Origin of the sequence: Pseudomonas sp. ADPe (assembly GCF_014843515.1) — a bacterium.
Taxonomy (GTDB): Bacteria; Pseudomonadota; Gammaproteobacteria; order Pseudomonadales; family Pseudomonadaceae; genus Pseudomonas; species Pseudomonas citronellolis.
On the sequence record NZ_CP062122.1, the window covers coordinates 226207 to 339857 of the forward strand.

Genomic DNA, 113651 nt, shown 5'->3' on the forward strand with positions numbered 1-113651 from the left:
AAATTCTATCTGGTCGCGATGCTCTTCGTGATCTTCGACGTCGAAGCCCTCTTCCTCTTCGCCTGGTCCGTGTCCGTCCGTGAAAGCGGTTGGGCCGGTCTGGTCGAGGCCACCATTTTCATTGCAATTCTGTTGGCAGGTCTTGTCTACCTCTGGCGGGTCGGCGCGCTCGATTGGGCGCCGGCGGCACGTCGCGAGCGGCAGGCGAAGCTAAAACAATGAGGCTTTGGCGATGCAATACAAACTTACCCGGATCGACCCCGATGCGGCCAACGATCAGTACCCGATCGGCCAGCGCGAAACGGTAGACGACCCTCTGGTAGAGGGGCAGGTCAGCAAGAACATCTTCATGGGCAAGCTCGAGGATGTTCTCAACGGCGCCGTCAACTGGGGTCGCAAGAACTCGCTGTGGCCCTATAACTTCGGCCTGTCCTGCTGCTACGTGGAGATGACCACGGCGTTCACCGCGCCGCACGACATCGCCCGCTTCGGCGCCGAAGTGATTCGTGCCTCGCCGCGCCAGGCGGACTTCATGGTCATCGCCGGCACCTGCTTCATCAAGATGGCCCCGGTCATCCAGCGCCTGTACGAGCAGATGCTGGAACCCAAGTGGGTGATCTCCATGGGCTCGTGCGCCAATTCCGGCGGCATGTACGACATCTACTCGGTGGTCCAGGGGGTCGACAAGTTCCTCCCCGTGGACGTCTACATCCCCGGCTGCCCGCCCCGCCCCGAGGCGTTCCTGCAAGGCCTGATGCTGCTGCAGGAATCCATCGGCCAGGAGCGTCGCCCGTTGTCCTGGGTGGTTGGCGATCAAGGCATCTACCGTGCCGAAATGCCTGCCCAGAAGGACCTCAAGCGCGAACAGCGCATTGCGGTCACCAACCTGCGCAGCCCCGACGAAGTGTGAAGCCGACCTCCACGAGAGGCCCTTACTTCACTCCACCGTTGACCGATAGCGACCGAGACCATGACCGCAGACTCCGCTCTGTACATCCCGCCCTATAAGGCGGACGACCAAGACATAGTCGTCGAACTGAATTCCCGCTTTGGCGCCGAGACCTTCACCGTCCAGGCCACCCGCACCGGCATGCCGGTCCTCTGGGTGAGCCGCGAGAAGCTGATCGACGTCCTCACCTTCCTGCGCAACGTACCCAAGCCCTACGTGATGCTCTACGACCTCCACGGGGTCGACGAGCGCCTGCGCACCCACCGTCGCGGCCTGCCGGGCGCCGACTTCAGCGTGTTCTACCACCTGATGTCGCTCGAGCGTAACAGCGACGTGATGATCAAGGTGGCCCTCTCAGAGAACGACCTCAACCTGCCCACCGCCACCCGTATCTGGCCCAACGCCAACTGGTACGAGCGTGAGGTCTGGGACATGTACGGCATCCACTTCAACGGCCACCCACACCTGGCCCGCATGCTGATGCCGCCGACCTGGCAGGGCCACCCGCTGCGCAAGGACTACCCGGCGCGCGCCACCGAGTTCGATCCCTACTCGCTCTCCGTGGCCAAGCAGGAGCTGGAACAGGAAGCCCTGCGCTTCAAGCCCGAAGACTGGGGCATGAAACGCCACGGCGAGAACGAGGACTTCATGTTCCTCAACCTCGGCCCGAACCACCCCTCCGCCCACGGTGCCTTCCGCATCATCCTGCAGCTCGACGGCGAAGAGATCCTCGACTGCGTGCCGGAGATCGGCTACCACCACCGCGGCGCCGAGAAGATGGCCGAGCGCCAGTCCTGGCACAGCTTCATCCCCTACACCGACCGCATCGACTACCTCGGCGGGGTGATGAACAACCTGCCGTACGTGCTCTCGGTGGAGAAGCTCGCCGGCATCAAGGTGCCGCAGCGCGTCGACGTCATCCGCATCATGATGTCGGAGTTCTTCCGCATCCTGAATCACCTGCTGTACCTGGGCACCTACATCCAGGACGTGGGCGCCATGACCCCGGTGTTCTTCACCTTCACCGACCGCCAGCGCGCCTACAAGGTGGTCGAGGCCATCACCGGCTTCCGCCTGCACCCGGCCTGGTACCGCATCGGCGGCGTCGCCCACGACCTGCCGCGCGGCTGGGACAAGCTGGTCCGCGAATTCCTCGACTGGATGCCCAAGCGCCTGGACGAGTATGAAAAGGCGGCGCTGCAGAACAGCATCCTGCGCGGCCGGACCATCGGCGTGGCGCAGTACAACACCAAGCAGGCCCTGGAGTGGGGTACCACCGGCGCCGGCCTGCGCGCCACCGGCTGCGACTTCGACCTGCGCAAGGCCCGCCCCTACTCCGGCTACGAGAACTTCGAGTTCGAAGTGCCGCTGGCCCACAACGGCGACGCCTACGACCGCTGCATGGTGAAGATGGGCGAGATGCGCCAGAGCCTGCGCATCATCGAGCAGTGCCTGAAGAACATGCCCGAAGGCCCGTACAAGGCCGACCATCCGCTGACCACGCCGCCGCCCAAAGAGCGCACGCTGCAGCACATCGAGACGCTGATCACCCACTTCCTGCAGGTTTCCTGGGGCCCGGTCATGCCGGCCAACGAAGCCTTCCAGATGGTCGAGGCGACCAAGGGTATCAACAGCTACTACCTGACGAGCGATGGCAGCACCATGAGCTACCGGACGCGCATCCGCACGCCCAGCTTCGCGCACCTGCAACAGATTCCGTCGGTCATCAACGGCAGCATGATCGCCGACCTGATCGCCTATCTGGGCAGCATCGACTTCGTTATGGCTGACGTGGACCGCTGATCATGAGCACCATCATCCAGACTGACCGTTTCGCCCTGAGCGAAACCGAGCGCTCGGCCATCGAGCACGAACTGCACCACTACGAGGACTCCCGCGCGGCGTCCATCGAAGCCCTGAAGATCGTCCAGAAGGAGCGCGGCTGGGTGCCGGACGGCGCCATCGGCGCAATTGCCGAGATCCTCGGCATCCCCGACAGCGACGTCGAGGGCGTGGCCACCTTCTATAGCCAGATCTTCCGCCAGCCGGTAGGCCGCCACATCATCCGCGTGTGCGACAGCATGGTCTGCTACATCGGCGGCCACGAGTCGGTGGTCGGCGAGATCCAGAAGCAGCTCGGCATCGGCCTCGGCCAGACCACCGCCGACGGCCGCTTCACCCTGCTGCCGGTGTGCTGCCTGGGCAACTGCGACAAGGCCCCGGCGCTGATGATCGACGACGATACCCACGGCAATCTCGAGCCGTCGGCGGTCGCCAAACTGCTGGAGGCCTACGCATGACGCTCCTCACCTCCTACGGCACCCCCAACCGCACCGCGCGCGCCGCGGAAACCCACCCGCTGACCTGGCGCCTGCGCGACGACGGCGCCCCGGTATGGCTGGAGGAATACCAGGCGAAGAACGGCTACGCCGCCGCGCGCAAGGCGCTGGCCGAAATGGCTGCCGACGACATCGTCCAGACCGTCAAGGACTCCGGCCTCAAGGGCCGCGGCGGCGCGGGCTTCCCCACCGGCGTGAAATGGGGCCTGATGCCCAAGGACGAATCCCTCGACATCCGTTACCTGCTGTGCAACGCGGACGAGATGGAGCCCAACACCTGGAAGGACCGCATGCTCATGGAGCAGCTGCCGCACCTGCTGGTGGAAGGCATGCTGATCTCCGCGCGGGCACTGAAGGCCTACCGCGGCTACATCTTCCTGCGCGGCGAATACGTCGACGCGGCGCGCAACCTCAACCGCGCCATCGACGAAGCCAAGGCCGCCGGACTGCTGGGCAAGAACATCCTCGGCAGCGGCTTCGACTTCGAGCTGTTCGTCCACACCGGCGCCGGCCGCTACATCTGCGGTGAAGAAACCGCGCTGATCAACTCGCTGGAAGGCCGCCGCGCCAACCCGCGCTCCAAGCCGCCCTTCCCCGCCGCCGTCGGCGTCTGGGGCAAGCCGACCTGCGTCAACAACGTCGAGACCCTGTGCAACGTGCCGGCGATCGTCGAGAACGGCGTCGACTGGTACAAGGGCCTGGCGCGCCCGGGCAGCGAAGACATGGGCACCAAGCTCATGGGCTTCTCCGGCAAGGTGCAGAACCCCGGCATCTGGGAACTGCCCTTCGGCATCCCGGTGCGCGAGGTCTTCGAGGACTACGCCGGCGGCATGCGCGAGGGCTACAAGCTCAAGGCCTGGCAGCCCGGCGGCGCCGGCACCGGTTTCCTGCTCCCCGAGCACATGGACGCCCTGTTCTACGCCGGCGGCATCGCCAAGGTCGGTACCCGCATGGGCACCGGCCTGGCCATGGCGGTGGACGACAGCATCAACATGGTCTCGCTGCTGCGCAACATGGAAGAGTTCTTCGCCCGCGAGTCTTGCGGCTGGTGCACTCCGTGCCGCGACGGCCTGCCGTGGAGCGTGAAGCTCCTGCGCGCGCTGGAGCGCGGCGAAGGCCAGCCCGGCGACCTCGAGACCCTCGAGCAGCTGGTCAACTTCCTCGGCCCAGGCAAGACCTTCTGCGCCCACGCACCGGGCGCCGTCGAACCGCTGGGCAGTGCCTTGAAATATTTCCGTCCCGAGTTCGAAGCGGGCGTCTCCCGCCAGGCTCAGGCCGCGCCGCAACCGCAACGCGTCGGCGCGTAAAGCTTTGGATGCCGGGCCCGCGGGCCCGGCGATGTTCCGTCGTAGCGCCGCGGCATGCCGCCGGCCCGACGGAGCCGTGATTTCCCTTAGCCAAGCCCGCTGACAACGGGCCAACGAAGAACTTGAACCATGGCCACTATCCACGTAGACGGCAAGACGTTAGAAGTCGATGGGGCGGACAACCTGTTGCAGGCCTGCCTGTCCCTCGGACTCGACATCCCCTACTTCTGCTGGCACCCGGCGCTCGGTAGCGTCGGCGCCTGCCGCCAGTGCGCGGTCAAGCAGTACACCGACGAGAACGACAAGCGTGGTCGCCTCGTCATGTCCTGCATGACCCCCGCCACCGACAACACCTGGATCTCCATCGAGGACGAAGAGGCCAAGGCCTTCCGCGAAAGCGTCGTCGAATGGCTGATGACCAACCACCCGCACGACTGCCCGGTGTGCGAGGAAGGCGGTCACTGCCACCTGCAGGACATGACGGTGATGACCGGCCACAACAAGCGCCGGTACCGCTTCACCAAGCGCACCCACCAGAACCAGGAGCTCGGCCCGTTCATTGCCCACGAGATGAACCGCTGCATCGCCTGCTACCGCTGCGTGCGCTACTACAAGGACTACGCCGGCGGCACCGACCTGGGCGTCTACGGCGCGCACGACAACGTGTACTTCGGCCGCATCGAGGACGGCGTGCTGGAGAGCGAGTTCTCCGGCAACCTGACCGAGGTCTGCCCGACCGGCGTGTTCACCGACAAGACCCACTCCGAGCGCTACAACCGCAAGTGGGACATGCAGTTCGCCCCGAGCATCTGCCATGGCTGCTCCAGCGGCTGCAACATCAGCCCCGGCGAGCGCTACGGCGAGATCCGCCGCATCGAGAACCGCTACAACGGCTCGGTGAACCACTACTTCCTCTGCGACCGCGGCCGCTTCGGCTACGGCTACGTCAACCGCGAGGACCGTCCGCGCCAGCCGATGCTGATGCTCAGCAAGCAGAAGCTGAGCCTGGATGGCGCCCTCGACCAGGCCGCCGCCCTGCTCAAGGGCCGCAAGGTGATCGGCATCGGTTCGCCGCGCGCCAGCCTGGAAAGCAACTACGCGCTGTCCGAGCTGGTCGGCGCCGGCAACTTCTACAGCGGCATCGCCGCCGACGAGCTGCAGCGCCTGCGCCTGGTGCTCAAGGTGATGCAGGAAGGCCCGCTGCCCTCCCCCACCCTCCGCGACATGGAAGACCATGACGCGGTCTTCGTGCTCGGCGAAGACCTGACCCAGACCGCCGCCCGCATCGCCCTGGCCCTGCGCCAGTCGGTGAAGGGCAAGGGCGAGGACATGGCCGCCGCGATGAAGATCCAGCCGTGGCTCGACGCCGCGGTGAAGACCATCGCCCAGCACGAGAAGAACCCACTGTTCATCGCCAGCCTGGCCGAGACGCGCCTGGACGACGTCGCCGCCGAGTGCGTGCACGCCGCCCCCGAGGACCTGGCCCGCCTGGGCTTCGCCGTGGCCCACGCGATCGACCCGAGCGCCCCGGCCGTGGCCGGTCTGGAACCGGAAGCGCAAGCCCTGGCCCAGCGCATCGCCGACGCCCTGGTGGCCGCCAAGCGCCCGCTGGTGGTTTCCGGCGTTTCGCTGCGCAGCAACGCCCTGATCGAAGCCGCGGCGAACATCGCCAGCGCGCTGAAGCAGCGCGAGAAGAACGGCTCGCTGAGCCTGGTGGTTCCCGAGGCCAACAGCCTGGGCCTCACCCTGTTCGGCGGCGAGTCCGTCGAAGCCGCGCTGGAGCAACTGACATCCGGCGCCGCCGACGCCGTGGTGGTGCTGGAGAACGACCTGTACCGCCGCGCCGAAGCCGCCCAGGTCGACGCCGCCCTGGCCGCCGCCAAGCTGGTGATCGTCGCCGACCACCAGAGCACCGCGACCAGCGCCAAGGCGCACATCGTCCTGCCGGCCGCCAGCTTCGCCGAAGGCGACGGCACCCTGGTCAGCCAGGAAGGCCGCGCCCAGCGCTTCTTCCAGGTCTTCGACCCGACCTACTACAACGCCGACAACCTGGTCCGCGAAGGCTGGCGCTGGCTGCACGCCCTGCACAGCACCCTCGAGGGCAAGCGCGTCGACTGGACGCAGCTGGACCACGTGATCGACGCCGTGGTCGCCGCCAAGCCGCAACTGGCCGGCATCCGCGACGCCGCGCCGAACGCCGCGTTCCGCATCAAGGGCCTGAAGCTGGCGCGCGAACCGCACCGCTACTCCGGCCGCACCGCCATGCGCGCCAACATCAACGTCAGCGAGCCCCGCGCCCCGCAGGACATCGACAGCGCCTTCGCCTTCTCCATGGAAGGCTATTCCGGCAGCGCCGAGCCGCGTCAGCAGATTCCCTTCGCCTGGTCCCCGGGCTGGAACTCGCCGCAGGCCTGGAACAAGTTCCAGGACGAGGTCGGCGGCCACCTGCGCGCCGGCGACCCGGGCGTGCGCCTGATCGAGGCCAAGGGCGAGGCCCTGTGGTTCAGCGACGTGCCGGCACCGTTCCACACCCCGGCCAGCCAGTTCAAGGTGGTGCCCTTCTACCACCTGTTCGGCAGCGAGGAGAACAGCGCCCGCGCCAAGCCGGTGCAGGAGCGCATCCCGGAAACCTACGTGGCCCTGGGCCGCGAGGAAGCCGAGCGCCTGGGCCTGGCCGAAGGCAAGCTGCTGCACCTGAGCGTCAAGGGCCACGAGCTGCGCCTGCCGCTGCGCATCAGCGAAGAGCTGGGCGCGGGCCTGGTCGCCCTGCCGGCCGGCCTGGCCGGCATCCCCGCCGGTGTCTTCGGCGGTGTCGCTGAAGGTCTGCAGGAGGCTGCCCAATGAGTTTGATGAGCATGAGCTGGCTGACACCCGCCATCGTCGACATCATCGTCGAGGTCATCAAGGCCATCGTCATCCTGCTCGCCGTGGTCGTCTGCGGCGCGCTGCTGAGCTGGGTCGAGCGTCGCCTGCTGGGCCTCTGGCAGGACCGCTACGGTCCCAACCGGGTCGGCCCGTTCGGCGCCTTCCAGCTCGGCGCGGACATGATCAAGATGTTCTTCAAGGAAGACTGGACGCCGCCGTTCGCCGACAAGATGATCTTCACCCTCGCCCCGGTCATCGCCATGGGCGCGCTGCTGATCGCCTTCGTCATCATCCCGATCAGCCCCAGCTGGGGCGTGGCGGACCTGAACATCGGCATCCTGTTCTTCTTCGCCATGGCCGGCCTGACCGTGTACGCGGTGCTCTTCGCCGGCTGGTCGAGCAACAACAAGTTCGCCCTGCTCGGCAGCCTGCGCGCCTCGGCCCAGACCATCTCCTACGAGGTGTTCCTGGCCCTGTCGCTGATGGGCATCGTGGCCCAGGTCGGCTCGTTCAACATGCGCGACATCGTCGACTACCAGGCCCAGCACCTGTGGTTCATCATTCCGCAGTTCTTCGGCTTCTGCACCTTCATCATCGCCGGCGTCGCCGTGACCCACCGTCACCCGTTCGACCAGCCGGAAGCGGAGCAGGAACTGGCCGACGGCTACCACATCGAGTACGCCGGGATGAAATGGGGCATGTTCTTCGTCGGCGAATACATCGGCATCGTGCTGATCTCGGCGCTGCTGGTGACGCTGTTCTTCGGTGGCTGGCACGGCCCGTTTGGCCTGCTGCCGCAGATCCCGTTCATCTGGTTCGCCCTGAAGACCAGCTTCTTCATCATGCTGTTCATCCTGATCCGCGCCTCGCTGCCGCGTCCGCGCTATGACCAGGTGATGGCCTTCAGCTGGAAGTTCTGCCTTCCGCTGACCCTGATCAACCTGCTGGTGACCGGCGCCTGCGTGCTGGCCGCGGCCCAGTAAGGAGAACCACCATGATCAAAGAAATCCTGCACATCGTGCATGGCACCTACACCCAGCTGCGCAGCCTGGTGATGATCTTCGGCCATGCCTTCCGCAAGCGCGACACCCTGCAGTACCCGGAAGAGCAGGTCTACCTGCCGCCGCGTTACCGCGGCCGCATCGTCCTCACCCGCGACCCCGACGGCGAGGAACGCTGCGTGGCCTGCAACCTGTGCGCCGTGGCCTGCCCGGTCGGCTGCATCTCGCTGCAGAAGGCCGAGACCGACGACGGCCGCTGGTACCCCGAGTTCTTCCGCATCAACTTCTCCCGCTGCATCTTCTGCGGCCTGTGCGAGGAAGCCTGCCCGACCACCGCGATCCAGCTGACCCCGGATTTCGAGATGGGCGAGTTCAAGCGCCAGGACCTGGTGTACGAGAAGGAAGACCTGCTGATCTCCGGCCCCGGCAAGAACCCGGACTACAACTTCTACCGCGTCGCCGGCATGGCCATCGCCGGCAAGCCCAAGGGCAGCGCGCAGAACGAGGCCGAACCGATCAACGTCAAAAGCCTGCTGCCGTAAGGAGACGTCGCGTGGAATTCGCTTTCTACTTCGCCGCCGGCGTCGCCGTGCTGGCAACCCTGCGGGTCATCACCAACAGCAACCCGGTGCATGCCCTGCTCTACCTCATCGTTTCGCTGCTCGCCGTGTCGATGACCTTCTTCAGCCTCGGCGCCCCGTTCGCCGGCGCCCTGGAGATCATCGTCTACGCCGGCGCGATCATGGTGCTGTTCGTCTTCGTGGTGATGATGCTCAACCTGGGCCCGGCGATCGCCGAGCAGGAGCGCAAGTGGCTCAAGCCCGGGGTCTGGATCGGCCCGGGCGTGCTTTCCGCCGTCCTGCTCGTCGAACTGCTGCTGGTGCTGTCGCGCAACCCCAGCGGCGCCGGCATCGGCCACACCACCGTGGACGCCAAGGCCGTGGGCATCGCCCTGTTCGGCCCCTACCTGCTGGTCGTCGAACTGGCCTCGATGCTGCTGCTGGCGGCACTGGTCGCCGCCTACCACCTCGGCCGCCACGACGCGAAGGAATAACACCATGAATGCAATCCCCCTGGAACACGGGCTGGCACTCTCCGGCGTGCTGTTCTGTCTCGGGCTGGCCGGCCTGATGGTCCGGCGCAACATCCTGTTCGTACTCATGAGCCTGGAAGTGATGATGAACGCCGCCGCGCTGGCCTTCGTGGTCGCCGGCAGCCGCTGGGCGCAGCCCGACGGCCAGGTGATGTTCATCCTGGTGCTCAGCCTGGCCGCGGCCGAGGCGAGCATCGGTCTGGCGATCCTGCTGCAACTGTATCGCCGCTTCCATACCCTCGATGTCGACGCTGCCAGCGAGATGCGCGGATGAACCTGCTGCCCCTCACCTTCCTGTTCCCCCTGGTCGGCTTCCTGCTGCTGTCTTTCTCCCGCGGCAAGTGGTCGGAAAATCTCTCCGCGCTGGTCGGCGTCGGCTCGGTCGGCCTGGCCGCGCTGTCCGCCTTCTGGGCGATCTGGAGCTTCCACAGCGCCCCGCCGGAAGGCGGCGCCTACACCCTGGTCCTGTGGCAGTGGATGAACGTCGACGGCTTCGCGCCGAACTTCGCCCTGTACCTGGACGGCCTGTCGGTCACCATGCTCGGCGTGGTCACCGGCGTCGGCTTCCTGATCCACCTGTTCGCCAGCTGGTACATGCGCGGTGAAGCCGGCTACTCGCGCTTCTTCGCCTACACCAACCTGTTCATCGCCAGCATGCTGTTCCTGGTGCTGGGCGACAACCTGCTGTTCCTGTACTTCGGCTGGGAAGGCGTGGGCCTGTGCTCCTACCTGCTGATCGGCTTCTACTACAGCCACGTACCGAACGGCAACGCGGCGCTCAAGGCCTTCATCGTCACCCGCGTGGGCGACGTGTTCATGGCCTTCGGCCTGTTCATCCTGTTCCAGCAGCTGGGCACCCTGAACATCCAGGAACTGCTGGTGCTGGCCCCGCAGCACTTCGCCCAAGGCGACCTGTGGGTGAGCCTGGCGGCCCTGGCGCTGCTCGGCGGCGCGGTCGGCAAGTCGGCCCAGCTGCCGCTGCAGACCTGGCTGGCGGATGCGATGGCCGGCCCGACCCCGGTTTCGGCGCTGATCCACGCGGCGACCATGGTCACCGCGGGCGTCTACCTGATCGCCCGCTGCCACGGCATCTTCACCCTGGCGCCCAACGTGCTGGAACTGGTCGGCGTGGTCGGCGCGGTCACCCTGGTCCTGGCCGGCTTCGCCGCCCTGGTGCAGACCGACATCAAGCGCATCCTCGCCTACTCGACCATGAGCCAGATCGGCTACATGTTCCTGGCCCTGGGCGTCGGCGCCTGGGACGCGGCGATCTTCCACCTGATGACCCACGCGTTCTTCAAGGCCCTGCTGTTCCTCGCCTCCGGTGCTGTGATCGTCGCCTGCCACCACGAGCAGAACATCTTCAAGATGGGCGGCCTGTGGAAGAAGCTGCCGCTGGCCTACGCCAGCTTCATCGTCGGTGGTTCGGCCCTGGCCGCCCTGCCGCTGGTCACCGCCGGCTTCTACTCCAAGGACGAGATCCTCTGGGAAGCCTTCGCCAGCGGTCACCAGAACCTGCTGATCGCTGGCCTGGTGGGTGCCTTCCTGACCTCGATCTACACCTTCCGCCTGATCTTCATCGCCTTCCACGGCGAGCAGAAGACCGAGGCCCACGCCGGCCATGGCATCAGCCACTGGCTGCCGCTGTCGGTGCTGATCGTGCTGTCGACCTTCATCGGCGCGCTGATCACCCCGCCGCTGCACGGCGTGCTGCCGGAAAGCGTCGGCCATGCCGGCGGCGAAGCCCAGCACAGCCTGGAAATCGCCTCGGGCGCCATCGCCCTGGCCGGTATCCTGCTGGCCGGCCTGCTGTTCCTCGGCAAGCGCCGCTTCGTCAGCGCCCTGGCCAAGAGCGCGCCGGGCCGCTTCTTCGGCACCTGGTGGTACCACGCCTGGGGCTTCGACTGGCTGTACGACAAGCTGTTCGTGAAACCCTACCTGCTGCTCTGCCGCCTGCTCGGCCGCGACCCCATCGACCAGACCCTGGTCCTGGTGCCGCTGTCCGCCCGCGGTGGGCACACCCTTCTGAGCCTGACCGAGAACGGCCGCCTGCGCTGGTACGCCGCTTCCCTGGTCGGCGGCGCGGTGCTGCTGCTCGCGCTGCTACTGGCCTAACGCATTCACGAAAGAGATCGAGCCCGTCATGATTCTGCCCTGGCTAATCCTGATCCCCTTCATCGGCGGCTTCCTCTGCTGGATCGCCGAGTACACCAGCAAGACCCTGCCCCGCTGGGTCGCGCTGGGTTCCATGACCCTGACCCTGGCGCTGAGCCTGTGGCTGTGGCACACCGGCGACTTCCACCTGGCGCCCGCGCCGGGTGGCGAGCCGCAGTGGACCGCCGAATTCAAGCTGCAATGGATCGAGCGCTTCGGCATCAGCGTGCACCTGGCCATCGACGGCCTGTCGCTGCTGATGGTCGCCCTCACCGGCCTGCTCGGCGTGCTGTCCGTGCTCTGCTCGTGGAACGAGATCCAGCGCCGCATCGGCTTCTTCCACCTGAACCTGCTGTGGATCCTCGGCGGCGTGATCGGCGTGTTCCTCGCCGTCGACCTGTTCCTGTTCTTCTTCTTCTGGGAAATGATGCTGGTGCCGATGTACTTCCTCATCGCGCTCTGGGGCCATAGCTCGGACGACGGCAAGAAGACGCGCATCTACGCCGCCACCAAGTTCTTCATCTTCACCCAGGCCAGCGGCCTGGTGATGCTGGTGGCGATCCTCGGCCTGGTGTTCGTGCACTACAACAGCACCGGCGTGCTGACCTTCAACTACGCCGACCTGCTGAAGACGCAGATGAGCGAGCACGTCGAGTGGCTGCTGATGCTCGGCTTCTTCGTCGCCTTCGCGGTGAAGATGCCGGTGGTGCCGGTGCACTCCTGGCTGCCGGACGCCCACGCCCAGGCGCCCACCGCCGGTTCCGTGGACCTGGCCGGCATCCTGCTGAAGACCGCCGCCTACGGCCTGATCCGCTTCGCCCTGCCGCTGTTCCCCAACGCCTCGGCGGAGTTCGCGCCCATCGCCATGACCCTGGGCCTGATCGGCATCTTCTACGGCGCCCTGCTGTCCTTCGCGCAGACAGACATCAAGCGCCTGGTGGCCTTCTCCAGCGTGTCGCACATGGGCTTCGTGATGATCGGCATCTACTCCGGCAGCCCGCAGGCGCTGCAGGGCGTGGTGATCCAGATGATCGCCCACGGCCTGTCCGCCGCCGCGCTGTTCATCCTCTGCGGCCAGCTCTACGAGCGCCTGCACACCCGCGACATGCGCAAGATGGGCGGCCTGTGGTCGCGCATCCCGTACCTGCCGGCCGTGGCCCTGTTCTTCGCGACCGCGTCCCTGGGCCTGCCGGGCACCGGCAACTTCGTCGGCGAGTTCCTGATCCTGCTGGGCGCCTTCAAGACCGTGCCGGTGGTCATCGTCATCGCCACCTTCGGCCTGGTGTTCGCCTCGATCTACTCGCTGATCATGATCCACCGCGCCTACTTCGGCCCGGCGAAGGCGGATACGCCGATCGCCGGCCTGAACGCCCGCGAGCTGAGCATGGTCCTGGGCCTGGCGGTCCTGCTGATCATCCTCGGCATCTACCCGCAGCCGGTTCTCGATACCTCCGCCGCCACCATGCACGGTGTCCAGCAGTGGTTCGATTCCGCCCTTTCCACCCTTGCCGCACGGTAGTCGCGAAATGACCTTCACGATCCAACACTTCATCGCGCTCCTGCCGCTGCTCATCACCAGCGCCACTCTGGTGGTGGTGATGCTGGCGGTCGCCTGGAAACGCAACCACCGGCTGATCGCCACCCTCTCGATGATCGGCCTCAACCTGGCGCTGCTGTCGATCCTCTGGGCGATCAAGGCGACCCCCATCGCCGTCACCCCGCTGCTGCTGATCGACAACTTCGCGTTGTTCTACTCGGCGCTGATCCTGATCGCCGCCCTCGCCTGCTCGACCCTCGCCCATGCCTACATGGAGAGCTACCCGGGCAACCGCGAGGAGCTCTACCTGCTCCTGCTGCTGGCCACCGCCGGCGGCCTGGTGCTGGTGGCGGCGCAGAACCTGGCCGGCCTGTTCATCGGCCTGGAACTGCTCTCGGTACCGGTCTACGGCATGGTGGCCTACGCCTTCTTCAACAAGCGCAGCCTGGAAGCCGGCATCAAGTACACCGTGCTGTCCGCCGCGGGCTCGGCCTTCCTGCTGTTCGGCATGGCCATGCTCTACGCCGAAGCCGGCACCCTGGACTTCGCCGGCCTGGGCAGCGCCCTGGCCGAAGGCACCGTGCACAGCCCGCTGCTGACCATCGGCGTGGGCATGATGCTGGTGGGCCTGGGCTTCAAGCTGTCGCTGGCGCCCTTCCACCTGTGGACCCCGGACGTCTACGAAGGCGCCCCGGCCCCGGTGGCGGCGTTCCTCGCCACCGCCGCCAAGGTCGCCGTGTTCGCCGTGCTGCTGCGCCTGTTCCAGATCGCCCCGGCGGCCCTGCACAGCGGCGTGCTGCATGTCGCCCTGGCGGTCATCGCGGTCATCTCGATCCTGGTCGGCAACCTGCTGGCGCTGACCCAGAGCAACCTCAAGCGCCTGCTCGGCTACTCCTCCATCGCCCACCTGGGCTACCTGCTGATCGCCGTGGTGGCCAGCAACGGCCTGGCCGTGGAGACCGTCGGCGTCTACCTGACCACCTACGTGGTCACCACCCTGGGCGCCTTCGGCGTGGTCACCCTGATGTCCACCCCCTACGGCGGCCGCGACGCCGACGCGCTGTTCGAGTACCGCGGCCTGTTCTGGCGCCGTCCGGTGCTGACCGCAGTGATGACCGTGATGATGCTGTCCCTGGCCGGCATCCCGCTGACCGCCGGCTTCATCGGCAAGTTCTACGTCATCGCCAGCGGCGTCGAGTCGCACCTGTGGTGGCTGGTCGGCGCCCTGGTGCTGGGCAGCGCCATCGGCCTGTACTACTACCTGCGCGTCATGGTCACCCTGTTCCTGGTCGAGCCGAACATGAAGCGCCACGACGCCCCCCTGGACTGGGCCCAGCGCGCCGGCGGCATCATGCTGGTGGCCATCGCCCTGCTGGCCTTCTTCCTCGGCGTCTACCCGCAGCCGCTGCTGGACATCCTCCAGCACTCCGGCCTGGCGGTAGCCATCACCGGCTGATCGCAGGCAGCAAAGAAAAACCCCGCCTCGGCGGGGTTTTTTATTGCCTGCGAAACGCCGTGCTTCCTGGAACCGTAGGAGCAAGCATGGCTTTTCGTAGGATGGTGTTGAGCGAAGCGATACCCATCAGCGCAACCGCATGGGTTTCGCAAGCTCAACCCATCCTACGAAAAGCACCTCGGCGCAGACCGTTGCTCCTACGCAATCCTCAGGCCCTCCCCTACCCCGCCAAATCCTCGGTTTCCTCGCGGCCGGTGAACAGGTCCCAGCTGGCGATGAACAGCGCGGCGATCAGCGGGCCGATGACGAAGCCGTTGAGGCCGAACAGCGACATACCGCCCAGGGTAGAGATCAGCACCACGTAGTCGGGCATTTTGGTGTCCTTGCCCACCAGGATCGGGCGCAGGATGTTGTCCACCAGGCCGATCACCAGCACGCAGAAGAGGATCAGCACCACGCCCTGCCAGATCGCCCCGGTGAGCAGGAACCAGGCCGCCACCGGCACCCACACCAGGCCCGCGCCTATCGCCGGCAGCAGCGACAGGAAGGCCATCAGAGTGCCCCACAGCAGCGAACCCTGGATGCCGAGGAACCAGAAGATCAGCCCGCCCAGCGCGCCCTGGGTGGCGGCCACGGCGATGTTGCCCTTCACCGTGGCGCGCACCACGGTGGTGAACTTGGTGAACAGGTGCTGCTTGTGCTCGTGGTCCAGCGGCACCGCCTGCTTGATCCGCCGGCCCAGGGTGCGGCCGTCGCGCAGCAGGAAGAACAGCAGGTAGAGCATCACGCCGAAGCTGACGACGAAGTCGAAGGTGTTCTGGCCGATGCTGAAGGCCTTGGTGGCGACGAACTGGCTGGCCTGCATGGCGCCGCTGGAAAGCTTCTCCTGCAGGCTCGACAGGTCGCCCAGGTCGAAGCGTTCCAGCCACTGGTGGGCCCACGGCGGCAAGGCGGCGAAGGCCTGCTGCACCAGGCCGGCGAGGTTCAGCTGGCCGGACTTCAGGCTCTGGTAGAGGTTGGCGCCTTCCTGCACCAGCGAGCCGGCGATGAAGATCACCGGCAGGATCACGATGAGGATACAGGCGCTCAATGTGATCAGCGCCGCCAGGTTCCTGCGCCCACCCAGGCGCGCCTGCAGCCGGCGGTGCACCGGGGTGAAGATGATGGCCAGGATGGTGCCCCAGAACACCGCGCCGTAGAACGGCAGCAGCAGCCAGGCGAAGGCGATGCTGACCACCGCCAGCAGTATCAGGAACGTCCGGTTTTCCAGTTTCGAATCGAGCATGTGCAATCCCATCTGCCGAGAGTGGCCTGCACATTAGTCAGCAGATGGGTGGCGAAGTGCAACCCGGCGCGAGACTGGCGCCCCAGAAGCCCAGCCGACGGACGGTAGCAATGTCTGTAAAGAAAATCGCACAGCCGCCGATATTTCCGAACATCCCCAAGGTTCCCGCAGAGGACACCCCCATGCCCTTCCGTCGCCTCTCCATCCAGTGGAAGATCACCCTGCTCGCGGGCCTGTGCCTGCTCGGCGTGGTCTCGCTGCTCGCCGGCCTCTCGATCTTCCGCATGCAGCACAGCACCGCGCTGGTGAAGGAATCCAGCACGCACATGCTGGACGATGCCGCCGAAGCCCGCCTGCGCGCCCGTGGGGAAATCCAGGCGATGCGCATCCAGCGCTACTTCAGCGACGCCTACCGCTACGCACAGAGCTTCGCCCGCCAGGCCCTGGCCATGCGCCAGCTCGCCGCCCAGCGCGGCCTGGACACCCTGGCCCTGCGTGAGGAGCTGAACCGGCAGATGCGCGACGCGGTGGCGGCCAACCCCGAACTGCTCGGCCTGTACCTCGCCTTCGAGCCCGACGCCCTCGACGGCCATGACGCGCAGGCCGAAGGCCGCACGGAGATCGGCAGCAACGAAAAGGGACGCTTCTCGCAATACTGGGCGCAGGCCACCCCCGGCAAACTGGAAGCCGAGCCGATGGACGAGAAGATGCTCGCCGACACCAGCCCCGGCCCCAGCGGCGCGGCCTACAACGCCTGGTACACCTGCCCGAAGGCCGCCGGCAAGACCTGCGTGCTGGAGCCCTACGTCGACGAAGTGGGCAACCGCAAGATCCTCATGACCAGCATCGCCCTGCCCCTGCGGGTGGACGGCAAGCTGGTCGGCGTGCTGGGCGTGGACATCGCCCTCGACCGCCTGCAGGAAATCGCCCATGAAGGCAGCCAGGAACTCTACGAAGGCCAGAGCCGCGTCGCCATCGTCAGCCCCGCCGGCCTGCTCGCCGGCTACAGCGCCGACGCCGGCAAGCTCGGCAGGAAGCTGCAGGAGGTCTACCCCGCTCAGGGCGAGCAGCTGCTGCAACTGCTCGGCGCCGACCAGCACAAGGTCCTCGAACACGACAGCGAACTGCGCGCCCTGCAACCGCTGCGCCCGATCCCCGAGGCCGACGCCTGGGGCGTGCTCATCGACGTGCCGCTGCAGGCGCTGCAGGGCCCGGCGGTGAAACTGCAGCAGGAGCTGGACCAGCAACGCACCCAGGGCACCGTCGTCGAACTCGGCCTGGGCCTGCTCGCCGCCCTGCTCGGCCTGCTGCTGGTATGGCTGACCGCCCGCGGCGTGACGCGCCCGATCCTCGGCGTGGCCGGCATGCTGCGCGACATCGCCAGCGGCGAGGGCGACCTGACCCAGCGCCTGAAGTACCAGGGCCAGGACGAACTGGGCGAGCTGGCCGGCTGGTTCAACCGCTTCCTCGACAAGCTGCAGCCGATCATCCGCGACGTGAAAGCTTCGGTGCAGGACGCCCGCGCCACCGCCGACCAGTCCGCCGCGCTGTCGACCCAGACCAGCGCCGGCATGCAGCAGCAGTTCCGCGAGATCGAGCAGGTGGCCACCGCCTCCCAGGAAATGAGCGCCACCGCCCACGACGTGGCCAACAGCGCGGCCATGGCCGCCGACGCCGCCCGCGGGGCCGACGGCGCCACCCGCGACGGCCTGGCGGTAATCGACCAGACCACCCGCGCCATCGACGAACTGGCCCGCGACATGAGCCAGGCGATGACCCAGGTCGAGGGCCTGGCGGCCAGCAGCGAGCAGATCGGCTCGGTGCTGGAGGTGATCCGCGCCATCGCCGAGCAGACCAACCTGCTGGCCCTCAACGCCGCCATCGAAGCGGCCCGCGCCGGCGAGGCCGGACGCGGCTTCGCTGTGGTAGCCGACGAAGTACGCAACCTGGCCAAGCGCACCCAGGACTCGGTGGAGGAAATCCGCCAGGTGATCGAAGGCCTGCAGAACGGCACCCGCGAAGTGGTCCATGCCATGCACAGCAGCCACCAGCAGGCCCAGGGCAGCGTCAGCCAGGTCGAGCAGGCGGTGGCCGCGCTGCAGCGCATCGGCGAGGCGGTGGGGGTGATCAACGACATGAACCTGCAGATCGCCAGCGCCGCCGAGGAACAGAGCGCGGTGGCCGAGGAGATCAACCGCAACGTGGCGGGCATCCGCGACGTGACCGAATCGCTGTCCGGCCAGGCCCAGGAGTCGGCGCAGATCAGCCAGTCGCTGAACGACCTGGCGAATCACCAGCAGGGGTTGATGGGGCAATTCCGGGTGTGATCCATACACCTGTAGGATGGCGTTGAGCGAAGCGATACCCATCACCCCGCCCGCATGGGTTTCGCAAGCTCAACCCATCCTACGAAGAGCGCCTCGGCGCAGGTCGACAAGCCCGCCCGTGTTTTCCTGGAGCCCACAAAAAACGCCGTTGCCCATGACGGGAAACGGCGTTCTTTCTCGAACCCCGGGCCATCGCCGGCCCGCCGGTATTACAGACCGAGCTGGCGGTTCGACGCCTTGAGGAACTCCTGCTTCAGGTCTTCGTAGGTGTGCACCGCCGGGAACTGCGGGAACTCGCGGATGACGTTCTCCGGCGCATGGAACAGGATGCCGGCGTGGGCTTCGCTGAGCATGGTGGTGTCGTTGTACGAGTCGCCGGCGGCGATCACGCGGTAGTACAGGCTCTTCAGGGCGATCACCGACTGGCGCTTGGGGTCCTTCTGGCGCAGCTGGTAACCGACCACGCGGTCGGTCTCGTCGGTGACCAGCTTGTGGCACAGCAGGGTCGGGAAGCCCAGCTGGCGCATCAGCGGCTGGGAGAATTCGTAGAAGGTGTCGGAGAGGATCACCACCTGGAAGCGCTCGCGCAGCCAGTCGACGAACTCCACCGCGCCTTCCAGCGGCTTCAGGGTGGCGATCACTTCCTGGATGTCGGCCAGCTTCAGGCCGTGCTCGTCGAGGATGCGCAGGCGCTGCTGCATCAGCACGTCGTAGTCGGGGATATCGCGGGTAGTCGCCTTGAGCGCTTCGATACCGGTTTTTTCAGCGAAGGCGATCCAGATTTCCGGGACCAGTACCCCTTCCAGGTCGAGACAGGCGATTTCCACGAACGATTCCCCGCAGGTTTGGACAGAAGGCGGCACTCTAGCGGCTAGCCCGGGCCGGCGCAACGCGGCGCTTATACTCAAAGCACACAGTCGACCTTCCTGATGGTTATTTAGGGGCATATCCCTGCCTTTGTTAAGATCGGCAGCCTTATAGCGCACCGCGCAAGTACAAGTGGAAAACCGCCTGATGAGCCATCCGTTCGACGTCGCCGAAATCGCCGCGACCTATGCCAGCAAGTCCCCCCAGGACATCCTCAAGTTCGCCTTCGAGCACTTCGGCGACGACCTGTGGATCTCCTTCAGCGGCGCCGAGGACGTGGTGCTGCTGGACATGGCCTGGAAGATCAACAAGAACGTCAAGGTGTTCAGCCTGGACACCGGCCGCCTGCACCCGGAGACCTACCGCTTCATCGAGCAGGTGCGCGAGCACTACGGCATCGCCATCGAGGTCATGACCCCCGATCCGCGCCTGCTGGAGCCCTTCGTCAAGGAAAAGGGCCTGTTCAGCTTCTACAAGGACGGCCACGGCGAGTGCTGCGGCATCCGCAAGATCGAGCCGCTCAAGCGCAAGCTCGCCACCGTCAGCGCCTGGGCCACCGGCCAGCGCAAGGACCAGAGCCCCGGCACCCGCAGCCAGGTGGCGGTGGTCGAACTGGACGGCGCCTTCTCCACGGCGGAAAAGCCGCTGTACAAGTTCAACCCGCTGGCCAGCATGAGCAGCGAGGAAGTCTGGGCCTACATCCGCATGCTGGAGATCCCCTACAACAGCCTGCACGAGCGCGGCTTCATCAGCATCGGCTGCGAGCCCTGCACCCGCCCGGTGCTGCCCAACCAGCACGAGCGCGAAGGCCGCTGGTGGTGGGAGGAAGCCACCCAGAAGGAATGCGGCCTGCACGCCGGCAACCTGATCAGCAAGGGCTGAGCTCGTCGCCGACGGGTTTTCCGCCGGCGCCGCAGCGCTTAAGGTAGGCCCTGCCCCTACCGCAAGAGGAAAGCCCCATGCGCATCACCATGGTCAAGAAGGTCCTGGCCGACGGCGAGGACTGCGGCAAGTGCAAGGACGTGCAGCAACGCCTGGAGAAAGGCGGCTACCTGCCGCGCATCGACCGCGTGCTGGTGGCCGACGAACGCAACCCGGGCAGCGCCGGCTGGATGGTCGCCGCCCAGTACGGCGTGGACAGCGCGCCCTTCTTCGTGGTGCGCCACGACGACGGCCGCGAGCAGGTGTTCACCGTGTTCATGAGCTTCCTCCACGAGATTCTCGAAGGCCGCGGCCCGGCGCCGCAGGACTCGCCCGAGGCACTGGCCGAGCTGGCCCTGCGCAGCGACCTCGACCGACTCTGATCGCCCTTTCGTCCCAGCTTAATGCCGTCTTCAGGCTCCGACGCCTATAGTCCTGCGTGCCCTCTTACAAGAATCGACCATGCCCACCTTGCTCCCTACTCCCGGCCCCAACCTGCTGGAGGCGCTCGACCGCCAGGCGTTCCTCGCCATCAACGCCACCGCGCAGACGCCAGCCTGGCTGATCGACGCCGCGCGCTTCATCGCCACCGTGCCGCTCTACCTGTTGCCGCTGGCGTTGCTGTACCTGTGGTGCCGGGGTGACCACGGCCTGCGCGGCCGCCTGCTGCGCGCCCTGGGCGTGACCTCGCTGGCGCTGGGGCTCAGCCTGCTGATCGGCCTGCTCTGGCCGCACCCGCGCCCCTTCGCCATCGGCCTGGGCCACGCCTGGCTGGCCCACGCCGCCAACGCCTCCTTCCCCAGCGACCACCTGACCCTCTTCGCCGGCTGCGCTCTCAGCCTGCTGTTCGACGATGCCTGGCTGCTGGGTGCGTTGATCGGCGCCGTCGGCCTGGCGGTGGGCTACGCGAGGGTCTACCTGGGCATCCACTCCCCGCTGGACATGCTCGGCGCGCTGGCCGTGGCGGCGGTGAGCAACAGCCTGGTCTGGCTGCTCTGGCAGCGCCACGGCGGCACGTTGACCGCCCAGGCCGAGACGCTATACCGACGCGTTCTGGCGCCGGCAATCAGCCGGGGGTGGTTGCGTCACTGAATGCGCCTGGCGAGCGGCATGGTTTCGGTTGTGAACCTGGCCTCTCGCGCCTTCCTTAACCTCGTCATTCCTGCGGACGAGGGAACCCAGTGACGGGCGGTTCGCGAGCAAGCTCGCTCCTACGAAAAGCCAAACGCATTCGCTCTGGCTGCTCTTGAGACTTCCAGAGAAACATCCGCGCACTCCGAAACGCCCCTTCAGGAGGCCGAGCGAAACCCGCGCTCAGGAGGTCATGCGACATGGATGTCGCGAGAGCCCCGATGGGCTACAGGGACGTACCCTCGGGGCGGGCCTCCGTGGCGGGGGAATTCGCGAGGGTAGCCCGGCTCCATCGGGCCCGTATGTCGGGGCAAGCCTTTTTGGTTCCTTTTGTGGCGACTGACAAAAGGGACTCGCCCGAGGGGGCGAAACAAGACGGTCGGGCAAACTCGGAGCGGCGCAGAAACACCCAAGCCGAGGCAACTGGGTTATTCCCCCTTCGGGCCAGCGCAAGCGCTGTTCGCGATGGAGCCGCGTCCCGCGTTCGCGGGAATGATGAAGGTGGAGGATGACGCCGGACCAACAAGCCACTCAGGACAGCCCCCTCTCCCGCTTGCGGGAGAGGGTTGGGGAGAGGGCGCTCTTGAACCCAACACCTACCCCACCTAACCCCCGCCAATCCCCACCCGTTTCACACCTGCCTCAATAAACCGGCAGTTCGATCCCCTCGAACAGCTCGTCCAGCTCAGCCTTGTTGTGGCACTGCACCGCCTTGGCCAGCAACTCGCGAGTCAGGTGCGGAGCGAACTTCTCGATGAAGTCGCACATGAAGCCGCGCAGGAAGGTGCCGCGGCGGAAGCCGATCTTGGTCACGCTGGACTCGAACAGGTGGCTGGCGTCGAGCATCACCAGGTCGCTGTCCAGTTTCGGGTCCACCGCCATGTGCGCCACGATGCCCACGCCCAGGCCCAGGCGCACGTAGGTCTTGATCACGTCGGCATCGGCCGCGGTGAACACCACCTTGGGCACCAGGCCGCGCTGGTTGAAGGCCTCGTCCAGCTTGGAGCGGCCGGTGAAGCCGAACACGTAGGTGACGATCGGCTGCTCGGCGAGCAGTTCCAGGGTCAGCTTCGGCACCTTGGTCAGCGGGTGGCCCTGGGGCACGATCACGCAGCGGTTCCAGCGGTAGCAGGGCATCATGATCAGGTCGCCGAACAGCTCCAGGGCCTCGGTGGCGATGGCGAAGTCGACGGTGCCGTCGGCGGCCATCTCGGCGATCTGCATGGGCGTGCCCTGGTGCATGTGCAGGGAGACGTCCGGGTACTGCTTGATGAAGCCGCTGATCACGCTCGGCAGCGCGTAGCGCGCCTGGGTGTGGGTGGTGGCGATGGACAGGGTGCCCTTCTTCTCGTTGGAGAATTCCTGGGCGATCTGCTTGATGCTCTCGACCTTGCGCAGGATCTCGCCGGCGGTGTTGATGATGCGCTCGCCGGCCGGGGTGACGCGGGTCAGGTGCTTGCCGCTGCGGGCGAAGACTTCCACGCCCAGTTCGTCTTCCAGCAGGCGGATCTGCTTGCTGATGCCCGGCTGCGACGTGTACAGGCTCTGCGCGGTGGCGGAAACGTTGAGGTCGTGGTGCGCGACTTCCCAGATATAGCGCAGTTGCTGAAGCTTCATGGAGATTCCTCGAAATGGATGTCGCGGCCCGCGACCCGGGCTCTGCTTTTATAACCATATTAATGGTTTGAGGAATAAAGTTAGACGTTTTTTTCGAGCTTGCCTACTACGTCCCCTCTGGCAACATCCCGGCACCCCACGGACACCGGAAAAAGTGCGCGGCAGAGCGCCGCATCCGTTCGTCGCGCAGCCGCCTTCAGCTGCGGTGCTGCAGCATGGGCACCAGGTAGACCGGCACTTCCGCCAGCTGCACCACCCGTGCGGCGGTGCGCCCCAGGGGCGTGTTCATGCCCTCGCCATGGCTGTGGCTGCCGGCAACTATCAGGTCCACGGCCAGGCGCTGCGCCTCGTCGAGGATCACCTGCGGCGGGTCGCCCTGCAGCACGCGCACCGAACGGATCATGTCCGACTCCTCGTGCAGTTCGCCGAGTTCGTCGCGGAAGCCTTCCATCACCCGCCGCTCGATGTTGCCCATCACGGTGCTCAAACCGCTGCTGCGCAGCTCGGCGAGAGTGTCGGCATCCAGATAGGTCTGCAGCACGGAGTCGGCGAACAGCCCCATCGGCTCCACGGCGTGCACCACGTGGATCTCGGCGTCGTAGGCGCGGGCGAGGGACATGGCGTGCTGGAGGACGTACGGGGCGTAGAGACCAAGGTCGGTAGCGTAGAGAATCGATCGGATCATGCGGCCTCCTACTGCCTCGGCGGCGGGCCTCTGAGCAGAGTAGCAGCAAGCGGCCGAGGCCGCGCTAGCTGGCCGTCTGCGGCTCGTTGCTGACGCCGTGGGGCACGTGGCCGGTGGCGACCACCTCCCTGGCCCGCTCGCAATGCCCGGGCTGGTCGTCGAAGAACACGTCGGCGCTGAAGGCCTCGAGGAACGCCGACTTGTCCAGGCCGCCGAGGAACAGCGATTCGTCCAGGCGGATGTCCCATTCGCGCAGGGTGCGGATGACGCGCTCGTGGGCCGGCGCCGAGCGCGCGGTGACCAGCGCCGTGCGGATCGGGCAGGACTCCTGGGGGAAGGCCTGCTGCACGCGGTTCAGCGCCGCCAGGAAGGGCTTGAACGGGCCGCCGCCCAATGGCTCGCGGGCGGACGCCTGCTCGCGCGTCTGGAAGGCCTCCAGGCCGCCCTGCTGGAACACCCGCTCGGCCTCGTCGGAGAACAGCACGGCGTCGCCGTCGAAGGCGAAGCGCAGTTCGCCGGCGGTCTCGCGGCGGGCCCCGGCGGAGAGGATGGTGGCCGCGGCGAAGCCGTTCTCCAGGGCGCTGCGCACATCCTCGACGTGGGTGGAGAGGAACAGGTGGCAACCGAACGCCGCCAGGTAGGGATAAGGGCTGCGCCCGCCGACGAAGGCCGCGCGGGAGATGCCCAGGCCGTGCTGCTGGATGGAATTGAACACCCGCAGGCCGGTGTCGGCGCTGTTGCGCGAGACCAGCACCACTTCCACCAATTGCCGGCCGAGCATCTCGTTGAGCCCCAGCAGCTTCTGCACCAGGGCGAAGGCGTCGCCGGGCTGCAGCACCTCGTCCTCGTGGGCGATCTGGTACTGCCGGTAGGCCTCCACGCCTTCGGATTCGTAGATGCGGTGGCTCTCGTCCAAGTCGAACAGCGCCCGCGAGGAGATCGCCACCACCAGCTTGTCGCCCAGCCCCTTGCCCATTGCCCGTTCCCCCGTGATGGATCAGCGCGCCTGGTTGCGCGCGTCGATGAAGCGTAGCGCCCGTTGCAGCGCCTCGATGCGCGGCATCGCCACCCCGGCGGCGGCCGCCGCGGCCAGGGGCGCGTCGTAGATCGCCTGCAGCTCCAGCGGCCGGCGCTGGGCGAAGTCGTGGTACATGCTCGGCAGGTAGTCGGGCATGCGTTCGGTCGCGCTCAGCATCGCCGCCGGGTAGCTGGCCGGCAACTCATGGCCGCAGGCGGCCGCCCCGGCCATCACCTCGTCCATGATGGCGGCGATCAGCGCGCGGCTGTCGGCGTTGGCCATCAGCGCCCGGGTGCCGCTGTCGAGCAGCACCGACAGGCCGTTGTAGGGGACGTTCCACACCAGCTTCTGCCAGCGCGCGTGCTCCAGCGCCGGCATCGCCACGGAATCCAGCCCGGCCTGGCGGAACAGCGCCGCGCCCTCCTCGGCGATGGCCTGGCCGGCGGCAGCGGCGGCCGGCCCGCTGTGGTAGCCCAGGTGCACCGCACCCAGGGCCTGGTGTTCGATCACTCCCGGCGCGGAGCGGTGCACGCAGATGTAGCAGAGCCCGCCGAGCAGGTGCAGCGCGTCCGGCAGCAGCGGGCGCAGGCCCTCCTCCACCGCCAGGCCGTTCTGCAGCAGCAGGACCTTGGCGCCCGGCGCCGCGGCGCGGGCGATCAGCGGTGCCAGCTCGGCGTTGCTGGTGGTCTTGGCGCCCACCAGCAGCCAGTCGCACGGCGGCAGGTCGGCGACGTCGTGGTAGGCCTGCACCGGCGCCAGGCTCAGCGCGCCGTGCACCTGGCTGTTCAGGCGCAGGCCGTGCTCGGCCACCGCGGCGTATTCGCTGCGCAGCAGGAAATGCACGTCGAAGCCGGCGCGGGCCAGCATCAGGCCGTAGAAACCGCCGATGGCGCCGGTGCCGATCACGCCGATGCGGACGGGGGAAACAGTCATTCAGGGCAACTCCTCGGGAATGCGCAAGGCCGCGGCGCGCAGGGCCTGGGCCAATGGGCCGGCGCGCAGGGGCGCGTCGAGGCGGCCGTGGAAGGCGCCGTCGCGCACCAGGAACAGCGCCGGCAGGTGGAAGACTTCATAACGCTCGACCAGGCCGCCATTGCGCCCGGCATCGACCCAGCACAGGCGCCGCACCGGCAGGCCCATGCCCGGCAACTGCGCGCGGGCCCAGCGGCAGGAAGCGCAGCCCTCGGCGCTGAACACCAGCAGCGAGTCGCCGGGCAATTCGAGCAACCGGTGATCGGCATCCAGGTCGGTGAGTTCCAGCGACGGCACTATACTTTGCCCAATGCCAACGCCAAAAAGATTGCAGTCGGAGCCTTCCGTCATGCGACAGTTCCTGCGTCACCCCTGTGATCTACCGGTGGAGCTGGTGGTCCGCAGGCAGCTCTTCCTGCCGCGCCAGCGCCTGTACAATATCAGCCTCGGCGGGGTGGCCTGCAACGCCCCGCGCGGTTTCCGCCGCGGCACCGCGGTCGAGCTGCGCATCCCGCTGCTGGGCGACGCCGCGCGCTACCCCGGCGTGGTGGCCTGGAGCCGCAAGCTCAGCGACGACTATCTGGTGGGCGTGGCCTTCCTCGACGAAGACACCCTGTTCCGCGCGCGCATGGTCGAACAGGTCTGCCAGATCGAGCACTTCCGCCGCCAGCGCGAGCGCGAAAGCGGGCAGGCGCAGCCGGTGGAAGACACCGCCCGGGAGTGGATCGCCTGCAACGCCGCCGACTTCCCCCTGTTCTGCGCCATCTGAAACGGCGCCAAACCCCGTCATCCGGGCATTTTCCCGCTGCCTGCCCATTGTCGAGCCGGCGTCCGACGCGTTAAGGTTCGACTTCCCCTTAGCGAGATTCATGCCTGCGCCCCATCGCATGGGGGTTCCTGGCGGCCGGCACCCGTGACCTGACTGAGTACCACGATGGCTGATTTACAGATCGACGACCTTAACGTTGCCTCCAACGAGACCCTGATCACGCCGGAGCAGCTCAAGCGCGAAATCCCCCTGACCGATGCCGCCCGGCAGACCGTCGCCCATGGCCGCCAGGTCGTCCGCGACATCCTCGATGGCAAGGACCACCGCCTGTTCGTGGTGATCGGCCCCTGCTCCATCCACGACGTCAAGGCCGCCCACGAATACGCCGAGCGCCTCAAGGTCCTGGCCGCCGAAGTCGCCGACACCCTGTTCCTGGTAATGCGCGTGTACTTCGAGAAGCCGCGCACCACCGTGGGCTGGAAAGGCCTGATCAACGACCCCTACCTGGACGACTCCTTCAAGATCCAGGACGGCCTGCACATCGGCCGCCAGTTGCTGCGCGACCTGGCCGAGATGGGCCTGCCCACCGCCACCGAGGCGCTCGACCCGATCTCCCCGCAGTACCTGCAGGACCTGATCAGCTGGTCGGCCATCGGCGCGCGCACCACCGAATCCCAGACCCACCGCGAAATGGCTTCCGGCCTGTCCTCCGCGGTCGGCTTCAAGAACGGCACCGACGGCAGCCTGACCGTGGCGATCAACGCCCTGCAGTCGGTCTCCAGCCCGCACCGTTTCCTCGGCATCAACCAGGAAGGCGGCGTCTCCATCGTCACCACCAAGGGCAACCGCTACGGCCACGTAGTGCTGCGCGGCGGCAACGGCAAGCCGAACTACGACTCGGTGAGCGTGGCCCTGTGCGAGCAGGAGCTGAACAAGGCCAAGGTGCCGCTGAACGTGATGGTCGACTGCAGCCACGCCAACTCCAACAAGGACCCGGCCCTGCAGCCGCTGGTGATGGACAACGTCGCCAACCAGATCGTCGAGGGCAACAACTCCATCGTCGGCCTGATGGTAGAAAGCCACCTGGGCTGGGGCAACCAGCCGATCCCGAAGGACCTCTGCCAGCTGCAGTACGGCGTCTCCGTCACCGACGCCTGCATCGACTGGGAAACCACCGAGAAGGCCGTGCGCAGCATGCACGCCAAGCTCAAGGACGTGCTGCCCAAGCGCCAGCGCGGCTGAATCGGACGCAACGAAAAACGCCGGGCAATGCCCGGCGTTTTCATGGGTGCTGGCGGCTCAGGCCATGCGGTCGGCGTGGCGCGGATGGCGCTCCAGGTAGCGCTCGACGTAGGAGCAGGAGGGAATCACGCTGTAGCCCTTGCGCTCGGCGTATTGCAGCGCGTGCTCGGTGAGCGCCGCGGCGATGCCGCGGCCGCGCAGGCTGTCGGGCACGAAGGTGCGGTAGATGTCCAGCGTCTGCTTGCCCAGATCCATGTAGGCCAGGTAGGCACGATGACCGTCCACCGTCGTGACGAACTGGTGGCTGGACTCATCATGATGGATGGACAACGACTCACTCACTTGCACTCTCCTCTTGCGCGTCTCACAACTCGACGCGCACCTGATTGATCTTGTTCAGGCGGAGGTTCATCTCGGCCGAGCCCGTCCCCATGAGGACCGTGATATAGACTCGTCCGTTCTCCACCTTGTGCAGTACACCCTGATAATAGGCACCATCGAAGGTGATGAACTGCAGGCGCTTGCCGGTGTACTGGGCAAGGCTGTCGATACTGACGAAGCCATATTGCTGCGTTCTCTTCTCCGACTCAACCGTTTCTTCGGCCGAAATCTTATGCGTGGCCGAATCGGCGGTGACCTTGTGCTTCAGCGGGTCGACCCAGGCGAAGCCGATCGGGTTCACCGCCTGCTGGTTCACCAGCACCACCGGGCGCAGCATGCCGACCACGTCCTTGGCCTCGAAGAACTGCAGCCCGCTCCAGGTCATGCCCTCGCTGGGGTTGAGTTCCAGGCGCAGCGACTGCGGGTCGGCCAGGTAGCGGGCGTAGGCGTCGAGCAGCGGCTGGTCCAGCGCCACGCGCTGGCTGCGCATGGCCTTGTCGAACTGCGCCAGGGCCTGCTTGAGGTACTCCTCGCGCTTGACGCCCAGGCGCGCGGCGCAGAATTCCTGGACCTTGCGCTGGTACTGGTTGTCGTTCAGCTCGACGGTCACCTGGGACACCCGCGGCGGGTTCACGCGCATGTCGCCGGGGCGTTCGGAGACGTTGCTCAGGGACATGCCGACGCGGGTGTCGAGCATGCCGCGGGCGTCCGAGCGCAGGTTGAAGGTCAGCTTCTGCGCGCCGGGCTCGAACAGGTAGGAGAACTCGATGTCCGACTCCAGGGTGCGGTAGCCCATCTGCAGCAGCTCGTCGGAGCCGATGTTGCGGATGTTGCCGCAGGCCACCTCGCTCATGGCGGTGAACACGCTGCTCTCCGCCGGCTGCTGGTACAGCGCCTGCATGAACGGGCCGTGCACCTGTAGCTCGACGCCGGTGAGTTCCATGGCCATCTGCTTGGGCAGCTTGCCCTCGGCCAGGCGTTCCTTGAAGCTCAGCAGCTCGCGCAGGCCGTTGAACCTGAGCTGGGCATGGGCCACCTTCAGGCTGTCGCGGGCGGCCGGCACGCGGATCTCCACGTTCTTCAGGCCGACGCGGCCGTCGAAGGAAGAGGAAATCCCGCCGTAGGTGATCTCCACCATCGGCGACAGGCGCGCCACGGCGTCGTCGACGATGCTGCGCACGGACAGCCACAGCGACACCTTGATGATGAGCGCGACGGCCACGATGCCGAGCAGGCCCCACTTGAGCAGTTTCGACATTCGGAAGGACTTCCCTGTAAGCGGATTGATACGGACGGCGGTGCTGGCAGCTTAACAGCACGGCCTGCGCGCCTCCACGCACACCCCGCGAAATTCACCGGCTCGCCCATCGGAGAGTGAAGTCCGTCGCAAAACCGCGGTGACCGGCCGGTCGGACACAGCGCTTTACGGTCGCCGTGGCCGCCAGTATGTTCTGCGCCACGCCCCTTTTCCGGATGTCCTGCCATGAGTGAACTGATCAGCTATCAACTCGACGACGGCGTCGCCACCCTGACCCTCGCCAACGGCAAGGTGAATGCCATCTCCCCCGCCGTGATCGAGGCCTTCAACCAGGCGCTGGACCGTGCCGAGCAGGACCGCGCGGTGGTGATCCTCACCGGCCAGCCGGGCATCCTTTCCGGCGGCTACGACCTCAAGGTGATGACCTCCGGCCCGGAGAACGCCGTGGCCCTGGTGGCCGCCGGTTCGACCCTGGCCCGGCGCATGCTGGCCCATCCCTACCCGATCATCGTCGCCTGCTCCGGCCACGCGGTGGCCAAGGGCGCCTTCCTGCTGCTCTCGGCGGACTACCGCATCGGCGTCGACGGCCCCTTCCAGATCGGCCTGAACGAAGTGGCCATCGGCATGACCATGCATCACGTGGGCATCGAACTGGCCCGCGACCGCCTGCGCAAGTCGGCCTTCAACCGTTCGGTGATCAACGCCGAGATGTTCGCCCCGCAGGAGGCCATGGCCGCCGGCTTCCTGGACAAGGTGGTGAGCGCCGAGGAACTGCTGGACACCGCCCGCGCCGCCGCCCAGCAGCTGAAGAAGCTGAACATGACCGCGCACCGCAACACCAAGCTGAAGGTGCGCCGGCAACTGCTGGAAACCCTCGACCAGGCCATCGAGAAGGACAAGCAGCACCTGGCCTGAGGTGCTCCTACGCCGCCCCACTGTTCCTACAGGTGCAGGGGAAATGCCGTGCCTCACGAAGCGCATAGAGGCACGGAATCGAGCGAGCAGGCCTGCGGCCCCCTCACCCTAACCCTCTCCCGGAGGGAGAGGGGACCGTTCGGAGTACATGGGTGTTTCGGCGTTATCCGGCTAGCACAGGGATCGCCGGCTGAAACCAGGCCTTCTCTCGGCACGGACTAGCTCCCTCTCCCTCCGGGAGAGGGCTGGGGTGAGGGGAAAGCCCGAGCACTGATGCCATTCCCCTGTAGGAGCGCGCCCTGCGCGCGATTTCGCGGGCAGGGCCCGCTTACAGGTGCGGGGGAAATGCCGTACCTCACGAAGCGCATAGAGGCACGGAATCGAGCGAGCAGGCCTGCGGCCCCCTCACCCTAACCCTCTCCCAGAGGGAGAGGGGACCGTTCGGCGTGCGTTGGTGTTTCGGCGTTAGCCGGCTAGCGCAGGGGTTGCCGGCTGAAACCAGGCCTTCTCTCGGCACGGACTGGCTCCCTCTCCCTCCGGGAGAGGGCTGGGGTGAGGGGAAAGCCCGAGCGCCGATGCCATTCCCCTGTAGGAGCGCGCCCTGCGCGCGATTTCGCGGGCAGGGCCCGCTTACAGGTGCGGGGGAAATGCCGTGCCTCACGAAGCGCATAGGGGGGACGGAATCGAGCGAGCAGGCCTGCGACCCCCTCACCCTAACCCTCTCCCAGAGGGAGAGGGGACCGTTCGGCGTGCGTTGGTGTTTCGGCGTTAGCCGGCTAGCGCAGGGGTTGCCGGCTGAAACCAGGCCTTCTCTCGGCACGGACTGGCCCCTCCGGGAGAGGGCTGGGGTGAGGGGAAAGCCCGAGCGCCGATGCCATTCCCCTGTAGGAGCGCGCCCTGCGCGCGATTTCGCGGGCAGGGCCCGCTTACAGGTGCGGGGGAAATGCCGTGCCTCACGAAGCGCATAGGGGGGACGGAATCGAGCGAGCAGGCCTGCGGCCCCCTCACCCTAACCCTCTCCCGGAGGGAGAGGGGACCGTTCGGAGTACATGGGTGTTTCGGCGTCAGCCGGCTAGCACAGGGGTTGCCGGCTGAAACCAGGCCTTCTCTCGGCGCGGACTAGCCCCCTCTCCCTCCGGGAGAGGGCTGGGGTGAGGGGAAAGCCCGAGCGCCGATGCCATTCCCCTGTAGGAGCGCGCCCTGCGCGCGAAATCGCGGGCAGGGCCCTACGGTTCCAGGAAGCACGGCTTTTCGTAGGATGGCGTTGAGCGAAGCGATACCCATCAGCGCAACCGCATGGGTTTCGCAAGCTCAACCCATCCTACGAAGAGCACCTAGGCGCAAGACAGTTGCTCCTACGGGGCGCCTCGAATAGTTACGAAAAAGGCAAAACTGATTAAGCCCGTTCAGTCTTTTTCAAAAATTATTGCGCGTTAACCTATTGATGAACCCACAGGAAAAGCAACCAACGAGGTGTTCATCATGAAACTGCAACTGATCGCCACTGCCCTCCTCGCCAGCGCCACTCTGCTCGGCGCCCAGTCCGGCTTCGCCGAAGAATCGCCGCTGATGCAGAACCGCATGGTCAACCTGAACCAGGCCGCACTGCAGCATCAGGCCGAGCGGACCGCCAGCCAGCAGCACGACGCTACCCCCGCCCACCAGGGCTGACCGGCGCTCGCCGGCACTCCGACGGCCCGCACGTCCCGCTTCCGGGACGCGCCAGGCCGCCGGCCACGCCTCAGCCGAGCTTCTCGTCGGCGGCGACTCCCTTGCGATAGACCGCATAGACCACTACGGGGATGTCCAGATGGCCGAGATACCTGTCCAGCAACGGTCGCACATCCTTCCAGTCCAGCCCGCCGACACCGGTGGCCAGGCACGGCAGCGCCAGGCTGCGGACGCCCTCCCCCTCGACGTACTTCGCCAGCTCCCGCAGGCAGTGCCCGACGTTCTCCAGACTGGCCTTGGCCGGCTTGGCGCTACGCCCGCTGCCCTGCATGTCCTGGGTGAGCAGGTTGACGATGCCGCGGGTCGAACCGTCGGCGTCCACCCCCGACCAGGCCCAGATGGAGCCCGGCGCGGGCGCCGAGGCATGGGCCGCATGACGGTAGTCGCGGACCAGCGACGGCCAGCGCTCGCGCAGGGCCAGGGCCAGGCCGCTGTCGAACGGGTCCTGGGGCGCGATGCCATGGGCGATGACCTGGGCCTTGCTCAGCAGAATGTCGCCTTCAACTTCTCGAATCATGAATCTTTCCTTGCTCGGTGGAGTACCTCGGAAGCCTTGCCTTGCGCTCCCGTCCATTTCCACGTTACGCCTGGCCGCACCGCGAACCTTGACCCGCATCAAGGCCGCATCCCCCTCGCGGCGGTCGGCAAACCATCAATTCCACCGATAGTTGAAAGCAACGAACTTCGTTATCCCATCGACCAGACTGCTGGGAAACTGGCCCCACTCCCACTTCCGGCAGCCCTCGCCATGCACCGCTCCACCGCCCGCACCCTGCGCAACGGCGCCCTCGCCAGCATCGGCCTGTACAGCATCGTGGTCCTGGTGGCGCTGGCCCTGAGCGGCGGCTTCCAGCTCACCCGCAACATCCAGCCGGACGGCGTGGACAAGAGCGCGCTGTTCCAGCGTTTCAACGAAGTGCTGCCCAACGCCCTGGCGGTGCTGCAGCAGAGCCTGCGCCCGCACTCCTGAGCCCCACGCTGGCAGCCTGCGCCAGCTTGCCCATACTTTGCAGATCGCCGCCGGCGCCCGCCGGCACCGCCCGCCTCCGCCTGCCGGGAGAACACGCCATGGGTCGAGTCGTCGCATCCGCCGTCTACTGCAAGGGCAAGAAGGTCGCCGATATCCCGCTGGAGGCGGGCTATCGCTGGGCCTGCCAGCCCGACCACTCCGTCTGGACCGGCCTGCAGGAACCCACGCCGGAAGAGCTGATGAACCTGCAGAAGCAGTTCAACCTGCACGAGCTGGCGATCGCCGACGCCCTGGAGAAGCACAGCCGGCCGAAGCTGGAGACCTTCGGCGACGCGCTGTTCATGGTGATCTACTCGCCGGTGCGCGCGGACAGCCGGCTGATGTTCGTGGAAACCCACCTGTTCGCCGGCATCGGCTACATCATCAGCGCCCGCCACGGCTTCTCGCAGTCGTACTCGCAGGTGCGCCAGCGCTGCGAGGCGCGCCCGCTGCTGCTGGCCCACGGCACCGACTTCGTGCTCTACGCCCTGCTCGACTTCGTGGTCGGCAACTACGAGCCGGTGGTGGAGGAGATCCGCGGCGAGATCGAGGTGCTGGAGCAGCGCGCCCTGCGCACCTCGCTGAGCCAGGAGGAGATCGAGCGCATCTACGGCCTGCGCCGCGAGGTGCTCAAGCTGCGCCACTACGCGGCGCCCATGGTGGAGATCTGCCAGGAGCTGCAGCGCCTGGACTTCCCCTTCATCGACAAGCAGATGCGCCCCTACTTCCGCGACGTGGCGATCCACGTCAACCGCCTGCTGGAAGACCTCAACTCGCTACGCGACATCGCCAGCCAGACCATCGAGGTCGGCCTGTTGCTGGAGTCCTCGCGGCAGAGCGTGGTGCAGCGCAAGTTCGCCGCCTGGGCGGCGATCCTCGGCTTGCCCACCGCGGTGGCCGGCATCTACGGGATGAACTTCGAGTACATCCCGGAGCTGCACTGGCACTACGGCTACTTCCTGGTGATGGGCCTGCTGGTGATCGGCTGCATCGGTCTGTACGTCAGCTTCAAGCAGGCGGATTGGCTCTGACCTGCCGGCCGCGCCAAAGCGCTTGTGTAGGATGGCATCCTGCGCGGAATGCCCTACGCCCGTGCGTCCCTGGAGCCGTAGGAGCGGACCTTGTCCGCGATAGCCGGAGGTGCCGGCGCGATTCGCGGATGAGATCCGCTCCTACAGTTCCAGGAAGCCCCGTAGGATGGGTTGAGCGATACCCATCACCATGGCCCGATGGGTTTCGCAAGCTCAACCCATCCTACGAAAAGCACCTCGACGCAGACAGTTGCTCCTACGAAAGGCGGTTTGCCTCGGCACACGAACGAAAACGCCGCTCCGGGGAGCGGCGTTGGTGGGCGCAGCGGGCTCAGGCGGCGTTCTGCTCGTCCTTTTTCCGGCCCAGCTGGACGAAGCGCATCATCCATTCGGCCACGGTGGCGCCCTGGTGCTCGCGGTCGAGGCTGTCGATGCCCTTCCGGTAGACCGGCTCGCTGAAGATTTCCCGGCGCAGGTCGAGGATCGCCTGGGAGTAGTCGGCGACGAACTCCGGGTGGCCCTGGAAGCACAGCACCTGGTCACCGATGGCGTAGGCGGCGTTCGGGCAGAAGTCGCTGCTGGCGATGCGCCGGGCGCCTTCGGGCAGCTGGGTGACCTGGTCCTGGTGGCTGACCAGCAGGGTCAGGTCGTCCAGTTGCGGCTGCATCCACTGCGGCTGCTCTTCGATGCGGTAGTCATGGATGCCCACGCCCCAGCCCTGGTCGGCGCGCTCGGTCTTGCCACCGAGCAGCAGGGCCAGCAGCTGGTGGCCGAAGCACACGCCCAGCAGCTTGTCGCCGCGCTCGTAGCGGCTCAGCAGGTACTCCTTGAGCGTGCGGATCCAGGGTTCGTCGCCGAAGGAGTCGTACTTGCTGCCGGTCACCAGGTAGGCGTCGTAGTGCTCGCTGTCGGGCGGGTAATGGCCCTCCACCACGTTGTACACCTTGAACTCGGCGGGCACCGGTTGCTTGGCGAACAGCTGCTGGAACATCCAGCCGTAGCCGGTGTACTGGTCGATCAGCTCGGGACGCAGGATGTCGGTTTCCAGAATGCAGATTTGCAGCGTCATGTAGTGGTGGGTTCCTGAGGTTGAGCGGGCACGAACGCGCGCTTTCTTAACAAACTGCACGCTCCGTGAAAACTACACACTGTTTTTTCACGACACAAGATGACAAAGCCATTCCTTGCATCGGAATTTCAGGGGAAATACCCGAAAAACCGCCGCGCATCAATGCCGGCGGGAACGATGGCGACCGGCTGCTCAGCCGTCCCGCGCCATCCCCAGCGCCTGCGCGGTCTCCAGCACCCAGGCGTACTCGCCCTGCAGGTTGCCCAGGGCCATGGCGTGGACCTCCTCGGCGCTGCGCAGGGTGCCGTGGTAGTCGCGCTGTTCGAAGGCGAAGCAGGCATCGGCCACCACGAAGGTGCGAAAGCCCAGGTTGCCGGCGCTGCGCGCGGTGCTTTCCACCGAGTGGTTGGTGCTGACGCCGGCGATTACCAGGGTGTCGATGCCGCGCACCCGCAGCCAGCGCTCCAGGCCGCTGTTGGCGAAGGCGTCGGGGACGTTCTTCTCCAGCACCTGCTCGTGCTCCAGCGGCGCCAGCGCGTCCTGGAACTCCGCCCCCGGCTGCCCCGGCCAGAACGGCGAGCCCGACGTGCGCGAGATGTGCCGGACGTGCAGCAGCGGCGCCCCGGCCGCGCGCCAGGCGGCCAGGAGTTCGGCGATGCGGGCTTCGGCGTGGGGGTTGTTGCGGGGGACCGGTGTGCTGGCCATGCCTTTTTGCATGTCGATGATGATCAGGGCGGGGGTGTTGGGCATGGTGGGTCCCGGGGGTGATGGGTTTCGCTGCGCTCAACGCCATCCTACGGGGGTCGTGGGGAAGAAAAAACCGGTGGTGGGGGCGGTTTCGGGGGGCGTCGCATTCCCTGCTTTGGCTTTTGCTTTTCGTAGGAGCGAGCTTGCTCGCGAATGGTGCTCGCCGGCGGCCATGGTGTTTCCGGTTGCTCCGTCCCCTCTCCCCAGCCCTCTCCCTGAAGGGAGAGGGGGCTTGTCCGTGCCAAGAGAAGGAATGGCCTCAACCTGAAACCGCCGGCGTGTCCGGCTAACTCAAGAGCATCCGCACACACCGAACGGTCCCCTCTCCCTTCAGGGCGGGGCGCGCAGCCGAGGGTTAGGGAGAGGGAGCGGAGTTCCCCCAGAACACCGCTGCCGCAGGTAACTCCCATTCGCGAGCAAGAACTAGGCGTCCCCCTCGCTCCTACACCAAACCCATTCAGAAGGTCTCGTTGCGCAACGCCTTGTCCAGCAACAACGCCGGCGGCTCGAAGCGTTCTCCGTACTGCTCGGCCAGGTACTGCGCGCGGGCGATGAAGTCCTGCAGGCCGTACTGGTTGATGAACTGCAGCGCGCCGCCGCTCCAGGCGGCGAAGCCGATGCCGAAGATCGAGCCGATGTTGGCGTCGGCGGTCGACAGCAGCACGCCCTCCTCCACGCAGCGCACCGTCTCGATGGCCTGGACGAAGAGGATGCGGTCGCGCACGTCCTCGGCCGGGATCATCCCGTCGGGCTTCTCGAAGCGCTGCTTCAGCTCCGGCCACAGGTGCTTCCTGCCGTTGGCGGGGTAGTCGTAGAAGCCGCCGCCGGCCGCCTTGCCCGGGCGCTTGTACTCGTTGAGCATCAGGTCGACCACGGCGAAGGCCGGGTGCTGGGGCAGGGCCTTGCCTTCGGTCTCCAGGTCCTTGCGGGTCTGCTCGCGGATGTGGCTCATCAGGCTCAGCGAGACCTCGTCGCTGATCGCCAGCGGGCCCACCGGCATGCCGGCCTGGCGCGCCTGGTTCTCGATCATCGCCGCCGGCACGCCCTCGCCGAGCATGGCCAGGCCTTCGTTGGTGAAGGTGCCGAATACCCGCGAGGTGAAGAAGCCGCGGCTGTCGTTGACCACGATCGGCGTCTTCCTGATCTGCAATACGTAGTCGAAGGCGCGGGCCAGGGTGGCGTCGTCGGTTTTCTCGCCGCGGATGATTTCCACCAGCGGCATCTTGTCCACCGGGCTGAAGAAGTGCAGGCCGATGAACTTCTGCGGCTGCGCCACGGCCTGGGCCAGGCCGGTGATCGGCAGGGTCGAGGTGTTGGAGGCGATCACCGCGTCGGGCAGCGCGGCGGCCTCGGCGGCGGCGGTGACCTTGCCCTTGAGCGCGCGGTCCTCGAACACCGCCTCGATGATCAGGTCGCAGCCCTCGAAGTCGGCTTCGCTGGCGCTCGGCTTGATGCGGGCGAGGAAGGCATCACGCTTCTCGGCGGTCATCTGGCCCTTGCCGACCGTCTTCTCCAGCAGCGCGGCCGAGTAGGCCTTGCCCTTCTCCGCCGCTTCGATGGAGACGTCCTTGAGCACCACCTCGATGCCGGCGGCGGCCGAGACGTAGGCGATGCCCGCGCCCATCATGCCGGCGCCGAGCACGCCGACCTTCTTCGTCTGCTGCTGCGGGTAGCCCTGCGGGCGCGACTTGCCGGCGTTGATCTCGTTGAGCTGGAACCAGAAGGTGCCGATCATGTTCTTCGCCACCTGGCCGGTGGTCAGCTCGGTGAAGTAGCGCGCCTCGATCAGCTGCGCGGTGTCGAAGTCCACCTGGGCGCCTTCGACCGCGGCGCACATGATCTTCTCCGGCGCCGGGAAGCAGCCCTTGGTCTTGTCGCGCAGCACGCTCGGGGCGATGGCCAGCATCTGCGCCACGTTCGGGCTGGACGGGGTGCCGCCGGGGATCTTGTAGCCGGCCGTGTCCCACGGCTGCTTGGCGTTGGGGTTGGCGGCGATCCATTCGCGGGCCTTGGCCAGCATGTCTTCGCGGCTGGAGGCCAGCTGGTGGATCAGCCCGGCCTTGAGCGCCTGTTCCGGGCGCACCTTCTTGCCTTCGGCGAGGTACGGCAGGGCCTTCTCCAGGCCGAGCAGGCGTACCATGCGCACTACCCCGCCGCCGCCGGGCAGCAGGCCCAGGGTGACTTCCGGCAGGCCCAGCTGCACGTGGCTTTCATCGAGGGAGATGCGGTGGTGGCAGGCCAGGCAGATTTCCCAGCCGCCGCCCAGGGCCGCGCCGTTGATGGCGGCCACCACCGGCTTGCCGAGGGTCTCCAGGCGGCGCAGCTGGCCCTTGAGCACCAGGATGCCGGCGTAGAAGGCCGGGGCGTCGGCCTTGGTGACCTTGATCAGTTCGTTGAGGTCGCCGCCGGCGAAGAAGGTCTTCTTCGCGGAAGTCAGGATGACGCCGGCGATGGAATCCTTCTCGGCCTCCAGGCGGGCGACGGTGGCGGCCATGGCCTCGCGGTAGGTGCCGTTCATGGTATTGGCGCTCTGGCCGGGCATGTCCATGGTCAGGACGACTATGTTGTCCTGGCCCTTTTCGTAGCGGATGGCTTCGGTCATTTTTATCTTCTTCCCAGGGTGGGGGATCGCTTCAGGGGCGTCACGAGCGAAGGTCAGGCAAGGCGGAAATTCTTCGGCAAGCGGAGTTGGCTGCAGCCAATGAGCATTCCCGGAGAATTTCCAACGCAGCATGGCCGAGCGCAGTAGCCCATGATCGATCCTTAAACGCGTTCGATGATGGTGGCTATGCCCATGCCGCCGCCCACGCAGAGGGTGGCCAGGCCGTAGCGCAGGTTGCGCCGCTCCAGTTCGTCGAGCAGGGTGCCGAGGATCATGCAGCCGGTGGCGCCCAGGGGGTGGCCCATGGCGATGGAGCCGCCGTTGACGTTGACCTTGCTCTCCGGCACGCCCATGTCCTTCATGAACTTCATCACCACCGAGGCGAAGGCCTCGTTGACCTCGAACAGGTCGATCTCGTCCACCCGCAGGCCGGCCTTGGCCAGGGCCTTGCGGGTGGCCGGCGCGGGGCCGGTGAGCATGATGGTCGGGTCGCTGCTGGTGACCGCGGTGGCGACGATCCGCGCGCGGGCCTTCAGGCCCAGCTCGCGGCCCTTGGCCTCGGAGCCGATGAGCATGGCGGCGGCGCCGTCGACGATGCCCGAGCTGTTGCCCGGGGTGTGCACGTGCTCGATGCGCTCGACGTAGCTGTACTTGCGCAGGGCGGTGGCGTCGAAGCCCATCTGCCCCATCATCTCGAAGCTCGGCTTGAGCGCGCCGAGGCCTTCCAGGCTGGAGTCGGCGCGGATGAATTCGTCGTGGTCGAGGATGACGATGCCGTTCTGGTCGGTCACCGGCACCAGGGATTTGCCGAACAGCCCCTCGGCGCGGGCCTTGGCGGCCTTTTGCTGGGAGCGCAGGGCGAAGGCGTCGACATCGCTGCGGCTGAAGCCTTCCAGGGTGGCGATCAGGTCGGCGCCGATGCCCTGGGGCACGAAGCTGGTGTGCAGGTTGGTTTGCGGGTCCAGCGCCCAGGCGCCGCCGTCCGAGCCCATGGGCACGCGCGACATGGATTCCACGCCGCCCACCAGCACCAGGTCCTCGAAGCCCGAGCGCACTTTCATGGCGCCCAGGTTGACCGCCTCCAGGCCCGAGGCGCAGAAGCGGTTGATCTGCACGCCCGCCACCTGCTCGTCCCAGTCGGCCACCAGGGCGGCGGTCTTGGCGATGTCGGCGCCCTGGTCGCCCACCGGCGTCACGCAGCCCAGGACGATGTCGTCGACCTGTGCGGTGTCCAGCTGGTTGCGCCGCTGCACTTCGCGCAGCAGGCCGGCCATCAGGTCCACCGGCTTGACGCTGTACAGCGCGCCGTCCTTCTTGCCCTTGCCGCGGGGCGTGCGCACCGCGTCGTAAATCAATGCTTCGGTCATGGCGTTCTCTCTTGGGAGTGCTCTCTTGGCGTGGAGGTCACGCAGGCAGCGTGTCGGCCTACCTTAACCGCGCGGCGGCGGCCGGCAATGACCGGATCGCTCAGGCGGATTGACCCCCGCGCTCAGCCGCGCCGACCGGCGGTCGCCTGGCGCACCGCTCTGGGCGGCGCCCCGACGGGCGGTCGGATGAGCGGTCGGGCCGCGAGCCAGAGCCGTCACCGCGTTGTCATATAGATGGAATATGCCTGGAACCATAGGATTTGCTGCCAGATCGTCTAAGCCCGCGCCAGCCGGGGCTTAGACTGAAATTTCGCAGTACCTATGGGACGTCGCTGCCGGGTCTTGCCGGAGCGGCCGGTATGCCAAGCCAAGGCCACAGCCACCCGGCGCCGGGCCGTATGAGCGCGCGGGAGCGGGCCAACAACAAGAAAGGCGGGAACATCATGATGGATCAACAACCGAAGAAATGGCGGCAGGCCAGCCTGATCGTCTTCGTTACCGCAGTGGTGCTCATCATCCCCAACCTCAGTCGCCTGGTCGGCTAGCCAACCGTCCGCCTGCCGCTGCGAAGCCGGCGTCGCCCGAGGGGCCGCGCCCTCGCAGCGCAGGTGGCAGTGCCGTTCGTCGGCATCCTCTGCTATGTTTGCGCAGCCCATCGCTGGAGCCCGCCCATGCGCTTCATCCTGTCGCTGCTGATCCTGCTTTGCCCCACCGTATTCGCCGCCGAACTGACCCTGGAGCTGCCCGCCGGCACGCGCACGCTGAGCAGCGCCGAGCTGCTGGGCAACGCCCAGGCGCGCAACATCGAGATCAAGGACGACGTGGCCTACAAGCGCACCATGCACTACCGCGCGGTGCCGCTGGCGGCGCTGCTGGAGGGCGTGGACGGCCGCGCCCACGTGCAGGCCGTGGCGCTGGACGGCTTCGCCGCCGAGCTGCCCGCCGCGCCGCTGCTGCAGAAGGACGGCGCGCGGGCCTGGCTGGCCATCGAAGACGAAAAGAAACCCTGGCCGCCGCTGGGCCAGGACAAGCCTTCGGCCGGGCCCTTCTACCTGGTCTGGACCGACCCGCAGGCCTCGGCCATCGGCCCGGAGCAATGGCCCTTCCAGGTCAGCAGCCTGCGCGTGCTGGATTCGGTGGAAATCCGCTTCCCGGCCCTGCTCCCGGCCAAGGACGCCAGCCCCGACGTGCAGGCCGGCTTCGCCCTGTTCCAGAAGCACTGCCTGGCCTGCCACCGCCTGAACGGCGCCGGCGACGCCCAGTTCGGCCCGGACCTGAACCAGCCCCACAGCCCCACCGAGTACTTCGCCAGGGACTACCTCCACGCCTACATCCGCGACCCGCAGAGCCTGCGCCGCTGGCCCCAGGCGAAGATGCCCGGCTTCGCCCCGGAAACCCTCGACGATACCGAGCTGGACCAGTTGATCGACTACCTCGCGCACATGGCGGCGCGGCGCCAGGCGCTGATGTAGAGCGCGCCGGCAAAGAAAAAGGCGGACGCGCCACAGGGGCGTCCGCCTTTTTTTCGCACCCAGGGCAGCGCAAACGCCGCCCTCCCCGCCTCACAGCTTGGCGATGGACACCTCGGTGGATTTCACGAAGGCGATCACTTCGCTGCCCACGGCCAGTTCCAGCTCCTTCACGGAGCGGGTGGTGATCACCGAGGTGACGATGCCGGCGGCGGTCTGCACGTCGATTTCCGAGAGCACCGGGCCTTCGAGGATTTCCTTCACGGTGCCCTTGAACTGGTTGCGGACGTTGATGGCTTTGATGGTCATGGCGTTTCTCCTATGGGGAATGTCGGTAGTGCACGGATGAACGGTGGATCAGAGCGCCCAGCGCAGTTGCGTGGGCAGTGGGGATACGGGTTCCGGCTCGGGCGGCAGCGGCGGCAATGCCAGCACGCGGTCGAGCACCTCAGCCTCCAGCGCGGCCAGGCGCGCCGAGCCGCGGGAGCGCGGGCGGGCCAGGTCGACGTTCAGGTCCAGGCCGATCTCGCCTTCCTCGATGAGGATCACCCGGTCGGCGACGGCCACCGCCTCGCTGACGTCGTGGGTGACCAGCAGCACGGTGAAGCCGTGGCGCTGCCAGAGGTTCTCGATCAGCCGCTGCATCTCGATGCGGGTCAGCGCATCCAGCGCGCCCAGCGGCTCGTCCAGCAGCAGCAGGCGCGGCCGGTGGATCAGCGCGCGGGCCAGGGCCACGCGCTGCTTCTGGCCGCCGGACAGGCTGGCCGGCCACTCCCGGGCGCGGTCGGCCAGGCCCACCGCTTCCAGGGCTTCCAGGGCCTGCTTGCGCCAGTCGCCGGACAGGCCCAGGCCGACGTTGTCGATCACCCGCTTCCACGGCAGCAGGCGGGCGTCCTGGAACATCAGACGGGTGCCTTCGCGGGCCTCTTCCAGGGGCGCGGAGCCGGCCAGCAGCTGGCCGTCGCTGGGGGCGTCGAGGCCGGCCAGCAGGCGCAGCAGGGTACTCTTGCCGCAGCCGCTGCGGCCGACGATGGCGACGAACTGGCCGGCCGGGATGCGCAGGTCGATGCCCTTGAGCACCTCGCGCTCGCCGAAGCGCTTGACCACGCCGTTCAGCGCCAGCGGGATGCCCTGCTTGAGGTTCTGCGGAGTGCTGAGGGCGTTCATGCCGCACCTCCCTTGGCCTGGTAGGCCGGGTGCCAGCGCAGCCAGACGCGTTCCAGGCCGCGGGCGGCGAGGTCGGCCAGCTTGCCGAGCACGGCGTAGAGCAGGATCGCCAGGACCACCACGTCGGTCTGCAGGAACTCCCGGGCGTTCATCGCCAGGTAGCCGATGCCGGAGCTGGCGGAGATGGTCTCGGCGACGATCAGCGTCAGCCACATGAAGCCCAGGGCGAAGCGCACGCCCACCAGGATCGACGGCAGCGCGCCGGGCAGGATCACCTGGCGGAACAGGGCGAAGCCGGACAGGCCGTAGCTGCGCGCCATCTCCAGCAGGCCGGAGTCGATGTTGCGGATGCCGTGGTAGGTGTTCAGGTAGATGGGGAACAGGGTGCCGAGGGCGACCAGGAAGATCTTCGCCGACTCGTCGATGCCGAACCACAGGATCACCAGCGGGATCAGCGCCAGGTGCGGCACGTTGCGGATCATCTGCACCGAGCTGTCGAGGAAGCGCTCGCCCCATTTCGACAGGCCGGTGACCAGGCCCAGGGCCAGGCCGATGGAGCCGCCGATGACGAAGCCGATGGCGGCGCGCCAGGTGCTGATCGCCAGGTGCTGCCAGAGCTCGCCGCTCTTCACCAGCTGGTAGCCGGCCTCGACCACCGCGCTGGGCGCCGGCAGGATGCGGCTGGAGAGGAAACCGCCCTCCACCGCCACCTGCCAGACCAGCACCAGGGCCACCGGCAGGGCCCAGGGCGCCAGGCGCTGGGCCACTTGGTTGAGAGTATTTGTCTTCATGTCTTGTGCTTCTCCGGGTTGCTCGCGGGGTTCGCGGGCAAGCTCGCTCCTACGGGGTCGACTTAGCTCTGCGCGGCCTGCTGCTTGGGCAGGATGTCGTTGGCCACCATCTCGCCGAAGGGGCTGACGTAACCGCGGGCTTCGGGCTGCTGCGGGCGGGCGAGGTCCAGGTGCGGGAACAGCAGTTCGGCGACGCGGTAGGACTCTTCCAGGTGCGGGTAGCCGGAGAAGATGAAGGTGTCGATGCCCAGCTCGGCGTATTCCTTCACCCGCGCGGCCACGGTCGGGCCGTCGCCGACCAGCGCGGTGCCGGCGCCGCCGCGCACCAGGCCGACGCCGGCCCAGAGGTTGGGCGAGACTTCCAGGTTGTCCTTGCTGCCGCCGTGCAGGGCGGCCATGCGCTGCTGGCCCACCGAGTCGAAGCGGGCGAGCGAGGCCTGGGCGCGGTCGATGGTGTCCTGGTCGAGGTGGCTGATCAGGTGGTCGGCGGCCTTCCAGGCTTCCTCGTTGGTTTCCCGCACGATCACGTGCAGGCGGATGCCGAAGCGCACGCTGCGGCCCTGCTTGGCGGCCTTCTCGCGGACCTGGGCGATCTTCTCGGCCACCGCGGCCGGCGGCTCGCCCCAGGTCAGGTACAGTTCGACCTGCTCGGCGGCGAGGTCCTGGGCGGCTTCCGAGGAGCCGCCGAAGTACAGCGGCGGGCGCGGCTGCTGGATCGGCGGGTAGAGCAGCTTGGCGCCCTGCACCTGGATGTGCTTGCCGTCGTAGTCGACGGTCTCGCCTTCCAGCACGCGGCGCCAGATGCGGGTGAATTCAACGGAGGCCTCGTAGCGCTCCTCGTGGTTCAGGTGCAGGCCGTCGCCGGCCAGCTCGTCCGGGTCGCCGCCGGTCACCAGATTGAACAGCGCGCGGCCGTTGGACAGACGGTCGAGGGTCGCTGCCTGGCGCGCAGCCACGGTCGGCGAGATGATCCCCGGGCGCAGCGCCACCAGGAACTTCAGGCGCTGGGTCACCGGGATCAGCGAGGCGGCGACCAGCCAGGAGTCCTCGCAGGAGCGCCCGGTGGGAATCAGCACGCCGCCGAAGTCGAGGCGGTCGGCGGCCTGGGCCACCTGCTGCAGGTAGCCGTGGTCGACCGCGCGGGCGCCCTCGGCGGTGCCAAGGTAATGGCCGTCGCCGTGGGTGGGAAGGAACCAGAAGATGTTGAGGCTCATCGCTATAACTCCAGATTGAGCGCGCCGGCGTGGCGTAGCCGCGCGATGATGGGGTGTCGGAATCGGGTGAAGTCGCTGGGTTCCCGCGAACGCGGGAACCCAATGAACGCTTACTGCGCCTGGGCCACCTTGGCCTTGCTGTCCGCCGGCGGCGTCCAGACCACGTCCTTGATGCTCAGCGCCTTGGGAATCAGCTTCAGCTGGGTGAAGGCGTCGGCGATCTTCTGCTGCTTGGCCACCACCTCGGGGGTGATGAACTGCGCACCGTAGCCCTGGCGCTTGACCGCGGTGAGGGTGATGTCGGCGGGCAGGCCGAGCAGCGGGGCGACCTGTTCGGTGACCTGCTCGGGGTTCTTCTGCGACCACTCGCCCACCGAGCGCACTTCTTCCACCAGGGTGGTCAGCACCTGCGGGTGCTCCTTGGCGTAGGTGCGGGTGGCCAGGTAGAACTGGTGGTTGTCGGCCAGGCCGCGGGCGTCGACCAGGGTGCGGGCGTGCAGCTGCTTCTCGGCGGCGGCCTGGTACGGGTCCCAGATCACCCAGGCGTCGACGGCGCCGCGCTCGAAGGCGGCGCGGGCGTCGGCCGGCGGCAGGTACACCGGCTGGATGTCGCTGTACTTCAGGCCGTTCTCCTCCAGGGCGCGCACCAGCAGGTAGTGCACGTTGGAACCCTTGTTCAGGGCGACCTTCCTGCCCTTGAGCTCGGCCACGGATTTGATCGGCGAGTCCTTCGGCAGCAGGATGGCCTCGCTGGTGGGCGCCGGCGGCTCGTTGGCCACGTACACCAGGTCGGCGCCGGCGGCCTGGGCGAACACCGGCGGCGTCTCGCCGGTGACGCCGAAGTCGATGCTGCCGACGTTCAGCCCTTCCAGCAGCTGCGGGCCGCCGGGGAATTCCGTCCACTGCACCTTGACGCCCTGCTCGGCCAGGCGCTTCTCCAGCGTGCCGCGGGCCTTGAGCAGCACCAGGGTGCCGTACTTCTGGTAGCCGATACGCAGGGTACCGGGTCGTTCTTCGGCTTGGGCGCCGTGGGCCAGGGCCGCGATCAGCAGGGCCGCCAGTCCACCACGCAAAGTGAGGTTGCGCATTGCATGCTCCTTTGTCGTTGTGTGCTCGCCGGACCTGCGCTCCCGTTGGCGGGATGCTGAGGACCTGGTGTTTTTGTCATCCAACGCTCGCACCACCTGCCGATTCGGGGCTCGGTAGCGCTCCACGCTTTTCTCCTGCCGCCTGCCGCCTGCAGCCGCCTCTCTCAAATACTCCAGCGCGCCTTGAGCAACCGCTCGCTGAGCAGGTTCGGGTCGATCGGCCGGGGCCGCCGCGCCAGGGCGCCGTGGAACTGTTCCAGGGACTCCAGCAGGCGCCGCTCCAGGGCCGGCTCCAGCTGCGCCGGCGCATCAGCCGTGGCGTAGGCGATCTGCGAATCCTCGGCGAACACGCCGTGGAGCATCTCCTGGGCCTTCAGCGCCGCCAGCACCGGCTTGAGCGCGTAGTCCACGGCGAGCATGTGGGCGTTGCTGCCGCCGGTGGCCAGGGGCAGCACCACCTTGTGGCTCAGGGCGCGCTCGGGCAGCAGGTCCAGCAGCACCTTGAGGGCGCCGGCGATGGAGGCCTTGTACACCGGGGTGGCGATCACCAGGCCGTCGGCCCGCGCCACCTGCTCCAGCAGCTCCAGCACCTGGGGGCTGTCGAAGCGGGCATGCAGCAGGTCCTCGGCGGCGAAGTCGCGCACCTGGTAGGCGCGCACCTCCACCCCACGCTCATGCAGCCACCGGCGGGCAACGTCCAGCAGGACCGCGGAACGGGAGCGCTGGCTCGGACTGCCGGCGAGGGTCACCACATACATTGCACGCTTCCTTATAACTGAAAGAGCCGACTTGAAGCCGGCTCGCTAACCAACGTGCATAGACCTTAACAGGGGTTTTGATATTCCAATAAATGTTATTTATTCATTTGCTTATAACTTGAATAAAGAGTGTAGGAGCGAGCTTGCTCGCGAACGGGAGTTACTTGTGGCAGCGGTGTTCTGGGGAGATTCCGCTCCCTCTCCCTAACCCTCTCCCTGAAGGGAGAGGGGACCGTTCGGAGTGCTTTGGTATTCCTGAGTCAGCCGGCAATCTCGGCTATCCGGCTGAATCTGACCTTCCCGCTGGCACGGACAAGCCCCCTCTCCCTTCAGGGAGAGGGCTGGGGAGAGGGCGCTCTTGAACCCAGCACCTAGGCCACCAGCAAACGCCAATTCGCGAACAAGAACCAGGCGTCCCCCTCGCTCCTACGAACAGCGCGACGTCTAGATCACGTGGGAATGCTGCAACTCCGTCAGCGCCTCTCCCCGCAGGTACGCCAGCTCCACCGCGCGGCGGTCGCGCGGGCGTTGCAGGGGCACCGGGAACTCGCGGCGCAGGCGGCTCGGGGCGCCGCCCAGGAGCAGTACGCGGTCGCCCAGGTAGAAGGCCTCGTCGAGGTCGTGGGTGACCAGCAGGATGCTGATGTCGTATTCCAGGGCCAGTTGCTGGATCAGGTCCTGCAGGCGCAGGCGGGTGAAGGCGTCCACCGCGCTGAAGGGCTCGTCCAGCAGCAGCACCTGCGGCCGGCCGTAGAGCCCGCGGGCGATGGCCGCGCGCTGGGCCATGCCGCCGGAGAGCTGCTTGGGCAGCAGGCCACCCTTGCCTTCCAGGCCGACGTCGCGCAGCAGCCGGGCGATGCGCTGGTCGTCGGCGAGCCAGCCGTCGGCGAAACCGACGTTCTGCGCCACCGTCAGCCAGGGCAGCAGGCGCGGCTCCTGGAACACCACGCCGATGCCGCCGCCGCGGCCGCTCTCGCCGTCCGGGCCGAAGCCCAGCAGCGGGTTGCGCTGCAGTTGCCCGGCGAAGTCGGCGTCCAGGCCGGCGGCGATGCGCAGGAGGGTGCTCTTGCCGCAGCCGCTGGGGCCCAGCAGGCTGACCACCTCCCCCGGCGCCAGCGCCAGGCTGACGTCGTCGAGCACGCGCAGGCCGTCGAAGCTCTTGCGGATGTTGTTGAGTTCCAGCAGCGCGCTCATGCCTTGCCCTCCAGGCCTTCGAAGCTGTCGCGCCAGGCCAGGGCGCGGCGTTCCACGGCCTTGAGCAGGCCGTCGCTGAGCTTGCCGAGCACGGCCAGGACCAGGATGGCGGCGATGACGATGTCCGGCCGCGAGGTTTCGCGGCCGTCGCTGAGCAGGTAGCCCAGGCCGCGGGTGGCGGCGATCAGCTCGGCGGCGACGAGGAACATCCAGCTCAGGCTGAGGGCGCCGCGCAGCCCGGTGAACAGGCTCGGCAGCGCCGCCGGCAGGAGGATGCGCCGCGCCAGGGTGAAGGTCGACAGGTGGTACAGCCGGCCCAGCTCCACCCACTTGCGGTCCACCCCGCGCACGCCGGCGACCAGCGCAAGGTACACCGGGAAGAAGGCGCCGAGGGCGATGAGCACCACCTTGGGCGTCTCGTCGATGCCCAGCCAGAGCAGCAGCAAGGGCACCCAGGCCAGGCTGGGAATGGCCCGCAGGGCCTGGAAGCTCGGCTCCAGGTAGGCCTCGGCGCGCTGGCTGAGGCCGACCCAGGTGCCGATCAGCAGGGCAGCGAAGGAGCCGATGGCGAAGCCGCTGGCCACCCGCGCCAGGCTGGCGCCGATGTGCTGCCACAGCTCGCCATGGGCCAGTTGCCAGAGGGTGAGCGCGACGCTGCTGGGCGCCGGCATCTGGTTCTCCGCCAGCCAGCCGGCGCGCACCGCGAGTTCCAGCGCGGCGCACAGCAGCAGCGGCAGCACCCAGGCCCGCCAGCGCAGCGGGCGCGGCCGCAGCGACAGGGCCAGGCGGCGGCTACGGCCCAGGTCGAGGGGCTGGCTCGGCACGCCCATGGTTCACTCCGCCCTGGCCAGGGGCTGCTTGCCGATGACCTCGCCGGCCAGTTGCGGGTCGATCAACTGGTCCACCACCCTGGCCACGTCGGTGCCGGGGCGCACCAGTTGCTCGTCCACCAGGATGGGCGCGGCGGCCTTGAGCGCGGCGACCTGCTCGGCGCCGGGCAGCGGCTGGCTGAAGTCGGTGCGCGAAAGCTGCAGCCTGGCCACTTCCAGCGGCAGCTTGGCCTCCTCGGCCAGCAGCCTGGCGGTCTCCTCCGGATGCTCGATGGCCCAGTGGCGGGCCCGCTCGTAGGCGCCGATGACCTGCTTGATCAGCTGCGGCTGCTCGTTGGCGAAACGCTCGGTGACGCTGAGCACGCCGTAGCTGTTGAAGTTCACGTTGCGGTACAGCAGGCGCGAGCCGGCCTGCAGCTCGCTGGCCGCCATGTGCGGGTCGAGCCCGGCCCAGGCGTCCACCTGGCCGCGCTCCAGCGCGGTGCGGCCATCGGGGTGCTGCAGGTGGACGATCTCCACGTCGCCCTTGCCCAGGCCGACGCTCTGCAGGCTGCGCAACAGGAACAGGTAGGGGTCGGTGCCCTTGGTGGCGGCCACCTTGTGGCCCTTGAGGTCGGCCAGGGATTTCAGCGGCGAGTCCTTGGGCACCACCAGCGCGGTCCATTCCGGGCGCGAGGCGATGTAGACGGTCTTCAGCGGGCTGCCATTGGCGCGGCTGAGCACCGCGGCCAGCCCCGCGGTGGAAGCGAAGTCGGTGCTGCCGGCGTTGAGGTATTCCAGCGAGCGGTTGCTGCCCTGGCTGAACACCCAGCGCACCTCGGTGCCCTGGGGTTCGAGCGCCTGCTCCAGCCAGCCGAAGTGCCTGAGCACCAGGCTGGTGGGCGCGTAGTAGGCGTAGTCCAGGCGGACTTCCCTTGGCGTTTGTGCGGAAGCGGTGGCAGTGAAGGCGCCGAACGGCAGACACGCCAGGAGAGCGGCGGTCAGGCTGCGGCGCCAGGTGGACGGACCCATGGTCGATCTCCTTGGCGGCGTGGCTGACGTCTTCTCCCCGTGTGGCGGGCAAGTCAGAGCGGGAAAACAAAGCGCGGCGCGAAGCCGGGCGGGAACGGAAAAAAAGGCGGCCGGACGAACCGGCCGAATACCCTACTCGTGGCTTGGAACAACGGCGCGGCTGCGCGGGGCAGCCGCGGGAAAATCAGCGGTTGGGCTGCGGGGTCAGGCGCAGGTACGGCTTGACTGCGCGGTAGCCTTTGGGGAAACGCCGGCGAATCTCGTCCTCGTCTTTCAGCGAGGGCACGATGACCACCTCGTCGCCGTCCTGCCAGTTGCCGGGCGTGGCGACCTTGTGGTTGTCGGTCAGTTGCAGCGAGTCCACCACCCGCAGGATCTCGTTGAAGTTGCGCCCGGTGCTGGCCGGATAGGTGATGGTCAGGCGCACCTTCTTGTTCGGATCGATGACGAACAGCGAACGCACGGTCAGGGTGTCGTTGGCGTTCGGGTGGATCAGGTCGTACAGCTCGGAGACCTTGCGGTCGGCGTCGGCGATGATCGGGAAGTTGACCACGGTGTTCTGGGTTTCGTTGATGTCGTCGATCCACTTCACGTGGGACTCCACCGGGTCAACCGACAGCGCGATCACCTTGACGCCGCGCTGTGCGAAGTCGTCCTTGAGCTTGGCGGTCAGGCCCAACTCGGTGGTGCACACCGGGGTGAAGTCCGCCGGGTGGGAGAAGAGAATGCCCCAGCTGTCGCCGAGCCATTCGTGGAAACGGATGCGGCCTTCGCTGGATTCCTGTTCGAAGTCGGGGGCGATGTCGCCAAGACGCAGACTCATGGGTTGGGCTCCTGGTTCGTGTGGGGTTCACTATGCACAAGGCCGGATTGCATTAAAAAGAATATATTTCGATTTTCTTATAACCAAAAAGATATGCAGTCACCTGGCCTCGCACCACTGGCCATTGAGCATAGCCGCCGGGGCCTGCGCCGCCGTCCATTCGTCGCCTGCGCCCCGCCGCCGCCCGGCCTGACTACACTGAAATCATTAACCCGCAAGGTGTGGGAGGTATCTTCATGTTCGGTAAACGAGTGACTGACGGCGAGCCGGGCACCCACTATCGGAGCGACCGGATCAGCGCGGTCAATGGCCAGTACTTCTTCTCGACCCGCGAAGGCACGCTGGAAGGGCCGTTCTTCACCCGCTTCGATGCAGAGCGCGAGGTGATGCAGTACATCAGCCGGATGCAGCAGGCCGCCGGGTTGTATGCGCGGGTGGCGCAGTAGGTGTTGTCTGGGTTTTAGGCGAGTCATGAACCCCGGCCAGGTGCCGGGGTTTTTCTTTGGTGGTGCCGGGGTGGGCTTTTCTGTAGGAGCGAGCTTGCTCGCGAAGGACGTTCTGCTGGCCAGGTTCGGTGTGCATCCTGAAGAACGCCCTCTCCCTAACCCTCTCCCTGAAGGGAGAGGGGACCGTTCGGTGTGCTTGGATGTTCTGGAGTCAGCCGGCCACGACGGTAGTTTCCGGCTGAAACCGTCCTTCCCCACTGGCACGGACAAGCCCCCTCTCCCTTCAGGGCGGGGCGCGCAGCCGAGGGCTGGGGAGAGGGAGCGGAGTCAATCCCAAGCGATGATGCCGCCGGGTAACTCCGTTCGCGAGCAAGCTCGCTCCTACAAAACCCCTCCCCAACGAAAAAAGCCCCGGCATCGCTGCCGGGGCTTCGCTATCGGCCCTCCTGCGTGGGGACGGCCGCCAGACTCAGCGGAGCGCTTCGAACAGGCCGGTGGCGCCCATGCCGCCGCCCACGCACATGGTCACGATGCCGTAGCGCAGGTTGCGCCGCTGCAGTTCGCGCACCAGGTGGCCGACCTGGCGCGAGCCGGTCATGCCGAAGGGGTGGCCGATGGAGATGGAGCCGCCGTTGACGTTGTACTTCTCGTTGTCGATGCCCAGGCGGTTGCGCGCGTACAGGCACTGCGAGGCGAAGGCTTCGTTGAGTTCCCACAGGTCGATGTCGTCGATCTGCAGACCGCGGGCCTTGAGCAGCTTGGGCACCGAGAACACCGGGCCGATGCCCATCTCGTCCGGCTCGCAACCGGCCACGGTGAAGCCGCGGAAGAAGGCCTTGGGCTTGAGGCCCAGTTCCAGGGCCTTGTCCAGGCTCATCACCAGGGTCATGGAGGCGCCGTCGGAAAGCTGCGAGGCGTTGCCGGCGGTCACCGAGCCGTCTTCGGCGAACACCGGCTTCAGCGAGTTGAGGCCTTCGAGGGTGGTGTCCGGGCGGTTGCAGTCATCGCGGTCGACCACGCCTTCGACCACCTTCTTCTCGCCGGTGGCCTTGTCTTCCACGGCGTAGCGCACGTTCATCGGCACGATTTCGTCGTCGAACAGGCCCTCGGCCTGGGCGCGGGCGGTGCGCTGCTGGCTCTGCAGGGCGTAGAGGTCCTGTTCCTCGCGGGTGACGTTGTAGCGACGGGCGACGATCTCGGCGGTCTGCCCCATGGGGTAGTAGATCCCCGGGAATTCCGCTTCCAGGCGCGGGTTGACGAAGTGGTCGGTGTTGCGCGACTTGGCCGTCAGGGTGATGGACTCGACGCCGCCGGCCACCAGGATGTCGCTGCAGCCGGAGGCCACCTGGTTGGCGGCGATGGCGATGGCCTGCAGGCCCGAGGAGCAGTAGCGGTTGAGGGTCATGCCGGCGACGTGGATGCCCAGCTTCGACAGCACCGCGGCGTTGCGGCCGATGTTGTGGCCCTGGGCGCCCTCGTTGGAGCCGGCGCCGACCACGCAGTCGTCCACCAGCAGCGGGTCCAGGCCGTTGCGCGCCAGCAGCGCGTCGATGCAGTGGGCCACCATGTCGTCGGGCCGGGTCATGTTGAACTTGCCGCGGAACGACTTGGCCAGGCCGGTACGGACGCTGTCGACGATCACCACTTCACGCATGGGAAACCTCGTTGCTTGTTGTTCGATTGGGGAGGTGCAGTCGGCCAAGCATAGGGCGAGCGAATGCCGGGGCGCGACGATCATTCATCCCGGATATGCGCTGCCATCCCCCAGCGGATACGCGACCGCCGCCCAAGGGCGGCGGTCGCAGGCGCCCTTGCGGCGCGCTCAGACGGTGTCCACCTTCACCGCATGGTCGGCCAGCAGGCCGTTGAGCACCGCGTGGGTGTCGCCGCTGGAGACGATGGCGCCGCCGTGGTGGTCGGTGTACTTGGCCACCAGGTCGACGTTGGCCAGGTCGATGGTCTGGGTCGTCGCGCCCCCTGTCGCGCCGGTGGGGTTCACCGATATGGTGGTGGTCGAGGTGGTGGCGTTGACCGAGAAGGTCAGGTACTGCGCCAGCGAATCGGCGGTGGCGTGCTCGCCCTGCAGCAGGTCGGCCAGGTTCAGCGAGTCGCCCTCGCCTATGTTGAAGTCCTTGATCACGTCATGCCCGGCCTCGCCCTTCTGCCAGACGAACTGGTCGGCGCCGGCGCCGCCGGTAAGGGTGTCGTCGCCCATGCCGCCGAACAGGATGTCGTTGCCGTCGCCGCCGAGCAGCGTGTCGTTGCCGCCCTGGCCGAACAGCAGATCGTCGCCCTTGCCGCCTTCAAGGGTGTCGTTGCCGCCGCGGGTGTCGCCGGCGACGTTGAGTTCATAGGCGTGGGCGACGATGTAGTTGGTCACCTGGCCCTGGGACGGCGCGGCGCCGCCGTTGGCGGCGGTCAGGTAGTCCACCAGGCCCTGGTAGCCGGCGCCGTTGTGGGTGCCGGCGGCGTGCCCGGTCCAGCTCAGGGCGTCGGTGTTGATCACGTCGCCGAAGAGGATGTCGTTGCCGTCGCCGCCGACCAGGTGGTCGTGGCCCACCGCCTGCGGCGAGGTGTTGCTGAAGCCTTCCTGCAACGCGGTCTGCAGCTGTTCGGCGGTGTTGATGATCTGCGGCTGGCCGACGTTGGCGGTGAGGTCCGGGGTGTTGCCGGTGAAATGCAGGGTGGCGGTGCCCGTGGTGCTGGTGTTGTCGAAGAACTGCAGGATGCCGCTGTTGATGCCGTCGCCGATGCCGATGGCGTTCACCGACACGTGGTCGCTGCCGCTGAACAGGCCGCCGCCGTTGAGCAGGTTGTTGGCGACGTCCAGCGCGTCCTTGATGTCGTGGTAGTTGGTGACGGTGCCGCTGTTGCTGCTGTCGCCGATGTAGGTGGTGGGGTTGCCGTCGGTGAGGAAGAACGCCAGGTTGATGTAGTCGTGGGCGGCGTTGGCGCCCCCGCCCACCGTGGCGTTGAACCAGTCGACGGTGGATTTCAGCGCCGCCTCGTAGTTGGTCCCGCCCACGGCGCCGAGGCTGTTGATGGCGCTGATCAGGGTGGCGACGTTGGTGCTGTTCAGGCCATGCACCTGGGTCAGCGTCGAGCCGTCGGCGAAGGACACCAGGGCCAGGTTGATGGTGCCGTCGTGGCCCTTGATCTGGTTCAGCAGGTTGATCAGCGCCGCCTTGGCCAGGGCCATGCGGCTGAGCCCGGTGGTCCCGGAGGGGTCGGCCATGCTGCCGGAGGTGTCGATGATCAGCGCGATGTTGTAGTTCTTGCCGGGCGTGGTGGTGACGGAAACGCCGCCCACGTCGCCGATCAGCACGTCGTTGCCGAAGCTGCCGGCGATGGTGCCGTGGTCCGGCCCGAGCGGGCTGGGCACGACGTGGGGCGTCGTCGAGCCGTCGGTGTCGCTGGCATTGCTGCCCACCACCAGGATCGGTGCGCCGTATTTCACGCAGATGTCGAGGTTGGCCGAGGAGGTGTCGCCGTCGCCATCGACGATGGTGTAGTGGAACGATTCGCTGATCTGCCCGCTTTCCGGGAAGCTCACGCTGGCCTTGACCGCGTAGGTGTAGTCGCCGGCGTGGTGGCCGCCGCCATCCTTCAGGTACAGCGTCAGGGTGCCGTTGTCGGTGCTGATGGTCAGCAGGCCGCTGCTGGCGTTGTAGCTGCCGGTGGCATGGCTGGCGCTGGGGTTGAGGTTGGTGAGGTTGCCGTTGGCGTCCACCGCGAAGGTCTCGCCGCCGATGCTCACCTGGGTGATGCGCACGGTGCCGTCGGCGCTTACCGGCAAGTCATTGGCCAATACGTTGCCGCTGACCGCGTCGAGGTGGCTGAGGTTGACCAGGGTGGCGCTGAGGTCGCTGGGGTCGGTGACGATGACCGGGGTGCCGTGGCTATCCACCCGCACCAGGTCCTGGTCGGTGATGGAGGTGCCGACGCCGACGGCGAAGGCCTCGACGTTGTTGGTGCTGCCGTTGTGCGCCGCGAGGAAGCTCTGCCAGGCGTTCAGCGCAGCGTTGGTGCTACCGGTGGTGGGCTGCCCATCGGAGATGAAGTACACCCGGTTGATCGCCGCGGGGTCGGCCCCCGGCGCGTTCAGGTCGGCGTTGATGCTGGTCTGGGCACGGTTCAGCGCGGCCTCGTAGTTGGTGTTGCCGCCGGCCTGCAGGCCGTTGATGGCGTTCACCAGGCTGGTGTAGCCGCTGTCGCCGGCGTCGTCGAAGCTGTAGTGGCTGGCGGCGCTGGCCGAGGTGGCGAAGCTGATCAGCGAGACCTGGATCAGCAGGCCCATGGAGGCGTACTCGTGCAGCATGTTGATCAGCGCGGCCTTGGCCTGGGCCAGCTTGCTGCCCTGCATGCTGCCGGAGACGTCGAGCACCAGCGTCAGGTTGACCGCCGGCGGCGGCTGCACCAGCAGGCATGCCGGGTGGTCGTCCACCGCGGTGGGGCCGTCGTCGGCGAAGCCGATCTTGTTGCCCAGGTCGAGGGTCTGGCTGCTGCTGGCCTTGTCGCCGTCGTAGTCGGTGATGCTGGCGGTGCCTTCCAGGCCGACCAGCCCGGTCTTCAGCCAGGCCACCTGGCTGTCGTAGTTGCCGGAAGCCCCCGGCCCGTCGTGCTGGATGGCCGAGTACTGGGTGAGGATCACCTTGCCGCTATTGCCGTCCAGGCGCAGGTCGAACACGGTGTTGGCCGTGGTCACGCCCTGCAGGCTGGTGGCGGTGCTGCCGACGATCTTGCCGCCGACGTCGTAAAGGTGGATGGTCGCGTTGCCGCTGCTCAGCCCGCTGTCGGCGCCCTGCCCGGCCAGCAGCTTGAGGCTGTAGCTCCAGCTCACGGCGGAGGCCGGGGCATCGGCGCCGGCGCTCTGCGAGGTGATGACGAAGGCGCCGGTGAAGTCGCCGCTGGCGGTGTCGGAGTTGGCGCCTATGGTGTCGGCGTCCTGGGTCTGCACCAGCACCGACTGGCCGCCCAGGCCGACGCTGATGGACGGGCCGTCGTCGGCGAAGGCCACCTTGTTGCCCAGGTCCAGCGAGGCCGTGGAGCTGGCCTTGTCGCCGTCGTAGTCGGTGATGGTCGCGGTGGCCTGCAGGCTCACCAGGCCGGTGGCCAGGGGGGCCTGCTGGGTGGCGTAGTTGCTGGTGGCGCCCGGCAGCGCGTGGTCGATTTCGGCGTACTGCGTCAGGGTGACACTGCCGCTGCCGTCCACCTTCAGGTTGAAGATGGTGTTGCTGGCATTCACCCCGCCTTCGGTGTTCGAGGTGCTGCCGATGATCTGACCGTTCTGCTCGTACAGGTAGATTTTCTGCCCCGCACTGTTCAGGCCCGATTGGGTGCCTTCGGCCACGTCCAGCTTCAGCGCGTAGCTCCAGTTCACCGAAGCCGGAGTGTCGGCACCAGCGCTCTGCGATGTGATGGCAAAGGCCGCGGCGAAGCTGGTGGTGGCGGTGTCGAAGTTCGAGCCGATGGTGTCCGCGTCATGGGTCAGCAGCACGATGGGCTTGCTGCCGCTGAGGTCGATGCAGATGGAAGGGCCGTCATCGTCGAACGCGACCTTGTTGCCCAGGTCGAGCGAGGCCGTGGAGCTGGCCTTGTCGCCATCGTAGTCGGTGATGGTGGCGCTGGCCTGCAGGCTCACCAGGCCAGTGCCGAGGGAGGTCTGCTGGGTCGCATAGTTGCTGGTCGCGCCCGGCAACGCGTGATCGATCTCGGCGAACTGCGTGAGGGTGACATTGCCGCTGCCGTCCACCTTCAGGTTGAAGATGGTGTTGCTGGCATTCACGCCACCTTCACTGCTGGCGGTGCTGCCGATGATCTGGCCGTTCTGCTCGTAGAGGTAAATCTTCTGCCCGGCACTGTTCAGGCCTGACTGGGTGCCCTCCGCTACATCCAGTTTCAGCGCATAGCTCCAGCTCACCGCAGCCGGCGTATCGGCGCCGGCGCTCTGCGATGTGATGGCGAAGGCTGCGGCGAAGCTGGTGGTGGCGGTGTCGAAGTTGCTGCCGATGGTGTCGGCGTCCTGGGTGTGCAGCAGCACCGGAACCTTACCGCTGAGGTCGATGCAGATGGACGGGCCATCGTCGTCGAAGGCCACCTTGCCGCCCAGATCGATGCTGGCGCTGGACGAGGCCTTGTCGCCGTCGTAGTCGGTGATGGTCGCGGTAGCGTCCAGGCTCACCAGGCCGGTGCCAAGGAAGGCCTGCTGCGCGGCATAGTTGCTGGTCGCACCCGGCAGCGCGTGATCGATCTCGGCGTATTGCGTCAGGGTGACATTGCCGCTGCCGTCGACCTTCAGGTTGAAGATGGTGTTGCTGAAATCCACGCCAGCTTCGGTGCTGGAAGTGCTACCGATGATCTGGCCATTCTGCTCGTACAGATAAATCTTCTGCCCGGCACTGTTCAGCCCCGACTCGGTGCCTTCGGCCACGTCCAGCTTCAGCGCGTAGCTCCAGTTCACCGCAGCCGGGGTATCGGCGCCGGTGCTTTGCGAGGTGATGGCAAAGGCTGCGGCGAAGCTGGTGGTGGCGGTGTCGAAGTTGCTGCCGATGGTGTCCGCATCCTGGGTCACCAGGTTGCCCAGCTGCGCGCCGCTGGCGCCGATGCCGATGCTCGGGCCGTCGTCGGCGAAACCGATCCGGCCGCCCAGGTCCAGGTTCTGGCTGGCGCTGGCCGGGTCGCCGTCACGGTCGGTGATGGTGACGCTGCCCTGCAGTTGCACCAGGTCGCTGCCGAGGGTGACGTGCTGGCTGTCGAAACCGCCGGTGTCGCCCGGCAGGGCGTGGTCGATGGCGGCGTACTGGGTCAGGGTGACCTTGCCGCTGGCGGCGTCCACCGCCAGCGAGAAGACGGTGTTGGCGCTGCTGACCGCGCCGGCGCTGGCGGCGGTGGAGCCCACCACCACGCCATCGATCAGGTAGAGGTGGATGCCCTGGCCGCCGCTGCTCAGGCCCGAGGCCTCGCCCTGGCTGGTGACGTTCAGGCTGTAGTGCCAGGCCACGCTGCCGGCGCCGTCGGCGCCATAGGCCAGGGTCGCCTTGAAGGCGCTGGCGAAGTCCGCCGAGACGCTCTCGGAAGCGCCGCCGCGGGTGCCTTCGTCATGGCTGAGCAGGCTCGGCGCCTCGCCCTCCAGGGCCAGGCCGGCGGTGGGGCTGTCGTCGTTGATGAGGATGGCCAGGTTGCCGCCGACGGGGGTGCCGTTGCCGTCGGTCAGGGTGTAGGGGACGCTGAGGGCGATGTCGTCCTCGACGCCGTGCTGCGGGTGGTCCAGCGGCTGCTGCAGGACCAGTTCATAGGCGCCGTTGGCGAGGTTGGTGAGGCTCAGGGTGAACACCGTCTGGCCATTGGCCGAGGCCGTCAGCACGTGGCCGTCGGGGCTCACGCTGTAGCTCAGGGCCACGCCGCCGGAGGTCAGCGCCGGCAGGCCGGTGGTGCTCCAGGCGAAGGTCCCGGGGCCGTCGGCGCCGAAGTCGTAGCCGAGGCTGCCGGAAGCGCTGGCGCCGACGCCGGGCAGGCCGTCGTTGCCCTGGATGCCGCCGGGCAGGCCGTCCTCATCCACCACGGCGCTGGCGTTGCCCGCGCTGGGCACGCCGTCGACGGGCGGGGTCGGCGGTTCCGGCGGGGTCGGCGGCGCCGCCTGGGCCTGCTCGGGGCTGGGTATGCCGTCGAACAGCCGCGGGAACAGCGGGCCGCTGCCCAGGGGTCCGGTGGGGAAACCAATGTCCGGATCGACGCGGCCGCCGGTCTCGGTCAGCAGCACGAAGGAGTGCCCGCCGCCGGCCTTGGCGTTGCCGCCGGCGGAGAACGACGGGCCGGCCGCGGTGGCCTCGGCGACCTGGCTCGGGTCCTGCCCGGCGGCGATGGCCGCCTGCAGCGCCTTGACGTCGGTGATGTCCTGCTGGCTGGGCGCGACCGGCGCCTGCGCCGGCGCGCTGTCCGCGTACTGGTGGTGGGCGGCGGCGACCAGTTGATTGCTCATCGGCATCGAACTGTCGCGCCCCAGGGTGAGTTCGCCGCCGCCGGCGATCGCCACGGCCACGGCACCTTCGTGCCCGGTCACCAGTTGTTCGCCGACGAACAGCTTGTCGCCCTGGTGCAGGATGCGACGCGAACCATCCGCGGCCACGGCGAAGACCTCGCCCACCGCCTTGCTGACGATACCTACCAAGCTGGCCATGACTGCATCCTCCGCGCTTACTCTGCGCTTGCCGCCCGGCGCCACCTCCGGCGGCACCCAAGACCTCCGAGTTGGCCATGCCGTCACCGGCGCGCAGTGATGCGTAGAGGGAAGCAGAAGCCTGAAGGCGCTTTGGCATCAAAAAGCCAGCGGATGAATCCGCCATTTTTTTGACCACGCTTGCTTCGGTACTTCGCGGAAACGCCCGCCCTAGCCGCCTGAAACGTACATGGCTGTATGTGCAAGCCCATTCGTCCCCATAGCCAAGAAAAATCAGGGTTTGCGAGTTTTACAATGTGCCGCTTTTCACAGGTGTCATAAGACTTTTTCTGAATATGGGATGTGAAAAATTCTTCTGAGGTTCGCGAAAAGTTGTTCTTAGCTCTGATGTTACAGGCGTGAAACGCTTGATATCAGAAAAAAGCCAAGTTTTTGGCGAATTGCAAGAGCATCGAAGTCGAGAACACCAGGAGAACGCCATGCGCAGTCGTAACGCGACGCTATGGAGCGGTGTATTTCTGGCGGCCACCTGCGCTCAAGCCAACGCGATGAGCCTGACCCAAGCCATACAGAGCACCCTGCAATATCACCCGGAGATCAGCCAGAGCATGAACAGCCGGCTGACCGCAGACCAGGAACTGAAGATCGCCCGCGGCGGCTACCTGCCCACCGTCGATCTACTGCTGGGTTACGGCCGCGAAGGCGTCGATAGCCCCTCTACCCGTCAGGAAGGCAACCACAACAAGGAGACGCTCAACCGCGGCGATGCCGAGCTCCGCCTGCAGCAGATGCTGTTCGACGGCTTCGCCACGCCCAACGAGGTGGCGCGTAACGAGGCCAACGTCAATTCCAAGGCGTTCCGCGTGCTGGGCACCTCGGAGAACGCCGCGCTGCGCACCGTCGAGGTCTACCTCAACGTGCTGCAGCACCGCGAGATGGTGAGCCTGGCGCGCAACAACCTGCAGGCCCACCAGCGCATCGGCGACCAGATCCGCATGCGCAGCCAGCAGGGCGTCGGCAGCACCGCCGACAACGACCAGGCCACCGCGCGCCTGGCCCTGGCGCAGAACAACCTGTACACCGAGGAAGTCGACCTGCGCGACGCCGAGGCCAACTTCTACAGCGCCGTGGGCAAGCAGCCCGACGAGTTGGAGACGCCCTCCACCGTCAAGGCCCTGGTGCCCAGCGACATCAACAAGGCGCGCCAGGAAGTGCTGAGCAACAACCCGCTGCTCAAATCGGCCCAGGCCGACGTGAATGCCGCCGAGAAGCAGTACGAGGCGGCCAAGTCGCCCTTCTACCCGCGCTTCGACCTGGAACTGTCGAAGGCGGCGAACAACAACGTCGACGGCGAAGTGGGCCACTACAACGACTGGGAAGCCCAGGTGGTGATGCGCTACAACCTGTTCAACGGCATGCGCGACAAGAACCGCCTCGGCGCCACCTCGCACCAGATCGACGAGGCCAAGGACGTCCGCGACAACGCCCTGCGCCTGCTCAACGAGAACCTCTCGCTGGCCTGGGACGCCATGGAGAACGCCAGCAAGCAGACCGGCCCGGCGCGCGAATACGCCGACTACACGCGCAAGGTCCGCGAGGCCTACCAGCAGCAGTTCACCCTCGGCCAGCGCACGCTGCTCGACCTGCTGGACAGCGAGAACGAACTGTTCACCGCCAACCGCCGCTACACCCAGGTGCGCTACACCGAGGAGTACTCGCGCTACCGCGTGCTGGCCGCCATGGGCGCCCTGCTGCGCTCGCAGAACGTCGTGCCGCCCCATGAGGGCGTGGCGCTGTCCGACGTGAAGACCGAGACACGCCTGCCCGACATGAAATAAGGCCCTGCCCGCCCCGCGTCCGCCGCCGGCCCGCCCGGCCGGCGGCGCCTGCGGGGCGCGGCGGCCGCACGGGGCTCGCAGAAGCCCGGGAGAAGTAGCGTGACCATGATCATCCAGGAGCGCGGCAACCCCGCAGCGGACGACCCCCGCCTGAGCCACGACGACCCCCTGCTCGACGGCCTGCTGATCCTCTGCCGCCTGCACGGCTGCTCGGTCAGCCGCACCAGCCTGAGCGCCGGCCTGCCGTTGCCGCAGCAACGCCTGAACGCCGAGCTGCTGCCCCGCGCCGCGGCCCGCGCCGGCCTGCAGGGGCGCCTGCTGCGCCGCGAGCTGAAGGCCATACCGGCGCTCAACCTGCCGGTGCTGCTGCTGCTCGACGGCGGGCGTAGCGCGGTGCTGCGCCAGTGGGGCGCGGACGGCCAGGCGCTGATCCTGCCCTGCGAGACCGAGGGTGGCGAGCAGTGGGTGGGCACCGAGGAACTGGCCGCGCAGTACAGCGGCCTGGCCCTGTTCGCCCGCCCGCGCCACGAGCTGGAGGCGGCGCGCCAGCCGCTGGTGCCGCGGGTCGAGGCCTGGTTCCGCGACACCCTCAGGCTGTCGCGCTGGCTCTATACCGACGCCCTGGTGGCGAGCCTGCTGATCAACCTGCTGAGCATGCTGGTGCCGCTGTTCGTCATGCAGACCTACGACCGCGTGGTGCCCAACCAGGCCATCTCCACCCTCTGGGTGCTGGCCAGCGGGTTGCTGCTGGGCACCCTCTTCGAGCTGCTGCTGCGGGTGCTGCGCTCGCACCTGCTGGACATGGCCGGGAAGAAGACCGACGTGGTGCTCTCGGCCACGCTGTTCGAGCGCATCACCGGCATGGCCATGAAGTTCCGCCCGGCCACGGTCGGCGGCTTCGCCCAGAGCATCCACGACTTCCAGGGCCTGCGCGAATTCCTCACCGCGCTGACCCTCACCAGCCTCATCGACCTGCCCTTCTCGCTGCTGATGATCGTGGTCATCGGCCTGCTCGGCGGCGCTCTGGTGGCGGTGCCGCTGCTGGCCTTCCCGCTGACCATCGGCTTCGCCTACCTGATCCAGGTGCGCCTGCGCGACACCGTGCAGAAGAGCCTGACCCTCGGCGCCGAGCGCCAGGCCCTGCTGATCGAGACCCTCGGCGGCCTGGAAACGCTCAAGGCCTGCGGCGCCGAAAGCGAGCGGCAGTACCGCTGGGAAGCCACCCACGGCGCCCTCACCCGCCTGGACAACCACGCCCGCTTCCTCGCCACCCTGGCCACCAACGGCACCCTGTTCGTCCAGCAGTTCGCCGGCATGGCCCTGATCATCTGCGGCGTCTACGCCATCCTCGACGGCCAGCTCAGCGTCGGCGCCCTGGTCGCCTGCTACATGCTCAACAGCCGGGTGCTGGCGCCGCTGGGGCAGATCGCCGGGCTGATCACCCGCCACCAGCAGGCGCGCCTGACCATGAAGAGCACCGACGCGCTCATGGCCCTGCCCCAGGAGCGCCAGGCCAGCCAGCGCCCGCTGGAGCGCACCCAGCTGCACGGCGCGCTGGAGATGCGCCAGGTGGAATTCCGCTACTCCGAGCAGAACGCCGCGGCGCTGAGCCAGATCGGCCTGCGCCTGGCCCCCGGCGAGAAGGTCGGGCTGATCGGCCGCAGCGGCTCGGGCAAGAGCACCCTGGCGCGCCTGCTGCTGGGCTTCTACCAGCCGGACGAGGGGCAGATCCTGCTCGACGGCCTGGACCTGCGGCAGATAGACGTGGCCGACCTGCGCCAGCAGGTGGGCTACGTGGCCCACGACCTGCCGCTGCTGGCCGGCAGCCTGCGCGACAACCTGACCCTGGGCGCGCGCTACGTCGGCGATGCGCGCATGCTGGAGGTGGCCGAGCTGACCGGCGTCAGCGAACTGGCCCGGCAGCACCCGGCCGGCTTCGACCGCCCGGTGGGCGAGCGCGGCCAGCTGCTCTCCGGCGGCCAGCGCCAGGCCGTGCTGATGGCCCGCGCGCTGCTGCTGGACCCGCCGATCCTGGTGCTCGACGAGCCCACCAGCGCCATGGACAACAGCAGCGAGGAAGCCCTGCGCCGGCGCCTGCAGGCGTGCTGCGCGGACAAGACGCTGCTGCTGGTCACCCACCGCACCTCGATGCTCGCCCTGGTCGACCGGCTGATCGTCCTCGACGCCGGGCGCATCGTCGCCGACGGGCCGAAGGACGCGGTGATCGAAGCATTGCGCAAGGGCCACGTCGGCCCGGCAGCGGGGTGAAGCCATGAGCAGCATGCAACCGACGCCGGGCTACCTCGGCGGCCGCAGCGACACCGAGTTCATGCCCGAGGTCCAGGGCACGGTGCTGGAGGACTCGCCGCTGGCGGCGCGCATCACCCTCTGGGCGGTGCTCGCGCTGCTGGTCTGCGCGCTGGCCTGGGCGCACTACGCGCACCTGGAGGAAGTCACCAAGGGCGAAGGCAAGGCCATCCCCTCCAGCAAGGTGCAGACCATCCAGAACCTGGAGGGCGGCATCGTCTCGGAAATCTTCGTCCACGAGGGCCAGGTGGTGGACAAGGGCCAGACCCTGCTGCGCCTGGACGACACCCGCTTCGCCTCCAACAAGGGCGAGACCGAGGCCGACCGCAACGCCCTGGAGGCCAGGGTGGAACGCCTGAGCGCCGAGGCCGAGGGCCGCGAGCCGGCCTTCTCCGACGCCCTGAAGCAGACCGCGCCGCAGGTGGTCGACGACCAGCTGCAGCTCTACCACAGCCGCCAGGCGCGCCAGGCCAGCGAGGTAAGCATCCTCCAGGAACAGCTGCGGCAGAAGACCCAGGAGCTGCAGGAATTCCGCGCCAAGGCCCAGCAGTACCGTTCCAGCCTCGGCCTGGTGCAGCAGGAGCTGAACATGTCCACGCCGCTGGTCAAGAGCGGCGCCATCTCCCCGGTGGAACTGCTGCGCCTGCGCCGCAGCGTGGTGGAGATCAACGGCGAGCTGAACGCCACCACCCTGGCCATCCCCCGCGCCGAGGCGGCCATGCAGGAGATCGCGCGGAAGATCGACGAGTCGCGCCAGGGCTTCCGCACCGACGCCCTGAAGGACCTCAACGAGGCCCGCACCGAGCTGAACAAACTCACCGCCACCAGCCGCGCCATCGACGACAAGGTCAGCCGCACCACCGTGGTGTCGCCGGTGCGCGGCATCGTCAAGCAGCTGAAGATCAACACCATCGGCGGCGTGGTGCAGCCGGGCAGCGACATGGTGGAAATCGTCCCGCTGGAGGACAACCTGCTGGTGGAAGCGAAGATCCGCCCGCAGGACGTCGCCTTCCTCCACCCCGGCCAGCCGGCCACAGTGAAGTTCAGCGCCTACGACTACACCATCTACGGCGGCCTGAAGGCCAAGCTGGAGATGATCAGCGCGGACACCATCACCGACGACAAGGGCAACGCCTTCTATCTGATCCAGGTGCGTACCGACAAGAACCACCTGGGGCCGGACAACAAGCCGCTGCTGATCATCCCCGGGATGGTGGCGACGGTGGACATCATCACGGGCGAGAAGAGCGTGCTGGATTATCTGCTCAAGCCGGTGCTGAAGGCGCGCTGGGAGGCGTTGCGGGAGCGGTGAGGGGTGTTGTGGGGGCGAGCTTGCTTGCGAATGGGGTTTGCCGGGGGCTGTGGTGTTGGGGGGAAGAGCGCCCTCTCCCCAGCCCTCTCCCTGAAGGGAGAGGGGGCTGTCCTGAGTAGGCGGAAAATCTGGAGTCATCCTGAAACTCCTCACTCCCCCTCGTCATTCCCGCGAACGCGGGAACCCAGCTGCCTTGGCTTGGGTGTTTTTGCGCCGCTCCGAGTCTGCCCGACCGTCTTGTTTCGTCCCCTCGGGCGAGTCCCTTTTGTCAAACGCCACAAAAGGAACCAAAAAGGCTTGCCCCGACATACGGGCCCGACAGAGTCGGGCTACCCTCACGAACTCCCCCGCCACGGAGGCCCGCCCCGAGGGTACGTCCCTGTAGCCCATCGGGGCTCTCGCGACATCCATGTCGCATGACCTCCTGAGCGCCGGTTTCGCTCGGCCTGCTGAAGGGGCGTTTCGGTGCGCTCGGAGGTTTCTCTGGAAGTCCAAGAGCAAACGCGCTTTTGCTTTTGCTTTTCGTAGGAGCGAGCTTGCTCGCGAACCTGGCCGTCACTGGGTTCCCGCGTTCGCGGGAATGACGAGGGTGGAGGATGGTGCCTGACTCCAACCCCGCTCAGGACAGCCCCCTCTCCCGCTTGCGGGAGAGGGTTGGGGAGAGGGCGCTCTTGAACCCAACACCCTCCGCTAGATGTTGTACTCCACCGGCGGCGCCGGCAGCTCCGCCAGCAGCTCATGCAACCCCGCCGACCACTGCTTGCGGATGCTCGCGTAGTACGCATCCTCCTCCGTCACCCGGTAGCCCGCCGGGACGATCAGGCTGTCGCGGTGGTACACCAGCAAATCCAGCGGCATGCCCACCGAAAGGTTGCTTCGAATCGTCGAATCGAAGGACACCAGCGCGCAACGCAGGCCCTCGGCCAGGCTGGTGGTGAACTCCAGGTTGCGGTCGAGGATCGGCTTGCCGTACTTGCTCTCGCCCAGCTGCAGGAAGGGCGTGTCTTCGGTGGCCTGGATGAAGTTGCCCTGGGGGTAGATGCTGTACAGCTCCGGCGGGCCGCCGGCGATCTGCCCGCCGATCAGGAAGGAACAGGTCAGGTCGGTGTTGCCGGCCAGGGGCGCGGCGTCGCGGGCCACCACTTCGCGCACGGTGGCGGCCACCAGCGCGGTGGCTTCGTAGAGGGTCGGCACGCTGTGCAGGTTCACCTGGCTGGCGTCGTCCAGGCGCTGCTTCAGCAGGTTCACCACCGACTGCGAGGTGGCCAGGTTGCCGGCGCTCTGCAGCACGATCAGGCGCTCGCCGGGCACGCCGAAGGTGAACAGCTTGCGGAAGGTGGCGATGTGGTCGATGCCGGCGTTGGTCCGCGAGTCCGAGGCGAACACCAGGCCCTCGTCCAGGCACATGGCTACGCAATAGGTCATGGGATGGCCTTCTTCAGGGGTTGCCCGGCAATACTAGACCACCACGGGTTTCCATCCCGTGGCAGCCTCCCCGCCGGCCTCACTGCTGGCTGCGCAGCAGCGGCGCCACCACCACCCGCGCGTGCATCTGCTCGCCCAGGCCGCTGCCGCGGCGCATGCCGCGCACCGGGCAGGCGTCCAGGTAGTCCAGGCCCACCGCCAGCTTCAGGTGGCGCTCCGGGCGCGCCAGTTCGTTGGTCACGTCGAAGCTGTACCAGGCGTCGTCCAGCCAGGCCTCGGCCCAGGCGTGGCTGGCCAGGTCCCGGTCGCTGCCGCGGTACAGGTAGCCGGAGACGAAGCGCGCCGGGATGCCCAGGCTGCGTGCGCAGGCGAGGAAGGCATGGGTGTGGTCCTGGCAGACCCCTGCGCCGCCGGCGAAGGCTTCGGCCGCGGTGCTTTCGACGCCGGTGGCGCCCGGCTGGAACGGCATCTGCGCGTGCAGGGCATGCATCAGCTTGATCAGCGCGTTGCGGTCGCGGGCCTCGCCGCACTGCGCCAGGGCGAAGGCGCGCAGGGTGTCGTCCGGGGTGGTCAGGCGGGTGAAGCGCAGGAACGGCAGCGGCGACTGGTCGTCGTGCTCGGCCTCGCGACTCTCGTCGATCTCCACCAGGCCGCGGGCGCGGATCACCACGGCCTCGTGGGGTTCGTCGATGCTCAGCACGTGCAGCACATTGCCGTAGGGGTCGCGCTGGGCGCGGGCCGGGCGCGGCAGCGTGAGCTCCCAGCTGAGCACGTGCTGGCGCTCGCTTTCCTGGGGCGTCAGGCGCAGGTACTGGATGCTGGCGCGCACCGGGTCGTCGTAGCGGTAGGTGGTGTCGTGGCTGATGGCGAGTTTCATACGGCCTCCAGATAGGAACTGTGGATTGCCCGGGCCAGCTGGCGGATCAGCAGGATGAAATCGGTGAGCCAGGCGTGCAGGCCGTCACCGAGGATTTCGTCGATCGCCGTGTAGCGCAGGCGCGCGGCCAATTCGGCGGCCAGGCGCTGCGCCGGGCGGCCGTTGTCGCCGGGCAAGGTGGATAGGATGCCGTCCAGTTCCTCCACGCAGGCTTGCAGGGAACGCGGCACCTCGGCACGCAAGAGCAGCAGTTCGGACACCTGGCGAGCATCGGGCGAGCCACGGTAGATCTCGTTGTAGGCTTCGAAGGAGGACAGCGCGCGCAACAGCGCGCTCCACTGGTAGTAGCCGCGCGCCGAGGTGTCGCTGACCTCCTCGGCCTCCTCGCCGAGCAGTTCGTAGCGGGCGTCGAGCAGGCGCAGGGTGTTGTCGGCGCGTTCGATGAAGGTGCCCAGGCGGATGAAGCTGGAGGCCTCGCCGCGCATGATGGTGCCGTAGGTGGCGCCGCGGAACAGGTACGAGCGCTCCTTGACCCATTCGCAGAAGCGGCTGATGCCGTAGCGGCCCAGGCCCTGCTGGGCGATGCTGCGCATCTCCAGCCAGGTGGCGTTGATGTTCTCCCAGATGTCCGCGGTGATCCGCCCGCGCACCGCGTGGGCGTTGCCGCGGGCGGCCTGCAGGCAGCGGTAGATGCTCGCCGGGTTGTCGGCGTCGAGGGCGAAGAAATGCAGCATGCGCTCGGGCTGCATCTTCCCGTGGCGCTCCAGGTAGTCGTCCATGGTGCCGGTGATCAACAGCGGCATGGCCAGTTCGTCGGCGCCGCCGCCGCGGTCGTCCGCCGGCATCAGCGACAGCGAATAGCTCACGTCGAGCATGCGCGCGAGGTTCTCCGCGCGCTCCAGGTAGCGGGACATCCAGTACAGGTCGGCTGCAGTACGGCTCAGCATGTCAGTCCTCCACCACCCAGGTGTCCTTGGTACCGCCACCCTGTGACGAATTGACCACCAGCGAGCCCTCGCGCAGCGCCACGCGGGTCAGCCCGCCGGGCACCAGGCGCGTCTCGCGGCCGGACAGCACGAACGGCCGCAGGTCGATGTGCCGCGGCGCGATGCCGCTGTCGACGTAGGTCGGGCAGGTCGACAGGCACAGCGTCGGCTGGGCGATGTAGGCGTGCGGGCGGGCCTTGATGCGCTCGCGGAAGGCCTCGATCTCCTGGCTGCTGGCCGCAGGCCCCACGAGCATGCCGTAGCCGCCGGAACCCTGGGTTTCCTTGACCACCAGCTGCGGCAGGTGCGCCAGCACGTGGGACAGGTCGGCCGGCTTGCGGCACTGCCAGGTGGGCACGTTCTTCAGGATGGGTTCCTCGGACAGGTAGAAGCGCACCATGTCGCCGACGTAGGGATAGATCGACTTGTCGTCGGCCACCCCGGTGCCGATGGCGTTGGCCAGCACCACGTTGCCGGCGCGGTAGGCCGCCAGCAGGCCGGGCACGCCGAGCATCGACTCGGGGTTGAAGGCCAGCGGGTCGAGGAAGGCGTCGTCCAGGCGCCGGTAGATCACGTCCACCGGGCGCGGGCCGGCGGTGGTGCGCATGTACACGCGCTCGTCGCGGACGAACAGGTCGGCGCCCTCCACCAGTTCCACGCCCATCTCGCGGGCGAGAAAGGCGTGCTCGAAGTAGGCGCTGTTGAAGCGCCCGGGGGTCAGCACCACCACGCTGGGGTTGTCCAGCGGGCTGGAGCTGCGCAGGGTCTCCAGCAGCAGGTTCGGGTAGTGGTCGATGGGCGCGATGCGCTGCGCGGCGAACAGCTCGGGGAACAGCCGCATCATCATCTTGCGGTCTTCGAGCATGTAGCTCACGCCGCTGGGGGTGCGCAGGTTGTCCTCCAGCACGTAGTAGCTGCCGTCGGCGTCGCGCACCAGGTCGACGCCGGCGATGTGGGCGTAGAGGTCGCGATGCAGGTCCAGGCCCTGCATGGCGATCTGGTAGCCCTCGTTGGTCAGCACCTGCTCCGCCGGGACCACCCCGGCCTTGATGATGCGCTGCCCGTGGTAGAGGTCGGCGAGGAACATGTTCAGCGCGCGCACCCGCTGGATGCAGCCGCGCTCCACCACGCGCCATTCGCTCATGGGAATGCTGCGCGGGATGGTGTCGAAGGGGATCAGGCGCTCGGTGCCCTGCTCGTCGCCATAGAGGGTGAAGGTGATGCCGGCGCGGTGGAACAGCAGGTCGGCCTCGCGCCGGCGCTGCTCCAGGGTTTCCGGCGCCGCCGCCGCCAGCCAGCGGGCGAATTCGCGGTAGTGCGCCCGGCACTGGCCATTCGCGTCATACATCTCGTCGTAGAAAGTGCGGGACATGCCGAACTCCTTGTCGCCACCAGTAGCCTTGCCATCGCAAGCCCCGTGCCATCGAAACAAAGCCTTGGGTTTCAATGGCTTGCAAAACACGCCCGGCACTGGCGCGCCACTTTGGTGCAACCGGCGCGGGCAGCGGGCCGGCGCCGCCCCTTTTGGCGCCAACCGCTTCAGTCTAGGCCAGTGGCGGCGACCGGCCCGGCGCGCTTGCGCCTATGCTTATGCGTGGATGGCGAGCCTGCGCTTGTAGCCCCCGCCGGGCGCGGCTAGGCTGCCAGAAATGTCGTTTCGCCATGACACATGCTGTCCGCCCAGGTGCCCCGCCCGCGGTGCGCTACGACCGCAGAGGCTCCGAACCCCCAACAGGAGTCCGACCATGCCTTCCCCGAAACTCGCCCCCCTGGCCTTCGCCGGCGCCTGCGCCCTGGCCAGCGCCGCCCCGCAGGCCGCCCAGCTCGGCGCGCCCGAGGGCGCCCTCGACATCATCGCCTGGCCCGGCTACATCGAGCGCGGCGAGAGCGACAAGAACTACGACTGGGTGACGCCCTTCGAGAAGGAGACCGGCTGCAAGGTCAACGTGAAGACCGCCGCCACCTCCGACGAAATGGTCAGCCTGATGGCCAAGGGCGGCTACGACCTGGTCACCGCCTCGGGCGATGCCTCGCTGCGCCTGGTGTACGGCAAGCGCGTGCAGCCGATCGACGTCAGCCTGATCCCCAACTGGAAGAACGTCGACCCGCGCCTGCAGGACGCGCCCTGGCACACCGTGGACGGCAAGCACTACGGCACGCCCTACCAGTGGGGCCCGAACGTGCTGATGTATAACACCAAGGTGTTCCCCAAGGCGCCGGACAGCTGGAGCGTGGTGTTCAAGGAACAGAAGCTGCCCGACGGCAAGAGCAACAAGGGCCGCGTGCAGGCCTACGACGGGCCCATCTACATCGCCGACGCCGCGCTCTACCTGAAGGCCACCGAGCCGTCCCTGGGCATCCAGGACCCGTACCAGCTCACCGAGGCGCAGTACGCCGCGGTGCTCAAGCTGCTGCGCGCCCAGCACGCGCTGATCCACCGCTACTGGCACGACGCGACCGTGCAGATGAGCGACTTCAAGAACGAAGGCGTGGCCGCCTCCGGCTCCTGGCCCTACCAGGTCAACGCCCTGCAGGGCGAGAAACAGCCGATCGCCTCGACCATCCCCGCCGAGGGCGTCACCGGCTGGGCCGACACCACCATGCTGCACGTCGACGCCAAGCACCCGAACTGCGCCTACAAGTGGCTGAACTGGTCGCTGGAGCCCAAGGTGCAGGGCGACGTCGCCGCCTGGTTCGGTTCGGTGCCGGCGGCGCCGGCCGGCTGCAAGGGCAGCCAGCTGCTCGGCGCCGAGGGCTGCGCCACCAACGGCTACGACCAGTTCGAGCGCATCGCCTTCTGGAAGACGCCGCAGGCGGAGGGCGGGAAGTACGTGCCCTATAGCCGCTGGACGCAGGATTACATCGCGATCATGGGGGGCAGGTAGCGCTCCGGCTTTTCGTAGGAGCGAGCTTGCTCGCGAACGGGGTTTGCCGGTGGCTGCGGTGCCAGGACCAAGAGCGCCCTCTCCCCAGCCCTCTCCCTGAAGGGAGAGGGGGCTTGTCCGTGCCGAGAGAAGTAATGGCTTCAGCCGGCAACTCGGCACAAGCCGGCTAACACCAGAACATCAACGTCTGCCCAACGGTCCCCTCTCCCTTCAGGGAGAGGGTTAGGGAGAGGGACCGCCCTCCCCGCCACGATCAAGCATCCAGGAGCGTAGGGCGAATAACCGTTCGCGGTTATCCGCCGCCTGACCTTGGTCTCCGGCCCACCCGGGTTCGACCTCAGGCACAACGGCATACAACCGCAAACGGTCGTACGCCCCACGTCGGCCCCTCCCCCATGCACTACCCTGTTAAAGCACACCAGCCACGCGGGTAGCGCCATGACCACAGCCGTCCAGTTCACCGAGGTGAGCCGCCACTACGGCGAGGTGAAAGCCGTCGACCGGGTGTCCATCGAAATCCGCGACGGCGAGTTCTTCTCCATGCTCGGCCCCTCCGGCTCGGGCAAGACCACCTGCCTGCGCCTGATCGCCGGGTTCGAGCAGCCCTCCTCCGGCTCCATCCGCATCCACGGCCAGGAGGCCGCCGGGCTGCCGCCCTACGAGCGCGACGTGAACACGGTGTTCCAGGACTACGCGCTGTTCCCGCACATGAACGTGCTGGACAACGTCGCCTACGGCCTCAAGGTCAAGGGCGTGGCCAAGGCCGAGCGCCTCAAGCGCGCCGAAGAGGCGTTGGACATGGTCGCCCTCGGCGGCTACGGCAGCCGCAAGCCGGCGCAGCTCTCCGGCGGCCAGCGCCAGCGCGTGGCCCTGGCCCGGGCCCTGGTCAACCGCCCGCGGGTGCTGCTGTTGGACGAGCCCCTGGGCGCGCTGGACCTGAAGCTGCGCGAGCAGATGCAGGTGGAGCTGAAGAAACTGCAGCGCCAGCTGGGCATCACCTTCATCTTCGTCACCCACGACCAGGGCGAGGCGCTGTCCATGTCCGACCGCGTGGCGGTGTTCAACAAGGGCCGCATCGAACAGGTGGACACCCCGCGCAACCTCTACATGAAGCCGGCCACGCCCTTCGTCGCCGAGTTCGTCGGCACCGCCAACGTGCTGCGCGGCGACCTCGCCCGGCGCCTGCTCGGCGCGGCCGGGGCCTGGTCGCTGCGCCCGGAGCACGTGCGCTTCGGCCAGCCGCGCGAGGGTGAGCTGCAGGTCGCCGGCACCCTGGTGGACGTGCAGTACCTGGGCGCCGCCAGCCGCTACGAGATCGCCCTGGACGCCGGCGGCCGGCTGGTGGCCGCGCTACCCAACGGCGAGCGCGAGGAGCAGCGCCCGCAGCCCGGCGAGGCGGTCAGCGCCTGCTGGGCGCGCAGCGCGCTGGTGCCGCTGCGCGAGGAACCGCTGCCATGATGCGCGCCGTCACAAGCTTCCTCTACCGGCGCAGCAACCTCTACCTGCTGATGCTGCTGATCCCGCCGCTGCTGTGGTTCGGGGTGATCTACATCGGCGCGCTGTTCGCCCTGCTCTGGCAGAGCTTCTACACCTTCGACGACTTCACCATGGCGGTGACGCCGCAGCTGACCCTGGCCAACTACGCGGCGCTGTTCAACCCGGCCAACTACGACATCGTGCTGCGCACCCTGGGCATGGCCGTGGCGGTGTCCCTGGCCAGCGCCGTGCTGGCCTTCCCCATCGCCTACTACATGGCGCGCTTCGCCGGGCCCAAGGAAAAGGCCTTCTTCTATATCGCGGTGATGCTGCCGATGTGGGCCAGCTACATCGTCAAGGCCTACGCCTGGACGGTGATCCTGGCCAAGGGCGGCATCCTCTACTGGATCATCGAGAAGCTGCACCTGCTGGGCCTGCTCGACCTGCTGCTGGACGTGCCCGGGGTGGGCGGCAACACCCTGTCCACCTCGCACCTGGGGCGCTTCTGGGTGTTCACCTACATCTGGCTGCCGTTCATGATCCTGCCGATCCAGGCCGCCCTGGAACGCCTGCCGCCGTCGCTGCTGCAAGCCAGCGCCGACCTGGGCGCGCGGCCGCGGCAGACCTTCGCCCAGGTCATCCTGCCGCTGGCCTTCCCCGGCGTGGTGGCCGGCTCCATCTTCACCTTCAGCCTGACCCTGGGCGACTTCATCATCCCGCAGCTGGTGGGCCCCAGCGGGCTGTTCATCGGCACCATGGTCTATGTGCAGCAGGGCTCCATCGGCAACATGCCGCTGGCCGCGGCCTTCACCCTGGTGCCCATCGTGCTGATCGCCGTCTACCTGTCCATCGCCAAGCGGCTGGGGGCCTTCGATGCACTCTGAGCGAGCTTCCTGGGCCTTGCGCCTGGCCGCCTGGGGCGGGCTGGTGTTCCTGCACTTCCCGATCCTGGTGATCCTGCTCTACGCCTTCAACACCGAGGAGTCGGCCTACAGCTTCCCGCTGCAGGGCTTCACCCTGCGCTGGTTCGCCGAGGTGGCCCAGCGCGGCGACGTGCTCGACGCCATCTGGCTGTCGGTGAAGATCGCCTGCGTCGCCACCCTGGTGGCCATGGTCCTCGGCACCCTGGCCGCCGGCGCGCTGTACCGCCGCGACTTCTTCGGCAAGGAGGGCATCTCGCTGATGCTGATCCTGCCCATCGCCCTGCCCGGCATCATCACCGGTATCGCCCTGCTCTCGGCGTTCAAGACCCTCGGCATCGAGCCAGGCTTCCTGACCATCGTCATCGGCCACGCCACCTTCTGCGTGGTGATCGTCTACAACAACGTGATCGCGCGCTTCCGCCGCACCTCGTTCAGCCTCATCGAGGCCTCCATGGACCTGGGCGCCGACGGCTGGCAGACCTTCCGCTACATCGTCCTGCCGAATATCGCCACCGCCCTGCTGGCCGGCGGCATGCTGGCCTTCGCGCTGTCCTTCGACGAGATCATCGTCACCACCTTCACCGCCGGCCACGAGCGCACCCTGCCGCTGTGGCTGCTGAACCAGCTGACGCGCCCGCGCGACGTGCCCATCACCAACGTGGTGGCCATGCTGGTGATGCTGGCGACCATGCTGCCGATCCTCGGCGCCTACTACCTGACCCGCGGCACCAGCGACGTGGCCGGCGGCGGCAAGTGAACCGGCGGCCCGCCGCGGCGGGCATCCAGCCACCGAAGCAGAGGAGCCCCGCAATGCAAAGCAAACTCCTGATCAACGGCCAGTTCGTCGCCGGCGAAGGCGAGAAACTGGACATCCTCAACCCCTCCACCGGCGAGGTGCTGGGCCAGATAGCCGAGGCCAGCGAGGCCCAGGTGGACGCCGCCGTGCGCGCCGCCGACGCCGCCTTCGACGGCTGGTCGCAGACCACCCCGAAGGACCGCGCGCAGCTCCTGCTGCGCCTGGCCGACAAAATCGAGGAACACGCCGCGGAGCTGGCGCGCCTGGAATCGCAGAACTGCGGCAAGCCCTACGCCGCCGCGCTGAACGACGAGATCCCGGCCATCGCCGACGTGTTCCGCTTCTTCGCCGGGGCCTGCCGCTGCCTGCCCGGCTCGGCGGCCGGCGAGTACCTGCCCGGTTTCACCTCGATGATCCGCCGCGACCCGGTGGGAGTAATCGCCTCCATCGCGCCCTGGAACTACCCGCTGATGATGGCCGCCTGGAAACTCGGCCCGGCCCTGGCCGCCGGCAACTGCGTGGTGCTCAAGCCCTCGGAGCAGACGCCGCTGACCGCCCTGCGCCTGGCCGAGTTCATCGCCGAGCTGCTCCCCGCCGGGGTGGTCAACCTGGTGTTCGGCCGCGGCCCCACGGTGGGCAGCCCGCTGGTCAGCCATGCGCTGGTGCGCATGGTCTCGCTGACCGGCTCGGTGGGCACCGGCAAGCACATCATCCGCAGCGCCGCCGACAGCGTGAAGCGCCTGCACATGGAACTGGGCGGCAAGGCCCCGGTGATCGTCTTCGACGATGCCGACCTGGCCGACGTGGTCGAGGGCATCCGCACCTTCGGCTTCTACAACGCCGGCCAGGACTGCACCGCGGCCTGCCGCATCTACGCCGGCAAGAAGATCTACGACAACTTCGTCGCCGACCTGGCCAACGCCGTGTCCAGCCTGAAGACCGGCCTGCAGGACGACCCGGCCACCGAGCTGGGCCCGCTGATCACCGCCAGCCAGCGCGAGCGCGTCTCCGGCTTCGTCGAACGGGCCAAGGCCAGCCCGCACATCCGCATCGCCACCGGCGGCGCGGCGGTGGCCGGCAACGGCTTCTTCTACCAGCCGACGGTGGTGGCCAACGCCCAGCAGGACGACGAGATAGTGCGTAACGAGGTGTTCGGCCCGGTGGTCTCGGTCACCCCGTTCAGCGACGTCGAGCAGGCCATCCGCTGGGCCAACGACTCCGAGTACGGCCTGGCCAGCTCGGTGTGGACCCGCGACGTCGGCCGCGCCAGCCGGGTGGCGGCGCGCCTGCAGTACGGCTGTACCTGGGTCAACACCCACTTCATGCTGTGCAGCGAAATGCCCCACGGCGGCTTCAAGCAGTCCGGCTACGGCAAGGACCTGTCGCTGTACGGCCTGGAGGACTACACGGTGGCGCGGCACGTGATGATCAAGCATTGAGGCGGGCCGGGCGCGAAGAGCCCCTCTCCCCAACCCTCTCCCTGAAGGGAGAGGGGGCTGTCCTGAGCGGATGGGAAGTTTGGAGTCATCCTGAAACTCCTTACTATCCTCGTCATTCCCGCGAACGCGGGACGCGGCTCCATCGCGAACAGCGCTTGCGCTGGCCCGAAGGGGAATAACCCAGTGACGGATGGTTGGGTTCGCGAGCAAGCTCGCTCCTACGAAGAGCAGCCCTGGCATAATCGTGAGGCCACCCCGTAGGAGCGGATCTCATCCGCGAATCGCGCCGATACCTCCGGCTAACCACCTGTAGGAGCGGGCCCTGCCCGCGATTCGCGCGCAGGGCGCGCTCCTACGAAGCGCATCGGTGTCAGAGATCGATCACCAACCGCGCCGTCCGGGCGCGCGATACGCACAGCATCAGGCTCTGCTGCGCGGCCTTTTCCGCGTCGCTCAGGTACTGGTCGAAGTGCTCCGCCTCGCCTTCGAGGATCGCCGTCTCGCAGGTGCCGCAGACGCCCTCGCGGCACAGGCATTCGACCTTGGCCGCCTTCACGTTCTCGATGGCCTGGAGGATGGTCATGCCCTCCTCCACCCGCAGTTCGCGGCCGGAGCGGGCCAGCACCACGGTGAAGGCGGCGCCTTCGGCCGGGGCGGCGGCGAACTGTTCCCAGTGCACGCGCTCGTCCGCGATGCCGGCTGCCTTGGCGCCTTCGATCACCGCATCGATCAGCGGCTTGGGCCCGCACACGTACACATGGGCATCCGCGGCCAGGCCGGCGAACAGCGCCGCCAGGTCGAGCTTGCGCCCCAGGCTGTCGATGTAGAAGCGCACGTGCCCGGCATGCGGGCCCTGCTCCAGCTCGGCCTGGAACGCGCCGTGCTCCGGGCTGCGGAACGCATAGTGCAGCTCGTAGGGCGTAGCGCCGCCTTCCAGGTCGTGCAGCTGGGCCAGGAACGGGGTGATGCCGATGCCGCCGGCGATCAGCACGTGGCGCCCGGCGCCGGGGTCCAGGGCGAACAGGTTGTTCGGCGTAGAGATGGTCAGCCGGGTACCGACCTCCACCTGGCCGTGCATGAAGGCCGAGCCGCCCCTGGACTGCTCTTCCAGGCGCACGCCGATCTGGTAGTGGCTGAGGTCGCGCGGGTCGCTCATCAGCGAGTAGGCGTTGCTGAAACTACCCGCCGGGTCCTGCACGATCACATGGCTGCCGCCGCTGAACGCCGGCAGCGGCTGGCCGTCCTCGCGCACCAGGGTGAAGCGCTTGATCAGCGGCGTCGCCTGTTCCACCGCGCTGACGCGGACGCTGAACATCTCGTATTTGTTGGCCATCATTCACCTCGACTGCATCGGCGAGCGGCAGGCCCTGCCGCTCGCCGCGACCTATCCCCGCTCAAACGGCGAGGCACAGGTACTTGATTTCCAGATAGTCCTCGATGCCGTACTTGGAGCCCTCGCGGCCCAGGCCGGACCGCTTCACCCCGCCGAACGGCGCCACCTCGTTGGAGATCAGCTGGGTGGCGCTAGCCAGTGCGATCACCTCGGTGGCGGCGCTGGCCATCAGCCTTCCAGGTGAGCGACGGCGATCAGGTTGTGGAAGTGGGCGATGCCGTGCTCGCTGATGCCGCTGCGCTGCTTGTCCACCATGATCCGGCCCTGGCCGCGGTAGCCGCGGGACTTCAGGCCCTTCTGCACGCTTTCCACCAGGCGCAGGTCCTCGGGGCGGAACACGTCGCGGTACCACTCCACCAGCACCTTCTGCTCCTCGGTCAGCTCCTTGTCGAGGAAGTAGATGTCGTAGTGCTGCAGGGTGGTCTCGGCGTCCACCGGGAACTCGTAGATCACGGTCATGAAGTTGGCGCCCGGCGGCACGTTGAACATGGTGCACGGCCAGGCCCAGAAGCCGGCGAAGGACGGGTCCTTGACCGACTCGTCGACCTTGAACGACTGCTCCGAGGACTTGGCGATGCCGTACTGCAGCGACCAGTTGCCGTGCAGGGTGTGGCCGTACTGGCCGACGTCCACCGAGTCGGCGAAGCTGGGGTGCGCCGGGCCGCAGTGGTAGCACTCCAGGTAGTTGTCGACGATGGACTTCCAGTTGGCCGGGGTTTCGGTGACGAAGCGCGCCGCCAGCTGCAGGTCGTCGATCACCGCGCAGGCCTGGCGCATGCGCGCCTGCAGGCCCGGCAACTGGTCTTCGACGCTGCCGGCGTCGTTGTCCATGTTGATGAAGATGAAGCCGGCGTATTCCTCCACGCGCAGCGGCACCAGGCCGTAGTCGCCCTTGTCGAAGCCCTGCACGGCGTCGCAGTTGCGCACGTGGGTCAGCTCGCCGTCGAGCTTGAAGGTCCAGGCGTGGTACGGGCAGGCGATGACGTTCTTGGCCTTGCCGCTGCCTTCCAGCAACTGGTGGCCGCGGTGCGGGCAGACGTTGTAGAAGGCGCGCAGCACGCCGTCGCGGCCGCGCACGACGATGATGCTTTCGCCGATCACTTCGCGGGTGATGTAGGCGTTGTTCTCCGCCACCTCGCTGCGGTGCCCCACGCAGATCCAGCTGCGGGCGAAGATGGCTTCCTTCTCGTGCTCGTACACCGCCTTGCTGGTGTAGAAGTGCGCGGGAATGGTGAAGGCTTCTTCGTGGTTGGCGCAGAAATCGGCTGGCAGGCGCTGGAAGTCGTTCATCGGTTGGTCTCCGGTTTCAGGCACGGGCGTCGCCGTGCTTTTTACTTATTGGTTAACGGATATCTGTTGGTTAACAAGCCGGGCAAAAAAATTTGCCGCGGGGTGCCCGCCTCCGCTCGGGAGGCAGGCCGTATTCCTTACTGCGCGGGCGCCGCGGCGGCCACCGGCTGCGGCTCGGCGTGGGGCTCCTCGCCGGCCAGGCGGGCGGCCTCTTCCTCGATCAGGTGCGCCGGCATCGAGCCGTAGTCCTGCACCATCCACTTGAGGAAGCCGTAGATCTTCACCAGCAGGATCGCCATGAACGGGATGGCGGTCAGCACCACCGCGGTCTTCATGGTCGACAGCGAGGCCTTGGCGAAGAGCATGGCCAGCGGCACCAGGGTCAGGGTCACGCACCAGAACAGCCGGTGGGTCGGCGTCGGGTCGTCGCCTTCCTGCAGGTTGCGGGTGCTGGTGGCGGCCACCGCGTAGGCCGCGGCGTCCATGTGCGAGGCGCAGAACACCGCCATGATGAACAGGTACACGGCGAGGAACGCCTTGCCCATGGGCAGGGCCGCCAGCAGCGCTTCCACCGCGCTCTCGCCGCCGTGCTCGCTGAGGATCTTCGGCACGTCGATGGCCCCAGTGATGAACTGGTGCATGCTGTAGCTTTCCAGCGCGCCGAAGAAGAACCAGCAACCGAAGCTGCCGCCCATCAACAGGGCGAACACCACTTCCCTGATCTGCCGGCCGCGCGACACGCGGGTCACGAACATGGCCACGCCGGGCGCGTAGGACACCCACCAGAGCCAGTAGAACACCGTCCAGTTGCGGGTGAAGGCGCCATCCCCGGCCGGGTCGGTGAACAGGCTCATGTGCACGTAGTTCTGGATCATCAGGCCGACGGCGTTGGCCGTGTTGTTGATGGTGAACTGCGTCGGGCCGACCAGCAGCACCACCGCGGCGAACACCAGGGCGCCGTAGCAGACCATCTTGCTCAGGTGCTGCAGGCCGCCGTCGATGCCGATGTAGGAGCTGAGCGAGAAGAGCACGGCGATCACGCCGATGACCATCAGCTGCACCATGAAGGTGTCCGGCGTGCCGACCAGGCCGGAGAGGCCGCGGGTCAGGGTCGAGGCGGTCAGCGCCAGGGACACGGTGAGCGCGCCCATCATGGTCAGCAGGAAGATCAGGTCCACCGCGCGGCCCACCGGGCCGGTGGCCTTGAAGCCGGTGACGGCCTCGACGATGGAAGCCAGGTTCAGGCCGCTCTTCTTGCGCACGTGGAAGTGGTAGGCCATGGCCAGCGAGGCCAGGGCGTAGATCGACCAGGCGCTGATGCCCCAGTGGAAGAACGAGTAGCTGACGCTGTATTCCAGCGCCTGGGCCGACTCGGGGACCATGTTCAGGCCGGGGGTCTGGTAGTAGTAGGCCCACTCCATCACGCCCCAGTACAGGGTCGAGGAACCCATGCCGGCGCAGATGAACATGAACACCCAGGTGGCGGTGGAGTATTCCGGCTTGCCGCTCCCCAGGCGGATGTGGCCGTACTTGCTGAAGGCCAGGTACAGCACCACCAGGGAGCTGGAGAACACCAGCAACTGCACGCTGGTACCGAAGGTGCGGGTGGAGAGTTCGAACAGGGTGTTGGCCAGCTGCCCGGACTGTTCCGGGAACGCGGCCAGGCCGACCACGGTGAGCAGCACGGCGACGAGGCTTACGGTAATCAGGAACACATCAATCTTTTTGTTCTTGTGCGACATCAATCGACTCCTGGAGCTATGGAAGTCTCCCCGCCCGCGGGTAGGCAAATCCCGTCTGTGGGTGGGAAGGATTGTTTCGTTCGGCTGTGCTTGCGCTTCCTTCTGTAAACCTTAAGTTAACCAAAATCCAATGGTTAACATTGTGCCCGCAACGCTTTCTCCCTGCAAGCCTGAAGCGCAGGTCTCATGGGGCCTTCCGGATCATTGGCGGCCCGCTGCGCCTTCCCGTTGCGCAGCGGGCCGGGGGAACTCAGCCGGCGACGCGCGCGGCGATGGCCTCGCCCACTTCCTGGGTGGAGCGCTGGCCGCCCATGTCGCGGGTCACCTCGCCTTCGGCGATGACCTGCTCGATGGCCGCGAGGATGTCGTCATGGGCGGCGCGGTAGCGCGCATCGCCCTGGCCGAGGAAGTCCAGCATCAGCGCGCCGGACCAGATCATGGCGATGGGGTTGGCGATGTTCTTGCCGTAGATGTCCGGCGCCGAGCCATGCACCGGCTCGAACAGCGAGGGGAACTTGCGCTCGGGGTTGAGGTTGGCCGAGGGTGCGATGCCGATGGTGCCGGCGCAGGCCGGGCCGAGGTCGGAGAGGATGTCGCCGAACAGGTTGGAGGCCACCACCACGTCGAAGCGCTCGGGCTGCAGCACGAAGCGCGCGCAGAGTATGTCGATGTGCTGCTTGTCCCAGGTGATCTGCGGGTAGTTCGCGGCCATGGCCTCGGTGCGCTCGTCCCAGTAGGGCATGCTCACGGCCATGCCGTTGGACTTGGTGGCCGAGGTCAGGCGCTTGCGCTCGCGGCTCTGGGCCAGGTCGAAGGCGTACTTGAGGATGCGGTCGACGCCGCGGCGGGTGAATACCGATTCCTGCAGCACGAACTCGTTCTCGGTACCCTCGAACATGCGCCCGCCCAGGGAGGAGTACTCGCCCTCGGTGTTCTCGCGGATCACCACGAAGTCGATGTCGCCGGGCTGTTTGTTGGCCAGCGGGCACGGCACGCCGGGGAACAGGCGCACCGGGCGGATGTTCACGTACTGGTCGAACTCGCGGCGGAACTTCAGCAGCGAGCCCCACAGGGAGATGTGGTCGGGCACCTTGTCCGGCCAGCCGACCGCGCCGAAGTACAGGGCGTCGAAGCCCTGCAGCTGCTGGAACCAGTCGTCGGGCATCATCTTGCCGTGCTGCAGGTAGTAGTCGCAGCTGGCCCACTCGAAGTGCTCGAACTCCAGCGCCAGGCCGTGTTTGGCGGCCGCCGCCTGGACGACGCGCAGGCCTTCGGGGAGGACTTCGTTGCCGATGCCGTCGCCGGCGATGGCGGCGATGCGATAGGTCTTGCTCATGCTGGGCACACTCTTGTGGCTGTAGGGCTTGTCGTGCCGACCATGCTATAAGCGCCATTCGAAAACATAATCCCGCTTTCCATGGATTCTTAAGACACGAATCGTGAACAATCTGCCGAACCTGGAAGACCTCGCCGTCTTCGTCCAGGTCGCCAAGCGCGCGAGCTTCGCCGCCGCCGCCAGCGAGCTGGGCATGTCTACCGCCTTCATCAGCAAGCGCATCCGCCTGCTGGAGCAGAACCTCGGCGTGCGCCTGCTGCACCGCACCACCCGGCGGGTGTCGGTGAGCGAGGACGGCGAGCGGGTGTACCACTGGGCGCTGCGCATCCTCGACTCGGTGCAGCGCATGGGCGACGAGGTCTCGGCGCTGCACCGCGAACCCAGCGGCCAGCTGCGCATCGCCAGCAGCCTGGGCCTGGGCCGGCGCTTCGTCGCCCCGGCGCTGTCGGAGCTGGCGGCGCGCTACCCGCAGCTGGACATCCGCCTGGACGTCCACGACCGCCTGGTGGACCTGGTGGCCGAGGGCGTGGACCTGGACATCCGCGTGGGCAACGAGATCGCCGCCAACCTCATCGCCAAGCCCCTGGCGAAGAACCGCCGGGTGCTCTGCGCGGCGCCGGCCTACCTGGAACGACGCGGCACGCCGCGCAGCCTGGCCGAGCTGACCAGCCACGACTGCCTGGTGATCAAGGAGCGCGACCACCCCTTCGGCGTCTGGCACCTGGAGGGGCCCAGCGGCGAGGAGAACGTGAAGGTCACCGGTCCGCTGTCGTCCAACCACGGCGAGGTGGTGCACCAGTGGTGCCTGGACGGCCGCGGCATCCTCCTGCGCTCCTGGTGGGACGTGCACGACAGCCTGGCCAACGGCCGCCTGGTGCAGGTGCTGCCGGAATACCAGCAACAGGCGGACATCTGGGCGGTGCACGCCTCGCCCCTGGCCAGCTCGGCCAGGGTGCGGGTGGCGGTGGAGTTCTTCCGGCAGTATTTCGCCGAGCGCTATACGCTGCCGGAGAGTTGAACGGGGAAGGCTGAAGGCTTTTCGTAGGAGCGAGCTTGCTCGCGAACGGTGTTCACCGCTGGCAGTTGCGGTGATGGGTATCGCTTCGCTCAACACCATCCTACGGGTCTTGTGCTTACCGGAGGGGGTAGGAGCGGGCTCCGTCCGCGATTGTGTTCACCGTCGGCAGTGGTGTTCGGGTTGACTCCTTACCCTCACCCCAGCCCTCTCCCAGAGGGAGAGGGGGCCGTTCGGCGCGGCCGGGTTGATCGGTTTCAACCTGACCTCAACGCAGTAGAACTTTCAGGATGAAGCCTGACTTCCACTCCACTCAGGACAGCCCCCTCTCCCTTCAGGGCGGGGCGCGCAGCCGAGGGTTGGGGAGAGGGCGCGTAGTCACACCCCGCACCGAAACACCCGGCATACACCACACCACCCCAGCCCTCAAACCTCCGGCAACGCCCAATCGATCGGCGTCTTGCCATTCTGCTCGAGGAACTTGTTGGTCCGGCTGAAATGCCCGTTGCCGAGGAAGCCACGGTAAGCCGACAACGGCGACGGATGGGCGGACTTGAGGATCAGGTGCTTGCGCGGGTCGATCAGCTTCTGCTTGCTCTGCGCGTGGGAGCCCCAGAGCAGGAAGACCACGCCGTCGCAGCGCTCGTTGACCACCTCGATCACCCGGTCGGTGAACTGCTGCCAGCCGGCCTGGGCGTGGGAGCCGGCGCGGGCCTGCTCCACCGTCAGCGAGGTGTTGAGCAGCAGCACGCCCTGCTCCGCCCAGTGCTGCAGGTAGCCGTGGTTGGGAATGGGGACGTTGAGGTCGCGCTGCAGCTCCTTGTAGATGTTCTGCAGCGACGGCGGCGCCGGCACCCCCGGCTGCACCGAGAAGCACAGGCCGTGGGCCTGGCCGGGACCGTGGTAGGGGTCCTGGCCGATGATCACCACCTTCACCTTGTCCAGCGGCGTGGAGTTGAGAGCGTTGAAGATCAGCGGGCCCGGCGGGTAGATCACCTTGCCGGCGGCCTTCTCCCTGCGCAGGAATTCGCCCAGCTCGCGCATGTACGGCTTGTCGAACTCCTCGCGCAGGGCACTCTTCCAGCTCTCTTCCAGTTTGATACGATCGTCGGTCTCGGTCATGGGACACCTGATGGAACATGGCCGCCGCACCCTAAGAAAAGCTCCCGCCCCTTGTCAATGCGGCAAAGTCCATGGATCCCTCGGAAAGCTCTCCTGCCATCCCCCCTGCCGACGCCGTGCGCTTCGCGCTGTACAACCGTTTTCTCAAGGGCGAGGCCAAGGTGCCGCAGATGCCCGAGTCGCACCTGCGCGTGCGCCGCCTGCTGGGCGATGCGCGCACTTCGCTGGAGCAACTGGCGCGGGTGATCAACGCCGACCCGCCGCTGGCCGCCTACCTCATGCAGTTCGCCGAAAGCCCGCTGCTGCGCGGCGCGCGCCCCTGCGCCTCGCTGCGCGACGTTTTGGCGCGCCTGGGCACGCGGCGCCTGGGCAACCTGGTGTTGGGCTTCTCCCTGCGCAACCTCTACATCGGCAAGGAACGCATCCTCCAGCAGATGTTCCGCGCGCGCTGGAACGCCGCCCGCGAGCGCGCCGCCTACAGCGCCCTGCTCGCCCAGCACAGCCAGGTGGCCGAGGCCGACGACGCCATCCTCGGCGGCCTGCTGCAGGACGTCGGCAGCCTGCCGCTATTGGCCGAGTTGGAGCGCTGGCCGCAGTACCCGCGCGACGCCGAGTCGCTGCAGCGCCTGTGCGAGCAACTGTCCGGCGACATCGGCGTGGTCATCATGACCGCCTGGAAGCTGCCCACCCTGACCATCGAATGCGCCCGCCAGCGCAGCCGCTGGAGCCGCGAGCACGACGGCGCGGCCGACCTCGCCGACCTGGTGCAGGTGGCCGAGCAGCTGCGCAATCCGGCCCTGGCCGGCGACGCCCTGGCCGAGCTGCCGGCCTTCCGCCGCCTGGCGCAAAGCTGCCCGGCGCTGCAACAGCCCATCCCGCAGTTGCGCACGCAATTGAACGAAGAAGTGAAGCTCTGGCAGCGCCTGCTCGCCGGCCGCTGAGCCTCAGCCCTGGTGCAGCGCCCGGTAGTGGCTGGGCGCCATCCCCACCACCCGCTTGAACAGCCGCGAGAAGTAATAGGCATCGGCATAGCCGAGCTGTTCGGCCACCTGGCGCACCTCCAGGTGGCCCTGGTCGAGCAGGCGGCAGGCGTGGGTCATCTTCAACCGGATGAAGTCCTGGATCGGCGCCCGGCCGGTCAGGGCGCGGTAGGTCTTGGCGAAGTGGAAGCGCGACAGGCGGAACTGCGCGGCCAGCTCGTCGAGGTTGAGGCTGCTGTCCAGGTGCTCGCGCATCAGCGCCTGCACCGCCTCGATGTCCAGCACCGCGCCGGACTTCAGCCGGGCGCGCACCGGGCGCAGCGCCAGGGAGGTCAGCAGGGCCTGCAGCAAATGCGCGGCGTGGATGAAGTGCGGCAGGCTCAGGCCCTGGCGGCGCAGCGCCAGCAGCGCGTCGAACTCCCCGCGCAGGCGCGGCTGCACGCCCACCCGCAGGCGCGGCGAGGAGCCCAGCGGGCGCAGCAACTCCTCGGCCAGGGCGCCGTCCAGGTGCACCCAGTAGATCGACCAGGGCCGCCCGGGCGCGGCGCCATAGGCGTGGGCCAGGCCCTTGGGCAGCACCAGCAGGTCGCCGGCCAGCACCTCGAATCGTCCATCCGCGCAGGTCAGCCAGCCCTCCCCGGCGCTGCAGTAGATCAGCAGGTGGTCGTCCGGCGCCTGGCGCTCCATGCGGTGCCCGGCGGCGGCCGGATAATAGCCCAGCGCCAGCGGGTAGCAGGCCTGGCCCAGCGGGTGCCGCGCCAGGGCGCGACGCAGCCGCGGCGGGGTGATGAAGCGGACGCCCTGCTGCGGCAGGGGCCAGGCCGAAAGAAGCGGGCTGCCGGACATGCGGATGAATACCCTGGGAAGTCGATCCAATGCCAAGATCGTCCATCCTCGAGGCAAGATCGTCAATCCACAGCGGGGCCCGCCTCGCGCTATAACCGTGGCAGGCTGTCCCACTTCACAAGAACAAACCGAGGAGGCTCCATGGAATTCGATCTCAGCGAAGAACAGCGCCTGCTGGTGGAAAGCGCCAAAGCCTTCGCCCGCCACGAACTGGCGCCGCACGCCGCGGACTGGGACCGCGAGCACCACTTCCCGGTCGACGTCATCCGCCGCGCCGCCGAGCAGGGCTACCTCGGCCTCTACATCGCCGAGGACGACGGCGGCCTGGGCCTGTCGCGGCTGTCCGCGTCGCTGATCTTCGAGCAACTGGCCGCCGGCTGCGTGGCCACCACCGCCTACATCACCATCCACAACATGGCCGCCTGGATGCTCGCCAGCTTCGGCGACGCCGCGCTCAAGGCGCAGTGGCTGCCCGGGCTGATCGGCGGCGAGTCGCTGGCCTCCTACTGCCTCACCGAGCCGGACGCCGGCTCCGACGCCGCGCACCTGCGCACCCGCGCCCGCCGCGACGGCGAGGAGTACGTGCTGGACGGCGCCAAGACCTTCATCTCCGGCGCAGGCAGCACCGACGTGCTGATCGTCATGGCGCGCACCGGCGCGGACGGCGCCAAGGGCATCTCCTGCTTCCTGGTGCCGGCCAACGCCGAGGGCATCCGCTACGGCCGCAACGAGGACAAGATGGGCTGGAAGGCCCAGCCCACTCGCACCATTACCTTCGAAGGCGTGCGCATCCCGGCGGGCAACCGCATCGGCCCGGAAGGCCAGGGCTTCGTCTACGCCATGAAGGGCCTGGACGGCGGCCGCCTGAACATCGCCAGCTGCTCCCTGGGCGCGGCCCAGGCGGCGCTGGAGCAGTCGCTGCGCTACGTCGAGGAACGCAAGCAGTTCGGCAAGGCCCTGGCCGAGTTCCAGGCCCTGCAGTTCAAGCTGGCCGACATGCTCACCGACCTCACCGCCAGCCGCCAGATGGTGCGCCTGGCCGCGCACAAGCTGGACCACAAGGACGCCGAGGCGACGCTGTACTGCGCCATGGCCAAGCGCTTCGCCACCGACCGCTGCTTCGCCCTGTGCAACGAGGCCCTGCAGCTGCACGGCGGCTACGGCTACCTCAACGACTACCCGCTGGAGCGCTGGGTGCGCGACAGCCGCGTGCACCAGATCCTCGAAGGCACCAACGAAATCATGCGGGTGATAGTCGCGCGCCGCCTGCTCGACCAGGGCGGCATGCTCGACCGCCTGCTGTAGCGCCCGCGCGGCTCTTCGTAGGAGCGAGCTTGCTCGCGAACCCGTCCCGATCGTTCGCGAGCAAGCTCGCTCCTACGAAAAGCGAAAAGCGGAAAGCACGAAGCCCCGTAGGATGGGTTGAGCGAAGCGATACCCATCACCCTGCCCAACACGCAGGCTCAATCCATCCTACGAGGAGCGAGCACCGCGCAGAAAGATGGAAAAAACGCCCGCCCGGGCGGTCCAATCCGAACGCAACGGACATGGACGCCCGGGCCCGGGCCCGGGCCCCCTAGAGTCCCCGCATACCCCGGCGCCGGCCACGGCCCGCGCCCTGCCAAGGAGAACCCCATGAGCACCGCCGTCGAACCCTACAAGCCCGGCCACTTCGACCTGACCCACAAGCTCACCGTGGAGAAGCACGGCCACACCGCGCTGGTCACCATCAACCACCCGCCGGCCAACACCTGGGACCGCGACTCGCTGATCGGCCTGCGCCAGCTCATCGAGCACCTCAACCGCGACGACGACATCTACGCCCTGGTGATCACCGGCCAGGGGCCGAAGTTCTTCTCCGCCGGCGCCGACCTGAACATGTTCGCCGACGGCGACAAGGCCCGCGCCCGGGAAATGGCCCGGCGCTTCGGCGAGGCCTTCGAGGCCCTGCGCGACTTCCGCGGCGTGTCCATCGCCGCGATCAACGGCTACGCCATGGGCGGCGGCCTGGAATGCGCCCTGGCCTGCGACATCCGCATCGCCGAGCGCCACGCGCAGATGGCCCTGCCCGAGGCCGCGGTGGGCCTGCTGCCGTGCGCCGGCGGCACCCAGGCGCTGGCCTGGCTGGTCGGCGAAGGCTGGGCCAAGCGCATGATCCTCTGCGGCGAGCGGGTGGACGCCGAGACCGCCCAGCGCATCGGCCTGGTGGAGCAGGTGGTGGACAGCGGCGAGGCCCGCGGCACCGCCCTGCTGCTGGCGGCCAAGGTGGCGCGGCAGAGCCCGGTGGCGGTGCGCACCATCAAGCCGCTGATCCAGGGCGCCCGCGAGCGCGGCCCGAACACCTGGCTGCCGGAGGAGCGCGAGCGCTTCGTCGACCTGTTCGACGCCGACGACACCCGCGAGGGCGTCAACGCCTTCCTGGAGAAACGCGAACCGAACTGGCGCAACAAGTAAGGATGACCCGATGAATGTACTTTTCGAGGAACGCCACGGCCTGCACGGCTTCCGCATCGGCATAGCGACCCTGGATGCGGAAAAGAGCCTCAACGCCCTCAGCCTGCCGATGATCGAGGCGCTGCTGCAGCGCCTGCAGATCTGGCGCGACGACCCGCACATCGCCTGCGTGCTGCTGCGCGGCGCCGGCACCAAGGCCTTCTGCGCCGGCGGCGACGTGCGCAAGCTGGTCGACGCCTGCCGCGAACACCCCGGCGAGGTGCCGGAACTGGCGCGGCGCTTCTTCGCCGACGAATACCGCCTCGACCACCTCATCCACAGCTACGGCAAGCCGCTGCTGTGCTGGGCCCACGGCTACGTGATGGGCGGCGGCATGGGCCTGATGCAGGGCGCCGGGGTGCGCATCGTCACCCCGTCCAGCCGCCTGGCCATGCCGGAGGTGAGCATCGGCCTGTACCCGGACGTCGGCGCCAGTTGGTTCCTCGCCCGCCTGCCGGGGCGCCTGGGCCTGTTCCTCGGCCTGGGCGCCACCCAGATGAACGCCCGCGACGCGCTGGACCTGGACCTGGCCGACCGCTTCCTGCTGGACAACCAGCAGGAGGATCTGATCACCGGGCTGATCCAGCTGAACTGGCGCGAACAGCCCGAGGTGCAGTTGCACAGCCTGCTCCGCGCGCTGGAGCACGAGGCCCGCGGCGAACTGCCCGAGGCCCAGCTGCTGCCGCGCCGCGAGCGCCTGGACCAGTTGCTCGACGTGGCCGACGCCAACGACGCCTGGCAGGCCCTGGCCGCCCTGCAGAACGACGCCGATCCGTTGCTGGCCAAGGCCGCGCGGACCCTGGCCAGCGGCTGCCCGCTGACCGCCCGGCTGGTCTGGGAGCAAATCCGCCGCGCGCGCCATTCGTCGCTCGCCGAGGTGTTCCGCATGGAATACGCCATGAGCCTGAACTGCTGCCGCCACCCGGAATTCCCGGAGGGCGTGCGCGCCCGGCTGATCGACAAGGACAACACGCCGCACTGGCACTGGCCACAGATCGCTGCCATACCTGAGGCAGTGGTGGACGCGCATTTCGAGGCGACCTGGGAGGGCGCGCACCCGCTGGCGGACCTGTAGCCCCGCCCCCTCCCCGTGAAAGACGTGCTTCGTGGCGTTCACCCCTGGCAACCAGAGGAGAACGCGGATGAAACAGATAGCCTTCATCGGCCTCGGCCACATGGGCGCGCCCATGGCCGCCAACCTGCTCAAGGCCGGTTACCTGCTGCGGGTCTTCGACCTGGTGCAGAGCGCCGTCGACGGCCTGGTGCCGCTGGGCGCCAGCGCCGCGCGCAGCGCGCACGACGCGGTGGACGGCGTCGACGTGGTGATCACCATGCTGCCGGCCAGCCAGCACGTCGAGGGGCTCTACCTCGGCGAGCAGGGCCTGCTGCAGCACATCGCCCCCGGCACCCTGGTGCTGGAATGCTCCACCATCGCCCCAGCCTCGGCGCGCAAGGTCCACCATGCGGCGGCGCAACGCCGGATTCCCATGCTCGACGCGCCGGTCTCCGGCGGCGTCGGCGGCGCCGTCGCCGGTACCCTCACCTTCATGGTCGGCGGCGACGCCCAGGTGCTGGAGAAGGCCAGGCCGATCTTCTCCGCCATGGGCCGCAACATCTTCCACGCCGGCAGCGACGGCGCCGGCCAGGTGGCCAAGGTGTGCAACAACCAGTTGCTGGCCATCCTCATGATCGGCACCGCCGAATCCCTGGCCCTGGGCGTGGCCAACGGCCTGGACCCGGTCGTGTTGTCCGAGATCATGCGGCGCAGCTCCGGCGGCAACTGGGCGCTGGAGGTCTACAACCCCTGGCCCGGGGTGATGGAGAACGCCCCGGCCTCGCGCGGCTACGAGGGCGGCTTCCTCAGCGCGCTGATGGCCAAGGACCTCGGCCTGGCCCAGGAGGCCGCGCAGCTCACCGGCAACGCCACGCCGCTGGGCAGCCTGGCCACCAGCCTCTACCGCCTGCTGCTCAAGCAGGGCTTCGGCGACAAGGACTTCTCGGTGGTGCAGAAGCTGTTCGACCAGGGATTGTGAAGCACGGCTTACGAGTGCATGGCGGCCCGGCCGGTTTTTCCCGCGCAGGGCGTGGCCGATCATGGGCGCCATTCCGCCGTGCTACGGCCTTTGCCCTGGAGCTTAACGATGAAAATCGCCCTGATCGGTGCCACCGGCCATGTCGGCCATTATTTCCTGGAAGAAGCGCTGCGCCGCGGCCTGCTGGTGACGGCGCTGGTCCGCGACCCGGCCAGGCTGGCCAACCGCGCCGGCCTCACCGTCGTGCGCGCCGACGTCTACGACGCCGCGCAGGTGGCCAAGGCGGTGGCCGGCCATGACGTGGTCATCAGCGCCTTCAACGCCGGCTGGGGCAACCCGGACATCCGCGCCGCCCACGCCCGCGGCAGCCAGGCCATCCTCGACGGCGCCAAGGCCGCCGGGGTGAAGCGCCTGCTGGTGCTCGGCGGCGCCGGCAGCCTGGAAATCGCCCCCGGCCAGCGCCTGGTGGACAGCCCGGAATTCCCCGAAGCCTGGAAACAGGGCGCCCTGGGCGCCGCCGACGCCCTCGAACAGCTGCGCGGCGAAAAGGCCCTGGACTGGGCCTTCCTCAGCCCGGCCATGCTCCTGGAAGGCGAACAGCGCACCGGCAGCTTCCGCATCGGCGGCGACCAGGTGCTGTTCGACGCCAAAGGCGAAAGCCGCATCTCCCTCCCCGACCTGGCCGTGGCCATGCTCGACGAAGCGGAACGCCCCGCCCACCACCGCCAGCGCTTCACCGTGGCCTATTGAACGGAACATTGTAGGAGCGGGCCCTGCCCGTGATATCGCGCGCAGGGCGCGCTCCTACAAGGGAACACCGCGGGTGGGGCGGCGTAGGAGCGGATCTTATCCGCGAATCGCGCCGGTGGTTCCGACCATCGCGGACAAGGTCCGCTCCTACGGGGAAATGCCGTGCTTGTAGGGGCGCCGAAATGCGGCGGGTAACCGCGAACGGTTATCCGCCCTGCGAACTCGCCGGCTGACGCTGAACTATCCCCCACTCCGAACGGCCCCCTCTCCCGCTTGCGGGAGAGGGCTGGGGAGAGGGCGCTCTTTCGGGAGTGAACAACTGGCCCGCCGCCTGCGCCGCGATGCTCTGCGTAGGATGGGTTGAGCTTGCGATACCCATCGGACCCTGGTGATGGGTATCGCTTCGCTCAACCCATCCTACGAGGGTACGTCTTCCCGCATCACCCCTCCCGCTTCCCCGGCGTGGCGATATCGAACCAGAACTCGAAGTCATCCAGCATCCCGAACAGCTTGGCCAGCAACAGCGGGTTGCCCGAGCTCCTCAGCTTGCCCTGGGCGATCAGCACCACCGGGTTGGCCTCCTTGAGCAGCAGGCGGTTGAGGTCGGCGCGGTCGATGGTCACCGTCTGCCCGGCGTCCTCGCTGTGCACGCCGCGGATGTTGTTCAGGTGCGAGTTCTTCAGCTCCAGCAGGTATTCCTGGCCGATGTCCGGCAGCACCAGGTTGATGGCGAAGTCCTCGCCCTCGGCCTCGCCGGCGTTCAGGCGCACGCCCAGGTAGTCGAACAGCAGGCCGGTGTCCATGGCGGCCAGGGCATCGGCGCTGGAGGTCTTCAGCGACGGCAGGTCGCGCGGCACACCGTGGCGCAGCTCGTCCGCCGCGGCCAGGTAGCTGTTGCGCCAGCCGGCGTTCTCCGCCTGGTAGCCCAACTGCTCCAGGGCGTCGGCCTGCAGGCGGCGGGCGGCCTGGTTGTCCGGCTCGGCGAAGACCAGCTTGTTGACCACCTCCACCACCCAGCGGTACTCGCCCTGGTCGAAGGACTTCTGCGCCATCTGCAGCACGTGCTCGGCGCCGCCCATGAACGCCACGTACTTCTTCGCCGAATCCTCCGGCGCCAGCGGGTTGAGGGTGGCCGGGTTGCCGTCGTAGTAGCCCAGGTACTTGTTCACCACCGCGCGCACGTTGTGGCTGACCGAGCCGTGGTAGCCGCGGTTGTACCACTCGTTGGCCAGCTCCGGCGGCAGTTGGAAGCGCTCGTGGATCTGGTTGATGGTCACGCCCTGGTTGGCCAGGTGCAGACTCTGGTCGTTGAGGTAGCCGTAGAGGTCGCGCTGCTTCTCCAGGGTGCGGACGATGTCCTCATGCCCCCAGCGCGGCCAGTTGTGCACGGCGAACATCACCTCGGCCTGGTTGCCGTAGCGGTGCAGCGCCTCGTTGATGTACTTGCTCCAGCCCAGCGCATCGCGGGTCTCGGCGCCGCGCAGGGTGTAGAGGTTGTGCAGGGTGCCGGTGACGTTCTCGGCCATCAGCAGGGCCTTCTGCTTCGGCAGCCAGACGTTCATCTCCGAGGGCGACTCGGTGCCGGGGGTGTTCTGGAAGACGAAGTCGACGCCATCGATGCGCAGCTGCTCGTCGTCCTTCTCGACCAGCCGGGTCGGCGCGATCAGGCTCATCGGCCCGTGGGCGACGGCCTTGCCGATGGCCATGTCCACCAGCCCGCGCGGGCCCTGGGGCAACTCGGTGCCGTACTGGTAGGTGGCGCGGCGCAGCATGGCGTTGCCGGCCAGCACGTTCTCCTTGATCGCCGACTCCATGAAGCCCTTGGGCGCGATGATCTGCACCTCGCCCTTGTCCACCTGTTCCTGGCTCACCAGGCCCTTCACCCCGCCGAAGTGGTCGACGTGGGCGTGGCTGTAGATGATCGCCTTGATCGGCTTCTGCCCCAGCTCCTGGCTGACCAGGGCGTAGGCCGCCCTGGAAGTGGCCGGGGTGGTCAGGGTGTCGATGATGATCCAGCCGCTGTCGCCCTGGACGAAGGTGATGTTGGCCAGGTCGAAGCCGCGCACCTGGTAGATGCCGTCGGCGACCTTGTACAGCCCGTACTTGAGGTTGAGCAGGGCCTGGCGCTGCAGGCTGGGGTTGATGCTGTCGATGTCCTGGCCTGCATCGAGGAAGCCGAAGCCGCCCAGTTGCCAGGCCACGCTGCCGTCCTCGTTACGGATCACCAACTGCTCCGGGCGCTTGATCAGGCCCTGCTCGACCCGCGCGAAGTCGGCGCGGTCGTTGAACGGCAGCGCCTCGCGCACCTTCTGCTGCAGGGCCACGGTGAAGGCGCTGGGCGGCTTGGGCGCATCGGCGGGGTCGTCGGCGGCGAGCAGCACGGGCGACAGGCCGGCCAGCAGGACGGCGGCGGAAAGGCGCAGCATGGAAAACTCCGGTTCTTGTTATGGGAATGCCTGGCACTATGCCGGCAGGCATGGCAATAATTCCAATGCATTCCTTTACCAATACTGATGCAAGCCAAGCATGACCGACCTGCGCCAGCTCCGCCATTTCGTCGCCCTCGCCGAACACGGCCACTTCGCCCGCGCCGCCGAAGCGGTGAACCTCAGCCAGCCGGCGCTCTCGCGCAGCATCCAGGCCCTGGAAAGCCAGCTCGACTGCCGCCTGCTGGACCGCAACCCGCGCGGCATCAGCCTGACAGCCCACGGCCGGCTGGTGCTGGAACACGCCCGCCGCCTGCTGGCCGGCAGCCGCGCGCTGGACAACGCGGTGAGCCAGCTGGGCAACCTGGAGGCCGGCGAACTGCGCCTGGGCGCCGGCCCCTTCCCCGCTGCGCGCCTGCTGCCGCAGACCCTCGCGGCCTTCAGCCGGGCCCACCCGCGGGTCAGCGTGGCGCTGGCCATCGAGAACTGGCAGCTGCTGCACCGGCGCCTGCTGGACGACGAGTTGGAACTGTTCGTCGCCGACTGCCGCGAACTGCAGGGCGACCCGCGCCTGGACATCCAGCCGCTGAGCGAGCACGACAGCCTGCTGTTCTGCCGCCCCGGCCACCCGCTGCTGGCGCGCGGGCGCCTGGCCATCGACGACCTGCGCGACTACCCGCTGGCAGGCCCGCGCCTGCCGCGCGACGCCCACCAGCGCCTGGCCCGCAGCCTGGGCCGCGAGCAACCGCTGGACGTGCAGTGCGACGACGTGCTGATGCTCAAGGAACTGGTGCGCGGCAGCGACGTGCTGTGCCTGGCGGTGGCCGACGTGGTGGCCGCCGACGTCGCCGCCGGGCGCCTGGCCACCCTGCCCTGGCCGCGCCAGGCCGGCGACGCCGCGCTGCGCGGCTCGGCCTACGGCCTGGTGCGCCACGCCAGCCGCAGCCTGTCGCCGGCGGCGCAGGCATTCGTCGAGCTGTTGCTGCAGGTCGACGGTCGGCCCATCGAAGGCCCGGCGCAGAACGACTGACGGCACCCGAAGGTGCCGTCAGCAGGGGCATCAGCGATGCCAGTAGTAGCCGGGGGCCGGGGCGTAGCGCACCGGCGGCGGCGGAGGCGCGTAGTAGCGATGGCCGCCGCGCCAGCCGCCGTGGTCGTGTTCGTAGACCACGCAGCCGGACAGCGGCAGGAACAACAGCAGGGCAACGAGAAGGCGACGCATGGCTAACTCCTGATCGGCATCCGCTTCGAATCAGCGGCTTGTAGGATCAGACCCGGCACCCCGTCGGCGGTGCCCAGCTACAGGGTAAAGCTTATGTAAATCACGGATTTACCCGCAGCGCGGGCAGGTGCAGCACGCCGAAGAACAGTACCTGCAGGCGTTCCAGCCAGGGTTGCCGGCGCGCCTTCAGGCGCCGGCCCAGCAGCAGCACCTCGCCGGCGTGCAGCGCCAACAGCACGACCGAGAGCAACAGCAGCGGGCGGTACAGCTCGCCGAACGGGTATAGCAGGTTGACCGCGGCGGCCAGCCAGAACATGGCCAGCGCGCCCTTGGCGAAGGACAGCAGGTGCGACATGGGCGACTCCGATGGGGTGGATGGTCCGCGCAGTCTGCCGCGGGCCGCGCGCCGGCCGACACCGACTTTCGACTGGCGCGCCCGGCCCGGCCGCGGCTGAGCGCCGCAGTGGAGAGCCGCTGCGGGAGTCGCTAGAGTGGAAAGATGACCGGCCCTACTCCACGGGATGAACGCACTCGTAGGATAGGTTGAGCCTGCGAAACCCATGCTGCCGTGATGATGGGTATCGCTTCGCTCAACCCATCCTACGAAAAGCGCTTCGGTGAAGTCGGCAAGACAGTTGCTCCTACGAGGTGCGCCATGCCCACGCTCAGCCATCACGACGCCCAGCAGCGCGTCGATGACATCCACGCCTTCACCCGCGAGCTGCAGCGCCTGGGCGAGGAAGGCGCGCTGAGCCTGGACGCGGCCCAGCGCGAGGGCCTGCAGGCGCACCACCTGCGCCTGCTGGACGAATACCGCGAGCAGTTCGACATCGACCGCGACAGCCAGGACAGCCGCCTGTCCCTGGGCATGCGCATCGCCTCCTTCCTCGGCGCGCTGGCCCTGGCCGCCAGCCTGTTCTTCCTCTTCTACCAGTTCTGGGGCCTGTTCGGCGAAGCCGTGCAGGTGGGCATCCTCGTCGGCGCCTCGGCGATCACCCTGCTGGCCACCTTCTGGCTGCAACGCCGCGACGCTTCCGGCTACTTCGCCAAGCTGGCGGCCATGCTGGCCTTCGCCGCGCTGGTGCTGAACATCAGCATGCTCGGGCAGATCTTCAACATCACCCCGTCCGAGCGCGCCCTGCTGCCCTGGGCGGCCTACGCCCTGCTGCTGGCCTACCTGTGCGACGCGCGGCTGCTGCTGGGCGCCGGGCTACTCTGCCTGATGGGCTTCGTCGCCGCGCGCTTCGGCACCTGGGGCGGCGTCTACTGGCTGGACGCGGGCGAGCGCCCGGAGAACTTCTTCCCCGCCGCCGTGCTGGTGTTCCTAGTGCCGCTGGTATTCGAGCAGCGCCGCTTCGACGGCTTCGCCGCGCTGTACCGGGTGTTCGGCCTGCTGGCGCTGTTCGTGCCCATGCTGGTGCTGGCCAACTGGGGCAACGGCAGCTACCTGCCCTTCGCCCCGCACCGCATCGAGGGGCTGTACCAGGTGCTCGGCTTCGTCTGCGCCGCCGCGGCCATCTGGCTGGGCGCGCACCGCGAGTGGCCGGAGGTGGTCAACACGGGGCTGGCGTTCTTCGTCATCTTCCTCTTCACCAAGTTCTACGACTGGTGGTGGGAGGTGCTGCCCAAGTACCTGTTCTTCCTCGCCCTGGGCGTGGCGGCGGTGCTGATCCTGCTGTTCCTGCGCTACCTGCGCAACGCCCACGGCCTGCTGGGAGGACGCCTGTGATGAACATCACCCGCAACCACGGCCTGCTGCTGGGGCTGGGCCTGATCCTGCTGAGCAACGCCGCCGCCCTTGGCGCCGCGGCCTGGAACCGCAGCGGCGAGCCGGACAGCCGCCTGAGCCTCAGCGAGCGCGAGCTGCAGCGCAACAGCGACTGGCACCGCGAGAACAGCGGCGTGAGCCTGCGCCTGCTGTGGCGCATCCCCGGCGACGAGGCCAATGCCGCCTGGGCCCCGCGCATCCCGCTGGAGACCATGCGCGCGCTGGGCTTCCGGGTGCCGGACAAGGTCGACCGCGACAGCGCCCTGGCCTTCGACCGCCAGCAGGCCCGCGACGCCCTGCTGGTGCTGGAACTGGACGGCCCGCTGTACCAGCGCGAGCTGGCCCTGGCCCGCGAGCGCCTGGCCCAGGCGGAAAAACGCCTGGCCGCAAGCCCCGACGACGTGCACCTGAAGAGCGAGCGCGACTTCCAGCGCAGCGCCCTGGACAACGAGGAACAGCGCGCCAGCCGGCTGTTCCTGGCCGACGCCGGCACCGACCTGCAGGCCCTGCGCCAGCAGTACCCGGACCGCCAGCACTACGCCATCGTCCACGGCCAGGTACGGCCCATCTCGCTGTACCGCAACCGCGCCTGGGCCCTGGGTGGCAGCGCCAGCACCGAGGGCGTGCGCGCGCTCAACGTGCCGCAGCGCTGGCACGACGAACTGGAGGGCCTGGCCCCGCGCGCCGAACAGCGCGCGGCCCAGGAGCAGCCGCAGCCCTTCGGCGCCGAGGTGGCCTTCGGCCAACGCCTGGAGCCGTGGATAGAGCAGATCCAGGCGCGCTGAGCGGCCACCGCCACGCCCCGCGAAGAGGCGTGGCCAGGTGCCATCCAGGACTTTGGGCCTAGTACCTATTGAACATTGCGCTCCACGGCCGGGTGACTAAGGTGAAAGACAGGCCCCGCCGGCATCCGCGGCCGGGCCCGTGCCAGTTGTAGCCTCTCGAGGATTGCTCCCTGCCTCCCAGCCCCGCCGTCCGGCGGGGCTTCTTTATGCCCTGGCGATCGCCTGGCGCTGTCCTTGCCCCTGGCACTGCCCTTGCTAGAGCTTCTGCGGCACGGCCCAACGGCGGGTCGTCCACCGACATCGGCGTTCCTTCGCCCGCCCGCCTGGCGCGGGGCGAAGCGGCGCCTTTTTGCCCCGAGGTAGCGATGACCGACATGACCGCCGAACTACACCCACTGGCCTGGGTCGCGGGCTCCGATGCACCAGAAAAGAGCGTGCTCGACCTGGGCTTCATGGCCCTGAGCGACGCCGCCTCGCTGATAGTCGCGGCCACCCAGGGCTTCGCCCAGCCCTACGGGCTGACGCTCAACCTGCACCGCCAGGGCTCCTGGGCCATGCTCCGCGACGGCCTGCTCGGCGGCCAGTTGGATGCCGCCCACTGCCTGTACGGGCTGGTCTACGGCGTGCAGCTGGGCATCGGCGGGGTGCCGGCCACCGACATGGCGGTGCTCATGGGCCTGTGCCGGAACGGCCAGGCGATCAACCTCTCCGCCGCCCTGCAGCGCGACGGCGTGACCAGCGCCGATGCCCTGCGCCGGCTGGTCCTGGACCAGGGCGCGCGGCTGACCCTGGCGCACACCTTCCCCACCGGCACCCACGCTCTGTGGCTCTACTACTGGCTGGCCAGCCTGGGCATCCACCCGCTGCGCGACGTCGACACCCTGGTGGTGCCGCCGGCGCAGATGGTCGAGCACCTGCGCGCCGGGCGCATCGACGGCTTCTGCGCCGGCGGGCCCTGGGGCGCCCTGGCCATCGACGAAGGCATGGGCTTCACCGTCGCCACCAGCCAGTCCATCTGGCCGGACCACCCGGAAAAGGTCCTCGGCGCCACCCGTGCCTTCGTCGAGGAATGCCCCAACGCCGCCCGTGCCCTGGTCATGGCCCTGCTCGACGCCAGCCGCTTCATCGAGGCCAGCGAGGCGAACCTGCGCGGCACCGCCCAACTGATCAGCGGCAGCGACTACCTCGACGCGCCCCTGTCGAGCATCGAGCCGCGCCTGCTCGGCCACTACCAGGACGGCCTCGGCCACGCCTGGAAGGACGCCCACCCGCTGCGCTTCCACGACGCCGGGCGGGCCAACCAGCCCTGGCTGTCCGACGGCCTGTGGTTCATCACCCAGTTCCGCCGCTGGGGCCTGCTGCGCGGTGAGCCGGACTACCTCGCCATCGCCGGGCAGGTGCAGCAGCAGGCGCTGTACCGCGAAGCCGCCCAGGCCCAGGGCATCGCCGTGGACGAGCGCGGCCTGCGCAGTTCGACGCTGCTCGACGGCAAGCCCTGGGATGGCACGGACCCCGCCGGCTACGCCCGCGGCTTCGCCCTGCACGCCCTGAACGACGCCTGAGGGAGCTGCGAAGATGCTGCGCATCCTGCTGATCAACGACACCGCCAGCAAGGTCGGGCGCCTGCGCGCCGCACTGGTCGAGGCCGGTTTCGAAGTGCTCGACGAATCCGGCCTGAGCGTCGACCTGCCGGCGCGGGTCCAGGCCCTGCACCCGGACGTGATCCTCATCGACAGCGCCTCGCCCGGCCGCGACGTGCTGGAGCAGGTGGTGCTGGTGAGCCGCGACCAGCCCCGCCCCATCGTCCTGTTCACCGACGAGCACGACCCCCAGGTGATGCGCCAGGCCATCCGCTCGGGGGTCAGCGCCTACATCGTCGAAGGCATCCAGGCCGAGCGCCTGCAGCCGATCCTCGAAGTGGCCATGGCCCGCTTCGAGAGCGACCAGGCCCTGCGCGCCCAGCTGCAGGCCCGCGAGCAGCAACTGGTGGAACGCAAGCGCATCGAACTGGCCAAGGGGCTGCTGATGAAGATGAAGGGCTGCCCCGAGGAAGAGGCCTACACCCTGATGCGCCGCCAGGCCATGAGCCGCCAGCAGAAGCTGGTGCAGGTCGCCGAGCAGATCATCGCGATGCACGAGATGCTGGGCCACTGAGCCGCGGCCAGTGGCCAGCGGCGGCACCGCGCGATCATCGCGCCAGCGCCACTGCTGGCCCAGCCCGCGAGCGAAGCGGCCTATGCTGCCGCCGCCCCGCCGCCATGGCGGGGCCAGGACCCGCTTCCGCCGCCTGCGCGGAAGCCCGCAGTGGGCGCGCCTGGCCAGGCCCCCGGACGCCCACCCGTCAGCGCCGGCACGCCGGCCCAGCAGAGGCACCCATGCTCGACATCAGTACCTGGAACCTCAGCGTTCCCACCGACCCCAGGCCCACCGAGGTCACCACCCAGCAGATCGCCCGCGGCTACCAGAGCCACTTCTTCACCCGCAACAGCGCACGGATGACCTTCTGGGTGCCGGTCACCGGCTCGCACACCTCCGACAGCGTGTTCCCGCGCAGCGAACTGCGCGAGACGCTGCCCGACGGCTCCATCTACAACTGGTACTACCGCGCCGCCGACAACGAGCTGCGCGCCACCCTGACGGTGGAACAGGTGCCGTCGAAGAACAAGGTGATCATCGGCCAGATCCACAGCAAGTCGCCCTACAGCAACGACGGCGAGCCGCTGGTCAAGCTGCAGTACCACTACATCCCCGGCCAGGAGAGCGGGCGCATCGAGGCCCTGGTGCGCAACCACCCCGACGACTCCGCGGTGGTCAACGTGCCCCTGCTCAACGGCGTGCAGCTGGGCGAGCGCGTCACCTACAGCCTGCGCGTCACCTCCTCGGGCAACCTGGGCATCCGCGCGCGCAGCGCCGACGGCGCGGAGAACTACTACAGCAAGGCGCTCAGCAGCACCTGGTCGAAACAGTTGCTGTACTTCAAGGCCGGCGCCTACATCGCCGACAACTACGGCCCCAACGACGAGGGCGCGCGGGTGACCTTCTACCACATCAACATCGCCCACCGCTGAAATCGCCCACCGGCAGGCTGCCCGGGCGGGCCGCCAGGGCCTAGAATCGGCCCCCTCATCCACCGCTTCGCGCAAGGTACCCATGGCCCGCCTCGACCTGCAGTTCCCCGAGGAACTGTTCTGCTACCAGACCCAGCTGACCGTCCGCGTCACCGACATCAACGGCGCCCGCCACCTGGGCAACGACTCCATGATCTCGATGATCTCCGAGGCCCGCGCGCGCTTCCTGTTCGACTTCGGCATCAGCGAGGGCGTCGGCGCGGACGGCGTCGGCATCATCGTCACCGACCTGGCCACCACCTACCGCGCCGAGGCCCACGCCCGCGACCGCCTGCTGTTCGAGGTGGGCGTGATGGACTTCAACAGGTACGGCGGCGACATCATCTTCCGCATCACCCGCCCGGCCGACGCCACCCTGGTGGCCATGGCCAAATCCGGCTTCGTGTTCTTCGACTACCGCCAGCGCAAGGTGGTGCCCATGCCCGAGGCCATGAAGGCGGCCTTCCCGGCGGTCAACCGGGTGGACTGAAGCGCCCCATCGGCGGGCACCGGGCCCGCCCCGGCGCCCCTTTCTGGTTCGCCCATGGGCCGGTTTCGCCGGCCAGGTAGCCGATTCCACGTCACCTGCGCGGTTGGCCCGGCCCTTGCTGTGGCACCTGCGGTGGCGATCAACGGCGATCCCCCATTCACACGACAAAGGCGTCGCATCCGCACCTGCCCCCTGGGGTAGCGCGCGGAGCGGCGCCTTTTTCGTTTCACCCCGGCGCAGGGGTGTGCGGGACCTGAACGAGACGCGCGACCGCCGCTGACGGCGGCGCCACGACCCCCTCTACCGTTGCTGACGAGGTACCCTCCATGAACACCAGCTTCTGGAAAGCCGGCCACGCGCCGACGCTGTTCGCCGCCTTCCTCTACTTCGACCTGAGCTTCATGGTCTGGTACCTGCTCGGCCCGCTGGCCGTGCAGATCGCCGCCGACCTGCAGCTGACCACCCAGCAGCGCGCCCTGATGGTCGCAACGCCGATCCTCTCCGGCGCGCTGCTGCGCTTCGTCATGGGCCTGCTGGCCGACCGCTGGTCGCCCAAGCGCGCCGGCCTGTTCGGCCAGGTGATCGTCATCGCCAGCCTCGCCGGGGCCTGGAGCCTGGGCATCCACAACCTGGAGCAGGCGCTGTTGTTCGGCGTGCTGCTGGGCATGGCCGGCGCCTCCTTCGCCGTGGCCCTGCCGCTGGCCTCGCAGTGGTACCCGCCGCAGCACCAGGGCAAGGCCATGGGCATCGCCGGCGCGGGCAATTCCGGCACCGTGTTCGCCGCCCTGTTCGCCCCGGTGCTGGCGGCGGCCTTTGGCTGGCAGAACGTCTTCGGCTTCGCCCTGATCCCGCTGCTGCTGACCCTGGCGGTATTCGCCCTGCTCGCCCGCAACGCCCCCGAGCGGCCGGCGCCGAAATCCCTGGGCGACTACCTCAAGGCCCTGGGCGACCGCGACAGCTGGTGGTTCATGTTCTTCTACAGCGTGACCTTCGGCGGCTTCCTCGGCCTGGCCGCCACCCTGCCCGGCTACTTCCACGACCAGTACGGCCTGGACCCGGTCACCGCCGGCTACTACACCGCCGCCTGCGTCTTCGCCGGCAGCCTGATGCGCCCGCTGGGCGGCGCCCTGGCCGACCGCATCGGCGGCATCCGCAGCCTGCTGGCGATGTACACGGTGGCCTCGGTGTGCATCGCCGCGGTCGGCTTCCACCTGCCCAACGCGGTGGCCGCCCTGGGCCTGTTCGTGGCCGCCATGCTCAGCCTGGGCGCCGGCAACGGCGCGGTGTTCCAGCTGGTGCCGCAGCGCTTCCGCCAGAGCATCGGGGTGATGACCGGGCTGATCGGCATGGCCGGCGGCATCGGCGGCTTCTGCCTGACCGCGGGCCTGGGCGCCATCAAGCAGGCCAGCGGCGACTACCAGTTGGGCCTGTGGCTGTTCGCCGCTCTCGGCGTGCTGGCCTGGTTCGGCCTGCATGGGGTGAAGCGGCGCTGGCGTACTACCTGGGGCAGTGCTGCGGTGACTGCGGCGCGGGTTTGACAGGGGCGGTCGACGCGGTCGCTGAATCCGATCGCGGACGGAGTCCGCTCCTACGCCCGTGCTTCCCTGGAACCTAGGAGCGACTGTCTTGCCGACTGCACCGGGGGGCTTTCGTAGGATGGGTTGAGCTTGCGATACCCATGCTGTCATGGCGATGGGTATCGCTTCGCTCAACACCATCCTACGGGACGTTGCCGGAAGGTGTAGGAGCGGACTCTGTCCACGATTATTACGGCAGATCGGGAATCAACCCCCTTCGCGAGCAAGCTCGCTCCTACGAAGAGCACGCAACCCCCATGACTTTGCAACTGACCATCGCCCAGGCCAGCGCCACCGGCCCGCGCACGGAAAACCAGGATGCCCTGCGGGTGGTCACCCCGCCCGCCGACCTGGCCGCCAGCAAGGGCCACCTGTTCGCCCTGGCCGACGGCGTCAGCCAGTGCGCCGACGGCGGCCTGGCCGCGTGCCTGACCGTGCAGGCGCTGGCCAGCGACTACTACGCCACCCCGGAGACCTGGGCCATCGCCCAGGCCCTGGACCGCCTGCTGCTCTCGCAGAACCGCTGGCTGCAGGCCAACGGCGGCGGCCAGCCGCTGCTCACCACCCTCACCGCGCTGGTCCTGCGCGGCCGGCGCTTCACCCTCGCCCACGTCGGCGACTGCCGCCTGTACCGCTGGCGCGACGGCGATCTGGAATGCCTGACCCAGGACCACGTCTGGGAACAGCCGGGCATGCAGCACGTGCTCAAGCGCGCCCTGGGCCTGGACCAGCACCTGGTGGTGGACTACCGCGACGGCGAGCTGCAGGAGGGCGAGAGCTTCCTGCTGGCCAGCGACGGCGTCTGGGCCACCCTGGGCGATGCCGGCATCCGCCGCATCCTTGCCGACGCCCGCGAACCGCGGGGCGCCGCCGAAGCCCTGGTCAAGGCCGCGCACCTGGCCGGCAGCCAGGACAACGCCAGCGCCCTGCTGGTGCGCATCGACGCCCTGCCCGCCAGCGGCCTGGGCGACACCCTGGCGCAGCTGGAGCACTGGCCGCTGCCGCCGGAACTGCGCCAAGGCCAGATGTTCGAGGGCTGGCAGGTCGAAGGCCGCCTGGCGCAGTCGCGGCAATCGCTGATCTACCGCGTGCGCGACGCCCAGCAACGCCCCTGGCTGCTGAAGACGCTGCCGCCTGCACTGCACGACGAACCACGGGCCAGCCAGGCCCTGCTGCTGGAGGAATGGTTCCTGCGCCGCGTGCAGGGCCGCCACTTCCCCGAGCTGCACGGCCTGCCGCAGCGTCAGCACCTGTACTACGTGATGCGCGAATACCCCGGGCAGACCCTGGCCGAACGCCAGCGCCAGGGGCCCCTGCCGCTGGCCCAATGGCAATCCCTGGCGCCACGCCTGTTGCATGCCCTCGGCCAGTTGCATCGGCGCAACATCCTGCACCGCGACGTCAAGCCGGAGAACCTGCACCTGGGCGAGGACGGCGAGCTGCGCCTGCTGGACTTCGGCCTGGCCTACTGCCCGGGCCTGTCCGGCGACGAAGCCCACCAGTTGCCCGGCACGCCCTCCTACCTGGCCCCGGAAAGCTTCCAGAGCGCCGCCCCGGAGCCGCGCCAGGACCTCTACGCCGCCGGCGTCACCCTCTACCGCCTGCTCTGCGAGCGCTACCCCTACGGCGAAATCGAAGCCTTCCAGCACCCGCGCTTCGGCAGCCCGACGCCGGCCAGCCGCTACCGCCCCGACCTGCCGGCCTGGCTCGACGCCTGGCTGCTGCGCGCCGTGGCCGCCGACCCGGCGCAACGCTTCGAGACCGCCGAGCAAGCCCTGCTGGCGCTGGAACAGGGCGAACGCCAGGCCGGCCTGGCCAGCCGCCCGCGGCCGCTGCTGGAACGCGAGCCGCTGCGCTTCTGGCGCGGCCTGGCGCTGGCCTCGCTGCTGCTCAACCTGGCGTTGCTGGCCTGGCTGCTGCGCCACTGAGCGCGCACCAGTTCGAACCCGCCCGCCTCATCACGGTGCAGGAAAACCCCGGCAGCACCGCGAAACCCCGCTGAATCCGCGCTCCGACGACCTGGCACGGCACCTGCAAGAGCACTGGCAACAATCTACAAAAGCGCGTCCCTCAACGAAGAGGCTCGCACTTCCCGATCGATCGGGACTTGGACAAAGGCGTCCTCGCCGGGCAACCGGCGGGACGCCTTTTTTGTTTTCCGTGATACCAGGAGCCCTTGCATGAAGAAGCTCAAGCTCGTCCTGATCGGCAACGGCATGGCCGGCATCCGCACCCTCGAGGAACTGCTGAAGATCGCCCCGGACCTCTACGAGATCACCGTGTTCGGCGCCGAGCCCCACCCCAACTACAACCGCATCCTGCTCTCGCCGGTGCTGGCCGGGGAGCAGACCTTCGAGGACATCGTCCTCAACGACCTCAACTGGTACGCCGACAACGGCATCCGCCTGCTGCTCGACCGCAAGGTGGTGAAGATCGACCGCCGCCTGCGCAAGGTCTACGCCGCCGACGGCAGCGAGGCCGAGTACGACCGCCTGGTCATCGCCACCGGCTCCAACCCCTTCATCCTGCCGGTGCCGGGCAACCGCCTGGAGGGCGTGATCGGCTACCGCGACATCGCCGACACCCAGGCCATGATCGACACCGCGAAAAGCCACAGCCACGCGGTGGTCATCGGCGGCGGCCTGCTCGGCCTGGAAGCGGCCAACGGCCTCAAGCAGCGCGGCATGGACGTCACCGTGGTGCACCTCGCCGACTGGCTGCTGGAGCGCCAGCTCGACCGCACCGCCGGCAAGCTGCTGCAATCGGCCCTGGAGGCGCGCGGCATCCGCTTCCGCCTGAACACCGTCACCGACGAGCTGGTGGACAACGGCGACGGCCGCGTCTGCGCCGTGCAGTTCAAGGACGGCGACGTGGTGGCCGCCGACCTGGTGGTGATGGCCGCCGGCATCCGCCCCAACACCGAGCTGGCGGAAAAATCCGGCATCCCCTGCAACCGCGGCATCCTGGTCAACGACACCCTGCAGACCTACGACCCGCGCATCTACGCCATCGGCGAGTGCGCCAGCCACCGCGGCATCGCCTACGGCCTGGTGGCGCCGCTGTTCGAGCAGGCCAAGGTCTGCGCCAACCACCTGGCCCAGTTCGGCTTCGCCAGCTACAAGGGCTCGGTGGTCTCGACCAAGCTCAAGGTCACCGGCATCGACCTGTTCTCCGCCGGCGACTTCATGGGCGGCGAAGGCACCGAGACCATCACCCTCTCCGACCCCATCGGCGGCGTCTACAAGAAACTGGTGATCAAGGACGACGTCCTGGTCGGCGCCTGCCTGTACGGCGACACCGCCGACGGCGGCTGGTACTTCCGGCAGATCCGCGAGAACCACAACGTGGCGCAGATTCGCGACCACCTGATGTTCGGCGAAAGCAGCCTGGGCGACGCCGGCCACCAGGGCCAGAGCAGCGCCGCGAGCATGCCCGACAGCGCCGAGGTGTGCGGCTGCAACGGCGTGTGCAAGGGCACCATAGTCAAAGCCATCCAGGAGAACGGCCTGTTCAGCGTCGACGAGGTGAAGAAGCACACCAAGGCGGCCAGCAGCTGCGGCTCCTGCGCCGGCCTAGTGGAGCAGATCCTGATCAGCACCGTGGGCGGCGCGGCGGACGTCAAGCCCAAGAGCGAGAAGGCCATCTGCGGCTGCAGCGAACTCAACCACGGCCAGGTGCGCAAGGCCATCCGCGAACACCACCTGACCTCCATGGCCGAGGCCATGCGCTTCATGGACTGGAGCACGCCCAACGGCTGCGCCACCTGCCGCCCGGCGCTGAACTACTACCTGATCTCCACCTGGCCGGGCGAGGCGAAGGACGACGCGCAGTCGCGCCTGATCAACGAACGCGCCCACGCCAACATCCAGAAGGACGGCACCTACTCGGTGGTGCCGCGCATGTGGGGCGGCGTGACCAACCCGGCCGAGCTGCGGCGCATCGCCGACGTCGCCGACAAGTACCAGGTGCCCATGGTCAAGGTCACCGGCGGCCAGCGCATCGACCTGCTGGGGGTGAAGAAGGAAGACCTGCCGGCGATCTGGAAGGACCTCGACATGCCCTCCGGGCACGCCTACGGCAAGTCCATCCGCACCGTGAAGACCTGCGTGGGCAGCGAGTTCTGCCGCTTCGGCACGCAGAACTCGACGCAGCTGGGCATCGACCTGGAGCACGACCTGTTCAACATGTGGTCGCCGCACAAGGTCAAGCTCGCCGTCTCCGGCTGCCCGCGCAACTGCGCCGAGGCCGGCATCAAGGACATCGGCATCATCGGCGTCGACTCCGGCTGGGAGCTGTATATCGGCGGCAACGGCGGCATCAAGACCGAGGTGGCGGAGTTCTTCGTCAAGCTCAAGACCTCGGACGAGGTGCGCGAGTACAGCGGCGCCTTCCTCCAGCTGTACCGCGAGGAAGCCTTCTACCTGGAGCGCACCGTGCACTACCTGCAGCGCGTGGGCATGGAGCACATCAAGAAGGCCGTGCTGGAGGATGCGGAGAACCGCAAGGCGCTCAACGCGCGCCTGCAGTACGCCCTGTCGCTGGAGCAGGACCCGTGGCAACAGCGCATCGAGCAGCCACGGCTGAAACAGGAATTCGAACGCATCCCGCTCGTGCAACTGGAAAGCGCCTGACCGGCCTGGGAGAACACACCATGAACTGGCAAGACATCTGCGCCCTGGAAGACATCCAGCCGCTGGGCTCGCGCGTGATCGCCGCGCCCCGTGGCGACATCGCCCTGTTCCGCACCGCCGACGACGAAGTCTTCGCCCTCGACGACCGCTGCCCGCACAAGGGCGGGCCGCTGTCCCAGGGCCTGATCTTCGGCAAGCGGGTGGCCTGCCCGCTGCACAACTGGCAGATCGAGCTGGACAGCGGCAACGCCGTGGCCCCGGACGTCGGCTGCGCCCACCGCCACCCGGTGAAGGTGGAGAACGGCCGCGTGCTGCTGGCCCTGAAAGACCTGGCCGCCTGCGCCTGAGGCGGCCGCGACACGGGAGAGCCCCATGAGCGAACGCCAAGTCACCGCCAGCACCTGCTGCTATTGCGGCGTGGGTTGCGGCGTCCTGATCGAGCACGACGGCGAGCGCATCCTCGGCGTGCGCGGCGACCCGGACCACCCGGCCAACCTCGGGCGCCTGTGCAGCAAGGGTTCCAGCCTGCACCTGACCGGCGACCTGGCCGCCCGCGCGCTGCATCCCGAGCTGCGCCTGGGCAAGCAGCTGGCGCGCAGCCGGGTGGACTGGGACAGCGCCCTGGAGCACGCCGCCGGGGTGTTCGCCGAGACGATCCGCGAGCACGGCCCGGACAGCGTGGCCTTCTATGTCTCCGGGCAGCTGCTGACCGAGGACTACTACGCCTTCAACAAGCTGGCCCGCGCCCTGGTCGGCAGCAACAACATCGACAGCAACTCGCGGCTGTGCATGTCCTCGGCGGTGGTCGGCTACAAGCGCAGCCTCGGCGCCGACGCCCCGCCCTGCTGCTACGAGGACCTGGAGCAGAGCGACTGCGTGCTGATCGCCGGCAGCAACATGGCCTACGCCCACCCGGTGCTGTTCCGCCGGCTGGAGGCGGCCAGGGCCGCGCGGCCGCAGATGAAGGTGATCGTCATCGACCCGCGGCGCACCGACACCTGCGAGCTGGCCGACCTGCACCTGGCGATCCAGCCCGGCACCGACGTGGCGCTGTTCCACGGCATCCTCCACCTGCTGCTCTGGGAAGGCTGGGTGGACCGCGCCTACATCGAGGCGCACACCCAGGGCTTCGACGAGCTGAAGAACCTGGTGCGCGACTACGGCCCGGTGGCGGTGGCGGAAATCTGCGGCATCGCCGTGGAGGACCTGCAACGCTGCGCGCAGTGGATCGGCCATGCGCCGAGCTTCCTCTCGCTGTGGTGCATGGGCCTGAACCAGTCCAGCGCCGGCAGCGCCAAGAACAGCGCGCTGATCAACCTGCACCTGGCCACCGGGCAGATCGGCCGTCCCGGCGCCGGGCCCTTCTCCCTCACCGGCCAGCCCAACGCCATGGGCGGCCGCGAGACCGGCAGCCTGGCCAACCTGCTGCCCGGCCACCGCGACGCCGGCGATGCCGCGCACCGCGCCGAAGTCGCGCGGTACTGGGGCGTCGAAGCGCTGCCGGAGCAGCCCGGGCTGACCGCCATCGAGCTTTTCGACGCAGTGCGCGACGGGCGCATCAAGGCCCTGTGGATCGCCTGCACCAACCCCGCGCAATCCCTGCCGGACCAGGCGCGGGTACGCGAAGCGCTCGCAGCCTGCCCCTTCGTGGTGGTGCAGGAAGCCTTCGCCACCAGCGAGACCTGCCGCTACGCCGACCTGCTGCTGCCGGCCGCCAGCTGGGGCGAGAAGGAAGGCACCGTGACCAACTCCGAGCGCCGCGTCAGCCACGTGCGCCGCGCCGTGCCGGCCCCCGGCGAGGCCCGCGCCGACTGGTCCATCGCCTGCGACTTCGCCCGCCGCCTGGAACACCGCCTGCGCCCCGGCCGGCCGAGCCTGTTCGACTTCGCCCATCCCCAGGCGCTGTTCGACGAATACCGCCCGCTCACCCAAGGCCGCGACCTCGACCTGGGCGGCATCAGCTACGCCCTGCTGGATGCGCGCGGCCCGCAGCAATGGCCGTTGCCCGAGGGCGCCAGCCAGGGGCTGAAGCGCCTCTACGCCGACGGCAACTTCGCCACCGACAACGGCCGCGCCCGCTTCATCGCCGAAGCCTACCGCGCGCCGAAGGAACGCCGCGAAGCGCGCTTCCCACTGATCCTCAACACCGGCCGGCTGCGCGACCAGTGGCACGGCATGACGCGCACCGGCACCGCTGCCAGCGCCTTCGGCCACGTCGAGGAAGCCTGCCTGAGCCTGCACCCGGCGGAACTGCGCCGGCGGCGCCTGGAAGACGGCCAGCTGGTGCGCCTGAGCAGCCGCCGCGGCAGCCTGGTGCTGCCGGTGCAGGCCGACGACGGCCTGCTGCCCGGCCAGGCCTTCCTGCCCATGCACTGGGGCGAACGCTTCCTCAAGGGCCTGGGGGTGAACGCCCTGACCCTGCCGGCCTTCGACCCGCTGTCGCGGCAGCCGGAACTCAAGCACGCCAGCGTGGAAGTCGCCGCCGTGGCGTTGCCCTGGCAGTTCTACGCGCTGGTCGAGGACGACGTGCAGCAACGTTTCGAGGCGCTGCGCCCGCTGTTCGACGGCCTGGACTACGCCAGCTTCACCCTGGCCGGCCGCGAGCGCCCCGCCCTGCAGGTGCGCGCCGCCGCCAGCGCGGCACCGGACGCCGCCTGGCTGCAGCAGGTCGATGCGCTGCTCGACCTGCTCGACGGCCCGGTGCTGGCCTACGACGACCCGCGCCGCGTCCAGGGCAAGCGGGTGCGCCTGGAAGACGGCCGCATCGCCGGCCTGCGCCTGGCCGGCAGCGGTATCGCCAGCGACTGGCTCAAGGCGCTGTGGCTGTCCGGCGAAAGCGACGCCGACCTGCGCCGCAAGCTGCTCGCCCCGCCCGGCGCGCAGGTCGCCGCGGCCAGCGACAAGACCTTGTGCAACTGCAGGAACGTGCGCCTGAGCCAGGTGCGCGAAGGCATCGTCCGCGGCCTGGACCTGGACGGCCTGAAGCGCGAACTGGGCTGCGGCAGCCAATGCGGTTCCTGTGTTCCCGAAATACGGCGGTTGCTGGCCAGCGAAGCCGGCGCCCTCGCCGCCAACGCCTGAGGAGAGAGAAGATGAGTGGAAAAGTCTGGCTGGTCGGCGCCGGTCCCGGCGACCCGGAACTGCTGACGCTGAAGGCCGTGCGCGCCCTGTCCGGCGCCCAGGTGGTGCTGCTCGACGACCTGGTCAACCCGCAACTGCTGGAGCACTGCCCGGCGGCGCGGGTGGTGCGCGTGGGCAAGCGCGGCGGCTGCCGCTCCACGCCCCAGGACTTCATCCAGCGCCTGATGCTGCGCTACGCCCGCCAGGGCCTGTGCGTGGTGCGCCTGAAAGGCGGCGATCCGTGCATCTTCGGCCGTGGCGGCGAGGAAGCGGCCTGGCTGGAGGCCCGCGGCATCGCCTGCGAGTTGGTCAACGGCATCACCGCCGGGCTGGCCGGCGCCACTTCCTGCGGCATTCCCCTGACCCTGCGCGGCATCAGCCGCGGCGTCAGCCTGGTCACCGCACACACCCAGGACGACAGCGAGCCGAACTGGCCGGCGCTGGCCCAGTCCGGCACCACCCTGGTGATCTACATGGGCGTGGCGCGCCTGGCGGAAGTCCGCGACGGCCTGCTGGCGGGCGGCATGCGCCGGGGCATGCCGGTGGCGATGATCGAAAACGCCTCGCTGCCCCGGCAGCGCGAATGCCGCAGCACTCTGGGTGCAATGCTCGACGACGCCACCGCCTTCGGCCTGCGCAGCCCGGCCATCCTGGTGATCGGCGAGGTGGCCGCCGAGGCCGCGCTGGAGCTGGCGCGTAGCGCTTGAACGACTGTTCCGAGACGTAGGGCGGATAACCGTTCGCGGTTATCCGCCGTTGGCCAGTGCGCCGATGCCATCAGGGCTGTAGGAGCGAGCTTGCTCGCGAATGGGGTTTCCCGATGGCTTAGGTGCTGGGTTCAAGAGCACCCTCACCCCAGCCCTCTCCCGGAGGGAGAGGGGGCCGTTCGGAGTGGGTGGGGAGTTTGGAGTCGTCCTGATACTCCTCACTCCCCCCGTTGCTCCTGCGCGGGAACGTAGGGCGTATAACCGTTCGCGGTTATACGCCGTTGGCCAGTACGCCGATGCCATCAGGGCTGTAGGAGCGAGCTTGCTCGCGAACGGAGTTTCCCGGTGGCGTCGGTGCCGGGTTCTAGAGCGCCCTCTCCCCAACCCTCGGCTGCGCGCCCCGCCCTGAAGGGAGAGGGGGCCGTTCGGAGTGGGTGGGGAGTTTGGAGTCATCCCGGAACACCTACCTCCTCCCGTCATTCCCGAGAACGCGAACCCTGGGTTCGCGAGCAAGCTCTCTCCTACGAAAAGCCAAAGCGCATTCGCTCTGGCTTTTGGACTTCCAGAGAAATACCCGAGCGCACCGGAACGCCCCTTCAGAAGGCCGAGCGAAACCGGCGCTCAGGAGGTCATGCGACATGGATGTCGCGAGAGCCCCGATGGGCTACAGGGACGTACCCTCGGGGCGGGCCTCCGTGGCGGGGGAATTCGCGAGGGTAGCCCGGCTCCATCGGGCCCGTATGTCGGGGCAAGCCTTTTTGGTTCCTTTTGTGGCGACTGACAAAAGGGACTCGCCCGAGGGGGCGAAACGAGAAACATCAACGCACTCGGTGCGGCGCGCTACACCCAAACAAGACGTCTCTGGGTTATTCCCCTTCGGGCCAGCGCAAGCGCTATTCGCGATGAAGCCGCGTCCCGTGTTCGAGGGAATGACAGGTTAGAGATCGGAGCACAGGACCAAGAGCCACAAACAAAGCCACAGCCCCATCCCAACCACCTAAACAAGCTTTTCCCCAGGCAAAGAAAAACCCGGCCTAGGCCGGGTTTTTCCTGGAACTCAGACCGATTACTGCTGCTTGGCCTGGGCTTCCACTTCGGCTTCTACGCGACGGTTGACGGCGCGGCCTTCAGCGGTGCTGTTGTCAGCAACCGGACGGCTCTCACCATAACCAACGGCGTTCACGCGGCCGCCTTCCACACCGTACTCGTTGACCAGCACGTCACGAACGGCGTTGGCACGACGCTCGGACAGTTTCTGGTTGTAGGCGTCGGTGCCGACGGAGTCGGTGTGGCCTTCAACGGTGGTGGAGGTGGACGGGTACTGCTTCATGAAGTCAGCCAGGTTCTTGATGTCAGCGTAGCTGTTCTCTTTGACCTTGGACTTGTCGAAGTCGAACTTGACGTCCAGCTGGACGCGGACGACTTCAGCGACGGCCGGGCAGCCGTTGGCGTCAACGGTGACGTTGGCCGGGGTGTTCGGGCACTTGTCGACGTTGTCGCAGACGCCGTCGTGGTCTTCGTCGGAGCAGACTTCAGCGACCGGCTCCGGAGCCGGGGCCGGCTTGGCGCCGCCACCGAAGTTCATGCCGACGCCGACGCCAGCCATCCACTCGCCCTGGTGACCGTTGTCACGCTTCTCCAGGCCGTACTGGCCGTCGAGGCTGGCCTTGGCGAAGAAGTTCTCGGTGAAGTAGTACTTCAGGCCGGCGCCGATGTTGGCCATGGTCAGGTTCTGACGGCCGCCGTTCTCGCTGTTGACGTTGGTCAGGCTCTGGTGACCGATGCCGGCGGAAACGTACGGACGCAGGCCGACACCCGGGGTACCGAAGTGGTAGATGGCATCCAGGGAAGCCAGGTTGCCATGGACCTTCTTGTTGCCGGACTCGTAGGTGCCACGAATGTCGTGGTATTCACCGTAGGAGAGTGCCAGCTCGACGTCGTCGGTCAGGAAGTAGCCGACGGAACCGCCGTAGAGGTCCCCGTTCTTCATGTTGCGGGTGCTGTCAGTGAAGTAGCGCTTGCCGAAGGCTTCGGCTTCGACTGCGCCTTGGCCTTGAGCGAAAGCATTCACGGCGGAAGCAGCGATCATGGAGCCGATCACGACGCCCAGGGTGTTCTTCAGTTTCATCCGTTAAATCCCCATCTTGGTGGTCAGTAAGCCGATGACCGCCGACAAAAGGCAGGCCATACAACTTGCGGGCAAGTTTATCAGAACTTGCGAATTAGAGAGACAACATTTACCCAACTATGTTTCGGATATGCCCGAAAACTTTTCGCGCAGCCGATCCAGTGCACGCTTGTATCGCATCTTAGTCGCACTCAGGCCCATGTGCATGATGTCGGCGATCTCCTGGAATTCGAGCTCTGCGACAAATCGTAGCACCAGAATTTCCCGATCGATGGGATTGACATGTACCAGCCATCGGTCCAGGCCGCCTCGCTCCTCGACCTTCGGCGCCTTCTCCTCGGAAGCCTCCTCGAGCGGGTCCAGGCTCAGCGCATCGAGCAGCCGGCGCTTTCGTCTTTCCTTGCGATATTGGGTTATGCACTCGTTGTAAGTGATGCTGTACAACCAAGTTTTGAACTTCGATTTGCCCTCGAAGTTCTTCAATCCATACAGCACCTTGAGCATCACTTCCTGGCACACGTCGTCGGCATCCCGATCGTTGCCCAGATAGCGCGCGCAGACGTTGAACAGCGTGCGCTGGTATCGGCGCATCAGCTCCTCGTACGCCCGGGTGACGTGGAACAGCTCGTCATGGGCGCGCTCCACCAGCTCCTCGTCGGTCAGCTGGCGCGGGTCGTAGCGCTGGGACAATGGTTGCGGCTTGTTCAAGTCGGGTTCGGGCCAGGTCATGTCGGCCGCCGACGCGGCTTTCGCGAAGCGGCGTCGGCGTTGCACGGGATCATCTCAGCGGCTGGTCACACGGCGCTCGAGGAGCACGCGGTTGGCAATGGACACCAACTCGCCCTCATCGGTCATCAGAATAGTCTTGATGGTGCCGATTTCTTCGATGATGCCTTCGACATCGTCCACTTTCACCTCTTGCCCGACCTGGTACAGCTCGCGCACGTAGATGCCGGCGATGATCTGCCCGGCGATCTCCCGGCTGCCCAGGCCCAGGGCCAGGGCGGCGGCGAGGCCGACGGTGATCAGCACGATGGCGATGATGTAGTTGAGCAGGTCGGTCTTGACCTCGAGCTGGCCGACGGCCACCGAGATGCTGATGATGATCACCAGCCACTGGGCCACGCGCCCCAGGCCGCCGGCGTATTCCAGGCCCACGCCCTCGGCGGCGCCGCGCACCACGCTGTTGAGCAACTGCGCCAGGAGCACGCCGACGATCAGCACCAGGGCCGCGCCGAACACCTTGGGCAGGTACAGGGCGAGCACGTCGAGGGTGGCGGAGACGCGCTGCAGGCCCAGGGATTCGGCGGCGGAGACCAGGAACACCAGCAGCACGAACCAGTAGACGATCTTGCCCACCAGGGTCGAGACCGGCACCTGGATGCCGATGCGGGCCATCAGCTTGGTCAGGCCGGTGCCGCCCATCAGGCGGTCCAGGCCGAGCTTGGCCAGCAGCTTGGACAGCAGGGCGTCGAGCAGCTTGGCCACGACGAAGCCCAGCAGCACCACCACCAGGGCGCCGAGCAGGTTCGGGATGAACCCGGCGAGCTTGCCCCACAGGGTGTTCATGGCGGTGAGCAGGCTTTGCGTCCAGATATCGAATTGCATCTTCAGTCGGCCTTGTCAGCGGAAGGGGCGGAATTCTGCGGGCGCCGGGACACCGGCGCAAGGTGGGCGGCGCCGCGGCTCACGCCCAGGCTCAGGGCTTGCAGCCAGTGGCCCATGAGGCTGAACAGGTCGCCGGCGCCGACCTGGCGGTTGGCGGTCTTCAGCACGCGACCCAGGCGCGCGTCTTCCTCCGGCTCCTGGTCCGG

96 protein-coding genes and 2 pseudogenes (2 of these 98 only partly in view) are annotated in these 113651 nt (G+C 67.8%); 54 read left to right on the forward strand and 44 right to left on the reverse strand.

Annotated features, from left to right (window positions below; translation table 11 throughout):
* The 13 genes from IG194_RS00955 to nuoN form a co-directional block, all read left to right on the forward strand.
* On the forward strand, positions 1-222 hold the 3' portion of the coding sequence (locus tag IG194_RS00955) for an NADH-quinone oxidoreductase subunit A (RefSeq protein WP_009623254.1). The gene continues 192 nt to the left of window position 1, outside the view; only the last 222 of its 414 coding nucleotides appear in the window; the start codon falls outside the window, past its left edge; its stop codon occupies positions 220-222.
* Positions 223-232: 10 nt separating this feature from the next.
* Entirely contained in the window at positions 233-910 is a 678-nt protein-coding gene (locus IG194_RS00960) for a NuoB/complex I 20 kDa subunit family protein (RefSeq protein WP_009623256.1), read from the forward strand.
* 60 nt (positions 911-970) lie between these two features.
* On the forward strand, positions 971-2752 hold the full coding sequence (nuoC, locus tag IG194_RS00965; protein WP_009623258.1) for an NADH-quinone oxidoreductase subunit C/D: 1782 nt from the start codon (positions 971-973) through the stop codon (positions 2750-2752).
* Positions 2753-2754: 2 nt separating this feature from the next.
* Entirely contained in the window at positions 2755-3249 is a 495-nt protein-coding gene (gene nuoE, locus IG194_RS00970; protein WP_009623260.1) for an NADH-quinone oxidoreductase subunit NuoE, read from the forward strand.
* Positions 3246-4595: an NADH-quinone oxidoreductase subunit NuoF gene (gene nuoF, locus IG194_RS00975; protein WP_043318276.1), complete on the forward strand. Its 1350-nt coding sequence runs from the start codon at positions 3246-3248 to the stop codon at positions 4593-4595. The genes nuoE and nuoF overlap by 4 nt, the downstream gene beginning before the upstream one ends.
* Positions 4596-4724: 129 nt before the next feature.
* A complete protein-coding gene (gene nuoG, locus IG194_RS00980) occupies positions 4725-7439 on the forward strand; it encodes an NADH-quinone oxidoreductase subunit NuoG (protein ID WP_058490159.1) in 2715 nt (904 codons plus the stop codon).
* A gap of 11 nt (positions 7440-7450) precedes the next feature.
* Positions 7451-8443, forward strand: coding sequence for an NADH-quinone oxidoreductase subunit NuoH (gene nuoH, locus IG194_RS00985; protein WP_024128655.1), 993 nt, complete (start codon positions 7451-7453; stop codon positions 8441-8443).
* 11 nt (positions 8444-8454) lie between these two features.
* Positions 8455-9003, forward strand: coding sequence for an NADH-quinone oxidoreductase subunit NuoI (gene nuoI / locus IG194_RS00990; protein WP_009623268.1), 549 nt, complete (start codon positions 8455-8457; stop codon positions 9001-9003).
* Between the two features lie 11 nt (positions 9004-9014).
* Positions 9015-9515, forward strand: a complete 501-nt coding sequence (nuoJ, locus tag IG194_RS00995) for an NADH-quinone oxidoreductase subunit J (protein WP_043318272.1) — start codon at positions 9015-9017, stop codon at positions 9513-9515.
* 4 nt (positions 9516-9519) lie between these two features.
* Positions 9520-9828 carry an NADH-quinone oxidoreductase subunit NuoK gene (gene nuoK, locus IG194_RS01000; protein ID WP_009623272.1) on the forward strand — a complete coding sequence of 103 codons (309 nt, stop codon included), beginning with the start codon at positions 9520-9522 and terminating at the stop codon, positions 9826-9828.
* Positions 9825-11669, forward strand: a complete 1845-nt coding sequence (gene nuoL, locus IG194_RS01005) for an NADH-quinone oxidoreductase subunit L (protein WP_058490160.1) — start codon at positions 9825-9827, stop codon at positions 11667-11669. Before nuoK ends, nuoL begins: the two co-directional genes overlap by 4 nt.
* A 28-nt stretch (positions 11670-11697) precedes the next feature.
* On the forward strand, positions 11698-13227 hold the full coding sequence (gene nuoM / locus IG194_RS01010) for an NADH-quinone oxidoreductase subunit M (RefSeq protein WP_009623276.1): 1530 nt from the start codon (positions 11698-11700) through the stop codon (positions 13225-13227).
* A gap of 7 nt (positions 13228-13234) precedes the next feature.
* Positions 13235-14701 (forward strand): NADH-quinone oxidoreductase subunit NuoN, encoded by a 1467-nt coding sequence (gene nuoN / locus IG194_RS01015; RefSeq protein ID WP_058490161.1) that lies wholly within the window; start codon positions 13235-13237, stop codon positions 14699-14701.
* Between the two features lie 220 nt (positions 14702-14921).
* Here the strand turns inward: nuoN and IG194_RS01020 are convergent, their stop codons facing one another.
* A complete protein-coding gene (locus tag IG194_RS01020; protein ID WP_009623280.1) occupies positions 14922-15986 on the reverse strand; it encodes an AI-2E family transporter in 1065 nt (354 codons plus the stop codon).
* Between the two features lie 515 nt (positions 15987-16501).
* Between IG194_RS01020 and IG194_RS33220 the strand changes: the two are divergent.
* Positions 16502-17455, forward strand: a pseudogene (locus IG194_RS33220) (HAMP domain-containing protein); the annotation flags it as partial.
* A 102-nt stretch (positions 17456-17557) separates the two neighbouring features.
* Positions 17558-18313, forward strand: a complete 756-nt coding sequence (locus IG194_RS33225) for a methyl-accepting chemotaxis protein (protein ID WP_370686620.1) — start codon at positions 17558-17560, stop codon at positions 18311-18313.
* A gap of 209 nt (positions 18314-18522) precedes the next feature.
* Here IG194_RS33225 and thrH read toward each other — a convergent pair whose 3' ends face one another.
* Entirely contained in the window at positions 18523-19140 is a 618-nt protein-coding gene (gene thrH, locus IG194_RS01030) for a bifunctional phosphoserine phosphatase/homoserine phosphotransferase ThrH (protein WP_058490163.1), read from the reverse strand.
* Positions 19141-19327: 187 nt separating this feature from the next.
* Between thrH and IG194_RS01035 the strand changes: the two genes are divergently transcribed.
* The 3 genes from IG194_RS01035 to IG194_RS01045 all read left to right on the forward strand — a co-directional run bounded on the left by IG194_RS01035 (position 19328) and on the right by IG194_RS01045 (position 21193).
* Positions 19328-20062 carry a phosphoadenylyl-sulfate reductase gene (locus IG194_RS01035; protein WP_009623286.1) on the forward strand — a complete coding sequence of 245 codons (735 nt, stop codon included), beginning with the start codon at positions 19328-19330 and terminating at the stop codon, positions 20060-20062.
* 77 nt (positions 20063-20139) lie between these two features.
* A complete protein-coding gene (locus IG194_RS01040) occupies positions 20140-20484 on the forward strand; it encodes a hypothetical protein (protein WP_009623287.1) in 345 nt (114 codons plus the stop codon).
* 79 nt (positions 20485-20563) lie between these two features.
* Entirely contained in the window at positions 20564-21193 is a 630-nt protein-coding gene (locus tag IG194_RS01045) for a phosphatase PAP2 family protein (RefSeq protein ID WP_058490164.1), read from the forward strand.
* Between the two features lie 681 nt (positions 21194-21874).
* Here IG194_RS01045 and cysB read toward each other — a convergent pair.
* From cysB to IG194_RS01070, 5 genes are all read right to left on the reverse strand, one after another.
* Positions 21875-22849: an HTH-type transcriptional regulator CysB gene (gene cysB, locus IG194_RS01050; protein ID WP_009623289.1), complete on the reverse strand. Its 975-nt coding sequence runs from the start codon at positions 22847-22849 to the stop codon at positions 21875-21877.
* A 196-nt stretch (positions 22850-23045) separates the two neighbouring features.
* The gene (locus IG194_RS01055; RefSeq protein ID WP_009623290.1) at positions 23046-23534 is read right to left on the reverse strand and encodes a universal stress protein; all 489 of its coding nucleotides are present in this window, start codon (positions 23532-23534) and stop codon (positions 23046-23048) included.
* Between the two features lie 64 nt (positions 23535-23598).
* Positions 23599-24510 carry a 5'-nucleotidase gene (locus tag IG194_RS01060; RefSeq protein ID WP_043272087.1) on the reverse strand — a complete coding sequence of 304 codons (912 nt, stop codon included), beginning with the start codon at positions 24508-24510 and terminating at the stop codon, positions 23599-23601.
* 21 nt (positions 24511-24531) lie between these two features.
* Positions 24532-25485: a putative 2-dehydropantoate 2-reductase gene (locus IG194_RS01065; protein ID WP_058490165.1), complete on the reverse strand. Its 954-nt coding sequence runs from the start codon at positions 25483-25485 to the stop codon at positions 24532-24534.
* The gene (locus tag IG194_RS01070) at positions 25486-25875 is read right to left on the reverse strand and encodes a thioredoxin (protein ID WP_009623296.1); all 390 of its coding nucleotides are present in this window, start codon (positions 25873-25875) and stop codon (positions 25486-25488) included.
* On the opposite strand from IG194_RS01070, the gene IG194_RS01075 reads away from it, so the two are divergent.
* Both IG194_RS01075 and IG194_RS01080 read left to right on the forward strand, forming a co-directional pair.
* Positions 25874-26293: a PilZ domain-containing protein gene (locus IG194_RS01075; RefSeq protein WP_058490166.1), complete on the forward strand. Its 420-nt coding sequence runs from the start codon at positions 25874-25876 to the stop codon at positions 26291-26293. The two genes, IG194_RS01070 and IG194_RS01075, sit on opposite strands and share 2 nt — an antisense overlap.
* A 165-nt stretch (positions 26294-26458) precedes the next feature.
* Positions 26459-27535: a 3-deoxy-7-phosphoheptulonate synthase gene (locus IG194_RS01080; protein ID WP_058490167.1), complete on the forward strand. Its 1077-nt coding sequence runs from the start codon at positions 26459-26461 to the stop codon at positions 27533-27535.
* Between the two features lie 57 nt (positions 27536-27592).
* On the opposite strand, the gene IG194_RS01085 is transcribed toward IG194_RS01080, so the two are convergent.
* On the reverse strand, positions 27593-27877 hold the full coding sequence (locus IG194_RS01085; protein WP_009623398.1) for a GNAT family N-acetyltransferase: 285 nt from the start codon (positions 27875-27877) through the stop codon (positions 27593-27595).
* A gap of 22 nt (positions 27878-27899) precedes the next feature.
* On the reverse strand, positions 27900-29174 hold the full coding sequence (locus tag IG194_RS01090) for a hypothetical protein (protein ID WP_058490168.1): 1275 nt from the start codon (positions 29172-29174) through the stop codon (positions 27900-27902).
* Positions 29175-29399: 225 nt separating this feature from the next.
* On the opposite strand from IG194_RS01090, the gene IG194_RS01095 reads away from it, so the two are divergent.
* Entirely contained in the window at positions 29400-30089 is a 690-nt protein-coding gene (locus IG194_RS01095; RefSeq protein WP_058490169.1) for a crotonase/enoyl-CoA hydratase family protein, read from the forward strand.
* 1482 nt (positions 30090-31571) lie between these two features.
* Positions 31572-31760 (forward strand): hypothetical protein, encoded by a 189-nt coding sequence (locus IG194_RS01100; RefSeq protein WP_009618839.1) that lies wholly within the window; start codon positions 31572-31574, stop codon positions 31758-31760.
* Positions 31761-31830: 70 nt separating this feature from the next.
* Here IG194_RS01100 and IG194_RS01105 read toward each other — a convergent pair whose 3' ends face one another.
* Positions 31831-32337 (reverse strand): macro domain-containing protein, encoded by a 507-nt coding sequence (locus IG194_RS01105; RefSeq protein WP_009618837.1) that lies wholly within the window; start codon positions 32335-32337, stop codon positions 31831-31833.
* Positions 32338-32568: 231 nt separating this feature from the next.
* On the opposite strand from IG194_RS01105, the gene IG194_RS01110 reads away from it, so the two are divergent.
* Both IG194_RS01110 and IG194_RS01115 read left to right on the forward strand, forming a co-directional pair.
* Positions 32569-32790, forward strand: coding sequence for a hypothetical protein (locus tag IG194_RS01110; protein ID WP_058490170.1), 222 nt, complete (start codon positions 32569-32571; stop codon positions 32788-32790).
* Between the two features lie 98 nt (positions 32791-32888).
* Positions 32889-33860 (forward strand): magnesium and cobalt transport protein CorA, encoded by a 972-nt coding sequence (locus tag IG194_RS01115; RefSeq protein WP_058490171.1) that lies wholly within the window; start codon positions 32889-32891, stop codon positions 33858-33860.
* 331 nt (positions 33861-34191) lie between these two features.
* Here the strand turns inward: IG194_RS01115 and IG194_RS01120 are convergent, their stop codons facing one another.
* From IG194_RS01120 to IG194_RS01135, 4 genes are all read right to left on the reverse strand, one after another.
* A complete protein-coding gene (locus IG194_RS01120) occupies positions 34192-34929 on the reverse strand; it encodes an amidotransferase (protein ID WP_058490172.1) in 738 nt (245 codons plus the stop codon).
* A 192-nt stretch (positions 34930-35121) separates the two neighbouring features.
* The gene (locus IG194_RS01125; RefSeq protein ID WP_058490173.1) at positions 35122-35679 is read right to left on the reverse strand and encodes a cysteine hydrolase family protein; all 558 of its coding nucleotides are present in this window, start codon (positions 35677-35679) and stop codon (positions 35122-35124) included.
* 454 nt (positions 35680-36133) lie between these two features.
* Entirely contained in the window at positions 36134-38278 is a 2145-nt protein-coding gene (locus tag IG194_RS01130; protein ID WP_058490174.1) for a 3-hydroxyacyl-CoA dehydrogenase NAD-binding domain-containing protein, read from the reverse strand.
* A 161-nt stretch (positions 38279-38439) separates the two neighbouring features.
* A complete protein-coding gene (locus tag IG194_RS01135) occupies positions 38440-39645 on the reverse strand; it encodes an acetyl-CoA C-acetyltransferase (protein WP_058490175.1) in 1206 nt (401 codons plus the stop codon).
* A gap of 671 nt (positions 39646-40316) precedes the next feature.
* On the opposite strand from IG194_RS01135, the gene IG194_RS01140 reads away from it, so the two are divergent.
* On the forward strand, positions 40317-41117 hold the full coding sequence (locus IG194_RS01140; protein ID WP_058490177.1) for a c-type cytochrome: 801 nt from the start codon (positions 40317-40319) through the stop codon (positions 41115-41117).
* Positions 41118-41207: 90 nt separating this feature from the next.
* Here the strand turns inward: IG194_RS01140 and IG194_RS01145 are convergent, their stop codons facing one another.
* The 10 genes from IG194_RS01145 to IG194_RS01190 form a co-directional block, all read right to left on the reverse strand.
* Positions 41208-41423 (reverse strand): TOBE domain-containing protein, encoded by a 216-nt coding sequence (locus IG194_RS01145; RefSeq protein ID WP_009618813.1) that lies wholly within the window; start codon positions 41421-41423, stop codon positions 41208-41210.
* A gap of 48 nt (positions 41424-41471) precedes the next feature.
* On the reverse strand, positions 41472-42281 hold the full coding sequence (gene ssuB / locus IG194_RS01150; RefSeq protein ID WP_058490178.1) for an aliphatic sulfonates ABC transporter ATP-binding protein: 810 nt from the start codon (positions 42279-42281) through the stop codon (positions 41472-41474).
* Positions 42278-43072, reverse strand: coding sequence for an aliphatic sulfonate ABC transporter permease SsuC (gene ssuC, locus IG194_RS01155; protein WP_009618809.1), 795 nt, complete (start codon positions 43070-43072; stop codon positions 42278-42280). The genes ssuB and ssuC overlap by 4 nt, the downstream gene beginning before the upstream one ends.
* Positions 43073-43134: 62 nt before the next feature.
* Entirely contained in the window at positions 43135-44286 is a 1152-nt protein-coding gene (gene ssuD / locus IG194_RS01160; RefSeq protein ID WP_058490179.1) for an FMNH2-dependent alkanesulfonate monooxygenase, read from the reverse strand.
* Positions 44287-44396: 110 nt separating this feature from the next.
* Positions 44397-45374, reverse strand: coding sequence for a sulfonate ABC transporter substrate-binding protein (locus IG194_RS01165; RefSeq protein WP_058490180.1), 978 nt, complete (start codon positions 45372-45374; stop codon positions 44397-44399).
* Between the two features lie 164 nt (positions 45375-45538).
* Positions 45539-46132: an NADPH-dependent FMN reductase gene (gene ssuE / locus IG194_RS01170; RefSeq protein ID WP_058490181.1), complete on the reverse strand. Its 594-nt coding sequence runs from the start codon at positions 46130-46132 to the stop codon at positions 45539-45541.
* Positions 46133-46576: 444 nt separating this feature from the next.
* On the reverse strand, positions 46577-47326 hold the full coding sequence (locus IG194_RS01175; protein ID WP_009618802.1) for an ABC transporter ATP-binding protein: 750 nt from the start codon (positions 47324-47326) through the stop codon (positions 46577-46579).
* Positions 47323-48150 carry an ABC transporter permease gene (locus IG194_RS01180; RefSeq protein WP_058491018.1) on the reverse strand — a complete coding sequence of 276 codons (828 nt, stop codon included), beginning with the start codon at positions 48148-48150 and terminating at the stop codon, positions 47323-47325. The genes IG194_RS01175 and IG194_RS01180 overlap by 4 nt, the downstream gene beginning before the upstream one ends.
* 9 nt (positions 48151-48159) lie before the next feature.
* Positions 48160-49167: an aliphatic sulfonate ABC transporter substrate-binding protein gene (locus IG194_RS01185; protein WP_141679867.1), complete on the reverse strand. Its 1008-nt coding sequence runs from the start codon at positions 49165-49167 to the stop codon at positions 48160-48162.
* Positions 49168-49351: 184 nt separating this feature from the next.
* Positions 49352-49990, reverse strand: a complete 639-nt coding sequence (locus tag IG194_RS01190; protein WP_043272102.1) for a peroxiredoxin — start codon at positions 49988-49990, stop codon at positions 49352-49354.
* A gap of 236 nt (positions 49991-50226) precedes the next feature.
* On the opposite strand from IG194_RS01190, the gene IG194_RS01195 reads away from it, so the two are divergent.
* Positions 50227-50436, forward strand: coding sequence for a DUF6316 family protein (locus IG194_RS01195; RefSeq protein ID WP_009618794.1), 210 nt, complete (start codon positions 50227-50229; stop codon positions 50434-50436).
* Positions 50437-50905: 469 nt separating this feature from the next.
* On the opposite strand, the gene IG194_RS01200 is transcribed toward IG194_RS01195, so the two are convergent.
* Positions 50906-52090 (reverse strand): thiolase family protein, encoded by a 1185-nt coding sequence (locus IG194_RS01200; RefSeq protein WP_009618792.1) that lies wholly within the window; start codon positions 52088-52090, stop codon positions 50906-50908.
* Positions 52091-52258: 168 nt separating this feature from the next.
* A complete protein-coding gene (locus tag IG194_RS01205) occupies positions 52259-58612 on the reverse strand; it encodes a retention module-containing protein (RefSeq protein WP_058490182.1) in 6354 nt (2117 codons plus the stop codon).
* A 479-nt stretch (positions 58613-59091) separates the two neighbouring features.
* Between IG194_RS01205 and IG194_RS01210 the strand changes: the two genes are divergently transcribed.
* The 3 genes from IG194_RS01210 (at position 59092) to IG194_RS01220 (ending at position 64069) form a co-directional block, all read left to right on the forward strand.
* The gene (locus IG194_RS01210; protein WP_058490183.1) at positions 59092-60450 is read left to right on the forward strand and encodes a TolC family outer membrane protein; all 1359 of its coding nucleotides are present in this window, start codon (positions 59092-59094) and stop codon (positions 60448-60450) included.
* A gap of 105 nt (positions 60451-60555) precedes the next feature.
* Positions 60556-62718, forward strand: a complete 2163-nt coding sequence (locus IG194_RS01215; RefSeq protein WP_064987673.1) for a type I secretion system permease/ATPase — start codon at positions 60556-60558, stop codon at positions 62716-62718.
* Between the two features lie 4 nt (positions 62719-62722).
* The gene (locus IG194_RS01220) at positions 62723-64069 is read left to right on the forward strand and encodes an HlyD family type I secretion periplasmic adaptor subunit (protein WP_058490184.1); all 1347 of its coding nucleotides are present in this window, start codon (positions 62723-62725) and stop codon (positions 64067-64069) included.
* A 690-nt stretch (positions 64070-64759) separates the two neighbouring features.
* On the opposite strand, the gene IG194_RS01225 is transcribed toward IG194_RS01220, so the two are convergent.
* The 4 genes from IG194_RS01225 to IG194_RS01240 all read right to left on the reverse strand — a co-directional run bounded on the left by IG194_RS01225 (position 64760) and on the right by IG194_RS01240 (position 68729).
* Complete coding sequence (locus tag IG194_RS01225) at positions 64760-65494, reverse strand: proteasome-type protease (RefSeq protein ID WP_058490185.1); 735 nt, start codon at positions 65492-65494, stop codon at positions 64760-64762.
* A 79-nt stretch (positions 65495-65573) separates the two neighbouring features.
* Complete coding sequence (locus IG194_RS01230; protein WP_058490186.1) at positions 65574-66371, reverse strand: transglutaminase family protein; 798 nt, start codon at positions 66369-66371, stop codon at positions 65574-65576.
* A complete protein-coding gene (locus tag IG194_RS01235) occupies positions 66368-67318 on the reverse strand; it encodes an alpha-E domain-containing protein (RefSeq protein ID WP_009618784.1) in 951 nt (316 codons plus the stop codon). Before IG194_RS01235 ends, IG194_RS01230 begins: the two co-directional genes overlap by 4 nt.
* A 1-nt stretch (position 67319) precedes the next feature.
* Positions 67320-68729 (reverse strand): circularly permuted type 2 ATP-grasp protein, encoded by a 1410-nt coding sequence (locus IG194_RS01240; protein WP_009618783.1) that lies wholly within the window; start codon positions 68727-68729, stop codon positions 67320-67322.
* 373 nt (positions 68730-69102) lie between these two features.
* Between IG194_RS01240 and ydcS the strand changes: the two genes are divergently transcribed.
* From ydcS to IG194_RS01265, 5 genes are all read left to right on the forward strand, one after another.
* On the forward strand, positions 69103-70242 hold the full coding sequence (ydcS, locus tag IG194_RS01245; protein ID WP_058490187.1) for a putative ABC transporter substrate-binding protein YdcS: 1140 nt from the start codon (positions 69103-69105) through the stop codon (positions 70240-70242).
* A gap of 438 nt (positions 70243-70680) precedes the next feature.
* Positions 70681-71700, forward strand: a complete 1020-nt coding sequence (locus tag IG194_RS01250) for an ABC transporter ATP-binding protein (RefSeq protein WP_058490188.1) — start codon at positions 70681-70683, stop codon at positions 71698-71700.
* Positions 71697-72602 (forward strand): ABC transporter permease, encoded by a 906-nt coding sequence (locus IG194_RS01255; RefSeq protein ID WP_082996399.1) that lies wholly within the window; start codon positions 71697-71699, stop codon positions 72600-72602. The genes IG194_RS01250 and IG194_RS01255 overlap by 4 nt, the downstream gene beginning before the upstream one ends.
* Complete coding sequence (locus IG194_RS01260; protein ID WP_009618775.1) at positions 72592-73398, forward strand: ABC transporter permease; 807 nt, start codon at positions 72592-72594, stop codon at positions 73396-73398. The genes IG194_RS01255 and IG194_RS01260 overlap by 11 nt, the downstream gene beginning before the upstream one ends.
* A gap of 53 nt (positions 73399-73451) precedes the next feature.
* Positions 73452-74876: a gamma-aminobutyraldehyde dehydrogenase gene (locus tag IG194_RS01265; protein ID WP_058490189.1), complete on the forward strand. Its 1425-nt coding sequence runs from the start codon at positions 73452-73454 to the stop codon at positions 74874-74876.
* A gap of 370 nt (positions 74877-75246) precedes the next feature.
* Here the strand turns inward: IG194_RS01265 and IG194_RS01270 are convergent, their stop codons facing one another.
* The 5 genes and pseudogenes from IG194_RS01270 to IG194_RS01290 all read right to left on the reverse strand — a co-directional run bounded on the left by IG194_RS01270 (position 75247) and on the right by IG194_RS01290 (position 80637).
* Positions 75247-76209 (reverse strand): PDR/VanB family oxidoreductase, encoded by a 963-nt coding sequence (locus IG194_RS01270; protein WP_058490190.1) that lies wholly within the window; start codon positions 76207-76209, stop codon positions 75247-75249.
* A 61-nt stretch (positions 76210-76270) separates the two neighbouring features.
* Positions 76271-76396, reverse strand: a pseudogene (locus tag IG194_RS01275) (aldehyde dehydrogenase family protein); the annotation flags it as partial.
* Positions 76397-76437: 41 nt separating this feature from the next.
* On the reverse strand, positions 76438-77559 hold the full coding sequence (locus IG194_RS01280) for an aromatic ring-hydroxylating oxygenase subunit alpha (protein ID WP_058490191.1): 1122 nt from the start codon (positions 77557-77559) through the stop codon (positions 76438-76440).
* Positions 77560-77696: 137 nt separating this feature from the next.
* Positions 77697-79301, reverse strand: a complete 1605-nt coding sequence (locus IG194_RS01285) for a BCCT family transporter (protein ID WP_043318202.1) — start codon at positions 79299-79301, stop codon at positions 77697-77699.
* 250 nt (positions 79302-79551) lie between these two features.
* Positions 79552-80637, reverse strand: a complete 1086-nt coding sequence (locus IG194_RS01290; RefSeq protein WP_058490192.1) for a tartrate dehydrogenase — start codon at positions 80635-80637, stop codon at positions 79552-79554.
* Positions 80638-80740: 103 nt separating this feature from the next.
* On the opposite strand from IG194_RS01290, the gene IG194_RS01295 reads away from it, so the two are divergent.
* On the forward strand, positions 80741-81655 hold the full coding sequence (locus IG194_RS01295) for a LysR substrate-binding domain-containing protein (protein WP_058490193.1): 915 nt from the start codon (positions 80741-80743) through the stop codon (positions 81653-81655).
* A gap of 423 nt (positions 81656-82078) precedes the next feature.
* Here the strand turns inward: IG194_RS01295 and ung are convergent, their stop codons facing one another.
* Positions 82079-82774, reverse strand: coding sequence for a uracil-DNA glycosylase (ung, locus tag IG194_RS01300; protein WP_043272115.1), 696 nt, complete (start codon positions 82772-82774; stop codon positions 82079-82081).
* A 71-nt stretch (positions 82775-82845) separates the two neighbouring features.
* Here ung and IG194_RS01305 point away from each other — a divergent pair, with 71 nt between their 5' ends.
* Positions 82846-83715, forward strand: a complete 870-nt coding sequence (locus IG194_RS01305) for an HDOD domain-containing protein (protein ID WP_192353632.1) — start codon at positions 82846-82848, stop codon at positions 83713-83715.
* A gap of 3 nt (positions 83716-83718) precedes the next feature.
* Here the strand turns inward: IG194_RS01305 and IG194_RS01310 are convergent, their stop codons facing one another.
* A complete protein-coding gene (locus IG194_RS01310) occupies positions 83719-84600 on the reverse strand; it encodes an AraC family transcriptional regulator (RefSeq protein WP_058490194.1) in 882 nt (293 codons plus the stop codon).
* A 141-nt stretch (positions 84601-84741) separates the two neighbouring features.
* Here IG194_RS01310 and IG194_RS01315 point away from each other — a divergent pair, with 141 nt between their 5' ends.
* From IG194_RS01315 to IG194_RS01335, 5 genes are all read left to right on the forward strand, one after another.
* Positions 84742-85905, forward strand: a complete 1164-nt coding sequence (locus tag IG194_RS01315; RefSeq protein ID WP_058070267.1) for an isobutyryl-CoA dehydrogenase — start codon at positions 84742-84744, stop codon at positions 85903-85905.
* A 330-nt stretch (positions 85906-86235) separates the two neighbouring features.
* The gene (locus IG194_RS01320; protein WP_009618757.1) at positions 86236-87054 is read left to right on the forward strand and encodes an enoyl-CoA hydratase; all 819 of its coding nucleotides are present in this window, start codon (positions 86236-86238) and stop codon (positions 87052-87054) included.
* 10 nt (positions 87055-87064) lie between these two features.
* Positions 87065-88168, forward strand: coding sequence for an enoyl-CoA hydratase/isomerase family protein (locus IG194_RS01325; RefSeq protein ID WP_009618755.1), 1104 nt, complete (start codon positions 87065-87067; stop codon positions 88166-88168).
* A gap of 67 nt (positions 88169-88235) precedes the next feature.
* Entirely contained in the window at positions 88236-89126 is an 891-nt protein-coding gene (mmsB, locus tag IG194_RS01330) for a 3-hydroxyisobutyrate dehydrogenase (protein ID WP_058490195.1), read from the forward strand.
* A 108-nt stretch (positions 89127-89234) separates the two neighbouring features.
* Positions 89235-89876: an NAD(P)-dependent oxidoreductase gene (locus IG194_RS01335; protein ID WP_058490196.1), complete on the forward strand. Its 642-nt coding sequence runs from the start codon at positions 89235-89237 to the stop codon at positions 89874-89876.
* Between the two features lie 440 nt (positions 89877-90316).
* On the opposite strand, the gene IG194_RS01340 is transcribed toward IG194_RS01335, so the two are convergent.
* Complete coding sequence (locus tag IG194_RS01340) at positions 90317-92302, reverse strand: alkyl/aryl-sulfatase (RefSeq protein WP_058490197.1); 1986 nt, start codon at positions 92300-92302, stop codon at positions 90317-90319.
* Positions 92303-92402: 100 nt separating this feature from the next.
* Between IG194_RS01340 and IG194_RS01345 the strand changes: the two genes are divergently transcribed.
* Positions 92403-93332 carry a LysR family transcriptional regulator gene (locus IG194_RS01345; RefSeq protein ID WP_058070262.1) on the forward strand — a complete coding sequence of 310 codons (930 nt, stop codon included), beginning with the start codon at positions 92403-92405 and terminating at the stop codon, positions 93330-93332.
* A gap of 30 nt (positions 93333-93362) precedes the next feature.
* On the opposite strand, the gene IG194_RS01350 is transcribed toward IG194_RS01345, so the two are convergent.
* Together IG194_RS01350 and IG194_RS01355 are read right to left on the reverse strand one after the other, a co-directional pair.
* Positions 93363-93524: a hypothetical protein gene (locus tag IG194_RS01350; RefSeq protein WP_009618749.1), complete on the reverse strand. Its 162-nt coding sequence runs from the start codon at positions 93522-93524 to the stop codon at positions 93363-93365.
* Positions 93525-93624: 100 nt separating this feature from the next.
* Positions 93625-93879: a DUF1145 domain-containing protein gene (locus tag IG194_RS01355; RefSeq protein ID WP_058070261.1), complete on the reverse strand. Its 255-nt coding sequence runs from the start codon at positions 93877-93879 to the stop codon at positions 93625-93627.
* Between the two features lie 300 nt (positions 93880-94179).
* Here IG194_RS01355 and IG194_RS01360 point away from each other — a divergent pair, with 300 nt between their 5' ends.
* The 12 genes from IG194_RS01360 to cobA all read left to right on the forward strand — a co-directional run bounded on the left by IG194_RS01360 (position 94180) and on the right by cobA (position 109709).
* Positions 94180-95253 (forward strand): DUF2157 domain-containing protein, encoded by a 1074-nt coding sequence (locus IG194_RS01360; RefSeq protein ID WP_058490198.1) that lies wholly within the window; start codon positions 94180-94182, stop codon positions 95251-95253.
* Positions 95253-96077, forward strand: a complete 825-nt coding sequence (locus IG194_RS01365) for a DUF4824 family protein (protein ID WP_009618746.1) — start codon at positions 95253-95255, stop codon at positions 96075-96077. The genes IG194_RS01360 and IG194_RS01365 overlap by 1 nt, the downstream gene beginning before the upstream one ends.
* Before the next feature lie 365 nt (positions 96078-96442).
* Complete coding sequence (locus tag IG194_RS01370) at positions 96443-97639, forward strand: CmpA/NrtA family ABC transporter substrate-binding protein (protein ID WP_082996398.1); 1197 nt, start codon at positions 96443-96445, stop codon at positions 97637-97639.
* 13 nt (positions 97640-97652) lie between these two features.
* On the forward strand, positions 97653-98231 hold the full coding sequence (locus IG194_RS01375) for an ANTAR domain-containing response regulator (protein ID WP_009618744.1): 579 nt from the start codon (positions 97653-97655) through the stop codon (positions 98229-98231).
* A 221-nt stretch (positions 98232-98452) separates the two neighbouring features.
* Positions 98453-99145, forward strand: coding sequence for a polysaccharide lyase family 7 protein (locus IG194_RS01380; protein ID WP_058490199.1), 693 nt, complete (start codon positions 98453-98455; stop codon positions 99143-99145).
* Between the two features lie 82 nt (positions 99146-99227).
* Positions 99228-99674 carry a thioesterase family protein gene (locus IG194_RS01385; protein ID WP_009618742.1) on the forward strand — a complete coding sequence of 149 codons (447 nt, stop codon included), beginning with the start codon at positions 99228-99230 and terminating at the stop codon, positions 99672-99674.
* A 326-nt stretch (positions 99675-100000) separates the two neighbouring features.
* Positions 100001-101212 carry a nitrate/nitrite transporter gene (locus IG194_RS01390; RefSeq protein WP_058490200.1) on the forward strand — a complete coding sequence of 404 codons (1212 nt, stop codon included), beginning with the start codon at positions 100001-100003 and terminating at the stop codon, positions 101210-101212.
* A 296-nt stretch (positions 101213-101508) separates the two neighbouring features.
* The gene (locus IG194_RS01395; protein WP_058490201.1) at positions 101509-103179 is read left to right on the forward strand and encodes a bifunctional protein-serine/threonine kinase/phosphatase; all 1671 of its coding nucleotides are present in this window, start codon (positions 101509-101511) and stop codon (positions 103177-103179) included.
* Positions 103180-103431: 252 nt separating this feature from the next.
* Positions 103432-105882 (forward strand): nitrite reductase large subunit NirB, encoded by a 2451-nt coding sequence (gene nirB / locus IG194_RS01400; protein WP_058490202.1) that lies wholly within the window; start codon positions 103432-103434, stop codon positions 105880-105882.
* A 20-nt stretch (positions 105883-105902) separates the two neighbouring features.
* On the forward strand, positions 105903-106229 hold the full coding sequence (nirD, locus tag IG194_RS01405) for a nitrite reductase small subunit NirD (protein ID WP_009618737.1): 327 nt from the start codon (positions 105903-105905) through the stop codon (positions 106227-106229).
* 25 nt (positions 106230-106254) lie between these two features.
* Positions 106255-108963, forward strand: a complete 2709-nt coding sequence (locus IG194_RS01410) for a nitrate reductase (protein WP_058490203.1) — start codon at positions 106255-106257, stop codon at positions 108961-108963.
* Positions 108964-108974: 11 nt separating this feature from the next.
* Positions 108975-109709, forward strand: a complete 735-nt coding sequence (cobA, locus tag IG194_RS01415; RefSeq protein WP_058490204.1) for a uroporphyrinogen-III C-methyltransferase — start codon at positions 108975-108977, stop codon at positions 109707-109709.
* 1066 nt (positions 109710-110775) lie between these two features.
* Here cobA and IG194_RS01420 read toward each other — a convergent pair.
* The 4 genes from IG194_RS01420 to IG194_RS01435 all read right to left on the reverse strand — a co-directional run.
* Complete coding sequence (locus IG194_RS01420) at positions 110776-111837, reverse strand: OmpA family protein (RefSeq protein ID WP_009618731.1); 1062 nt, start codon at positions 111835-111837, stop codon at positions 110776-110778.
* 117 nt (positions 111838-111954) lie between these two features.
* Positions 111955-112545, reverse strand: a complete 591-nt coding sequence (sigX, locus tag IG194_RS01425) for an RNA polymerase sigma factor SigX (protein WP_024128632.1) — start codon at positions 112543-112545, stop codon at positions 111955-111957.
* Between the two features lie 75 nt (positions 112546-112620).
* Positions 112621-113445, reverse strand: a complete 825-nt coding sequence (locus IG194_RS01430; RefSeq protein ID WP_009618727.1) for a mechanosensitive ion channel family protein — start codon at positions 113443-113445, stop codon at positions 112621-112623.
* A gap of 2 nt (positions 113446-113447) precedes the next feature.
* Positions 113448-113651, reverse strand: the 3' portion of a protein-coding gene (locus IG194_RS01435; RefSeq protein ID WP_009618725.1) for a hypothetical protein. Its footprint extends 45 nt past the window's final position; 204 of the gene's 249 nt are visible here — the last part of the coding sequence; its start codon lies off the right edge, out of view — the gene reads right to left on this strand; its stop codon occupies positions 113448-113450.

What these genes read in the sequence shown, in the direction of transcription:
- IG194_RS00960 (WP_009623256.1), top strand. Translation starts at nt 233, where the DNA reads ATGCAATACAAACTTACCCGGATCGACCCCGATGCGGCCAACGATCAG.
- nuoC (WP_009623258.1), top strand. Translation starts at nt 971, where the DNA reads ATGACCGCAGACTCCGCTCTGTACATCCCGCCCTATAAGGCGGACGAC.
- nuoE (WP_009623260.1), top strand. Translation starts at nt 2,755, where the DNA reads ATGAGCACCATCATCCAGACTGACCGTTTCGCCCTGAGCGAAACCGAG.
- nuoF (WP_043318276.1), top strand. Translation starts at nt 3,246, where the DNA reads ATGACGCTCCTCACCTCCTACGGCACCCCCAACCGCACCGCGCGCGCC.
- nuoG (WP_058490159.1), top strand. Translation starts at nt 4,725, where the DNA reads ATGGCCACTATCCACGTAGACGGCAAGACGTTAGAAGTCGATGGGGCG.
- nuoH (WP_024128655.1), top strand. Translation starts at nt 7,451, where the DNA reads ATGAGCTGGCTGACACCCGCCATCGTCGACATCATCGTCGAGGTCATC.
- nuoI (WP_009623268.1), top strand. Translation starts at nt 8,455, where the DNA reads ATGATCAAAGAAATCCTGCACATCGTGCATGGCACCTACACCCAGCTG.
- nuoK (WP_009623272.1), top strand. Translation starts at nt 9,520, where the DNA reads ATGAATGCAATCCCCCTGGAACACGGGCTGGCACTCTCCGGCGTGCTG.
- nuoL (WP_058490160.1), top strand. Translation starts at nt 9,825, where the DNA reads ATGAACCTGCTGCCCCTCACCTTCCTGTTCCCCCTGGTCGGCTTCCTG.
- nuoM (WP_009623276.1), top strand. Translation starts at nt 11,698, where the DNA reads ATGATTCTGCCCTGGCTAATCCTGATCCCCTTCATCGGCGGCTTCCTC.
- nuoN (WP_058490161.1), top strand. Translation starts at nt 13,235, where the DNA reads ATGACCTTCACGATCCAACACTTCATCGCGCTCCTGCCGCTGCTCATC.
- IG194_RS01020 (WP_009623280.1), bottom strand. Translation starts at nt 15,986, where the DNA reads ATGCTCGATTCGAAACTGGAAAACCGGACGTTCCTGATACTGCTGGCG.
- IG194_RS33225 (WP_370686620.1), top strand. Translation starts at nt 17,558, where the DNA reads ATGCAGCAGCAGTTCCGCGAGATCGAGCAGGTGGCCACCGCCTCCCAG.
- IG194_RS01035 (WP_009623286.1), top strand. Translation starts at nt 19,328, where the DNA reads ATGAGCCATCCGTTCGACGTCGCCGAAATCGCCGCGACCTATGCCAGC.
- IG194_RS01040 (WP_009623287.1), top strand. Translation starts at nt 20,140, where the DNA reads ATGCGCATCACCATGGTCAAGAAGGTCCTGGCCGACGGCGAGGACTGC.
- IG194_RS01045 (WP_058490164.1), top strand. Translation starts at nt 20,564, where the DNA reads ATGCCCACCTTGCTCCCTACTCCCGGCCCCAACCTGCTGGAGGCGCTC.
- cysB (WP_009623289.1), bottom strand. Translation starts at nt 22,849, where the DNA reads ATGAAGCTTCAGCAACTGCGCTATATCTGGGAAGTCGCGCACCACGAC.
- IG194_RS01055 (WP_009623290.1), bottom strand. Translation starts at nt 23,534, where the DNA reads ATGATCCGATCGATTCTCTACGCTACCGACCTTGGTCTCTACGCCCCG.
- IG194_RS01060 (WP_043272087.1), bottom strand. Translation starts at nt 24,510, where the DNA reads ATGGGCAAGGGGCTGGGCGACAAGCTGGTGGTGGCGATCTCCTCGCGG.
- IG194_RS01065 (WP_058490165.1), bottom strand. Translation starts at nt 25,485, where the DNA reads ATGACTGTTTCCCCCGTCCGCATCGGCGTGATCGGCACCGGCGCCATC.
- IG194_RS01075 (WP_058490166.1), top strand. Translation starts at nt 25,874, where the DNA reads ATGCGACAGTTCCTGCGTCACCCCTGTGATCTACCGGTGGAGCTGGTG.
- IG194_RS01070 (WP_009623296.1), bottom strand. Translation starts at nt 25,875, where the DNA reads ATGACGGAAGGCTCCGACTGCAATCTTTTTGGCGTTGGCATTGGGCAA.
- IG194_RS01080 (WP_058490167.1), top strand. Translation starts at nt 26,459, where the DNA reads ATGGCTGATTTACAGATCGACGACCTTAACGTTGCCTCCAACGAGACC.
- IG194_RS01090 (WP_058490168.1), bottom strand. Translation starts at nt 29,174, where the DNA reads ATGTCGAAACTGCTCAAGTGGGGCCTGCTCGGCATCGTGGCCGTCGCG.
- IG194_RS01095 (WP_058490169.1), top strand. Translation starts at nt 29,400, where the DNA reads ATGAGTGAACTGATCAGCTATCAACTCGACGACGGCGTCGCCACCCTG.
- IG194_RS01100 (WP_009618839.1), top strand. Translation starts at nt 31,572, where the DNA reads ATGAAACTGCAACTGATCGCCACTGCCCTCCTCGCCAGCGCCACTCTG.
- IG194_RS01105 (WP_009618837.1), bottom strand. Translation starts at nt 32,337, where the DNA reads ATGATTCGAGAAGTTGAAGGCGACATTCTGCTGAGCAAGGCCCAGGTC.
- IG194_RS01110 (WP_058490170.1), top strand. Translation starts at nt 32,569, where the DNA reads ATGCACCGCTCCACCGCCCGCACCCTGCGCAACGGCGCCCTCGCCAGC.
- IG194_RS01115 (WP_058490171.1), top strand. Translation starts at nt 32,889, where the DNA reads ATGGGTCGAGTCGTCGCATCCGCCGTCTACTGCAAGGGCAAGAAGGTC.
- IG194_RS01120 (WP_058490172.1), bottom strand. Translation starts at nt 34,929, where the DNA reads ATGACGCTGCAAATCTGCATTCTGGAAACCGACATCCTGCGTCCCGAG.
- IG194_RS01125 (WP_058490173.1), bottom strand. Translation starts at nt 35,679, where the DNA reads ATGCCCAACACCCCCGCCCTGATCATCATCGACATGCAAAAAGGCATG.
- IG194_RS01130 (WP_058490174.1), bottom strand. Translation starts at nt 38,278, where the DNA reads ATGACCGAAGCCATCCGCTACGAAAAGGGCCAGGACAACATAGTCGTC.
- IG194_RS01135 (WP_058490175.1), bottom strand. Translation starts at nt 39,645, where the DNA reads ATGACCGAAGCATTGATTTACGACGCGGTGCGCACGCCCCGCGGCAAG.
- IG194_RS01140 (WP_058490177.1), top strand. Translation starts at nt 40,317, where the DNA reads ATGCGCTTCATCCTGTCGCTGCTGATCCTGCTTTGCCCCACCGTATTC.
- IG194_RS01145 (WP_009618813.1), bottom strand. Translation starts at nt 41,423, where the DNA reads ATGACCATCAAAGCCATCAACGTCCGCAACCAGTTCAAGGGCACCGTG.
- ssuB (WP_058490178.1), bottom strand. Translation starts at nt 42,281, where the DNA reads ATGAACGCCCTCAGCACTCCGCAGAACCTCAAGCAGGGCATCCCGCTG.
- ssuC (WP_009618809.1), bottom strand. Translation starts at nt 43,072, where the DNA reads ATGAAGACAAATACTCTCAACCAAGTGGCCCAGCGCCTGGCGCCCTGG.
- ssuD (WP_058490179.1), bottom strand. Translation starts at nt 44,286, where the DNA reads ATGAGCCTCAACATCTTCTGGTTCCTTCCCACCCACGGCGACGGCCAT.
- IG194_RS01165 (WP_058490180.1), bottom strand. Translation starts at nt 45,374, where the DNA reads ATGCGCAACCTCACTTTGCGTGGTGGACTGGCGGCCCTGCTGATCGCG.
- ssuE (WP_058490181.1), bottom strand. Translation starts at nt 46,132, where the DNA reads ATGTATGTGGTGACCCTCGCCGGCAGTCCGAGCCAGCGCTCCCGTTCC.
- IG194_RS01175 (WP_009618802.1), bottom strand. Translation starts at nt 47,326, where the DNA reads ATGAGCGCGCTGCTGGAACTCAACAACATCCGCAAGAGCTTCGACGGC.
- IG194_RS01185 (WP_141679867.1), bottom strand. Translation starts at nt 49,167, where the DNA reads ATGGGTCCGTCCACCTGGCGCCGCAGCCTGACCGCCGCTCTCCTGGCG.
- IG194_RS01190 (WP_043272102.1), bottom strand. Translation starts at nt 49,990, where the DNA reads ATGAGTCTGCGTCTTGGCGACATCGCCCCCGACTTCGAACAGGAATCC.
- IG194_RS01195 (WP_009618794.1), top strand. Translation starts at nt 50,227, where the DNA reads ATGTTCGGTAAACGAGTGACTGACGGCGAGCCGGGCACCCACTATCGG.
- IG194_RS01200 (WP_009618792.1), bottom strand. Translation starts at nt 52,090, where the DNA reads ATGCGTGAAGTGGTGATCGTCGACAGCGTCCGTACCGGCCTGGCCAAG.
- IG194_RS01205 (WP_058490182.1), bottom strand. Translation starts at nt 58,612, where the DNA reads ATGGCCAGCTTGGTAGGTATCGTCAGCAAGGCGGTGGGCGAGGTCTTC.
- IG194_RS01210 (WP_058490183.1), top strand. Translation starts at nt 59,092, where the DNA reads ATGCGCAGTCGTAACGCGACGCTATGGAGCGGTGTATTTCTGGCGGCC.
- IG194_RS01215 (WP_064987673.1), top strand. Translation starts at nt 60,556, where the DNA reads ATGATCATCCAGGAGCGCGGCAACCCCGCAGCGGACGACCCCCGCCTG.
- IG194_RS01220 (WP_058490184.1), top strand. Translation starts at nt 62,723, where the DNA reads ATGAGCAGCATGCAACCGACGCCGGGCTACCTCGGCGGCCGCAGCGAC.
- IG194_RS01225 (WP_058490185.1), bottom strand. Translation starts at nt 65,494, where the DNA reads ATGACCTATTGCGTAGCCATGTGCCTGGACGAGGGCCTGGTGTTCGCC.
- IG194_RS01230 (WP_058490186.1), bottom strand. Translation starts at nt 66,371, where the DNA reads ATGAAACTCGCCATCAGCCACGACACCACCTACCGCTACGACGACCCG.
- IG194_RS01235 (WP_009618784.1), bottom strand. Translation starts at nt 67,318, where the DNA reads ATGCTGAGCCGTACTGCAGCCGACCTGTACTGGATGTCCCGCTACCTG.
- IG194_RS01240 (WP_009618783.1), bottom strand. Translation starts at nt 68,729, where the DNA reads ATGTCCCGCACTTTCTACGACGAGATGTATGACGCGAATGGCCAGTGC.
- ydcS (WP_058490187.1), top strand. Translation starts at nt 69,103, where the DNA reads ATGCCTTCCCCGAAACTCGCCCCCCTGGCCTTCGCCGGCGCCTGCGCC.
- IG194_RS01250 (WP_058490188.1), top strand. Translation starts at nt 70,681, where the DNA reads ATGACCACAGCCGTCCAGTTCACCGAGGTGAGCCGCCACTACGGCGAG.
- IG194_RS01255 (WP_082996399.1), top strand. Translation starts at nt 71,697, where the DNA reads ATGATGCGCGCCGTCACAAGCTTCCTCTACCGGCGCAGCAACCTCTAC.
- IG194_RS01260 (WP_009618775.1), top strand. Translation starts at nt 72,592, where the DNA reads ATGCACTCTGAGCGAGCTTCCTGGGCCTTGCGCCTGGCCGCCTGGGGC.
- IG194_RS01265 (WP_058490189.1), top strand. Translation starts at nt 73,452, where the DNA reads ATGCAAAGCAAACTCCTGATCAACGGCCAGTTCGTCGCCGGCGAAGGC.
- IG194_RS01270 (WP_058490190.1), bottom strand. Translation starts at nt 76,209, where the DNA reads ATGGCCAACAAATACGAGATGTTCAGCGTCCGCGTCAGCGCGGTGGAA.
- IG194_RS01280 (WP_058490191.1), bottom strand. Translation starts at nt 77,559, where the DNA reads ATGAACGACTTCCAGCGCCTGCCAGCCGATTTCTGCGCCAACCACGAA.
- IG194_RS01285 (WP_043318202.1), bottom strand. Translation starts at nt 79,301, where the DNA reads ATGTCGCACAAGAACAAAAAGATTGATGTGTTCCTGATTACCGTAAGC.
- IG194_RS01290 (WP_058490192.1), bottom strand. Translation starts at nt 80,637, where the DNA reads ATGAGCAAGACCTATCGCATCGCCGCCATCGCCGGCGACGGCATCGGC.
- ung (WP_043272115.1), bottom strand. Translation starts at nt 82,774, where the DNA reads ATGACCGAGACCGACGATCGTATCAAACTGGAAGAGAGCTGGAAGAGT.
- IG194_RS01305 (WP_192353632.1), top strand. Translation starts at nt 82,846, where the DNA reads ATGGATCCCTCGGAAAGCTCTCCTGCCATCCCCCCTGCCGACGCCGTG.
- IG194_RS01310 (WP_058490194.1), bottom strand. Translation starts at nt 84,600, where the DNA reads ATGTCCGGCAGCCCGCTTCTTTCGGCCTGGCCCCTGCCGCAGCAGGGC.
- IG194_RS01315 (WP_058070267.1), top strand. Translation starts at nt 84,742, where the DNA reads ATGGAATTCGATCTCAGCGAAGAACAGCGCCTGCTGGTGGAAAGCGCC.
- IG194_RS01320 (WP_009618757.1), top strand. Translation starts at nt 86,236, where the DNA reads ATGAGCACCGCCGTCGAACCCTACAAGCCCGGCCACTTCGACCTGACC.
- IG194_RS01325 (WP_009618755.1), top strand. Translation starts at nt 87,065, where the DNA reads ATGAATGTACTTTTCGAGGAACGCCACGGCCTGCACGGCTTCCGCATC.
- mmsB (WP_058490195.1), top strand. Translation starts at nt 88,236, where the DNA reads ATGAAACAGATAGCCTTCATCGGCCTCGGCCACATGGGCGCGCCCATG.
- IG194_RS01335 (WP_058490196.1), top strand. Translation starts at nt 89,235, where the DNA reads ATGAAAATCGCCCTGATCGGTGCCACCGGCCATGTCGGCCATTATTTC.
- IG194_RS01340 (WP_058490197.1), bottom strand. Translation starts at nt 92,302, where the DNA reads ATGCTGCGCCTTTCCGCCGCCGTCCTGCTGGCCGGCCTGTCGCCCGTG.
- IG194_RS01345 (WP_058070262.1), top strand. Translation starts at nt 92,403, where the DNA reads ATGACCGACCTGCGCCAGCTCCGCCATTTCGTCGCCCTCGCCGAACAC.
- IG194_RS01350 (WP_009618749.1), bottom strand. Translation starts at nt 93,524, where the DNA reads ATGCGTCGCCTTCTCGTTGCCCTGCTGTTGTTCCTGCCGCTGTCCGGC.
- IG194_RS01355 (WP_058070261.1), bottom strand. Translation starts at nt 93,879, where the DNA reads ATGTCGCACCTGCTGTCCTTCGCCAAGGGCGCGCTGGCCATGTTCTGG.
- IG194_RS01360 (WP_058490198.1), top strand. Translation starts at nt 94,180, where the DNA reads ATGCCCACGCTCAGCCATCACGACGCCCAGCAGCGCGTCGATGACATC.
- IG194_RS01365 (WP_009618746.1), top strand. Translation starts at nt 95,253, where the DNA reads ATGAACATCACCCGCAACCACGGCCTGCTGCTGGGGCTGGGCCTGATC.
- IG194_RS01370 (WP_082996398.1), top strand. Translation starts at nt 96,443, where the DNA reads ATGACCGACATGACCGCCGAACTACACCCACTGGCCTGGGTCGCGGGC.
- IG194_RS01375 (WP_009618744.1), top strand. Translation starts at nt 97,653, where the DNA reads ATGCTGCGCATCCTGCTGATCAACGACACCGCCAGCAAGGTCGGGCGC.
- IG194_RS01380 (WP_058490199.1), top strand. Translation starts at nt 98,453, where the DNA reads ATGCTCGACATCAGTACCTGGAACCTCAGCGTTCCCACCGACCCCAGG.
- IG194_RS01385 (WP_009618742.1), top strand. Translation starts at nt 99,228, where the DNA reads ATGGCCCGCCTCGACCTGCAGTTCCCCGAGGAACTGTTCTGCTACCAG.
- IG194_RS01390 (WP_058490200.1), top strand. Translation starts at nt 100,001, where the DNA reads ATGAACACCAGCTTCTGGAAAGCCGGCCACGCGCCGACGCTGTTCGCC.
- IG194_RS01395 (WP_058490201.1), top strand. Translation starts at nt 101,509, where the DNA reads ATGACTTTGCAACTGACCATCGCCCAGGCCAGCGCCACCGGCCCGCGC.
- nirB (WP_058490202.1), top strand. Translation starts at nt 103,432, where the DNA reads ATGAAGAAGCTCAAGCTCGTCCTGATCGGCAACGGCATGGCCGGCATC.
- nirD (WP_009618737.1), top strand. Translation starts at nt 105,903, where the DNA reads ATGAACTGGCAAGACATCTGCGCCCTGGAAGACATCCAGCCGCTGGGC.
- IG194_RS01410 (WP_058490203.1), top strand. Translation starts at nt 106,255, where the DNA reads ATGAGCGAACGCCAAGTCACCGCCAGCACCTGCTGCTATTGCGGCGTG.
- cobA (WP_058490204.1), top strand. Translation starts at nt 108,975, where the DNA reads ATGAGTGGAAAAGTCTGGCTGGTCGGCGCCGGTCCCGGCGACCCGGAA.
- IG194_RS01420 (WP_009618731.1), bottom strand. Translation starts at nt 111,837, where the DNA reads ATGAAACTGAAGAACACCCTGGGCGTCGTGATCGGCTCCATGATCGCT.
- IG194_RS01430 (WP_009618727.1), bottom strand. Translation starts at nt 113,445, where the DNA reads ATGCAATTCGATATCTGGACGCAAAGCCTGCTCACCGCCATGAACACC.